This is a genomic window from Promicromonospora sp. CA-289599 (assembly GCF_050936155.1).
Taxonomy (GTDB): Bacteria; Actinomycetota; Actinomycetes; order Actinomycetales; family Cellulomonadaceae; genus Promicromonospora.
Genome location: NZ_JBNJNI010000001.1, coordinates 687,831 through 801,399 on the forward strand (window position 1 = coordinate 687,831; position 113,569 = coordinate 801,399).

The following is a 113,569-nucleotide window of genomic DNA, read 5'->3' on the forward strand; positions in this document are numbered from 1 at the left end:
GAGGCTCCTGCCCCGGCGGCGGCTCCCGCCGGTGAGGGCACCGAGGTCCCGCTGCCCGCACTGGGCGAGTCGGTCACCGAGGGCACCGTGACCCGCTGGCTCAAGGCGGTCGGCGACGACGTAGCTGTCGACGAGCCGCTGCTCGAGGTGTCGACCGACAAGGTCGACACCGAGATCCCGTCGCCCGTGGCCGGCACCCTCCAGAAGATCCTGGTCCAGGAGGACGAGACCGTCGAGGTCGGCGCCGTCCTGGCGCTCGTCGGTTCGGGTGCCGCCGCACCCGCCGCCGAGGCCTCGGCTCCCGTCCCGGACCCGGCCGCCGACTCCCCGGAGCCGGCCAAGGCCGCTGCGCCCGCACCCGAGGCGCCGGCGCCCGCCCCGGCTCCGGCCGCCGAGGCACCCGCTGCCCCGGCACCCGCTCCGGCAGCTCCGGCTCCCGCCGCTCCGGCACCGGCCGCTCCGGCACCGGCGCCCGCCGCACCCGCCCCGGCGTCGGCCGGTCGCACCATCGGCTCGTACCTGACGCCGCTCGTGCGCAAGCTCGCCGCGGAGAAGGGCGTCGACGTCAACGAGGTGCAGGGCACCGGCGTCGGTGGCCGCATCCGCAAGGAGGACGTGCTCGCCGCCGCGGAGGCGAAGGCCGCTCCGGCTCCGGCAGCAGCAGCGCCCGCGTCGGCAAAGGCACCGTCCGCTCCGGCCAAGCTCGAGGTCTCCCCGCTGCGGGGCACCACCGAGAAGATGTCGCGTCTGCGCAAGATCGTCGCCGAGCGGATGCTCGAGGCGGTGCAGTCGCAGGCTCAGCTGACCACGGTCATGGAGGTCGACGTCACGCGCGTCGCGCAGCTCCGTGCCAAGGCGAAGGAGTCGTTCGCCACGCGCGAGGGCGCCAAGCTGACGTTCCTGCCGTTCTTCACGCAGGCCGCCATCGAGGCGCTCAAGGCCTACCCGAAGATCAACGCCACCATCGACACCGAGAAGGGCGAGATCACCTACCACGGCTCGGAGAACGTCGGCATCGCCGTCGACACCGAGCGTGGCCTCGTGGTCCCGGTCATCAAGAACGCCGGTGACCTGAACCTCGCCGGCATCGCACGGCAGATCCAGGACCTGGGTGCTCGCACCCGGGCGAACAAGGTGACGCCGGACGAGCTGTCGGGCGGCACGTTCAACATCACCAACACGGGTTCGGGCGGGTCGCTCATCGACACCCCGATCGTCCCGCTGGGCCACGCCGCGATCCTGGGCACCGGCACGATCACGAAGCGCCCTGTCGTCGTGACGGACCCGGACGGCAACGAGAGCATCGCGGTGCGCTCGATGGCGTACATCTTCCTCTCCTACGACCACCGCCTGGTCGACGGCGCGGACGCGGCCCGCTTCCTCACCGCCATCAAGAACCGGATCGAGGAGGGCGCGTTCGAGTCCGAGGTCGGTCTCTGACGCGAAAGCGCTCACCCTAGACGCGCAACGCGAAAGCTGACGCGTCGAGCAGGTGGCTGTGGCCGGTCCCGGGTTCGGGGCCGGCCACAGCCGTTCTGGCCGGTAGATTCGCCGCATGGATGTGGCGATCGCCGGCTCGCACGGACTCATCGGCTCCGCGCTGGTCACGGACCTTCTCGCGCGCGGCGACACGGTACGGCGGCTGGTCCGCCGCGGCGCGGCGCCGTCCGACGACGCCGGCCACGCCCCCGACGACCGCACCGGCGCGCCGGGCATCCGCGACGTGCTGTGGGACCCACGGACCGGCGAGCTCGACCCGGCCACGCTGGAGGGGGTCGACGCCGTCGTGAACCTGGCCGGTGCCGGGATCGGCGACCACCGCTGGACCGCCGCCTACAAGCAGACGCTGCTCGGTTCGCGCACCACGACGACGAGCCTGCTCGCGCGCACGGTCGCCCGCCTGGACGACCCGCCGGTGCTGGTCAACAGCTCGGCCGTCGGGGCGTACGGCAGCCGCAAGGACGAGGTGCTCACCGAGGCATCCACGCGCGGGGACGACTTCCTCGCCGGCCTCGTCAAGGCGTGGGAGAACGCGACCACGCCTGCGTCGGACGCCGGGGCGCGCGTCGTGTGGCTGCGGAGCGGCCTGGTGCTGGCCCCCTCGGGCGGCGCGCTCGGCAAGCTGCTGCCCCTCCTGCGCCTCGGCCTCGGCGGACCGCTCGGCAGCGGCCGCCAGTGGTGGAGCTGGATCACCCTCACCGACGAGATAGCGGCGATCCGGCACGTCATCGACACGGAGGTCGACGGTCCGGTCAACGCCGTAGCGCCCGAACCGACGACCAACCGCGAGCTGACCCGTGCGCTAGCGCACGCCCTGCACCGCCCCGCGGTGCTCGCCGTGCCCCGGTTCGCGCTACGGATCGCCGTCGGCCAGTTCGCCGACGACCTCGTCGCCTCCCAGCGGGTCGTGCCCGGCGTGCTGTCCAGGACCGGATTCACCTGGACGCACGCCGGTCCTCAGGACGCGGCCCGCTGGGTGGTTGCGGCGAACGAGGTCAGCGCACCTCGCTGACCCGCCAGCCCTGCGGGGTCCACACGAGGGTCAGGTCGGCCGACTCCTTCGATGCCGGAACCGCCGTCTCACCGCTGTCCGACACCTGCATGTGTGCGGTGATCGTGTACGCGATCCGGACGACTGCCTCGATGGGCGCGTCCTTGCTCGCCGCCTGCTCACCGGCCGTGCCGTCCGTCTCGGACGTCTCGGTGCGCGATGCGGTGGTCGCGTTGTGCAGGGCGGACGCGGCACCCGGGCCCACCGTCACGACCTCCATCGACTGCACCTCGGCGGACGCACCGACCACCTGCGCCCCGGCTCGCCTGAGCTGGTCGAGGATCTTCTTGTCGGCCCGGTAGGCCGGCGAACCCTCCAGGTTGACCGTCTTGATGTCGGACACGGCACCCGCCAGCAGCGCCAGGCGGCGCGACGTCAGCTCGGCGGCGGCACCCGCCGGGTCCTTGGCGTTGGCCACCGGGCTGATGCCGCCAAGCTTTGTCGCGGAGGCCTCGGGCGACGGCGCCGCCGCAGCGGGCCGGTCGCCGCCGAAGACCTGGGGCATGGCGGTGACTCCCGCCGTGATACCCGCGACGACGCCCGCCGCGATCATCATCGTGGCGAACACGGAGACGGTGGTGGTCCGTGGCTCGGCGTCCTCCGCGACCAGCTCCGTACGGGACCGCCCGTTGATCGGCGCCATCGCCCGGCGCCGCGCCTGGGCCGCCCAGGCCCTGCCGTCGACCGCCGCGATGGAACCGGTGAGCGTCTTGGCAGCCGTGCGCCAGGCCGACGGCGTGTGCGCGCCGAGCGGGACGTGACCCGCGAGCGGCACGGGGCCGCTGATGGCCGCCGAGATCAGCGCGGACCCCGCGGGGAGGCGGACCGGCTCCGGCTTCACGGCGTCGTGCGCGAGCGCCGCGAGGGTGCCCGGCTCGGGCCGGTCGCGCGGGTCCTCGGCGCGGGCGCTGGCCAGGACTGCACGCAGGGCCTCGTCGGCCGCGGAGTTCAGGCTCGGGCCGGGGAAGCCGAGCACCGACTCGACGAGCGTGGCCAGGGACGTGACGTCGACCGGGTCGTCGCTGTGGTCCGGGAGCGTCACGCGCGGTCGCAGCATCGCGCTGCCGTCGGAGCGCAGCAGCACGTCCGTGGGCCGGACCCCGCCGTGGACGAGGCCCACGCTGTGCAGGGCCGCGAGCGCCTGCGCGATCGCGACGGTGACGCCCGCGCCTTCCGCGGCGGTCAGGGGACCCCGCGATCCGACGGCTGTGGGCAGATCGACAGTTCCCGTCCGCGACAGCCGTACGTCCAGGTTGTCCGGACCGTTCGGGGAGATGGCGATGAGCGGCACCAGATTGGGGTGGTCCAGTGTCGCGAGAGTGTCTAGACGGCGCACCAGGAGGGCGCGAGCCGCGGCCTCCGTGGGGACGGCCACGCGGACCAGTTCCGCAGATTCGATGTAGTGCACGCATTCATGAGAACCCCGTGCTGCGAAGCCCGCTCTTTATCCACAGGATTTGCTGAATCCGGTGCCCTGTGGGTGGACCGCTCGAAGCCGGACCTTCCCGGCACGGGGGTCTGGACGGCTCAGACGTCGATGAGCCGGCCCTCCTTGGCGGACCGCCGGACGGCGTCCAGCACCTCCGCGGTCCGGACGGCGTCCGCCGGGTCGACCGGGACGTCGGCCTCGCCGGCGAGCCATTCGGCGACCGCCGTGTAGAAGTCTCCGTGCCCGCCGCGCGGCTGGGGTACCGCCGTCCGCTCCCTGCCGCGTACCAGCCAGCCGTGCGTTCCCTCGGGCTGTTCGCCGTCGAGCACGTCGAAGGGTGAGGCGTCGCCCTCGAACGAGTTCACGAGGTAGGCGCCGCCGTCGCCGAGCACGCGCGTGCGCGGCCCCGGCGCACCGACGAGGGAGCCCGCCCACAGGCGGGAGACCACGCCCTTGGCGGGCGGTTCGGCCCCGAAGAGGACGTCGGCGCCGGCGGCCCGTCCCGGGACGACGCCGGGGTCGCTCCCGGGCGCGGCGTGGTGCAGCACGAGGAACACGTCGTCCTCGGTGGGCGTGGAGAGCGCGCGCGTCTCCGCGTACACGGCGACGACGGGGCCGAACAGCTGGGTGGCCGAGTCCACGAGGTGCGGGCCGAGGTCCAGCAGGAGCCCGCCGCCCACCGTGTCGTTCTCCTTCCAGCGCTGCTGCGGCTTGGGGCGCCAGCGCTCCCAGTGCCGCTCGAAGGTGTGCACCTTGCCGAGGTCGCCGCGCTTCAGCAGGGCCGCGAGGGTGAGCTGCTCCGGGTCCCAGCGGCGGTTGTGGAACACGGTGAACGGCGTGCCGGACGACGACGCGGCGCCGAGCACCCGCCGGGCCTCCGCCGCTGTGGTCCCGATGGGCTTGTCCAGCACGAAGGGTTTGCCCGCGACGGAGACGGCGTTCGCGTGCTCGGCGTGCAGCGACGAGGGGCTCGCGATGACCACGAGGTCGTAGAGTCCGGGCTCGGAGAGCATCGACGGGAGGTCGTTGAACAGGCGTGCGCCGGGCCAGTCGCCGGCCGCCTGCACGCGCCGCCCCGAGTCGCGTGCGACGACTGCGGTCACCGTCATTCCCGCAGCTCGCGCCAGGCGAGCGTGGATTTGCCTGCCCGCACCTCCGTAGCCGACAATCCCGATCCGAAGAGCCATGGCCCCATCGTGCCCCGCGGGGCGCGGCAACGCGAGATCACTGGTCAGCGGGTTAACTGCCGTAACACAACTCTGGCAGACTGGGGCAAGAGGTACGTTTCGCACGTTCTTAGCGTGTCCGGCCAAGTGTGTCCGGACCACACCTGCCGAAAGAATGAGGGGCTCGTGTCCGCCACAGCCAAGAAGAAGTCCAGCCAGGCCCGCAAGACCCTGCAGCTCGTACTCGTCGCGGTGGCGGCACTCGTGCTGGCCGGAAACTTCATCATCAAGTCCCTTGGTGACGACGTGGCCCCCGCCGAGGGCGCCGAGGGCTCGGCCCTCGCGGCGCTCGACTCGCTCACGGTGCAGGAGGCCGCCACGAAGGACGGCTACGACCGCGAGGCCGACTTCGGCAGCGCGTGGCAGGACGCCGACGACAACGGCTGCGACACCCGCAACGACATGCTCCAGCGCGACCTCGAGGACATCGAGTTCTCCGACGGCGACGCGTGCGAGGTGGCGTCCGGGACGCTCGACGACCCGTACACCGGCGAGACCATCGCCTTCGAGCGCGGCGAGAACTCGGGCGACGTGCAGATCGACCACGTGGTGGCCCTGATGAACGCCTGGACGACCGGCGCCGCGGAGTGGGACAAGGAGAAGCGCGTCGCGATCGCGAACGACCCGCTCAACCTCGTGGCCTCCGACGGCCCCGCGAACATGGGCAAGGGTGCGAAGGACGCGTCCGAGTGGCTGCCCGACAACCAGGCCTACCGCTGCGAGTACGTCGCCCGGCAGATCGCGGTCAAGACCGTGTACGAGCTGTGGGTCACGCCCGCCGAGCACGACGCCATGGAGGACGTCCTGACCAGCTGCCCGGCGGAGCCGCTCCCGACCCCCTGATCCGGACGTAGGGTGGCGGGCATGGACATCCGTCACCTCACCGGGCACGTCGAGTACCACGAGGGCTGGGACCTGCAGCGCAGCACGCACGAGTCCGTCCGCGCCGAGGAACAGGCCGACACGGTCTTCCTCCTCGAGCACGCGTCCGTCTACACGGCGGGCGCCCGGACGAACAAGAACGAGTACCCGACCGACGGCACCGAGGTCATCAAGGTGGACCGCGGCGGCAAGATCACATGGCACGGGCCGGGCCAGATCGTGGCCTACCCGATCGTCAAGCTGGCCAAGCCGTTCGACGTCGTCGAGTACGTCCGCACCCTCGAGCAGGCGGTGATGGACGTCTGCGCCGCGTTCGGTCTCGAGACCATACGGGTCGAGGGCCGCTCGGGCGTCTGGGTCGCCGCGGACTCCCCCGACGCCGAGACGCCGCGGCTGGAGCGGAAGGTCTGCGCCATCGGCGCGCGCGTGGCCAAGGGCGTCACCATGCACGGCCTCGCCCTGAACTGCGACGCCGACCTCAGCGCGTTCGACCACATAGTGCCCTGCGGCATCCCCGCGGAGGACGCCGACGTCACCTCGCTGACCGCCGAGCTCGGCCGGCGCGTCAGCGTCGACGACGTCCGGCCGCTGCTGGAGGCGGCCCTGATCGAACGCCTCGCGCCGCTGCTGGCCCGCGCGGAGACGGCGGCCGCAGTGCCGGTTCCGGTGCCGACCACGGCCGCCGTCGCCGTCGCGTGACGAACGCCACTGCCGGGCCACCGGACGACCGCGCGAGCGCGGCCGACCGAGGCTTAGGCTGGGCGGACCCGCTGACCTGGGAGGGACCTGCGTGACCATCGCACCTGAAGGCCGACGCATGTTGCGCATCGAAGCGCGCAACTCGGCTACGCCCATCGAGAAGAAGCCCGAGTGGATCAAGACCCGGGCGGTGATGGGTCCCGAGTACCGCGACATGAAATCGCTCGTCAAGGGCGAGGGCCTGCACACGGTCTGCGAAGAAGCCGGCTGTCCCAACATCTTCGAGTGCTGGGAGGACCGCGAGGCCACCTTCCTCATCGGCGGTGACCAGTGCACGCGCCGCTGCGACTTCTGCCAGATCGACACCGGCAAGCCCGCCGACTTCGACAAGGACGAGCCGCGCCGGGTCGCGGAGTCCGTGCGCACCATGGGCCTGAAGTACTCGACCGTCACGGGCGTCGCCCGCGACGACCTGGCCGACGGCGGCGCCTGGCTCTACGCGGAGACCGTCCGCCAGATCCACGCGCTGAACCCCGGCACCGGCGTCGAGCTGCTGATCCCGGACTTCAACGCCATCCCCGAGCTGCTCGACGCCGTCAACGAGTCCCGCCCCGAGGTGCTCGCGCACAACGTCGAGACCGTGCCGCGCATCTTCAAGCAGATCCGCCCCGCGTTCACCTACGAGCGGTCGCTCTCGGTGATCACCCGGGCCCGCGACGCAGGCCTCGTCACCAAGTCGAACCTGATCCTCGGCATGGGCGAGACCATCGACGAGGTCAAGCAGGCGCTCCAGGACCTGCGCGACGCCGGTTGCGACATCATCACGATCACGCAGTACCTCCGGCCCTCGCTGCGCCACCACCCGGTGGACCGCTGGGTGCGGCCCGAGGAGTTCGTGGAGCTGTCCGAGACGGCCGAGAAGATCGGCTTCCTCGGTGTGATGGCAGGGCCGCTGGTGCGTTCGTCGTACCGCGCGGGCCGGCTGTGGGGACAGGCGATGACCAAGCACGGCCGCCCCATCCCCGAGGCGCTCGCGCACCTCGCACAGCCGACCACCTCCCGGCAGGAGGCGGCGAGCCTGCTGGCCCGCTGATCCGGCAACCCGACCACCCGCAGCGCATTAAGATTGACGACCATGGCCCGAAACTCGTCCGGGGACGACGCGCGCAACGACGTAGCAGCGTCTGCCTCCAAGCAGAAGAAGCCCAAGAAGCGCCGCTGGTATCACCAGCTGTGGGACGTCTACAAGATGACCCGCAAGCAGAACCCGCTGGTCACCTGGTGGATGCTCGCAGCGTTCGTCGGGGTCGTAGCGGTCGCGCTGCTCATCGGCGTCCTCACGGGTCCGTGGGTCTACGCACTGGTCATCGGTGTGCCGTTCGGCGTGCTCGCCGCGATGTTCGTGCTGTCGCGCAGCGCCGAGAAGGCGGCCTACACGCAGATCGCCGGCCAGCCCGGCGCCGCGCGCGCCGCGCTCGGCACCGTCCGCGGCGGCTGGACCTTCGAGGACGAGCCCGTCGCGGTCGACGCACGCAACCAGGACTTCGTGTTCCGGGGTGTCGGCAAGGCCGGAATCGTGCTCGTCTCCGAAGGGCCGCCGCACCGCGTGGGGCGTCTGCTCGAGCAGGAGCGCAAGCGCGTCAGCCGCATCCTCTCGAACGTTCCGGTCACGCTGATCCAGTGCGGCGACGGCGAGGGACAGGTGCCGCTCACCAAGGTCGCGCGCGCCGTCACGAAGCTCAAGTCGACCCTGACGAGGGCCGAGGTCGCCGAGGTCAGCAAGCGCCTCAAGGCCATCGGCGGCATGAAGCTGCCGATCCCGAAGGGCATCGACCCGACCCGTGCCCGCCCCGACCGCAAGGGCATGCGCGGCCGCTGACCGGCGCTCTCCGGCTGTCCGATGGACGGACGCGGCCGGGCTCGGTCATGTGACTTCTGGCACGCTGAGCAACGCTGCCGGACCCTCGACCAGCACGTCTTCCCGGGATCACGCGGCCGAGAGGCCCGAGAAACATCCCGGCAACAATCATTAACCCGAGAGAAACCACCTGCCCATAGGTTCATGGCGATCCGCGTGCGACCCTGCCCTGCTCGTCCGGCACGGTCCGACGGACTCCCCCTGAACTTATCGAGCGAGCAAGGAGCGCAGATGTTCAAGAACGCCGAGGAGGCGATCGCCTTCACCCGCAACGAGGGGGTGGAGTTCGTCGACGTCCGGTTTATCGACCTGCCGGGCATCACGCAGCACTTCAACATCCCGGTCGAGCAGTTCGACGAGGACGCCTTCAGCGAGGGCCTCATGTTCGACGGCTCGTCCATCCGCGGATTCCAGGCGATCCACGAGTCCGACATGAAGCTCGTGCCGGACATCACGACGGCGTTCATCGACCCGTTCCGCAAGGCCAAGACCCTGATCGTGAACTTCTCGATCGTGGACCCGTTCACGGGTGACGCCTACGCTCGCGACCCGCGCAACATCGCGGCCAAGGCCGAGGCGTACCTGAAGTCGACCGGCATCGCCGACACCGTCTTCTTCGGTGCCGAGGCCGAGTTCTACGTGTTCGACGACGTGCGTTTCAAGACGTCCGCGAACGAGAGCTTCTACTCCATCGACTCCGTCGAGGCCGCGTGGAACACCGGCCGCGAGGAGGAGGGTGGCAACCTCGGGTACAAGACCCGCTACAAGGGCGGCTACTTCCCCACGTCGCCGAGCGACCGTTTCGCCGACCTGCGCGACGACATGGTCAAGGTCCTCGGCCAGGTCGGTCTCTCCGTCGAGCGCGCGCACCACGAGGTGGGCACCGCCGGCCAGCAGGAGATCAACTACAAGTTCAACTCGCTGCTGCACGCCGCGGACGACCTGATGAAGTTCAAGTACGTCATCAAGAACGTCGCGTTCGAGGCCGGCAAGTCGGCCACGTTCATGCCGAAGCCGGTCTTCGGTGACAACGGCTCGGGCATGCACTCGCACCAGTCGCTCTGGAAGAACGGCGAGCCGCTGTTCTACGACGAGAAGGGCTACGGCGGCCTGTCCGACCTGGCTCGCTGGTACATCGGTGGCCTGCTCAAGCACGCGCCGTCGCTGCTCGCCTTCACGAACCCGTCGGTGAACTCGTACCACCGCCTCGTCCCGGGCTTCGAGGCTCCCGTGAACCTCGTCTACTCGGCTCGTAACCGTTCCGCCTCGATCCGTATCCCGATCACGGGTACCTCCCCGAAGGCGAAGCGCATCGAGTTCCGCGCGCCGGACCCGTCGTCGAACCCGTACCTCGCGTTCTCGGCGATGCTGATGGCCGGCCTGGACGGCATCAAGAACCGCATCGAGCCGCCGGCACCGGTCGACAAGGACCTGTACGAGCTGCCCCCGGAGGAGCACGCGCAGATCGCGCAGGTTCCGACGTCGCTCAACGGCGTGCTCGACGCGCTCGAGGCCGACCACGAGTACCTGACCGCCGGTGACGTGTTCACCGAGGACCTGATCGAGACCTGGATCGCGTACAAGCGCGAGAACGAGATCGACCCGATCCGCCTGCGGCCGCACCCGCACGAGTTCGAGCTCTACTACGACATCTGATCGCCGGTCCCTTGTGACCTGCTGAGATGCCCCGAAACGGCGGTTGACCTGCACTCTCGTCGCGCGACGTCGTGCAGTGTCGGCCGCCGTTTCTCGTCATCCCGTGTAACTCTCGTGCAGCTCTCCGGGCGTCGGGAGGTGGTTGCTCCTGCGCGGCGGGCTTGATTCCCGCGGTGACCGGCTCAGCTCGGCACGCCGCCCCAGGTGACGAACTGCTCAGCAAGGACGCTGAGGAGGAGCAGGCCACCGAGCAGCCACACGGCCACGAGGCCACTGCGTCGACCTCTGGTCAGCAAGAGGACGGTCACTGCGCTGTAGCTCAGCGAGATGACGATCGCGGAGATGAACGCAGGGGTAAAGCGGGCTTGTGGTGAACAACCAGGCGGTGGTGGGTAGACCAGCGCGCACACCGTTCCGGGCTCGGGTGGGTAGGCGAGGGTCCAGATGTTCACGAGTGCCCAGGTGGCGATCCCGGCAGCGGCGACGAGCTCGATCGCGAGCACGACTGCACGGAGCGTGCCTGCGGTGTCATGGTCGTGCGTGTCCGCGTCTCCCATGATCCGAGAGCCTATCGGGACATGACGTGGATCCTGTGGCTCCGCGCCACCTTGGTCATGTCGGGCTTGCGCTGAACGGATCGCGATGTGCAGAGCGATCAGAAAGATCAGAACCGCTCCGATGGCGCCCAGGACCTCGGCCCATCGCGCTGCCCAGCCGATCAACCCGCCAGTCCCTCGAACTGTATGAACTGATCCCCATCTCGGTGTCGGCTCGCAGGATCTGAAGAGCCGGCGCCCTGCCTGCCCGACTCACCTACACGCTGGCGGAGGGCCTCGCTCCGACAGGTAGCACCGGCGTCCGACGTCGGAAGTACGCGACGGTCAGGACCGCGAGCAGCGGACCCCACGCCAGCAGCGGCACGTAGCAGACCAGCAGGATCACCCGGGGCAGGCAGGAGAAGGGAGTCGGTTGGAATGCTCATGTCGTCGATCGTGGTCGGGAAGCGCACCGACCGGATCACCCGCCGAGGGGGTCCGCTCCCCCGATCGAGTGACGTCCACACCGGGCCGGATGTCGGATCCGGCCGCGCCACCGAGATGACCATGTACCTGCTGCCAGGACCGGCGTCATCCTGGCAGCAGGTACATGGTCATCCGCGGTCGACCACCGGCTCGAACCGGTCGTGCACCGTCTGGCACACTCCCTCGCCGTGCGTCAGCCCAGGCAGGTCCCGCTGCAGCGCCGCGACGCTGCCTGCCGGGATCTCGCCGCGCACCTCGGCGATCCCCGCACCGGCCGTGCCCGACTCCATCGGCACGCCGCCCAGCCGTCCGACCAGGGACGTGACCGACCCGACGACGTCGTCAGGCAGCTCGATGACGAACCGGTGGACCGGCTCGCACACCACCGTCCCGGCCCGCCGGATCGCGGCGACGAGCACGCGCGGCGTCAGCCCACGGAAGTCGGCCCCCGTGCTGGACATCGCCTTGTTGAACTTCTGGTGCATGTGGCTCTGCCGGGGTGCGTAGCCCGAGTGGGTCATGACCACCCGGGCATCCGGGACGGGCCACCGCAGGGATCCGCGGGCCAGCTCCCGGCGCACGGTGTCCTCGACGGCGTCGAAGAAGGCCGGCGGCATCGAACCACGTTCGCACTCCAGCTCGAACGTGACGCCCGACCCGGGCGGCACGGGCTCCACCCGCAGCCCGATCGTGGCCAGGAACTCGTTGCCGTCCTGCTTCTTCACCTCGAGCGCGTGCCCGGTGCCGACCATCCGTTCCTGGCGCGCCGTGCGCACCTCCCCGAACCGCGCGTCCACGGCGTACTCCCGCTGCAGGACGGCGGCCAGCACCTCCCGCTGGACCTCGCCGTACAGGGAAACGGTGATCTCCTCGCCGCGTCGCCGCACGCGGATCAGCGGGTCCTGCTCGGCAAGCTCGGTGAGCGCGGCGTACAGCCGGCCGCGATCGCCCGGGGCGACGCCGACCACCGTCTCGTACGACGGCGGCGGGAACTGGCTCGCCCGTTCGTCCCCGGGCAGCGCGTGCCCGACGACGTCGCCGACCCGCGCCGTCGAGAGCCCGTGCACGACGGCGATCTGGCCGGCCGCGGCCGTGCCTCGCGGTTCGAGCGACCCATGGTGAGCGACGCTCAGGCCCGTGACCCGCTCGGCCCGGCCGTGCCCCAGGTCGATCTTGTCCCGGACCCGCAGCACGCCGGACCGCATCCGGACGAACGCACGCTTCCGCCCGCCCTCCCGGTCGATGGCGAAGACCACGCCCGAACGCGCGTCGGCGTCCACGTCGGCGTCGACCGCGGGCAGGTAGCTCCCCAGGGCGGCGGTCAGCTCGGGCACACCGGCGCCCGTCACCGCCGACCCGAACAGCACCGGATGCGCGCTTCCCCGCCGCGACTCGCCGGCGAGCCAGGCGCGCAGGCCGTCGTCGGGCAGCGGCTCCACCCGGGCGGACGGCGTTCCCGCGGCCACCACCCGCTGCACCGGCAGCACGTCGGGGCTGAGGCGGCGCGCGACGGCGTCGGCCACCGCCTCCGGGCGGGCGCCGCGCCGGTCGATCTTGTTGACGAACACGATCACCGGCAACCGCAGCCGCTGCAGGGCACGCATCAGCACGAGGGTCTGCGCCTGCACACCCTCGACGGCGGACAGCACGAGCACCGCGCCGTCGAGCACTGCGAGGCTGCGGTCCACCTCCGCGATGAAGTCCGGGTGGCCGGGTGTGTCGAGCACGTTGACGGTGACGTCCCCGGCCGGGAAGGACGCCACGGAGGCGCGGATGGTGATGCCGCGCTCCCGCTCCAGCGCGAGCGTGTCGGTGGTGGTGTCGCCGCGGTCCACGCTGCCCGGGCGGTCGATCACGCCCGCGTGGTGCAGCAGGCGTTCGGTCAGGCTGGTCTTACCGGCATCGACATGGGCGACGATCCCGAGGTTGAGGTACGACAAGAGCTGTCACGTCCGTGAATCGGTGGGTCAGGGCACGGGGCGTGACAGCTGTCATCGGATTTCCTTTTCGCTCGGGTGGGACACCACGATGCTCCGGCCCGCGCGATCAGGGCAACGGTTTTTCAGACCTACCTCATCGTGCGACCTGCAGCTCCTGGATCCTGGCCGACGCCGGTGCGGGCGCCGACACAACCCGGCCCGCCCGCCGACCCCGAGGCGGCAGCTGCCCCGCCAGCACCGCCGCGAGCGCCAGCGCGAATCCGGCGATCTGGATCCCGGACAGGCTCTCGCCGAGCACCCCGACGCCGATCGCCGCCGCGACCATGGGCGAGAGCGGGGCGAGGAATGCGACGGAGGTGACCGGCAGCCGTCCGATGCCGCGGAACCAGAGCACGTAGGCGATGAGGCCGCCCACCAGGCCGAGCCAGAGGTAGCCGAGCGCCGCCCGGCCGTCGATGGCCGGTGGCAGGCCCTCGGCGATGAGGGTGACGGGGACGAGGAACAGGCCGCCCGCGGTCAGCTGCCAGCCCGCGGCCGAGACCGGGCCGACGCCTTCGGGGCGTCCCCAGCGCTTGGTCAGGGTGACGCCGAGCGCCATCGAGACGGCGCCGGCCAGTCCGGCGAGGACGCCTGCCGCGTCGAGGCGGGCGCCTGGGCCCAGTACGACGAGGCCGACGCCGACGACGCCCGCGACACCCCAGGCGACCCGGCGCAGGGACAGCCGTTCGCGGAGCACCGGCACTGCGAGGAGCGCGACGAACAGGGGTCCGACGGCGCCGAGCGTTGCCGCGACGCCGCCGGGCAGCCGTTCGGCGGAGATGAAGAGCATCGGGAAGAAGAGGCCGATGTTGAGCGTGCCGAGCACTGCGCTCTTCCACCACCAGGCGCCTCGGGGCAGCGCCCGGGCCGCCGAGCCGTTCCTCGCAGCGGTGGCCCGGCTGAGCACCGCGCCGATCGCGACGGCGACGAGTCCCGCGGGCAGCGCACGCGCGAGCCCGGCGAAGAGCGGGTGCCCGGACGGGAGCATCTCGGTGGTGACGAAGTACGTGGTGCCCCAGACCATCGGGGCGAGTGCCGTGACGGCGGTGAGGGCGGCGACGGCGGTGAGTGCCGCCGTCCGGCCCTGGCGGCGGCCCTGCCGGAGTGTCGTGGTGTCCATGTGCTCCAGTTTTCGCCCGCGACCACCGATGAGTCCAACACATCCTTTTCATGCGATCGATCGTGCTGCACGATTGATCGCATGGAGCTCCAGCAGATGCGCTACGTCGTCGCGGTCGCCGAGACGTCGAACTTCACGCGGGCCGCGGAACGCTGCCACGTCGTCCAGTCGGCGCTGAGCCACCAGATCAAGCGGCTCGAGCACGAGCTGGGCGCCGCGCTCTTCGCCCGCACCAGCCGCCAGGTGCGCCTGACGGCGGCGGGTGAGGCGTTCCTGCCCGCCGCCCGGCAGGCGCTCGAGGCCGCCGAACGCGCCGCGGCCGACGCCGCGGCCACGGTCGGTGAGGTGCGCGGGCGGCTGAGCGTGGGCGTCATCCCGACGGTCGCGGCCGTAGACGTACCGGCTGCCCTGCGTGAACTGCGCGGCAAGCACCCGCAGGTGCGGGTCTCCCTGCGCACCGGCCCGAGCGAGCTGCTGACGGCCGACGTCGCGGCCGGGCGGCTCGACGTGGCGTTCCTGGGGCTGCCCAGCTCCGCCCGGCCGAGCGGCGTGCACCGCCACGAGCTGGCGCGCGACCGCCTGGTCGCCGTCCTCGCCGCGGACCATCCGCTGGCCGGCGCGCAGGGCCTGGCCCTCGCGGACCTCGCCGCCGAACCGTTCGTCGACTTCCCGTACGGGTCGGCCGGCCGGGCGCAGACCGATCAGGCCTTCGCGCGCGCCGGCCTCGGCCGGGACGTCGCCTTCGAGGTCACCGACGCGCCGCTCATGGCCCAGATCATCCGGCACGGGCTGGCGATCGGCTTCCTGCCCTCGACGTATCTCCGACGAGCGCCCGAGCTCGGCGGGCTGGCCACGGCCACCGTCACCGATGCGCCGAGCCGCGTCGAGTACGTCGTCTGGCCCAAGCCCGGGCCTACCCCGGCGACCCGTGCGTTCCTGACGGCGATCGGGCTCCCGACGGCGCCAGACGGCGAACTCTAGCCTCTCCCGTCATCGGGTGGCTCGAACAGGTCTCGCTCAGACGTCGGCGAGCCGTGCCGGGTCGACCCGAGCCAGGCGCGCCGCGTCCTGGCCCGGCGGGAGGCCGAACAGCCGTCGGTACTCACGGCTGAACTGCGAAGCACTCTCGTAGCCGACGGCGAAGCCGATGGCGGCCACGTCGCCCGGCTCGGCCAGCAGCCGGGCGCGCGCCTCCTGCAGCCGGATCACCTTCTGGAACTGGATCGGCGTCATGGTCGTGACCGCCCGGAAGTGGCGGTGGAGCGACGTCACGCTCATGCCCGCGACCCGTGCCACGTCCTCGACCCGGAACAGGTCGGCGTGGTGCTCGCGGATCCAACGGATGGCCCGGCCGACCTGCACGACGTTGCCGTCGCCCAGCCCGATCTGCCGAACGGTCCCGCGCTGCGGACCGGTGAGCAGCCGCCAGACCAGCTCGCGCTCGGCCCCGCTCCACAGCACGCGCTGGTCGTCGGGCCGGCCGAGCAGCCGGAGCAGGCGGACGACGACGTCGAGCAGCTCGTCGTCGGCCGAGCTGACCGCCACCCCCGGGGACGGCGCGCCCGCCGCCGGGAGCGGCGCCTCCAGGACGAGCTCGGCGATCAGCGCGGGCCGGAGGGCGAGGCCCATCACCAGGTAGGGATCCACGGCGGAAGCCCGGCTGACATGGGCGATCACCGGCAGCTCCATCGACGCGACGAGGAACTCGCCGCTGCCGTAGGTGAAGACGCGCTCGCCCAGCACCGCGCGCTTGGCGCCTTGCACGACAAGCACGAAGACCGGTGTGGTCTGGCCGGGCATCGGCTCGGTCGGAGCGTCGGAACGGTGCAGGACCAGACCTGCCGGCGTCGGCCCTCCGGCGTGACGGAGCACCAGCTCACGGATCTCGGGTAGCGCGCTCACCGCCCCACGGTGTCAATCTTGGAAGGATCAGGCAAGCCGCTGGCAGCATCGCGCTACCTCGGCAAGGTCGTACCGGTGTGCAATCGACTCATGACACTCGACAGCTTTGTCACGCTGGGCCGCTCCGGCCTGCGGATCAGCCCCTACACCCTCGGCGCGATGACCTTCGGGGAGGACCATGGCTGGGGGTCCCCGGTCGCCGAGTCCGAGGCAATGATCACGGAGTACCTGGAACGTGGTGGCAACTCCATCGACACCGCGAACATCTACACCAACGGTCACTCCGAGAAGATCATCGGTGACTACCTCGCCGCCCGCCCGGGCCTGCGCGACCGGATCGTGCTGGGCTCGAAGTTCTTCGGGAACCTGTTCCCTGGCGACCCCAACGGCGGTGGCGCCGGGCGCAAGGCGGTCGTCGCGCAGGTCGAAGGCTCGCTGCGCCGGCTGGGCACCGACTACCTCGACCTCTACTGGCTCCACAACTGGGACCGCGGTGTCCCCGTGGAGGAGACGCTGCGGGCGCTGGACGATCTCGTCACGGCCGGCAAGATCCGCTACGTCGGCCTGTCCGACCTGCCCGCGTGGAAGGCAGCGGAGGCACAGGTCGTGGCCCACTTCCGGGGCTGGACGCCCGCCGTCGCGATGCAGCTGGAGTACTCGCTGCTCGAACGCACCGTCGAGGGCGAGCTCATCCCGATGGCAGCCGAGCACGGGCTCGGGGTGCTGCCCTGGAGCCCGCTGAAGAGCGGATGGCTGTCCGGCAAGTTCACGCGCGGAGGCGGGACCGTGGACACGATGCGTGCCGGCATCGTGGGCGGACCGTCGGAACGTGACTGGCCGGTCATCGAGACCCTGGTGGAGGTTGCTGCCGAGGCCGGGGTGACGCCCGCTGCGGCGGCCCTCGCGTAAGTCGGCGCCCGGCAGGGTGTCACGTCGGTGCTCATCGGGGCGCGGCGCCTCGACCAGCTGCGGGCGAACCTCGACGCCGTGGACGTCCGGCTCACGACGGCGCAGACGGCCCGGCTCGACGAGGTGTCGGAGCCGACACTGAGCTTTCCGGCGGCCAACAACCGGGACCTCGCGCCGAGCCTCGGCTTCGCGGGCGCGACGGTGGACGGCCGGCCCAGCGCCGCACTCCCCTGGCTCGAGCAGAGCTCGACGCGCTACTGAGCGGCAGGCGGGGCTGACCTCCGGAGAACTTCACTCCGCGCCGTAGAACACCCGCTCCATCACCCCGCGCGCGCGCCGCGCGAGTCGCAGGTACAGCTCCTCGAGCTCCGGTCCCGTGCCGACGTCCCCGAGCAGGCGCGCCAGCCCGGTCAGGGCGTGGCTGTCGTGCGGCAGCTGGTCGACGCCGGAACCCGTCGTCCGCCCGGACCAGAGCACTATCGCCGAACGCAGCCGCGACGCGAGCCGCCAGGCGTCCAGCAGCACCTCGGCGTCGTCGTCCGTCAGCAGGTCGGCGTCCCGCGCCGCCTTCAGCGCGGAGACGGTGCCGGTGGTGCGCAGGCCGGGCACCTCGAACGCGTGCTGGAGCTGCAGCAGCTGGACCGTCCACTCGACGTCGGAGACTCCGCCGCGGCCCAGCTTCAGGTGCCGCGCCGGGTCCGCGCCGCGGGGCAGCCGCTCCGACTCCACGCGCGCCTTGATGCGCCGCACCTCGCGCAGCACCGCGGCGTCCGGGCCACCCTCCGGGTAGCGCAGCGGGTCGATGAGCGCGGTGAACCGCGCGCCCAGCGAGACGCCGCCCTCGGCGCCGGGTCCCAGGTCGAGGTCGCCGGCGCCGGCCGTTCCGCCGTCCGGCAGCAGGGCCGCTACCGCTCCCTCGTCCGGGCCGCCCGCCGCGACCACGCTCAGCGTCCCGGACAGAGCCCGCGCCCGCAGGAGCGCCTGCGCCTCCCAGGGCGACGACCAGCGGCCGTAGTACTCCACGTAGGACTTGAAGGAACGCACCAGCGGCCCGTTGCGGCCCTCGGGCCGCAGGTCGGCGTCCACGGGCAGCCCGGGCTCGGGCCCGACGGCGGAGAGGATGCGCCGCAGGTTCTTCGCCACCGTCAGGGCGTAGTCGTTGGCCTGCTTGTCCGGTGCGCCGCCGACCGCCTCGTACACGAACATGACGTCGGCGTCCGAGCCGTAGCCGAGCTCCTGGCCACCGAGCCGGCCCATCGCGACGATGAGCAGGCGGGCGGGCTCGTCCCCGCGGGCGACCCCGCGCTCGGCCCGCGCGTCGTGCTCGGCGATGCGCAGCCCGCCCGCCAGGACCACGTCGGCGGCGTCTGAGATGGCCCTGGCCGCGGACACCGGGCCCAGTGCCCCCAGCACCTCCGCGACGCCGGTGCGGGCCAGCTCGCGCCGCCGCAGCGCGCGGAGCGCGACGGTGGCGGCGTCCACCTCCTGTGCGCGCCCCAGCAGCGCGTCCGCCTCCGCCGCCAGCCTGCGCACCCCGCGGGGCGCCAGCGAGTCGGACTCCGCGAGCCAGCGCACCGACTCCGGGGACCGCCCGATCGCGTCGGCGAGATACCGCGAGGAGGAGAGCACCTGCGCCAGCCGCGACGCCGCCTCGGCGGAGTCGCGCAGCAACCTCAGGTACCAGTGCGTCGATCCGAGGGTGTCGGACAGCTTGCGGAACGCGAGCAGCCCCTCGTCCGGGTCGGCACCCTCGGCGAACCAGCCCAGCAGCACCGGCAGCAGCTGGCGCTGGATCGAAGCCCGGCGCGAGACGCCGTCGGTCAGGGCCTGGACGTGCCGCATGGCGCCGGCCGGGTCCCGGTAGCCGATCGCGGCGAACCGCGCCATGGCGGCCCGCGGAGCGAGCGACGCCTCGCCGGTCGAGAGCAGCGCCGTCGCGGGCAGGAGCGGCCGGAAGTAGACGGCCTCGTGCAGGTCGCGGACCTCACGCCGCACCGAGCGCCACGTCTTGACGAGATCGTCGGCGCCGCCCTGGCCCAGCCCGCGCGCGATGCGGCGCAGCTCGGCCTCGGAGGTCGGCATGAGGTGCGTCCGGCGCAGCCGGAAGAGCTGGATCCGGTGCTCCAGTGCCCGCAGGAACCGGTAGCACTCCCCCATCCGGCGGGCGTGCTCGCGTCCGACGTAGCCGCCGCGCGACAACGCCGCCAGGGCCTCGAGCGTCGTCCGCGACCGGATGTCCTCGTCCGCGCGCCCGTGCACGAGCTGCAGCAGCTGGACGGTGAACTCGACGTCGCGCAGGCCGCCCTTGCCGAGCTTGACCTGCCGGTCCGCCTCGGCCACCGGCACGTTGTCCTCGACGCGCTTGCGCATCGCGCGGGCGTCCTCCACGAAGTTGGGCCGCTCCACCGCCTGCCACACCAGCGGCCCGACGGCGGCCACGTACTCCTCGCCCAGCGCCCGGTCCCCCGCGACCGGGCGAGCCTTCAGCAGCGCCTGGAACTCCCACGTCACCGCCCACCGCTCGTAGTACGCGACGTGGCTGGCCAGCGTGCGGACGAGCGGCCCCTGCTTGCCCTCGGGCCGCAGCGCCGCGTCGACCTGCCACAGCGCGGGTTCGGCGGACGGGCCGGCGCACACCTGCGCGAGCCGCCCCGCGAGCCGGGCCGCCACCCGCAGGGCGTGGTCCTCGTCGCACGCCGGTGCGCCGTCGGGGAGCTGTCCCGGTTCGGCGACGTAGATCACGTCGACGTCCGAGATGTAGTTCAGCTCCCGGCCGCCGGTCTTGCCCATGCCCAGCACGGCCAGGCGCACGCCGACGGCGTGGTCCTCCTCGTCGGCGCGCGCGATCGCGAGCGCACCCTCCAGCGCCGCCGCCGCCAGGTCCGCGAGCGCGGCGGCCACCGCGGGCAGCACCACCAGGGGGTCCGGCGCGGTGACGTCGGTGGCGGCGATCCGCAGCAGCCGCGCCCGGTAGGCCCGGCGCAGCCGGTCGGTGTACGACGGCGATCCGCCCTCGGCGGGTACCGCACGCTCGGCCGGCATGTGGGTCCCCGCGACCGGCTCGGCCGACTCGGGGTCCGCGTCGACGGCCCGCAGCAGCTCGGCGCGCACGAGCTCGGCCGCTACGCCGGTGCCCGGCGTGCGGTCGCCGATCAGGTCCAGCAGCGCGGAGTGCCGCACCAGCTCGTCGCCGAGCGCCGAGGAGGAACCCAGGACGCGCAGCAGCCGGTCGCGCGCGGACGGCTGGGGTGCGTCGTCGTCGTCCGCGTCGCGGGACTCCGCCGGCTCACCGTCAGAGACCGCGAGGACCGGGCGCAGCCGGTCCGGGGCGGCGGCCGCGAGCCGGACGAGCTGCAGCAGCGCGAGGTCGGGGTCGGCGACGCCCGCGAGCGCACGCAGCAGCGCGGCGTCCGCGGGCGCCAGCTCGACGGCGCCGCGGTCCGGTCCGGCCGCGTGGTCCGCGCCCCTGGCGCCCTTCGGCGTGCTGTCCAGGACCGACACCAGGTCGGGATCCCGCCACAGCGAGGCCGAGCGGGTGAGGTCGGCGAACCCGGCCCGGATCAGGTGGGTCGTCAGGGTCTCGGGTCGGCGGCTCTGCACCCCCTGACCCTACGACGCGAACTCGCCGAAGTAGAGCGGTCAGAGCTGCAGGAACCGCTTCAGCTCGAACGGGGTGACCTGGGCGCTGTACGCCTCCCACTCCTCGCGCTTGTTGCGCAGGAAGTAGTCGAAGACGTGCTCGCCGAGCGTCTCCGCGACGAGCTCGGACTTCTCCATGAACTGGATCGCCTCGTCCAGGTCGCGCGGCAGCGGCGCGATGCCCAGGGCGCGCCGCTCGGCGGCCGTGAGCTCCCAGACGTCGTCCTCCGTGTGGTCGAGGAGGTCGTAGCCCTCCTCGATGCCCTTGAGGCCGGCGGCGAGGATCACGGCGAACGCCAGGTACGGGTTCGCCGCCGAGTCCAGCGCGCGGTACTCGATGCGTGCCGAGTTGCCCTTGCCCGGCTTGTACATCGGCACCCGGACCAGAGCGGACCGGTTGTTGTGGCCCCAGCTCACGTAGCTCGGGGCCTCCTGCCCGCCCCAGAGCCGCTTGTAGCTGTTGACGTACTGGTTGGTGACCGCGGTGATCTCGCCCGCGTGCACCATGAGGCCGGCGATGAACTGGCGCGCCGTCTTGGACAGCTCGAACTGGGCGCCCGGCTCGTGGAAGGCGTTGCGGTCGTCCTCGAACAGCGACACGTGGGTGTGCATGCCGGAGCCCGGCTGGTCGGCCAGCGGCTTCGGCATGAACGACGCGAACACGCCCTGCTCCAGCGCCACCTCCTTGACGACCGTGCGGAACGTCATGAGGTTGTCGGCGGTGGTCAGCGCGTCGGCGTAGCGCAGGTCGATCTCGTTCTGCCCCGGGCCTGCCTCGTGGTGCGAGAACTCCACCGAGATACCCATGGACTCCAGCATCGTGATGGCCGCGCGGCGGAAGTCGTGCGTCGACCCCCGCGCCAGGTGGTCGAAGTACCCGCCCTGGTCGACCGGCTCGAGCGTCGGGTCGCCCTTGGTCATCTGGTTGAAGAGGTAGAACTCCACCTCGGGGTGCGTGTAGAACGTGAACCCGCGGTCGCTCGCCTTGGCGAGTGTGCGCTTGAGCACATTCCGGGAGTCCGCCAGCGACGGTTCCCCGTCCGGCGTCAGGATGTCGCAGAACATGCGCCCCGTGCCGTGCCGTTCACCCCGCCAGGGAAGTACCTGGAACGTGGTCGGGTCGGGCTTGGCGACCATGTCCGCCTCGAAGACCCGGGTGAGCCCCTCGATGGCGCTGCCGTCGAAGCCGATGCCCTCGCTGAACGCCGACTCCAGCTCTGCGGGCGCCACCGCGACAGACTTGAGCACACCGAGCACGTCGGTGAACCAGAGCCGGATGAAGCGGATGTCGCGCTCCTCGACCGTGCGGAGCACGAACTCCTGCTGCCTGTCCATGGGCCCATCTTGCACTAAACCTGTTACAGGCGCGTGTACCGGGCATGGACGACCGGCCGTAGGCTTTCCTGCGGCACCGAGGCCGCCCGAACCACAGGAGGACCATGTCCGCCCACACCTCACCCACTCAGGGTCCCAAGAGGGTCCGTGTGCACCACCTGGCGGAGGCCAAGGCCCGGGGCGAGAAGCTCGCGATGCTCACCGCGTACGACGCGGTGACCGCCGCCATCTTCGACGCCGCCGGCATGGACATCCTGCTCGTGGGTGACTCCATCGGGAACGTCATGCACGGCCACGCCACCACCATCCCGGTGACCGTCGACGACATGATCCCGGCCGCACGGGCCGTCGCCCGGGCCACGAAGCGCGCCTTCGTGGTGATCGACCTGCCGTTCGGCTCGTACGAGGCCGGGCCCCAGCAGGCGCTGGAGACGGCGGTGCGGGTCTTCAAGGAGACGGGTGCCGACGCGGTCAAGCTCGAGGGCGGCATCCGCTCGGCGGCGCAGATCCGTGCGCTGACCGACGCCGGCATTCCCGTCGTCGCGCACCTCGGGTACACGCCGCAGTCGGAGAACTTGCTCGGCGGGCCGCGCGTCCAGGGCCGCGGCGACGACGCCGTGGAGGCGCTGGCCGCGGACGCACAGGCCATAGAGGAGGCCGGCGCCGTCGCCGTCGTCCTGGAGATGGTGCCCTCGGGCGTCGCCGCGCGCATCACCGAGATCGTGCGCATCCCGACCATCGGCATCGGCGCCGGACCGCACTGCGACGGCCAGGTCCTGGTGTGGACGGACATGGCGGGCATGACCAGCTGGTCGCCGCGCTTCGCCCGGCGCTACGCCGAGCTCGGCGCAGCCCTGCAGCAGGCCGCGGAGGACTACGTCTCCGAGGTCAAGGACTCCTCGTTCCCGGACGCGGAGCACTCGTTCGAGAAGTGACCGCGGAGCTGTCAGACGTACGGATCACTCGGGTGACCTGTACGTCTGACAGGTGCTCGCGCGTCTGACGACTGCTACTTGTTGCGCCACTCCTCGTCGTCCTTCTCCCAGGACTCGTTGCGCGCCTTCGCGCTCTCCAGGGCCCGCTGCGCCTCGGCGCGGGTGCCGTACGGGCCCATCAGGTGCGTCCAGGAAGACCGGTGCCCCTCCTCGACCTCGCCCGTCTCGGTGTTGTACCAGTACTGCTCCCCAGTGCTCATGAGACGATCCTGACATGACTGACCTGGCGTTCGGCATCGACATCGGAGGTTCGGGGATCAAGGGTGCGCCCGTCGATCTCGTGGCCGGCGAGTACGCGGACAAGCGGACCCGCATCCCGACCCCCCAACCGTCCACCCCGCAGGCCGTGGCGGACGTGCTCGCCCAGCTCGTCGACAGCTACCACCTGGCCGACGACGTGCCGATCGGCGTCGCGTTCCCCGCGCCGATGCAGCACGGTGTGGTGCGGTTCATGGCGAACCTGGACCAGTCCTGGACCGGTGTGGACCTGCCGGCGCTGGTGCAGCGCGCGACCGGCCGGAGCGTCACCGCGGTGAACGACGCCGACGCGGCGGGCATCGGCGAGGTCCGGTACGGAGCTGCGCGCAACACCGAGGGCGTCGTGCTGGTGGTCACCCTGGGCACGGGCATCGGTTCGGCGCTCGTGGTCGACGGCGTCCTGGTGCCGAACACCGAGCTGGGGCACCTCCAGATCGACGGGTACGACGCCGAGTCCCGCGCGGCGGACTCCGCGCGTGAGCGAGAGGACCTGTCCTGGGATCAGTGGACCGAGCGCCTGCAGCGCTACTTCGGCGTCGTCGAGGACCTGCTGTCGCCCGACCTCATCGTCGTGGGCGGCGGAGTGAGCAAGCATCACGAGAAGTATCTGCCGCACCTGCACCTGCGGGCGCCGATCGTTCCCGCACAGCTGCGGAACGCGGCGGGCATCGTAGGCGCCGCGGCGCTGGCCGCGGGGCGCTGACCAGCCGGGTCAGGCCTCCCGCGCCACTGCGGGCTGAGCCGGCTGGGCGAACAGCACGTCGACCCCGAGCATCTCGATGACGCTCCGGACCACCGGTGGCGGGTCCGGAAGGGAGACGGTGAGTCCGTCCTGCGTTCCGTAGGTGTACATCTGCATGAGAAATGCGACGCCCGTCGAGTCCATGAACGTCACCCGCGAGGTGTCGATCACCACCGACTTGGCCCGCTCCAGGGCATTGGCTATCGCAGCACTGGACTCACCGCGCAGGGAGACGTCGATCTCTCCCCACATACTCACGACACTCGTGCGGGACTGTTCTTCGAACATGATCCCGCCCGTGCGCCCCCTGTTATCGAATTCCGAGTTGCTCACTTGCATCGCCCCTGTTCATTGCTCCCCGACATGGCCGCCGGAACGGGTCGCCCGACCCCCCGGGCAACTCTGGGAGATTGCAACGCCTTCGTCGCGATCACGGGAAGCCTACATCCGTGAAGATCGCAAGTGGAACAGCCTGGGAGACTTACATTTCCCCCTCAGGACTGGTATAACCCACCTTTTCTCCCGCCAAACCGGAACATTCCCCCCGGGCAGACCGGACATATGGACGCTCAGTTGGACAATCGTCCAAGAAAAAGATTCACAAGATTCATTTCTCTGACGATCGATTTGGGCCATCCGGTCCCTCTGCCGCCCCGGGATTACGAACGGTCGGTGCGCTTTCCTTCTCCCATGCGTCGAGCTGCATAGTGAGTGCCTTGGCGAGCTCGAACACCTGCTGCGGAGGAATGCGCACTCGCGACACCACACGGCCCGGCACGGTTATCGAAGTGACTTCTCCCGACTCCGGGTCGGAGACCGGGCTCGGGGGCTGCTTCACGGCGATGAAGTCCAGGATGAACGACGTCGGCGTGTGCCATACCGAGGCGAAGTCGGCCGGTACGCCGGTCTCCATCTCGTCTGGCACGTCGATCTGGAACTCCTGGGGCAGCTCGTCGGACGACACTGGGGCTCCTCGATTGGCCGGGCGGTTCCCCGACCGTACCGTGGGGCCCGTTGGCGCGACAGTGGAAACGGACTCCGAGGACATATGTGTCGCGAGCCGCCCGCGCATCACCAAAAAGATGCCGCCTCGATCGCACCCCCGGCACTAGACTCTCGCGTTCGCTCCCGCGAACATCCCCCACCGACTCCTGGAGGGTCACCCATGCCTGCCGACGCGCCCGAGCTCGCCAAGGAACGAGAATTTCTCGCCGAGGCACGGACCCAGCTCGGCCGGATGCGCGATCGGGTGGCCGCGCTGGACGGCCGTTACGCCGGGGACCGGGTGAGCGCTGACGTGCTGGAGGCGACGCTCGCGCGACGGATGGAACAGCTCACCGACGACCCCGAGATCCCGCTCTTCTTCGGCCGGATCACGGTCGAGGGGAGCACGGTCGAGGAGAACACGGCCGAGGTCGGCACCGAGACCTTTCACATCGGCCGCCGCCACGTCTCGGACCCGGACGGCGAGCCGATGGTGGTGGACTGGCGTGCGCCGGTGAGCACCCCGTTCTACCGGGCCACGCCCAAGGAGCCGATGGGCATCATCGCCCGACGGCGGTACGGGTTCGCGCGCGGCCGGCTGACCGCCTTCGAGGACGAACCGCTGGCCCGGCCCGAGCCGGGCATCGACGGCGAGGGACCCACCGCCGCGCACTCGGACATCCTCGAGGCCGAGATCGAACGCCCGCGCACCGGCCCGATGCGCGACATCGTCGCGACCATCCAGCCCGAGCAGGACGTCATCGTCCGGATGCCGCTCGAGCGCACGCTCGTCGTGCAGGGTGCGCCCGGCACGGGGAAGACGGCGGTCGGCCTGCACCGCGCGGCCTACCTCTTGTACGCGCACCGCGACCAGCTCACCCGCCGGGGCGTGCTCGTCGTCGGGCCGAACAAGAGCTTCCTGCGGTACATCCGCGACGTGCTGCCCGCGCTCGGCGAGATCCACGCCAGGCAGGCCACCATCGAGGAGATCGTCGGCACGCACGCGCCGGTCCGCGCCACCGAGGCCGCCGACATCGCGACGCTCAAGGGCGACGGCCGGATGGCCGACATGCTGCGGAACGCCGTCTGGTCGCACGTCGGCACCCCGCAGGACACGCTGGTCCTGCCGCGCGGCTCGTTCCGCTGGCGCGTCCCCGCGTACGAGGCCCGTGAGGCGATCGAGCAGGTCAGGGCCAGGGACGTGCGCTACGCCCTCGGCGCCGCCCAGCTCCGCCACGCACTCGCCCACCGCGTCCTCGTCCAGATCGAGGAGACCGGTGACGCGCTCGACGACAAGGCGTGGGACGTGCTGGCCCGCACCAAGCCCGTCCGGGACTACGCGGCGGCGGTCTGGCCCGCGGTCGAGCCGCGCCGGCTGCTCTTCCGGCTGCTCTCCGACCCCGAGTTCCTCGCCGAGTGCGCGGAGGGAATTCTCTCCGAGGCCGAACAGCGCCTCCTGACGTGGACGCGCCCGCCCCGCACGCCCGGCTCGGCGCGCTGGACGACGGCGGACCTCGTCCTCCTCGACGAGATCGTCGACCTGCTGGACCGGACGGAGTCGGTGGCACACATCGTCGTCGACGAGGCGCAGGACCTGTCCGCGATGATGCTGCGCGCCCTCGGGCGCCGCGCCGCGACGGGCTCGCTCACCGTACTCGGCGACCTCGCCCAGGCCACCACGCCCTGGGCGTCTCGTGACTGGTCGGACGCGCTGGGCCACCTCGCGAAGCCCGACGGGCACGTGGAGCAGCTGACCGCGGGATTCCGCGTGCCCGGGGACGTGATCGAGCTCGCCGCCCGGCTCCTGCCGAGCATCGCGCCCGGCCTCGAACCGCCGACGGCGGTCCGGCGCGCCCGCGGCCGGCTCACGATCACCGACGCGCCGCTCGACGACGTCCTCGCCGGGGTCGCCGGACTCGAGGGTTCGGTAGGCCTCATCGTGCCCGACGACGCCGTGGCGCACCTCCGGGTGACGCTCACCGCAGCGGGCGTCGCCTTCGCCGTCGTCGGCGAGCAGGACGACGAACGACCGGCCCCGGACGAGACCGACGTCGATCAGGACGACGGCCCGGACGACGCCTCCGAGTTCGACGCGCACCTGGACCTGGTGCCCGCCTCGCTGGCGAAGGGCCTCGAGTTCGACCACGTGGTGCTGCACGACCCGGCAGCGATAGTGGCGGCCGAGCCGAACCACGCCACCGGTCTGCGGCGGCTCTACGTCTGCCTCACCCGGGCGGTCACGTCCCTCGTCATCCGGCACGACGGCGACCTGCCGCCGGAGCTGGGTGTCGAGCGCCTGGACGAGGGCCTCCGCCGTCGCCCATCGCTTGACCATGTGCCAGGGACATAGTTTCCACTGGGACGTGTCGGCGGCGGCGTACCGGCCGACGGGCGGATCGGACCAGAGGAGCGGAGCGAATCGTGGCGTGGAGCACCCGGCAGATCGCGGACCTCGCGGGCACGACGGTCAACACCGTGCGGCACTACCACGAGGCCGGCCTGCTCGAGCAGCCCGAGCGCAGGTCGAACGGCTACAAGCAGTACGGCGTGCCCCACCTGGTGCGGCTCCTGCAGATCCGGCGGCTCCGAGAGCTCGGCGTGCCCCTCGCGCAGATCGAGTCGATGGGCCGCGCGGACGAGAACCCCGTCGAGGCCTTCCGGGTGCTCGACGCCGAGCTCGAGGCGACCATCGAGCGGTTGCAGCGAGCGCGGGCCGAGCTCGCCCTGATCATGCGACACCACGCTCCTCTCGACCTGCCGCCGGGCTTCAGCTCGGTGGCGAAGACCCTCTCGGAGCCGAACCGCTCGCTGGTCATGATCTATTCGCAGGTCTACGACGAGTCGGCGATGAATGACATCCGGCGCATCCTGGAGGAGCACCCGCCCACGGAGGCGGACAAAGAGTTCGACAGCCTCCCGCCGGACGCCGACACGGCCACGCGCATCCGGCTGGCGGAGCACTTCGCCCCCGTCATCAAGCAGCAGCAGGCCGACTACCCGTGGCTCAACGACCCGGCCACTCGCGCCTCGAAGGACGCGGCCACGCTCGAGCACACCATGGTGGAGTCGCTGCGGGAGCTCTACAACCCTGCCCAGCTCGACGTGCTCTACCGCGCCAACCTGCTCATCTACGGGAAGACTGATGAACGGCCCGACGCCGACGACGAACGGACAGACCATGAGTGAACCGACGGTCATGGAGATCCCCGCAGCGCCCGCGCTCGCCGAGGACACCCTGCTCCTGCTGTTCGACCCACGATCGGGCACCATCGCCGGCGAGGGCAACAACCTCTTCCACACGCTCGCGGGCGCGGTGCTCGTGGAGCTCGCGTTCCAGGGGCGCATCGACATCGACGAACGAGCGACGTTCAAGGGTCGTCAGGTGCATGCCATCGCCGGGGAGGCGCCGTCCGACCCGATCCTGCGCGACGTGTGGGAACGGGTCGAGCGGAAGCCGACGGACGTCCATTCCCTGATCCTGGAGATCGGTCCGCACCTGCGCGCGCGGGTGCTCGACCGGGTCGTCGAGCGCGGACACATCGGTCGCGAGGACCGCAAGGTGCTCGGACTGTTCAACACCACCGCCCTGGTCGACGGCGGTACGTCCCGCCGGGCCGACCTGCTCGCCCCGGTCCGGGCCGCCCTGGTGGACGGCGACGAGCCGGATCCGCGCACGGCGGCGCTGGCAGCCCTGCTCGCGGCGAGCGGCGGCCTGCCCGCGCTGTACAAGGACATCCCCTGGTCCGGCGCGGTCTACACGCGGGGCCAGGAGCTACAGCGCGGCGACTGGGGCGCCGCCGCCGTCGGCGAGTCGGTGCAGCGGACCATGGCGGGACTCATCGCGTCCAACCTGTTCGTCACCGCGTTCGTCGCCAACCGCTGACGCAGTCGGGATCGCTCAGCCTCGACGCGCGAGAAGGCTGAACGCATTCGGGACCCGCCCGTCCCACGCGGCCGCCGTCACCCCGCCCGGGTACCAGAACGGGTCAGGGTGCTCGGCGAGGTGCTCGATCTCGAACCCCGCCTCCAGGCACGCCATGACGATCTCCGAGAGCGTGTGCTGGCGTTCGACCGCGCCGTTGCCCGGGTACGAGTCGTTGACATGCGAGGACGCGAAGTAGCCACGGTCAGGACGGACGCGGATCTCGTCCGGGTCCCAGTCCCACAGCGGCACCAGCGGGTGCGCCTCGTAGACGTAGAACCAGCCGTCCGCCCGGAGCAGACGGTGCGTCTCCGCGAAGAAGGCGGGCAGGTCAGCGACCCAGATGAGCGCGCCCTTGCCGGTATAGACGAGATCGGCGCACGCGTCGTCCAGCCCGCTCGTGGGCATGACCGCGCGGGTGTACCGGCAGGGCACACCGAGCTCGTCGGCTCGGCGCTGCGCGCTGGAGAGCGCCGCGTCGCTGTAGTCCAGTCCGTGTACGGAACGCGCGCCGAGACGCGCCAGCGCGACGTCGTCCAGACCGTGCCCGCTCATCGGGTGCACGACGTCGGCGCCGAGGACTATCTCGCTCAGCACCTCGACCTCGGTCGGCAGCAGCTCAGCGGTGCGGGCCCGCTCGAGATGTTCGGCGTACTCGTCCTCGTACTTGCGCGAAGCGATGGCCCAAGCGGCCCGTGTCTCGTCCCCCGTGACGTCCATCCCGCCAGCCTGCCAGCGCCGATGCCGGCGACCCAGCTGTTTTCCGGCGCCGTCCGGGGTCAGTCCTCGACCGGTTCCCCGGTCGGGTCGTCGGCCGCCGGAGCGTCGAGCCCACGGCCCCCGACGGGGTCCGCGCTCCAGCTGATCAGCCGCCAGCCACCGACGGGGTCGCCCTCGATCTCCACCAGGCCGGTGTTGGCCAGCGCCGACCGCTCCGCGTGGTCGACGTCCACGCCGGCCACCCGCGCCGACACCCACACCCGGATCGCCGCACCGTGCGACACCAGCACTGCGCTGTCGCCGCCTCGTGCGGCGACCTGCGCGACCGCCGCGTCGTAGCGGCCCAGGAATGCCGTGCCGTCCGCACCACCCGGCATGGCGCGGCCGACGTCGCCGCGCGCCCAGGCGAAGGCGGTACCGAGGTAGCGCTGGTGCGCCTGGTGGGTACCGGCCATCTCCAGCTCGCCCGCCTCGATCTCCTGGAGGCCGTCCACGACGAGCGGCTCCAGCTCTCGCGCCCGGGCCAGCGGGGCGGCGGTGAGCGACGTCCGGACCAGCGGGGAGACGGCTATCGCGTCGATCCGACGGTCGCGCAGCGCGCGGGGTACCGCGGCGGCCTGACGCTCGCCGAGCGCCGTCAGGCCAGGGCCGGGGTGCGCCGTGTCGAGGAGCCCGTGCACGTTCGAGGGCGTCTGTCCGTGCCGCAGGAGCAGAAGTCTCATGGGGAGCATTCTCGCCGAGACATCGGGCGGCCGGAGACGCCGTCCCGAACGCGGTTCGAAACACGGAGACAACGGCGGGGAAAGTTGGGGGGTGTCAACCTCGTATCCGTTCCGTTACTCTTGGGCTCGCTATGAGCCTGACATGTCGCCTTCGTCCCCTGCTTGCCGGTCCCCGGCGCGGTCTCACGCGGGTCGCGCACGGGTCCCCTTCCATCTGAAAGGCCCCCGCTTTCATGGATCCCCAGTCCAGCACGGCTACGTCCCAGCTCCGTCGTGGCCGTCACCGCGCCGCACACCGCCCCCTCCTGACCGCCGTGGCCCAGGCCGCCACCGGCCAGGCCGGTGTGATCACCGGTCGCGGAGCAGTCATCGCCGCGGCAGGTTCCGGCGTCCTGCTGTCCCTGATCGCGCCGCCTGCCCAGGCCGCGCCGTCTACCGAGATCAGCACGTCGCTGACCGGTACGGCGATGAAGGGCAAGCTCAACACGACCGACATCAACGCTCTCGCCTCCCAGGCGCGCCAGACCGTGGCTGCCGCGAACGTCGTCGCGGTCAATCCCACCGCTGAGCTGAAGGTCGAGAAGTCGGCGGTCAGCGTCATCTCGGCCGCCGAGAACGAGGCGTACCAGGCGGAGCGCGCCGCCGAGATCGCTGCGCAGGAAGCCGAGCAGCGCCGCGCGTCGATCGTGTCCATCGCGATGCGCTACATCGGTGTCCCGTATGTGTGGGGCGGGACCACCCCGTCGGGCTTCGACTGCTCCGGGTTCACGTCCTACGTCTTCGCGCAGGTCGGGATCGACCTGCCGCGCACGTCGGCCGCGCAGCGCTATGCCGGGACCACCGTGTCGTATGCCGAGGCGCTGCCCGGCGACCTGATCTGGTCCCCCGGCCACATCGCGATCTACGCGGGCGACGGGATGCAGATCGAGGCCCCGGTACCCGGCAAGAACGTCCGGTACACGAGCATCTGGCAGTCCGGACCCGTCTTCATCCGCGTGAGCTGACCCGGTAGACCGATCAGTTTTCGGCTCGTCCTTGCCTGGCTAGACTCCCCGGCATGACGACAGGGTCGAGGCCCAGCCCTCGGGAGCGGCTGCTGGAGACAGCGGCCGGCCTCTCGTACGAGCAGGGCGTCGGCGTCGGCATCGAGGCGCTGTGCAGGACGGCGGGCGTGTCGAAGCGCTCCATGTACCAGCTCTTCGACAGCAAGGACGAGCTGCTGGCGGCAAGCCTGGAACGGGGTGCCGCGGCTCATACGGCATCGCTCCTGCCCGCGGCCGACGACGCCCGTGGGCACCGTGAGCGGATCCTGCACGTCTTCGAGCGCATGGAGGCCCAGGCGGGGGCGCCTGAGTTCCGTGGCTGCCGGTATCTCGCCGTCCAGATCGAGCTCAAGAACCCGGACCACCCGGCCAGCCGGGTCGCCCGCCAGGTCAAGGAGAGGCTCACCGAGTTCTTCCGCGCCGAGGCCGCCGCGGGCGGGGCCCTTGACCCAGACCTGCTGGCGCGACAGCTCATCCTGGTCTTCGACGGTGCGAGCGCACGTGCGGGCATCGGAGCCGACCATCTGGCAGGACTCATGATGCCTACCGTCCGCACGCTGCTGGACGCGGCGGACGTGCGCTGACCGCCGCTGCCCCGCGCCTCGCGGTGCCGGTCACGACAGCCGAGTTCGCGGCATCCATGCTTGCACAAGTAAACCGATCGGTTTACCGTGTGCCCGGACGGCGCTCGGTGAACATCGCAAGACCTTGTACCGGCTGGTCGGCGGTGAGGGGTACCGTGGCGTCACAGACTTGCCGAAGACTCTGCCGGGGCGCCCGTTGAAGGCTCCGCAGCTCCAAGACCAACGTGGCAAGGATCGGACGCCGACCATCGAGCGCCCGACCCGGCAGCGAGAGCGCACGACAGACGCAGTAGGAGAGACAAGAGTGACCCTCAGTACCGAAGCAACGAATTTCGGGTGGCTGCTCGACAATTTCGTGCGCACCGTCCCTGGCAGCCGGCACACGCTCGTCGTGTCGGCGGACGGCCTGCTCATGGCGATGTCCGACCAGCTCGACCGCACCAGCGGTGACCAGCTCGCAGCGATCGTCTCGGGCATGTCGAGCCTGACGCGCGGAGCCTCCCGTCAGCTCAACGGCGGCAACGTCCGGCAGACGATCATCGAGATGGACAAGGGATTCCTGTTCCTGATGAGCGTCTCGAACGGGTCGGTGCTGGGCGTGGTGGCAGAGTCCACCTGCGACATCGGCCTCGTCGGCTACGAGATGGCGCTGCTCGTGTCCCGCACCGAGGCGACCCTGACGCCGCAGCTGATCTCGGAGATGCGTGGCAGCCTCCCGACGGACCGCCAGCCCCGCGGTATCTGACCGTCCGGTGCCGACCGGTCGCCGCTGACCGGTCTGGCGGCGCACCCCCTGGCCGACGGCGTCCAGGGGGTCGCCGGGGTCCACCCCGTCGCGTTACGCGGCCGGCTCGGGCTCAGCGGCAGGGTCGGCGTCGTAGGCCGGCAGGCCGTCGATGCTCGTGAGGTTCTTGCGCCGCCGGTACTCCTGCTGCCCGGCCTCCCCCTTGCGCTCGAAGTAGGGCCCCATCAGGTCCCGCTCGCCCTCGTACGCCATGAGGGGCACGCCCCAGCCGCAGCTGTCGGAGATCCGCTCGACGTCGACCACGATGACCGCTCGGGCACCGGGGATGTCGGTGAACCCACCGGCGAGGGCGGGGTACTCGTCGTCGTACCGGGTCACCACACGGCCGGTGCCGTGGAACCGGACGATGTTCGGCGCACCGTCGAACGCGCAGAACATCACGGTGATCCGGCCGTTCTCGCGGAGGTGCGCCACCGTCTCGCTGCCGCTCCCGGTGGCGTCGAGCCAGGCGAACGTGTGCTCGTCGAGCACCGCGAAGGTGCCGGGTACGCCGCGCGGCGAGACGTTGACGTGCCCGTCCGTGGCCAGCGGCGCCGTCGCGACGAAGAACATGTGCTGGCGCTCGACGAACTCGCGCAGCCGGCCGTCGATCCGCTCGTGGAGTTTCATGCTCGCATGCTGCCAGAGTGCCGTCGCGGGTCAGGGGCTGCCCAGCACATGGACGAGCCGGGCCTCGCCCCTACCGAATTTCTGGAGCGCTGGCCTAGGGTCGGCGGGGTGGCCTGCCAGCGGTTCTTCCCGGGAGACTGGAGCGACTCACCATGAAGTACACCGTCTCGATCGAGATCGCCCTGCCGCGAGAGCGGGTGGTCCAGCTGCTCGCCGATCCCGCGCACGTGCCGAGGTGGGTGCGCGGCGTCGTGCTGCACGAGCCGCTGAACGGGCTGCACGGGCAGGTCGGGACCAGGTCGCGCGTCGTCATGCGGACGGGGCAGCAGGAGATGGAGGCCGTCGAGACCATCACGCGCCGGGAACCGGCGGACCTGCACGGGATTCCGAGAGACAGCGTCGTTCACTACGAGCGCGAGATCGTCGCCAAGGGCATGTGGAACGGCGCACGCGAGCGGTTCACGGAGACCGGGCCGGAGACGACGCTCTGGGTGAGCGAGAACGAGTACCGGTTCAGCGGCTTGCTGCGGCTGCTCGCGCCGTTCATGCGCGCTGTCTTCCGCAAGCAGTCGCGACAGCACCTGCAGGACTTCAAGGCGTTCGCCGAGCAGGGAACGGACGTCCGCGAAGCGAAGGACTGAACCCCCGTCAGCCGACGGGAACGGGGTGACTACGAGATCTGGCAGCTGGTGAACGACACCGTTTCAGAACGCGGTTGAGTCGTCCGACTTCTGGCTGGCCCTCTGTCCGTCGAGCAGCGCCTTCGCCGCCCTGTCGATGTTGTCGGCGCACTGGTAGACCCCGACGATGAACTGGATGACGCGGATCACCCGGTCAGTCGGCGTGGGCGGCGTCGAAGGCCGTCTGGTTCTGGTGGATGTCCTGGTGGTGGGTGCCGGCCCAGTCGATGAGGGACAGCACGATGTCGAGCAGCGTGGTCCCGAGCGCGGTGAGCGCGTACTCGACTCGGGGCGGAACCTCGGCGTAGGCGGTTCGGGTGATGAGCCCGTCGCGCTGGAGCTGGCGCAGGGTCAGCGTCAGCATGCGCTGGGAGATGCCGGGGATGGCCCGCTGCAGGTCGGTGTATCGCGTCGGCCCGTCCTGCAAGGTCGCGACCACGAGGGTGCTCCACTTGTCGCCTGCCCTGGCCATGACCTGTCGGATGGTGCCGATGCTCTCGGCGGGCCAGCGCGAGCAAGGGCCCGGGAGCATCGTGCTGTCGTCCTGGACTGCGGCGGAATCCATCGGCACGGGCCTTTCTCTCCAGTTACGCACATGCATGTGCCTTTTGTAGGCCTCCCAATCCTCACGCATGATGTGGCTACGCACAAATAGTGAGTATTGGATTCACCGTGAGGTGGTCCGACACTCCCCACGCTGAGGAGAACCACCAATGCCTGTTTTCGCCATCATCGGAGCCGGCCCCGGCCTGGGCATCGAGATCGCCCGCGCCTTCGGCGCCAGGGGCTTCACCGTCGCGCTGATCGCCCGCAACGCCGCCAAGCTCGACACACTCGCACGCCAGCTGCAGGACGAAGGCATCGAAGCTGCCGGTTTCCCCGCCGACATCGCTCAGCCCGACACGATCACCCGCGCCTTCGCCGAGATCAAGGAGCGCCTCGGACGCGTCGACGTCCTGGAGTTCTCCCCCGCCGACCGCAGCCTCGGCATGACGAGCGTCCTGGACGTCGGCCCCGCCACTCTCGGACCCCAGCTCGACTTCTACCTGCACGGCGGGATCCACGCGATCAAGCAGGTCATCCCGGACATGATCGAAGCAGGGAGCGGCACGATCCTGGTGACCAACGGAGGCGGCGCCATCGACCCCGTGCCCTTCCTGGCCGACATCAACATCGCCGCCGCGGGCCTGCGCAACTGGACCCTGAACCTGCACAAGGAACTGGGCCGGCACGGCATCTACGTCGCCCACGTCGGCATCAGCGCCTGGATCGGAGGCGGCAACCCCGACGCCGAGGCCAGCGCGATCGCCGCCGTCTACCCCAAGCTCTACGAGACCCGCACCGAGCCGGAGCTGCACTACGTCGCCCTCGACGAATAGTCAGGGTGCGGAGCGTGGACGTTGCCCTGCGGGGAGGAGATCGGGCCCAGGGCGCAAGTCACGTCAAGCCGTAGGTCGCGCTGGCCGGTATCGCATGGCGACCGCCCCCGACCGGAACTCGTGGCGGTCCACGAGCTCGAGCTGGACCCGCTCGCGCAGACCGGCGAGCAGCGTAGGCCCGTGTCCGGCGATGACCGGCTGCACGACGAACTCGTACTCGTCGATCAGTCCCAGATCCGCCAGCGCGAGAGGAAGCGTCACGCCACCCACCCACAGGCCCTCGCCCGACTGCTCCTTGAGCCGCTGAACCGCCGGCCCCAGGTCGCCTCGCACCAGCTCGGCATTCCAGTCGACGTCGCTCAGCGTGCTCGACACGACATGCTTCTTCGCCTGGTCGATGGCCTCGGCGAACGGGATCTCCCACTCACCCATCCAGTCGGGCCAGGGGCCTTCGGCCGGCTTCCGCCATGCCGACTCCATCATCCCGTAGGTCACCCGGCCGAAGAGCAGGGCATCGGCCCGCTCCATCTCAGCGGTCCAGTAGCGCATCGACTCCTCGTCCGGCGGGAGTCCTGCCTCGTGGTGGCAGCAGCCGTCGAGTGTGACGTTGATCGAGTATCGGAGTGGTCTCATGCTTGTCGCCCTCCCAGGATGTGGGCCCCGCGTCTCACCGGACCGTACTCATCTCAGACGACTACCGGCGCCACTTCTCATCGATCCAGCCGTCCACCGATCAGCCGACGTCGCGGTACATCGCCGCGAAACGTGGCTGACCCTCCTGGCCGATGTCGGGGACACGGAGCACGCTCACCGCGCCGGCCACGCCGAGCACGGCCAGACAGCCGAACAGTGCCGCGAAACCGCCGACCGAGAGCAGTGCCGGTGCCACGAACGGCACGACCGCGACGGGCAGCGTGCTCGCGATGTTGAGCACCGCGAAGTCCTTGCCCGCCGATTCCGGGTCGGGCAGCATACGCAGGCAGAGAGCGAAGTCGGTGGCCAGGAACGTGCCGTAGCCCAGCGACATGATCGCGGATCCCACGTACACGACCCAGACATCGGGCGAGAGCGCCACCACGGCCAGCCCGGCGGCGAGCACCAGACCACCGGCGAGCACGAACGGCTTCTGCCGGCGAAGCTTGTCGGAGAGCCACCCCGTCAGCCACGCGGTGACGGCGACGCAGGCGACTCCGACCAGTGTCAGGAGGAAGATCATCCCCGGCACGGCGTCGGCCGAGACGGCGAACCGCTGGGTGAACACGAAGGCCAGGTAGCTGTTGGACGCCCACGCGGCGGTGATCAGGAAACGCACCACCCACGCCCAGCCGAACGCGGGATGCCTGCGCGGGCTGACCCAGTACGAGCGCAGGACGATCGCGAGGCTGAGCCGCGGCTCGTCGTCCGGCACCCAGTGCCGGGGATCACGCACGAGCAGGACGGTCACGAGCACGCCCGCCGCGCTCATGACGCCGACCACCACCCACTGCAGCCACGGGACGCCCGGTACGGCGCTCACCACCGCGAAACCCAGGACAGGGCCTGCGAGGGCAACGAAGGCGACGACTCCCGACGCCGTCCCCCGCCGTTCCGGAGCCACCTGGTCGGCGGCCAGCGCGGCGCTCGCGGCGAGCTGGAACATGACCAGCGCCGTGATGAGCGCCCAGCCGACGGCCACCTGCCACACCTGGGTGGTCAGGCCCATGGTCATCAGCAGGATCGCCGCGCCGAGGCCCCCGGTGAGAATCCAGGTGCGACGCCTGCCGAACCGTGCCGCCGTGCGGTCGCTGAGGCGCCCGCCGAGCGGGTTCGCGAGGAGCCCGGTGAGGCCACCGATCCCGGTCACCAGGCTGAACGCGGAGGTCGCTCCGGCGCCGGCGATCGTGGTGAGATGGGTGACCAGCAGCAGGTTCATCGGCACCGCGACGCTGATGTAGCCGGCCGCGTTCGTGCCGACCAGCGCACCGATGAGGCGCCCCTGGCCGGGAGGCGGGGGTGCTGTCCCGCTGGCCACCCCGGCGAGATCGGGTTCGGTCGGCGGGAGCACCTCTTCGGGGATCATCGCCGACCCGCCGCGGCGTCGACGATCTCGAGGATCGTGTCGCGCACGACCGCCGGATTCTCCTGCGGGACGAGGTGTCCGGTCTCCTCGACGACGACCACGCGCCCGCTCGGCACCGCGGCCATGAGCTCGGTCGCGACCTGGTTGAACGCGGGGCGCGCCTTGGCCATCCCGCGGTCGATCCGCCCGGCCTGCAGGCTGACGGTGGGGACGTTCGGAGTCCCCGCGGCCTGGAGACGGCGCATCGTCGGCAGCGCCGGGCCGATCTGCGCGGCCTCCTGGCGACCGGCGCGCATCGCGCGAGCGCAGGCGTAGTCGCGTCGGATGATGTCCACGTCGGACGCCGTGATCGCTCCGGAGACGTGCGGCAGGGTCAGCTTCATGACCAGGTTCCGCCGTCCGACGCGGGCGAGCCACGCCAGGAGGCCGAACGACCACGAGAGAATCCTGGCATCACGGCCGCTCATGATCTCGGCGACGGTCGCGTCGACCAGGACCAGCCCGGCGACCTGCTGCGGGCGGCGTTCGGCGAACAGCCGGATGACGGGCCCGCCCCAGCTGTGTCCGACCAGGACGACGGGTCGTGTCTCTCCGATGCTGTCGAGCAGGCCGGCGAGGTCGTCGGCGATCCGCTCGAGCGTCCGCTCCTGCGGGTCCAAGTCGCTGCCGCCGTATCCTGCCCGGTCGTAGGACAGCGTGCGGGTGTGCAGGCTGATCTCGCGCTGGGTGTGCACCCACGACGCGGCCGGTGCGCCCATACCTGCCTCGAACAGGACCAGCGGCCCATCCCCCTCGCCCGCGGTGACGACCCGCAGCCGTCGCCCGTCGGGCAGGGCGACCGACCTCTCGGTCAGCCCCTCACCCGGACCGAGACGCTCGGGAACTCCACCGGCGGCTCGCGAATGCGTTCTCATCCCAGGGTTGCCTCTCATTGGTCCCAGCAGTACGGGTGGACGTCGTCCCAGAGCGCTGAGCGTTCGAGCTGTGCGGCGAGGGCCAGCAGCGAAGCGTCCGCCCGCCGTCGTCCGACAAGCTGCACGCCGTACGGAAGCCCGTCGCGATCGAGGTGCGACGGCAGGGACACCGCCGGCTGGCCGGTCAGATTGGCCCACGGCGTGTAGGCCGACCAGGCCAGCATCACGTCGGCGATCGCCTCCACGCCGTCGGCCTGGAAGTGTCCGAGAGGAACCGGTGGCCCGCTCGTCACCGGGGTCAGCGCGACGTCGAAGGTTTCGAGAGCGTTCAGGAATGCGCTCGCGTATCGCGCCAGAACCCCTTGTGCAGCGAAGAGGTCGCTACCGGACAACGCCTGCCCTTCGGCGTACAGGTGCCGCGTGTAGGGCAGGAGCAGGCCCCTGCGATCCGGCGGGACCAGCGACCGCACTGCCGCGTCGACCGAGGAGGCGAACAGCGTGCGTAGCGCCGAGCGCACCGGCTCGTCGCTCTGGGCCGGGAGCTGCACCTCCCGCACGTCGTGCCCCAGCTCCTGCAGCAGCGCCGCCGTCCGTTCCACGGCACGGACCACCTCCGGATGCGGGTGAACGTCGCCAAGGCCGGGGTCGGTCCACACGGCGACACGCAGCGGCCTCGCCGGTGGCCGCTCGATCGCATCGGCGAACCGGCCGTCCGGCCGCCAGCCGTCCAGGTCGCCGTCCCAGGACCGCGCCATCACGTCCAGGAGCAGCGCGGCGTCCTCCAGCGTCCTGGCGATGGGCCCTTCGATGGTGGTCCCGGTCATCGAGGTCAACGGCACAGACGAGCTGACCAGCCCGCGACTGGGCTTCACGCCGACGAGGTGGCACGTCGCCGCGGGTGTGCGGGTCGACCCGGCTCCGTCGCCCGCGTGCGCCAGCGGCAGCAGCCCGGCAGCCACCGCCGCGGCGGCGCCACCGCTGGAACCGCTCGCGTAGCGCGTGAGGTCGTACGGGGTGACGGTCGGACGCCCCGTCACCCCGTTCTCGGTGTAGCAGGTGGCCCCGAGCTCCGCGGTGTTGGTCTTGCCGAGGAGCACCGCGCCTGCCTGGCGGATCAGCCCCGCGGTCCAGGCGTCGGCCGGGGCGACGAGCTCAGCGACCGCGGCGGAGCCGAACGTGGTACGCACCCCCGCCGTCGGGTAGAGATCTTTGATGCCCAACGGAAGTCCCAGCAGCGGCGCCCGCTCGCCCAGCGCGATCCGCTCGTCGGCGCGAACGGCCTCCTCGACGGCGACGTCGGGCGTGACGGTGGCGAAGGCGCCGAGTGCGTCGTCGAACTTCTCGATGCGGCTCAGGTAGTACTCCGTCAGCTCACGCGAGCTCACCTCGCCGGCGCGCAGGGCGCTCAGCTGTGCCGCCGCGGAGAGCTCGTGCAGCCGGCCGCTCACGGAGCCACCCTGGCTCCGGTCAGCCACCGGTAGGCCAGGTCCGTGATGGTGTCGAGGTACTCCGGTGTCAGTGGCTGGCGGCCCAGCATCCGACGGTGCATCAGCGGGCCCTCGATCAGGTCTCCCACGAGGGAGAGGTCGGGAAGCGCGCCGATCTCTCCGCGCCGCGTCGCGCGGATGATGGCGTTGCGCAGCGGCTCGCCTCTGCCCTCGGCCATCCTCCGGAAGGCGAGCTCGGCATCCGGGTCGTGGTGCAGGTCGGCGACCAGCCCCATCAGCCCGTCGACCCAGGACGAGGACCAGGAGGCAGCGAAGTCCTCGACCATGGCCGCAAGGTCTGCGCGGAGCGTCCCGGCGTCGGGGTCCGACACCGGAGGCAGATGTTCGGCGAGCACGTCGACGACGAGCTGCGCCTTGCTCGACCAGCGCCGATAGACGTCCGTGCGGTGGGCGTGCGCCTGCACCGCGACCTCGGTCAGCTTCAGCGCGTCGTAGCCCCGGCTCTGCAGGAGTGACCACGCCGCGACCAGGAGCCGCTTCTCGAGATCGGGATCTCGGGGACGACCAGGCATACCGCCTCCATTACGCTACGGGTTGTAGTGTATGGAGGATAGGGCTCTCCGTTGCACATGCACAAGGGCCGAAGCGGATCGCCGCACTGCATGGCCGGGCCCCCGGCCGCTCAGCGGCTGCTGACCTTGCCGACGAGGGAGGCGATCGGCGCGATCACCAACGGCCGCGCCGCGAAGACCGCCGCGACCGCGAGGACGAGACCTCCCGCGAACCAGGCGAAGCCCACCCAGCTGACCGTGTCCTGGGCCGCGAACATGTGGTTCAGGTTGCGCAGCGCACCCGTGGCGAACACGAGGGTGACGTGCACGATCACGAACAGCACGAAGAAGAGCATCGTCGGGAAGTGGATCGCCCGGGCCACCGGCGCCGGGTAGAGCCTGTTCAGCCGGTCCGCGTCCTTGGGCCACCACTCGCTCATGCGCAGCCCGGTGATCGCGGCCAGCGGGGCAGCGACGAACACCACCGTGAAGTACATGAGCTGCTGCAGGCTGTTGTAGTTCACCCAGCCGTGCTCGGTGGGCCAGTTCAGCGTGAGGTACTGCAGCATCGCCGACGCCGCGTTCGGGAAGACCTCCCACGAGGTCGGCACGATCCGTATCCAGTGGCCGGTGGCGAACAGGAGCACCACGAACGCGGCCCCGTTGGCAAGCCACAGCAGGTCGATGCCGGTGTGCAGCCACAGGTTGATGCTGATCTTCTTGCCGCCCTTCGCGGGCGTCCAGTAGGCGGGCGGCGTCTTCTGGTACCGCACCTGCAGACCGGTGCGCACGATCAGCACCATGAAGAAGAAGTTGAGGTAGTGCATCCAGTTCACCCAGACGGGGAAGCCGACCGGTGCGGACTCGGGCAGCTCGTAGGACCCGGGGTAGCGCTCCAGGAACTCGGGCACGCCCGGCAGCGTGGTCACGCCGCGCGCGGCCAGGACGATGATCCCCGCAGCGGCGACGAGGCCGGCCAGGCCCCACCCGAGCAGCCGCGCCCAGCCGCCCAGGGTGCGCGAGCCGATCCTGCGCGGTTCGCGCGCGGGCTCGGCGGGTCGTGCGGGCTCGGTCGGGCGTACGGGCTCGGGCGGGCGTACCGGCTCGGTCGGGGCCTCCAGAACGGGTTCGACGGCGGCGGGCGGCTGGACGACCGGAGCGCTCTCGGTCTCGGCGGCAGGAGTGCTCGGCACCGGGACCGGCTGCGCGGGCTCGGGCGACCCGCCGTCGGCCACCTCGGTACGAGAGGGCTCGGCCGCCGTCGGCGCGGTAGCCACAACGGGGGCGACGGCGACTCGTCGCTGGACCGTGGCGGTCTCCGCCGGAGGCCAGGGCTCGCCGCCGGCGATCCGCGGCAGGCCGCGGCGCAGCGCCACCTGTTCGGTGACGGTGTCAGCGGTCGGACTGGTCGGGCCGGAGGCGGCCGGAACGTCCGCAGCGGCGGGCACACCTGCGGCCGCGGGGACCGTCTCCTCGCCCACGACGGCGGTCCCGCCCGCCACAGCAGGCAGGCCGGCGGCCAGGGTCACCGGCGGGGCCGGTGCACGGTCCACCCGGACGACGGCGGCCGGCGGCCAGGGCTCGCCACCGGCGACACGCGGCAGGCCGCGACGCACCGTGACCTCGACGGCGTCGGCCGGAGCGGCCGGAGCCGGGGCGTGCGCAGCACCGGCAGCGGGCTCGGCAGCCGCAGCGGGCGTCGGCTCGGCGGCAGGTGCTGCGAGCACAGGCTCGGCAACCGCCACGAGCGCGGGCTCGGTCGCCTCCTGCGCAGCGGCGCCGTCGGCCACTGCCGGAGCAAGCGCCGGCGCCGCGCCCGCCGGCGGCCAGGCCGGTCCGCCGGGATGACGCGGCAGCCCCTGACGAAGATCCTGGGTGAACGTCGCCACGGTGGTTACGCCTTCGCCTTCTCGATCTCGGCGATGAGCTGCGGCACGACGGTGAACACGTCGCCCACGATCCCGAAGTCGGCGATCTCGAAGATCGGGGCGTCCTCGTCCCTGTTGATCGCGACGATGGTCTTGGCGGTCTGCATGCCGGCCAGGTGCTGGATCGCCCCGGAGATCGCCAGGGCGATGTAGAGCTGCGGCGCGACCTGCACGCCGGTCTGGCCCACCTGGGCCGACGACGGCACGAACCCGGCGTCGACCGCGGCGCGTGACGCACCGACCGCGGCGCCGAGCGCATCGGCGAGCTGCTCGACGAGGGCGAAGTCCTCCTTCGAGCCCAGGCCCCAGCCGCCCGAGACGACCTTCGCGGCTCCGCGCAGATCGGGGCGCCCGGCGGTCTTCTCGGCGACCTCGACCGAACCGATCGTGGCGGCGGCGACACCGCTCGCGGCGACCTCCAGCACGACCTCGGCCAGGGGCCGCGCCTCGGCGCGCGCCTCGACCGCACCCTGACGGACGGTGATGACCGGCGCTCCGTGCGTCACCGTCGAGGTCACCGTGTAGGAACCGCCATAGGCCGAGCTGCGGGCGATGACGCCCTGGTCGTCGCGGGCGACCTCGATCGCGTCCATGACGAGGCCCGAGCGGGCGCGCACCGCGAACCGGGCGGCAGCCTCCCGGCCGTCGACCGAGTGGGACGCCAGGACGGCGTCGGGCCGGACAAGGGCCGCGGCGGCGGCCAGGGCGTCGACCACGCCCACCTGGCCGTCGGACGGCGCAGGGGCGCGCAGCACCGTGGCGGCCCCGAGCTCGGCGGCGGCCTTGGCGGCCGCGTCGTCGCCGAGGACGAGCGCGACCGGCGTCCCCACGGTCGAGGCCGCACCCAGCAGCGCGGCCGAGGACTTCGCGAGCGCGCCGTCAGGCGTCGTGTCGAGCAGCACCAGGATCGAGTCAGCAGCGATAGTCATCGTCGTCCCCCTTTTCAGATCAGGTGGTTCTCGGCCAGGAAGGCCGACAGTCGGACGGCGGCGTCGCCGTCGTCGTCGGTGATCTTCACGCCCCCACCTCGCGGAGGACGAGCGTCGATCGCGAGCATGATCGAGCGCGACGCGCTCAGGTCGTCCGCGTCGATGCCGAGGTCGGCGAGCGAGAGCACCTCGACCGGCTTCTTCTTGGCCGCCATGATCCCCTTGAAGCCCGGGAAGCGGGGGTCGGGGAGCGCCTCGGTCACCGACACGACTGCCGGCAGCGGTGCGCTCAGGCCCACCGCCGCGTCCTCCGACAGGCGCGTGCCGCTGATCTCGGCGTCCCCGATCGTCACCGTGGTGAGGTTCGTCAGGCTCGGCAGGCCCAGGTGCTCGGCCACCATCGCCGGCAGCACTCCGCCCACTCCGTCCGTGGACTGGTTGCCGGCGAGCACCAGGTCGTACCCGACCCGGCCGAGCGCCGCCGCGATGACCTCGGCCGTCAGCCCGAGGTCCGCGCCGACGAGCCCGCCGTCGACGATGTGCGTAGCACTCGCAGCGCCCATCGCGAGGCACTTGCGGATCGACGTCGTCGACTCCTCGGGACCGACGGACAGGACGTGCACGTCGGTGCCCTCGTGCGCGTCGGCGTAGGTGAGCGCGACCTCCAGGGCGCGCTCACCGATCTCGTCGGCGACGAGAGCCGCCGTGGCACGGTCGGCGAGACCCGTCTCCAGGCTGAGCGTGCGCTCAGCGTTGGTGTCGGGCACGACTTTCACCAGGACGACGATCCTCATGGGCGAACTCTGCTCTTTCCTCGAACGGCTGACGTGGAGAGACTACTTGCGGCCGGTGATGCTGCGAGCGACGATCTCGCGCATGACCTCGTTCGTGCCGCCGTAGATGCGGTGGACACGGGCATCGAGGAAGGCACGCGCGATCGGGTACTCCAGGATGTAGCCGTACCCGCCGTGCAGCTGGACACCCTGGTCGAGGATCTCCCACTCGCGCTCGGTGCACCAGAACTTGACCTTCGCGGCCTCGTCCGCGCTGAGCTTGCCCTGCCGGTAGAGGTTCATCGCACGGTCGACGTAGGCCCACATGACGTCCACGGTGGTGGCCATCTCGGCCAGCCGGAACCGGGTGTTCTGGAAGTCGATGACCGGCTTGCCGAACGCCTCGCGGCTCGTCGTGTAGTCGATCGTCCACTTCACGCCGGCCTCGGCCACCGCGGCGGCGACGGCACCGATCGAGAGGCGCTCCAGCGGCAGGTTCATCATGAGGTGCACGAAGCCGCGGCCCTCGACGCCGCCGATGAGGTTCTCGTCCGGCACGAAGACGTCGTTGAAGCTCAGCTCGGCCGTGTCGTGGCCGGGGAAGCCCATCTTGTGCAGCTTCTTGCCGTGCTCGAACCCGGCCATGCCGTCCTCGAGGATGATCAGGCTGAAGGCGTCCGGGCGGTTGCCCTCACCGGTCTTGACGAACGTGACGATGATGTCCGCCGTCTTGCCGCTGGAGATGAACGTCTTGGCACCGTTGACGACGTAGCCGCCGTCGACCTTCTTCGCGGTGGTCCGTGCGGCCCGCAGGTCGCTGCCCGCACCCGGCTCGGTCATCGCGAGGGCGCCGAGGATCTCGGCAGTGGCCATCTTCGGGAGCCACTTCGCCTTCTGGGCGTCGGTGCCGAAGTGGGCGATGTACGGCACCGCGAGGTCGTCGTGGATGCCCACGGCCCCGGCCAGCGCCGAGCCGTGGCCGCAGCCGATGAGCTCCTCGTTCACCACGCTGCGGAAGCGGTAGTCCATCAGCATCCCGGCGCCGCCGAACTCCTCCGGCACCGAGAGCCCGACGATGCCGTGCTCCGCCGCGGCCTTCATGGTCGCGCGGTCGACCTCACCGTCGGCGTCCCACTGCTGCGCCTTCTCCGGGGTGACGTAGCGCTTGACGAACTCCTTCACGACCTCGCGGAACGCCTCGTGGTCCTCGTCATAGATGTCACGCTGCATGGCTTCGCCTTTCGTTGGGCCGGGCGGCTGTGGTGCCCGGCGCATGGAGGGGAAATACCGTGTTCCGGCTGCTCGTCGTCGAGTGTCTCGTGCGTCGGCGTCGCGCCGCCACCGGGGCACTGGCGAGTATGCCTGAGACCCAGTATCAGATCAAGCGCCAGTGGCCGACGGCGGTTTCTGCGCGGAGGTCCGACCCGAGCCGACGCCTGAAACGGCGTCTCCCATCTGCGACGTCGACCGCGCCGACGAGGGCCCGAAACAGCGGGCCAGGCCCCGGCCACTGGCGATCCCGCGACTTGAAACGATTAAGTAGATGCCAAATCAAGGACATTCCGCCTTACGGTGACCGGCGAGTGAGACCTCGTCCATGTTTCCGCCGAGCTACCCGTGTCGGGGGTGAGTGCGTCCGAGGGCCCTGCGCGTCGAATCTCTGCCTGGTCTTGCCAACGAGGGCGTCGGGGTCGCTCTCGTTCGCGAGCACGTCCCGAAACGGAGTTGCCGCACATGACCAATCACATCGACCGGTCCGCCTTGACCGGTCTGACGCCATCTGACCAAGCACTGTTCCGGCGCTTCGGGACGGGGGCGCCGGCACAGCCGCCGTTCGTCCTGCTGCATCAGGCGTTCGAGGCCATGGCCCGGCGTCGACCGGAGGCAGTCGCCGTGACGCACGCCGGCGAGTCGTTGACCTACCGCGAGCTCGACCGACGGGCGAACCTGCTCGCTGAACGGCTCGTGCGGCTCGGCGTCAGCCCCGGTGATCGAGTCGGGCTGTTCGTGAGGCGCTCGATCCCGATGGTCGTCGGCATCCTCGGGGTGCTGAAGGCGGGGGCCGCGTACGTGCCTCAGGACGCCCGGATCACGTCGAGCGCACACCTGGCGCACATCGTCGCGACCGCTGACATCCGAGTCGTGCTGACGCTGTCCGACTGCGTCACCGCTCTGCCCGCGCTGCCCGGTCGGGTGGTGCTCGCAGTGGACGAGCTCTCCGGTGAGCGGGCGGAGCCGCCCGCGGTCGCGAGCACGCAGGGGCATCCGGCGGTGGTGATCTTCACCTCGGGCACCACGGGCACACCGAACGGAGTCGTGGTCACGCACGCGAATCTGTGCAACGTGGTCACACACGGGCCGGGAGCACTCGGCGTCGGGCCGGGCATGAAGGTGTCGCAGCTGCTCAACATCGCGTTCGACATGGCGGCGTGGGAGATCTTCGTGGCGCTCTGTCGTGGTGCGGAACTAGTGATCAGGGGCGGCTCGATCCTGCGGGCGGTGCGGTCGGTGGACGTGGTGATCGCGACACCGAGCGTTCTGGCGAGCCTCGATCCGGCCCAGTGCCGCAACGTCGCCGTCGTGGCGGTGGCCGGGGAGCGCTGCCCGCGCCCGCTCGCGGACGCCTGGTCGTCGTTCGCCCGGTTCCACAACGCCTGCGGACCCACCGAGGTCACCATCGTGAACACGATCGCCGCGCCGCACCGGCACGGCGAGCAGCCCACCATCGGCTCACCGCTGCCCAACACCACCGTCTACGTGCTCGACGAGCACCTTCGGCCGTGCCCGATCGGCGAGGTCGGCGAGCTGTGGGCGGGCGGGGCCTGCGTCAGCCAGGGCTACCTGGGCAAGGCTGAGCTGACCGCGCAGCGCTACCTTCCCGACCCGTTCCTCGGTGGCGAGAACCGCATGTTCCGCACCCGCGACCTCGGCCGCTGGACCTCCGACGGCCGGCTCGAGCACCACGGGCGCACCGACGATCAGGTGAAGGTCCGTGGCTTCCGGGTAGAGCTGGACGCGGTCACCTCAGCGCTCGAACGCACACCCGGCTGCGAGCGGGCGACGACCGTGCTGCACGACGGCGAGCTGGTCGGCTTCGTCACCCCGGCGGGAGTGGACGCCGTCGCGGCCCGCCATGTGGTCGCGGGCGTCCTGCCCTACTACTGCGTGCCGGCCACCGTCCACGCTGTCGCCGAGCTGCCGACCACGCACCGCGGCAAGGTCGACAAGCGAACCCTGGTCGCCGGACTGACCGCTGAGGAGGCGATGGCGTGACCGCGGCCGACACCGAGCTGGCCCAGTCGCTGCCACCGGTTCGCGGAAGGTGGCGCCGCGTGTGGCGACACAGGTGGCTGATGCACCACAACCGGCTCGCAGCGGGCGTGGTCGCGGTCAACATCGTGGTCCTCGCCGGCGGCGGCTGGCTGGGCGACCTGGGCACGATCTCGAGCATGATGCTGGCGAACGTCGCGGTCGCCACGCTGATCCGGCAGCAGTATGTGATCAACGCGATCTTCCTGTCCGCGACCAGCGCGCCGGTGACCTGGCCACTGCGGGTGCGCGCCCTGCTCGGCAAGGTCTACCACGTGTTCGGGGGCATCCACGTCGGCGGGATGGTGTCCGCGACCGGGTGGTTCCTGGTCTTCGCGGCCACCGCGACGGTGCGGCCGGTGGGCGCCGCGGTGCTTGTGGTGACCTACCTGATCGCCGCACTGCTGTTCGCCATGATCACGTTCGCGCTGCCGACGCTCCGGGCGCGCCACCACAACCGTTTCGAGCTGATGCACCGTTTCGGTGGCTGGAGCCTGCTCGCCCTGTTCTGGCTGCACTCCTTCCTGTTCTCCGAGGCCGGGCCGACGCCGTTCCTGGTGCTGCTCGTCGTGTCGGTCAGCGTCGCCCTACCCTGGCTCCGGCTGCGCCGGGTGCCGGTACGGATCACCTCGCCCTCCACGCATGTCGCGCTCGTACGCTTCGACTACGGCGTGACGCCGTTCGCCGGATCGTCCACCACGGTCAGCCGTAGCCCTTTGCGCGAATGGCACTCCTTCGCCAACGTGCCGTCGCCCGGTGCGCCCGGATTCCGGCTCACCATCTCGCGGGCGGGCGACTGGACCGGGGCGCTGATCGACGACCGCCCGACGCACCTGTGGGTCAAGGGCATCCCGACAGCCGGTGTCGGGAACGTCGACCGGCTGTTCCGCCGCGTCGTGTGGGTGGCCACCGGCAGCGGTATCGGTCCCTGCCTGCCACACCTGCTCTCGCGTGAGACACCCTCTCGCCTCGTCTGGTCCACTCGCGCCCCGCGGGCCACCTACGGGGACGACCTGGTCGACGAGATCCTCGCCGTGCAACCTGATCCGGTCATCTGGGACACCACTGCTTCCGGCAAGCCCGACCTGGTGGCGCTCGCCTACCAGACGTACCGCGAGTTCGACGCGGAAGCGGTGATCTGCATCTCCAACAAGAAGACCACCTGGAACATCGTCGAGCAGCTGGAGATGCGAGGCATCCCGGCCTATGGCGCCATATGGGACTCCTGAGAGGAACCACCATGAGCGACAAGACCTTGCTGCTGTCGGACGACGGCGGCGTCCTCACCATCACCGTGAACCGGCCGCACGCGCTGAACGCGCTGAACAGGACGGTGCTCACCGAGCTGTGCACCGTGCTGGAAGACCTGCTTCCACCGAACGGCGGCGACCTCCGCGGCGTCATCCTGACCGGAGCCGGTGAGCGCGCGTTCGTCGCGGGAGCCGACATCCGCGAGATGTCCATGATGACCCCCGACGAGGGCGAGGCCTTCGGCGCACTCGGCCAGCGTGTCACCCGGCTGCTCGAAGAGCTGCCTGTCCCGGTGATCGCCTGCGTGTCGGGCTATGCGCTCGGCGGGGGCTGCGAGCTGGCCATGGCCGCTGACTTCATCTACGCCACCAGTTCGGCGGTGTTCGGCCAGCCCGAGGTGTCGCTCGGCCTGATCCCGGGCTTCGGCGGCTGCGCGCGTCTGCACCACCGGGTCGGCCCCGGCTGGGCAAAGGAGCTGATCTACACGGGCCGGAAGATCGATGCCCTGGAGGCGCGGCGGATCGGACTGGTCAACCGGGTGTTCGACACCCGGGACGAGATGCTCGACTCCGCCGCCGCGACACTCGCTGAGATCGGCACTCGCTCACCGGTCGCGGTCGCGTTGTGCAAGTCAGCTATCGGCGACTCGGTCGGGAGAACCACTACCGACGCGCTCGACATCGAGAAGGCGGCCTTCCGGACGACGTTCACGACGGGCGACATGCGCGAAGGCACCACGGCGTTCCTGGCCAAGCGGCCGCCGTCGTTCCCAGGACACTGAACGACAGGACGGGCCGCCCGCTCCGAACCCGTGCCCTCACCCGCTCAAAGCGTCCCGGACCGACGGCCAGGACTTCAGCACCCCGAGGACCTCGGGGTGCTGCTCGGTCGCGAGCGCCGACTCGTAGGACCGTTCGAGCACGTCGTCGATCGCGACCCTGCGCCCCTGGGCCGCGCTCTGGATCGCGGCCTCGACCATGGCGAGGCTCATGACGTTGGCGTGCACCCGCCCCATCGGCTCGGTGCCGAGGCGGAGGGCGGCGACGAACTCGCGCAGCGATCCCGCGATCTCGTGCCCTGGGTCTTCGGCCTCGGCGACGGACGTCTCGGGGGCGCTGCCGGGTTCGCCGTCGCCGTCCCAGAGCACGGTGCCGCGCTCGGCGGAGATCCGCCAGGCGCCGTTCCAGGAGGTCTCGAAGCCAGGGCTGCACCACGAGCCGTTGAAGGTGAAGCGGGCTCCGCCCTCCATGGCGAAGACCGCGGTGGCGGCCGCGTCGCCGGCGTACCAGCTCCACGGCGGGTTGTACTCCTCGCAGGAGACCGAGACGGGGTCGGCGTCGAGCAGGAACCGTGCCATGTCGAACTGGTGGATCGCCATGTCCAGCAGCAGAGGACTGGCCATCTCGTCGCGGAAGCCGCCGAAGTGCGGGGCCTTGAAGAACTCGACCGCGACCAGGCCGACGACGCCGAGCGCCGCCGCCTGCCGCTTCACGTCGAAGAGCGACCGGTGATAGCGGCGGGACTGGCTGACCATGAACAGCTGCCCGGTGTACTCGGCCGCGGCCGCGAGCGAAAGCCCTTCGGCCACGCTCGCGGCGACCGGCTTCTCCCCCAGGACCGGGATCCCGGCCAGCAGCGCGGCGGTCGTGACCGGGTGATGCGCTTCGGGAATGGTGGCGTTGAGGATCGCGTCCGCACCGGTTCGGCGAGCAAGTTCGACGGCGTCGGCCCCGACCGCGAGGCCAGGGATGCCGGTCTCGGCGGCGGCCGATCCGGCCGCCGCCGAGGACAGGTCGGCGATGCCGACGAGCTCGGTGGCGGGGTCCGCCTGGATCGCGCGGGTCCAGGCCCTGCCCATGCCGCCCGCGCCGACCACGACGAGGCGCAGGGGCCCTTCGGTCTCGATGGTCCGGAAGGTCATCGCTCGAACGCCCCTCGGTAGCCCTGGCCGTTGAAGAAGTCGTCGGTCTCGTAGCGCAGGAGCGTCGGCGTCTCGCGCTCCCGGTCGGGCCGGGCCCATTCGATGCCGTTGGCGATCACGTGGTTCACGTCCCGGTGGTGGTAGACGGGAAAGTCCTGGTCGCCGGGGCTGAAGTAGAAGATGCGGCCGAAGCCGCGGCGGTAGGTCAGGCCGCTGCGGAAGACCTCGCCGCCGCTGAAGCCGCTGATGAAGACCAGCTCGTCGGGGGTCGGCACGTCGAAGTACTCGCCGTACATCTCCTGCTCGGGAATGATGATCGGGTTGGGGATACCGCGGGCGATGGGGTGCTGCGGGTTCACGGTCCACACCAGCTCGCGGTCGTGCTCGCTGCGCCAGCGCAGCGAGCAGGTGGTGCCCATGAGCTTCACGAAGATCTTGGACCAGTGTCCGGAGTGGAGCACGATGAGACCCATGCCGGCCAGGACATGGCGGTGGACCCGCTCGACCACGTCGTCGGCGACGTCGCCATGGGCGGCGTGTCCCCACCAGACGAGCACGTCGGTCTCGTCCAGCACGTCGGAGGTCAGCCCGTGCTCGGGCTCGTCGAGGGTGGTCGTGGCGATGCGGGCCTTGTCCCCGAGCCACTCGCCGACGCCCTTGGCGATCGCGCCGTGCATGCCGTCCGGGTAACGCTCGGCGACGGACGACTCGACCTGCTCGTGCCGGTTCTCGCCCCATATGAGGACCCGGATCGGTGCGTTTGGCATGTGTGCTTCCTCCAGTTTTCCGGACCCGGCCCACGGCACCACATAGAGCGTGCCTGGGCTGCCCGCCAGACGTGGCGGCGGGGCCAGCCAATCGAAGCATTACGGACAAGCCAAGACCAGCGGTATTTGCCGGTCACAGACCTGCGGAGGGCGGAGCCGAGTCGACACCGCGTCCGATCGATCTCGGAACGTGCGGTTTCTGCGTCTACCAGCGCCGATCGGTGTCGGCGACAGCACCACGAAGCACTGCCGCGAACTCGGCCGGACGCTCCATCCAGGGATGATGACCCGCTCCCGGAATGATCGTCACGTCGCAGCCCAGCTCGACTCCCAGCCGCCGCAGGCTTGCGGCAGGCCGGGGATCTTCCGCACCGCCGATGATCGTGGAACCGGCAGGTAGGACCGCACGCAGCCGGTCGATGTCGCTCTCCAGCGGCTCTGTCCTCTTGTCCGCGTTGAGCTGGGCGTTCATGGTCCAGTTGATCGGACGCAAGGCGTGCGCGGACTCCATGGCCCACTCCCACGCATGGTTCGGGTCACCATGATCGGTGAACCACGACAACGCCAGGTACTCGATCTCCTCCTCGTCAGTACGTGACGCGAGCACCTCGAGCTCTTCGAGCCGAGCCTGCTGCGAATCGGAGCGGCGTGCCCGCTCCGCGGTGCGCGTCGGATCGCGCCAGGGCCCGACGAACGGCCCGCACAGGTAGACAACTCTTGCGACCCGCTCAGGGTGCGCTCTCACGAAGCAGCTCGTCAGATCGGTTCCGTACGAATGTCCTACCAGGACCACCCGGTCATGACCCCAGGCATCGATCAGTTGCCCAAGGTCTTGGACATGGCGAGCCACGGTGTGCGGACCGTCCCATCGGGAACCGCCAGTGCCTCGCTGGTCGTAGCGATGCACCTGAGCCATGTCGTCGATCAAGGTCGCGACGGGCTCCAGGTAGTCAGGGAGGCCCGGCCCGCCGTGGACCAGGACGACCGGAAACTGATCCGCATCAGCAGCGCCCGACTGCCATGTCCTCAGCCGAACACCATCGTCCATCTCAAGCCAGCGCATCGTCATGGTGACAGCCCGGGTCCGAAGGTGGTCGTGTACCGCAGCACCGACAAGCCGGACAGAGCATGGGGAAATGGGCTGCCGGACACGGTCCACCCTCTGCTGTCGTACAGGCAGCGGGCAGCGGTGTTCGTCTCGAGTACGTGGAGCACTGCGGAGCTCATACCAGCGGCAGACAGCTCGGTCATGGCATCGAGAAGGGCCCCGCCGACGCCATGGCCCTGGGCTCTCGGGGCGACGGCCAGCAGAGCGACGTAGGCCGCGTCCGGCGGATCGTCCGCGTACCCACTGCCCGGCGAGAGCGTGAGTCCGAAGCCGACGGGCGTTCCGCCAGGCTCCCGCGCCAGAACCCACGACGGTGCGGCGGACTCCAGCTTGCCCCGGGCCCGGGCAAGGACCGTTTCCGGAACGTCGGCAGGCTCGATCCCGTCACGGGCGGCGGTCGCGGTGCGCCAAAGTTCGACGCAGGCGTCGACGTCGTTCGGCCCTCCAGCGGCTAATCGCATGTCGGGCATGCTAACGGGCGTCTTGAGGCATCCATCAGCCACAAGTGGGAGTTGGAGGGAAGGCGTGAACGAGTGGACAGCCGACATCTTGACGATCCGCGGCAGGGTAAGCGGGGAGTTGAGCGGTCAGATGGCGCGCAGCGCGCGGGGGCGGCGGCCGGCCGGCCCGTCGAGCGCTTCCGACGTCGCCTCGTCCGAGCACGACTAGGCTCATCGGCCGTGCTGGACCGTAAGGTGTTGAGCATATGCTGCGCTGCCGGCCGAGGTCCTGGGCGACGTGGCCGGTGTGGTCGGGGCAGAGGTCACTCTTCTCGATCGCCTCACCGGAGGCGTCAATGGGGGCGCCACGCGCGTTCAGCTGGCCGGAGGGGCAGATGCGGTGCTCAAAGCAGTGCAGTGGTGAGGCTGGCGTCAGACGGGGCTTTGACGGCGTTCATGTGTACCCAATGTGTCCCGCCCCGAGTTTGATGGAGACATCGACACCCGGAGGATTGGGCGCTAGGTCGGCACCACGGAAGCCGGTCCGTGACAAGGGGCCGTGGCGCGGTCTGGACGATCCCGAGATCGCGGCGGTGGAATACATCGACTGGTACAACGGCCGGCGTCTGCACGGCGAGCTCGGCCACGTCCCGCCGACCGCATACGAGGCGCTACACGCCGTGGCTGACCCGGTCACGCCGAGTCTGGAAACCAACTAACCAGCTCTCCATCAAACTCGGGGCTTGACACGGGGCCGCGCCCGCCCTCATACCCGCCACGGCCGACGCCCTGCCCGACGCACGCCACGCCGCACAAGCACTCCACCGGGTGATCAACTTTGCAACGACCCTGACCACTGCAGCAGGGGCCGGGCGGCCACCATTCGTTTGCCTGTATGACATGGTTCACATCTTGCTTTCGTTGCCGCAGCGGTCCCGCTCCCGGAGACTCCAGCTATGGCTCGCGCGCCGCGAACCAGGGCAATCTTCTGCAACCCCAAGAATTCATGTCCATGAGACTGCGGCAAGTCGCAGCCAGGGCCGGCGCCGTGTTCAGGGCTTCCGTATCAAGTCTCGTGGCCAAGGCGGCCAATGAGGATATCGCGGGCGCAGTGCGCCCAGATGGAGGAATGTCAAGATGGAATCCTTCTACCCCACGCACAAAAAGTGGCGGAGAAGTGCGGTGTTGATCGCAGCACTTGCTGGAGCCAGCCTGGCTTTCGGTGCGCCCCCGAGCGTCGCGACGGACGAGCCGACGGACGACGTGCCCGGCCACGAGCTACAGACGGGCCCCTCCGAAGACCAGCAGGCTATCGTCGACGCCGCCACGGACTACGTTGCGGGTGATGCTGCCACTGCTGTGTCCCTCGCCAGTTCCGCGTCCGCGCAGCGAGCAGTTCCGTTGACGGAGTCCGGGGACGGTGTCCTACGACTCTCATCGGCTCAGGGGGCTGTCGCGTTCGGCAAGGGAGGTGATATCTCGATCGCTGCAAACGTGGGGCTAGAGCTTCGGATCGATCTCAGCCTGAGCGCCGGCGCGACTGACACGGTGGACAGCTCGATGGTCGTCCCTGACGCGGCCCCTGCAACAGACATGGTTGCTCGAGCGACCGACGGCGGTGTACAGGTCTTGGCGATCCTCGCTGATGAAACTGCTTCGAACGAGATCGTCTTTCCGCTGGAAGTTCCGGACGGGACGGAACTGGCGGTTCAGAACGACGGCTCGATCGCGGTTCTGAGCAAGGTCGAGCGCGAGGTCGAGCTGCCAGGCGAGGCTGCACGGACTGCCGAGGCGGTCGAGGCAGTTGTCGGTGAGAAATTCACTTCAATCGATGACTTGGACAGTCTCTCGGACGAAGAGATCGGACTTCTCGCGGCCCTCCCGGACCCGGAGACCACGACAGTGACAGAGGTCGAGCAGATTGCTGAGATCGAGGCACCGTGGGCGGTGGACGCCGACGGAAGGGCGGTCCCGACTCGGTACATTCTGCACGGCAATGAACTGATCCAGATCGTCGAGACGAGTCCTGATACGGCATTCCCTGTCGTAGCGGATCCGAGCTGGAAGTGGTGGGTTGAGAAAGGGGCTAAGTGTGTCGGTGGGGCCATCTCGCTCGGAGCCCTAGGGTATGCAAAGACCGCCGTTGGCATCGCGAAGCTTGTAGTGAAGCTGAGGGCCGCTAAGGCGGGCACCTCGCTCGCCAAGGCATACTCTGCGTGGAAGAAGCTTGGCAGTTCCAATTCTGCGATATTCAAGGAGATTGTCAAGCAGATCAAGGCCCTCGGGAACAAAGTTGTCAAACACGGGTATTCTGGTATAGCGAAGCACAAAGCAACCAGTTCAAAGGCTGCTGCCAGTATCACCCTGTTGAAGGAAGGCGCCGCGGTGGTGGCTGGCGTCTTTGGCCTAGGCGCCTGCTACGATATGATTCGGGCTTGAAAGGGGTAATGACATGGACGGGTGGCCGCTGCTAGCTCAATGGGCACTGCTCCTTTCTCTTGCAGTGATATTCTTCGGATGTACCTGGTGGTTGGCGCAGAAGAAAGCGCGCGATGAGGGTCGCGAAGCGTCGACCCTGGCCGCGAAGGCGAAGATGTTCACGAGTTCGTTCGGCTTCTCTGAGTGGTCCGTGACGGTGCTCTTTGCGGCTTTTCTCGTGCCGCTTGCCATTCGGACATTGATGGCGTGACGCCTCAGCGGAGGCGCCCTACCCCGGGTGGAGGAGCCTCCGCTGAATCCCGAGGGCGGTTCGGAGTGACTGTTCAGGTCCCGGTCGGCGCCCAGGCGTGACCTTCGACGGCGTGGCGCTGGTCGGTCAGGGGCCGGGAACTGTGGCGTCCGGGACCACCTCAGGGCCAGGGTCGTTGCAAAGTTGATCACCCGGTTCACCAACACCGAGAACGGCGCACTGCGGCGCTCGGCGTTCTGGGACAGGTGGCAACGCGCTCTCACGGCGGCCGAGCTCTCCGGCTTCACCTTCCACGATCTGCGCCACTACTACGCGAGCCTGCTCATCCGCCACGGCGCATCCGTCAAGGCGGTCCAGGCTCGGCTGGGTCACAAGAACGCCAGCGAGACCCTGGACACCTACTCGCACCTGTGGCCCGACGAGGAGGAGCAGACGCGTACTGCGATCGACCTCGTCCTGAGTAGTCGACCGACCAAGTCCGTAGCGTCGAAAGCCGCGTGAGCGAGGCTGGGACCGTTGGAATTTCAACGGTCCCAGCCGACGGCGTGGTTGTGCCCGTCCGACCAGCCACCCGCGACTCAGCGGCTGCCGGTCAGACCCGGCTCCATCGCTGGTTCGCGTTGGAGTGGCACGACCACAGGATCACGGCCGTGCCGTTCGCTGTGGCCGCGCCGTTCACGTCGAGGCACAGCGACGGGGACCGAACACTGCTGATCGCGCTGCCGTTGGACGTCCACTGCTGGCTGTTGCCCCCGTTGCAGTCCCACAGCCGGACCGGGGTGCCGTTCGCGGCGTCCGCAGGGACGTCCAGGCACTTGCCCAGTATCCGCAGCGTCTGGCCGTTCTGGGTGATCTGCTGGTTGGAGTTGCTGTGGCAGTCCCAGATCTGCAGGCTCGTGCCGTTGGCGGTGGTGCCGTTCGGCACGTCGAGGCACCGGCCCGCGGACTCGCTCCGCAGCCGGAACGTGTTGCCCGAGGAGACGCCGTTGAGCGCGTCGAGGACGGCGTAGTAGGCGGGCTTCTTGTTGCCCGAGCGGTCGAACAGCAGGGGGTTGTCCGAGCGCCAGGAGGTGTCGTCGCGCACACCCCACACCGTGATGCCGGTGCACCGCGAGACCGCCAGGCACGCCCGGGTCACCGCCGCGTAGATGTTGGCCTGGTTGTTGCCCTGCTCCACGTCCAGCTCGGTGATCTGCACGTCGACACCCAGGTCCGCGAACCGCTGCAGGTTGGCCTGGTAGTCGCTGGAGAGCGAGGTCCCCAGGTGCGACTGGAACCCGACACAGTCGATCGGCACCCCACGGGCCTTGAAGTCCCTGACCATGTTGTAGATCCCGGTCGACTTCGCGTTGATCCCGTCGGTGTTGTAGTCGTTGTAGCAGAGCTTGGCGCCCGGGTCGGCCGCCCGCGCGGCCCTGAACGCCGCCTCGATCCAGTCGTTCCCCGTGCGCTGGAGGTTCGAGTCCCGCCGGCCACCCGAACCACCGTCGGCGAACGCCTCGTTGACGACGTCCCACGAGTGAATCTTGCCGCGGTAGTGGGTGGCGACCTGCGTGACATGGTTGAGCAGCGCGTTGCGCAGCGCACTGCCCTCCATGCTCTGCATCCAGCCCGGCTGCTGGGCGTGCCACGCGAGAGTGTGGCCGCGCACCTGCTTGCCGTTCTGGATCGCCCAGTTCGCGATCTGGTCGCCGCGTGAGAAGTTGAACTGGTTCTGCGACGGCTCGGTCGCGTCCATCTTCATCTCGTTCTCGGCCGTGATCATGTTGAACTCACGGTTCAAGATCGTGGTGTAGGCCGACTCGCTCAACCGCCCAGCCGGCACCGCCGCACCGAAGTACCGCCCGCTCTGCGCAGCCGCGGCGCCCAACGTGCTCTCCGCGGCCTGCGCCGGCGCGGCAGCCATCAAACCGGCAACCACTGATGCGACGCACAGCGCCGCACCCACCAAGGTGCGACGGCCAGGTCTTGACGTAGTCCTCATCGCGACTCCTCTTCTACGACACCTGGCGTCTTCGACAGGTGGGGGACCGAACAGAGACTCCGGTCGTGTGACATCACATAACTTCGCGGTCCGGCGCCCTGGCAAGGACTGAAACGATTAGGTGGGTCCGCAGGATGATCTGAGCCGGAGCGTCGCGCCGCGTTCCGACGCCGTCAACGGGATGCGTCCGGGACGCCGCAGCCGGGGTCCACCACAAAGGACTCGCCATGACTTCGATGACCACCGTGATCGACCGCCTCCCTCGAGGCGATCAACTCCCATGACCTCGACGCGATCGAGGCATGGTTCGCGCCCGGGTACTCGGTAACCACGCCTGCGCATCCCGTGCGGTCCTTCGCGGGTCGCCAGACCGTGCGGCGCACCTGGGAGGGGATCCTCGCTGCTCATCCCACCATGCAGGCAGGGGCGGAGCCGCAGGTCCACAGCTGCGACGAGATCTGGGCCGAGTGGGAGTACACGAGCGAGACCGGCGAGCACGGCCAGTTCTGGTTCCGCGGGGTGGCCGTCACGGTGAACAGCGAAGGCGTCATCGAGTCGGCGCGCTTCTACCCGGTCGACACCGAGGGCGGTTCCGGGCGCCAGTGAACCCCCGAGCACGTCGAGCCCCACGTGTTAGCCTCCACGGCGTCACTCTCCGTGGATGTCGCGCCCCTGCGGGCGTCCGCCCACTGGCAGTTCGCTGACGGCAGCCACCTCACCGCATGTGAAATCTGCTGATCTCCTGGAGAAGAACTGATCGATGACGGACCACACGCCGCGCTTCGATCTCGCGCACTGGAATGCCTACAACACCGTTCAGGGCACACGGCCCGTGCGCGCGCTGTGCCAACGGGTCCTGGCCCTGGCGGGACCAGGAACCCGCCGAATCGCTGTCGACCTCGGTGCCGGGGCCGGCATCGAGACCGCGGCGATGCTGACGGCAGGCTGGCGCGTCACGGCGATCGAGCCTGCCGCCGACACTGCCCTGACCGCCGTTCCCGACTCCGATCGGCCCGCTCTGGCGCACCGTCCCAGCTTCGTGCAGGACGCTCTCCCGCTCCCGCACGCGGACCTGGTCCATGCCTCGTACGCACTTCCGTTCGTGCCCGTAGCGGACTTCGACCGGGTCTGGAAGGCAGTCCGCGAGGCACTGCTCCCGGGCGGCTACCTCGCCGTCACATTGTTCGGCCCGAACGATGCGTGGGCACAAGACCCATCTATCGCCCCGGGACGCCTCACCTTCCACAGCCGAGCCGACGTCGAGCGCCTGCTGGACGGGCTCGACGTCGTCGACCTGGACGAGAAGGACCGCGAGGACCGGACGACCCGCGGCACCAAGCACTGGCACGTCTTCGAGGCGATTGCTCGTCGAGCGAAGTAAACCCTGACACGGGTGATTGTCAGCCCTTCGGTTGTGTGCCTCTTGAGGCCAGTGAAAGGGCTGGCGACGTAGCTTATGCGCGGTGCCGAGTTCGGCTCCTTGCGCGCGGACCCGCAGGACGCCGCCGGGTGAGCCAGCGCCGCCGCTTCGCCGCGCGAGCCGACACCCAGCTTGTCCAGGATGTTCGCCACGTGGAACTTCACCGTGGACTCGCTGATGTGCGGCTCGTGCGCGATCTCGCGATCGACAGCGGGATCCCCACCCGGATGATCAAGGAGATCCAGCCGTGCCTCGACAAGCCCCGCGCCATTACCGTCGAGGACCCCGAACCCGAACTGATCGAGTTCCTGACCCAGCAGCGCGACCGGATGAGCGCCAGGATCGACGTCCTGCCACAGCCTCCTGATTCCCGAGACAGCCCGTCAGGTCTACGACCACTTCGCCGACGTCCTCGACACATCAGACGGCCGACGTTCGCAGATCCTCGCTGTCGCACGCATCCTCGACCGGGCACGCCACGGCGAATACCACGCACTCGTAGAGCCCGTGCGCGACCACGCCACCGTGCTCCTCGAAGGCTGACCCAGCTGTACCGACCCACAACGCGCGGCGACGAGCACAACAGCCAGCGCATGGTGGGTCCGCAGCCCGCCCCGCACTGGGCTCGATCCTGTCTTTCCCGTGAGGAAAAAGACGACTAGATTCTCCGGTATGGAGACTGACGCAGCCGGAGCGCGTGCAGCGCTCGACGCAGTCGAGGCGACGAAGAAGCTCAATGCGGAGCGACTGCGACGCCCGAAGCGGTACTGGATCATGTTCGGATTGTTCCTCGCCGTGTTCGCGCTCCTGCCCTACACCACGAACTGGCCTGCACTGTTCCAGCTCGCCGTTCCCCCTGTCCTACTGATTCTCATCGCGGTTGTTGCGGCGTGGAAGCAGCCGACTGCGGTGCGGAAGATCAAGCTCTCAGGGCGGATGACGATCCAACTCGTCGGATTCGCGATCCTCGCGGGTGTCGTCGTCGGCCTCAGCCGAGCGGTCTACACCGAGCAAGGCTGGTGGTGGGTTCCTCTGATGGCCGCGGTGGTCGCATTCACCCTCGTCACCACCATGGGCCCGCTCATAGATCGCTCCTGGGCTCGCCAGGTCAGCCGAATCGAAAAGTGACAGTGCCTGCGCTCCCCGCTCTCGATCCGGTGATCCACCCGCTTCCACGGCTGCGAATCTGCGCTCTCCTCGACCCCGTCACAGAGGAAGAGTTCGCCACGCTCCGCGATCTGCTCCAAACAACCGATTCTGCGTTGAGCAAGCAGCTTTCCGCTCTCGCGGACGCGGGCTATGTCTCACAGCGCCGCGCGGCACGGAGCGGGAAGAGTCGAGTCCGGATACAACTCACCCCATCGGGACGGCGGGCATTCCACAACCACCTTGCCGCCCTCACAGCCCTCGCCAGCCGCACCGCCGATACTGCCTGACCCGCTACTGACTCGCCCACGTCCCGGCGAATGCCCCGACGCAGGTCAGAGCGTCAAGAGCGGACGAGTCGGTCTGTACGCCGGGTTCTCCCGGAGGGTGTGCCGGTATGTCTCGCGGTGTCCGCCGAGTTTGTTGGGCACCGCGAGAACGTTGGAATTTCGCGGTTCTGCCGAGGTCGCTGTGCGTTGGCGAGGGTGGCGTCAGATGGGCTCAGACGGCGGTCATGTGTACCCGATGTGTACCCGTCCACGACACATGCCCGGCAGCGCGCGATACGGAAACCATCGGACAGTCCCGCTCGCGCCTGGTGGTGAGAGAACGATGAACGCTCGCCATCTTAGCCAGTCCCATCCGCACGGAAGATGGCTTCCTCAGGGTTGGAGAGAGCGGCCTTGATATTGTCCGCGATCTTGTCAATCAGCTTTTGACCCCAGAAGGGGTCGTTCGTATCGTAAAAGATGGCTCGAATATGCCGCAGATCGAACGGGACGTCGTCCTGGTTGGACGATACTAGGATCACCGGCTTCTCCAGAGCATGCGCCAAGCCAAGCTCGTAGAACACATTCGGATTCTTAGACGTAAGCTCGGCGACAAGTACTTTCGCTTGCCGAATGCCACGCCAGACCTGATCCATGATCTTCCCAGTCGCGAAGATATCGTCATCCGCACGCACTGGCGTGAGCCCCGCCTGTTCGATTGCCGGCTTAAAGATGGCTTCGTAATAAGTGCCGAGCCGCCCACCAAAGGGTTGCATCACGAAACAGGATGTGCCGCTTGCCACGGCAACTTTCTTGGGCGTAGCGGCCATCGCCCCCGGGACGTGGTCATCTCGCCCAACATCGATCAAGCGCGGACGTTCACCACTGGCGTCGATGAGTTGTGCCGATCTCATCGACTCGTCGAAGATTTCTACAAACTCCTCGATCTTATCCGCGGGAATTTTGAACGTGTCTCGCAATGCATTGACAAAGAACTCTGAATCGGGCAGGTTCTCCCCTCGGTAGTGGGAATACACCTGCGCGAAGTCGGGCGCTTCGAGAACCGCTTCGCGCAACCCTGTTATCCGGTCCGTCTCGGACTGGGGGTAGAGAATGCTACGCGCTCTCTCCATCGGCACCAACGAGCCTTTGTCGCTTTTGTGGAAGCCGTACTTCTTGGATGACGAGACCTCCACCTGGAAAGCGCCATTCGCTGATCCGCCCGTAGCGAACTTTGCGGCGTCCGCAAGCGTCGTGGGCTTGCCTGCGTTCTGGTCGAAGATGGCCTGCGGAATACGAAGCGCCCGTTCGACGGCGTGCCTCGGGTACTTTGCTTGCTGTGCGGCAACTGCAGGCTTTCGTGGAGTTGTCTTCTTCGCCAGCGTCTTACGACCGCCGCTTTTCGATGACTTCCGGGCAGGTCTCTTGGAGGGACTCGCGGCCTTCGGACGTGCTGTCGTGGTGGAACTCGCAGGTTCAGGGGCGGGCAGGTCGCCGGATCGGGCTCCGTTATCGGAAGCTCCGTCGACGTCGACGGAGGCCGTCGCTTGTGCCGGACCCTGGACCTCGGTTGGTGTACCAGCCATGGGCTTGTCCTTTCGCGGGATTGCAGGCTACGGGGCACCTGGAAGCCCGGCGAGTTGCAACCTGACACGAACCAGGGCTGCAAGAGCTCCCGAATCGGCAATCGGGCCCTTGTGCACCGCGGCCATAGAACCCGTGTTCTTTCGGAAGGAGGCCGGAGATCCGATATCGGACCAATCGGCGTCGTCCCGGTCAGCGCGGGATTGCCGAAGTCTGGAACCCGCGTGTGTTTTGGAGTTCGAGCGGTTCACCCAAAAAGTCACCCGTTTTCGCCCACACACGGGTGCCTTGGCCACCGTCGCGGACTGCGTGAGGCGCGGCTGCAGGGTTCATCGGGACGGACATGTTCACCTACCGGGCGACCGGGCCGGACGGCGTCAAGCACGTAGCCACCGCGACCATCACCGTGACCAAGGACGACGAGCCCCCGGTCCCGATGGTCGCTCCCGGCATGGCGGCTGTCACGCTCCTGGGCGCCGGCCTGCTGACCGCCGTTCGACGTGGAATTCCAACGACCCGGCCGTTGGTCGTGTTGGCAGCGGATGGGGGGCTTGCGCGGACCTCTTGTGGACTATCTGCAGACTGCCACCATCGGATCGCACGGCGCAATGATCCCCAGCAAGCCGGTTCACCCGATACTTGCCTTGATCTGCCCCCGATCGCTCTGGACGATGGGGCCATGTCTCTCGTGCGTGCCGCACACCTTTCGGCCTGCGCCCTCGTTGCCGTCGCCGCTGTCACCCTCCCCGCCTGTTCGAGCGGCGAGGGCGAGTCGGAGTTGCGCAACGGCGCGCAGTACGCAGAGGCGGAGGGGTTCGACTGGCCGCTCACCGTCGAATGGGTCGCCTTTGAGTGCCCGGGCGCGAACCAGCTCGTGATCGTCACCGAAGACGGGACGGAGTACGCGGGCAACGGACTCGCGAAGGAGGCTGGGTGCGCCGACATCGATCCGATCTGGAGAGACGATCCCGACGTTGCCGGGCTGAAGGTCGACATCGGCGAGTTGATTGAGTGGGGCAACACATCCTGCGGGTATTAGCGGGCGCTTGCCCGCAAGCTCCCACAGACAGGCATGAGATGCGAGTCCGACATCCTGACGGAAAGGGCGTTGCGCCTCGGCAGAAAGTGCGCGCACGTTCCACGAGATATGTCACCGCATCCTCCACCGCCGATTATGGGCACAAATTCCAACGAGAGGGACGCCTTGAAGTCCGAGATTCGGGATAGCACCATTGCGAGCCTTTCCGAGAGAGTTCGCAAACGGGGATACACCAAGTACCTCACGGGCATGCGCCTCGTGAAACTCCGAGGTTTCAGTGATCGCGAGATTCGATTCGACTTTCCCGTGACAGCGTTGATCGGGCCAAACGGGGCAGGAAAGACTACGATCCTGGGCGCAGCGGGGCTCATCTACGACTCTGTGCCACCACGTCGGTTCTTCGCAAAGAGTGGTGCCTACGACGACAGCATGCGAGGGTGGCGCATCGAGTATGAGTTGATCGACCGCGATCGACCCGGTTCGCCCGCGTCTGTTGGTCGAACCGCGAGCTATCTGAAGGCCAAGTGGAACCGCGATGCCGTAAAGCGAGAGGTCGTAATATCTGGAATTGGACGAACCCTTCCAGCAAGTGAACGGAAGGACACCTACCGATTCATCGGAGGAGATTTTACAGGCGTTCGAGAAGTTGCCTTCTCGAAAGAGGTGGTCGACGCCGTCGAGAACATCCTTGGAAAGGCTGCCGCCAACTACCTTCAGGTCGACGCGGACAGCCAGGGGAAGTCGTCCATCTATGCCGTGCGTAGCGCCGACGACGAGGATCAGAACTATAGTGAGTTCCACTTTGGCGCGGGCGAGGCCAGTATTATTCGGATTGTCAGCCGCGTCGAAGAAGCCTCCAGTGGCTCCCTGCTTCTGATTGAGGAGATCGAGAATGGGTTACACCCGGTCGCCACTCGCCGCCTGGTTGAGTACTTGATCGATGTCGCCCGGCGGAAGTCTTGCCAGGTCATTTTCACCACCCATTCAAACGATGCACTTGCTCCGCTACCAACCGAGGCCGTGTGGTCGACGTATCGCGGAAGATTGACACAAGGAAAACTCGACGTCGCCGCACTGCGAACTCTCACAGGGCAGGTTGACGCTCAACTTGCCCTGTTTACCGAGGATGAGTTTGCCGCCTTGTTCGCAGAAGTCACCCTAAGAGCCTACTGCCAGGCAAAGAACTACGAGTTTGCTGGCATTGAGATCCACAGCTTGGGCGGTGCGGCGCCAGCGCGAGACCACACACGTTTTCACAATGCGAACCCACTGCGAAGATTCCGCGTTGCGGCACTTCTCGACGGCGACAAACGGAACGAAGATGGCTACGAGTCCCGCGAGATCACCGACCCATCGGACACGACCGACACTCCAGGCGAGGGGCGTGCCGATCTCGTCTACGGCCCGGGAGACGGCCACCCGGAGGCCACAGTCTTCGAGGACATTCAGGGCAGCCTAGATATCGTCGGAAACCTCCTCGGCAAATTGACCCTCGCACTGCAGTTGGATACTCCGATGCAATCTCGGGTCCGGGCGTCGATCGAAGAACGCAATCGAACCAACCGAGACATTCATCTGATATTCGGTCAGATAGGCGAAGATCTCGACTTCCTTGCAGAATCACTGGTGCAGCGGGCGTTCCTGAGCACTTGGGCCAACGCGTTCCCCGAAAAGGTCGCGGCCGTGTGGGACCCGTGTTCTTCGTTGTTCGTCCGAAAGTCGACGTCGTAGATCATCGCTACGCTGGACACCCTGGCAGACCTCACCGACTGTCGGAGTGTCCAGCGGGATGGGCCAATTCCCATGGCTCGCGAGCATTGGAGAATTTGCGACCAGCGGCGTTTCGCAAGGCCCATACCGACCCATCGGCGAACTGGACGTGGACTGTGCAGAGTTAAAACTGCGGCTGTTCGTTCACGGCCGGGGCGAAGTAGTCGCCAAGCATCTCCGAGACCCACGGTGGCTGGTGTGTCTCGCCGCGCGGTCCCATCTCGGCGAACCAGGGCTTGATGTCGAGGATCGGCGTTCCGTCGACCGCGTCGAGGTCTTCGACGTGCAGGTCCAGGCCGTCGATGGACAGGAGCCGGCAGCGTGAGACGCCGATCCAGTTCTGGCGGCGCATGTTCCGGTGCCCGAAGATCCCGACCTCGGGCCAGTCCGGGTTCTCGCGCGGGCGACGGGCACCGGGGTTGAGGTCGGTCTGGTCGGTCAGGTGGAAGAAGAACACGACCTCGAGGTGTGAGAACTCATCGAGCCCGGCAACCGCCGCCTGGGTGTAGGCGTCCGGGTCGATCCGGATGATCGAGTGTGTGCCGCCCCAGTAGTCGTCGGTCGGCTCGGTGCGCCCTCCGACGACACGAGCGACAGGGGTCATGACGATGGGGTCGGTCAACGTTCCTCCGGGAATCAGTTCGTAGCGGCCAGGTAGGCGCGAGCACGCTCGTCGAGAATAGCGACGTCCGAGTTGGTGGCCTTGTGGATCGCGAGCGCCGATCGCATCTCGACGATGGTCTGGCGAGCCCTTGCTGACTGCACGCCGTCCATCGCGTCGAGGGTCGTGCTCCAGGTGGCGCACGCGAGTTCAAGTTCGCCGCGTCTTGCCTGCACGTCTCCGAGGTAGCCCAGCGTGACGGCGTGAGTCCGCTTGAAGGCGGATGCCTTCCGGGTCACCACAGAGTGTTCGAGCTGCTGCTCGGCGCCGGCAAGATCTCCGATGTCTCGGAGTGTGTTGCCGGTCTCGTGCGCGAGGGACGCCTCGCCGAAGAAGAAGACTCGGGCGGGTTCGTCACCGCCCGGTGTTGCAGCCGCGAGGTCCCGTTCGGCCTGGACTAGCGCTGACGTTGCTGCGCTCTTCTGGCCTGTCGCGGCAAGCGCACGTGCGTGGACGACGCCGAGCAGTGCGCGCTCTCGTGGCGCGGCGGCTTCGTAGCGGTCGCCGTCCACGGAGGCTGCCGCGAGTTGATGGCCTTGGGTGAGGTGACCGAGGTCGATCGCTTGGTGTGCCATCGCCCGGAGTGTGTGCGCTGCCATCGCGGTGTCCTCGGCTTCCGCGGCTAGTTTGACCGAGGAGGTGAACAGGCCTTGGGCGATGCCGTGCTCCGCGTTGTCGAAGGCCATCCAGCCTGCGACGTAGGCCAGTTCGGAGGCAGCGGAGAACATCTCCCTCCGGAGCGTGTCGTCCACGAACGAGCCGTTCAGGAGTCGGTTCACGTCATCCGTGAGGTACTGCATGGCGGCGGCTCGCGCGTGCCCGCCGCCGTGCCGCTGGTCCATACGGGAGAAGAACGTCACGGACTCACGCACCGCTTCGATGTCACCGTGTCCGACGGTGCGAACGCCGTGTGCGGCGCGCTCGGCGGATCGGCGGGCCATCTCCGCCCACCAGGAATCGCTGGGTAGTGCGGTGGCGATGGCCGAGTAGGCTGCCACGCCGAGAAGGCCTCGACGGGTGAGATCCACGAACTTGCTCCCCAGGTCAGTCAGCCCGGTCAGCGTATCCATGTCCCACGTGGACAATCGACCAACGTCTCGTGCCGCGCTGCCGCGCTTCGTTCTGTAGAAGCCAATCTCGGCGTCCGTCTCGACGCCGAGAACGGCACGCAGGCTGTCGCGGTACTGCTTGCCGGGCCATCGTGATTGGCCTCGCTCGTACCGGGCTATCGCGTGGGCATCGAGGGTGGTGCGCTGGCCCGTTGTCGCCCAGACGTGCGCGTTGACGGCTTCCGCGAGTTCCGAGCGCGACATGGGCTCCCCGGCACGCATGCGGGACGGCAGTGCCACGCGCCGCGCACGGAGTAGGTCATTGCCCACTACTCAGTCCCCCTCGCGGGACGCGTAGGTGTCCAGAAGGACGCTCCCAGAATGCCCCGTTGATTGCCCTGCCCGGCCAGTCAGATCGCAACAAGACTAGCCACCACGCTCGCTCCCGGCGAGCACCCCAGATGGCTTTGCAACGTTCCGGAGAGTCCCGTGAAGAGCACAGCAGCAACGACGCGACGCCTCGATGAGCCGCACAAGCCGGTGCACAGCGTGATGCCTCCCAGCCAAGAAGGACGGTGCCCGATGGATATCGGCGACGGACTCACAGCAGCATCACGCATTCTGGCCCTCATCGGCGCCGACCGCATCGAGCTGGTAATCGTCACGCGCAACCGAGTCAGCCTCCAGCCGACCCACCTCAAAGAGGGCGAGCAGATCGCCCGCGAGCTCGGGTTGGACATGCCGCTGGATCACCGGATGTTCGTGCCCGGCAATACGCTCTGGACCGGGGAGTGCGATGGCCTGGAGGTCCAGGTCCGGTCGGTGCTGCGTCAGGCGGTGGACCGATGAGCGCCGTGACCATCACCTCCAGCCGCACCCTCGTGGCCCTCGACATCGATGGGACCCTGGTGGACGGCGAGAGCAAGATCCCGTCCGGAACAGTCCAGACGCTGGACCTGGCCCGCGCCGCCGGGCACGAGATCGTGCTCGCCTCAGGACGATCGCTGGCTGGTCTGCTGCCGATGGCGGTGCGGCTGGGTCTGACCGACGGGTGGGCAGTGGCCTCCAACGGCGCACTCACCGTCCGCCTGGACCGGGCGGCGCCGTCGGGATACGACGTCGTTGATTCCCGGACGTTCACCCCGGGGCCCGTGATCAGCCGTGCTGTGGCCCTGGTCCCGGCCGTGCAGGTCGCGGTGGAGGCGGTCGGGTGGGGGTGGCGCACGAACCGCCCGTTCGCGCCGGGGAAGCTGAACGGTCAGCAGAAGCCCGCAACACTCGACTATCTAACGACTGAGCCCGCCACCCGGGTCGTGCTCGCCGCACCAGGCATCCATCGGTTCACCGATGCTCTGCGCGCGACCGGGGTCACGGTCACGCCAATGGGGCCGGACTGGTGCGACATCACGGCGCTGGACGTGAACAAGGCGGTCGCGCTCGACGGCGTACGCCAGCACCTGCGCATCCCCACCGACCGCACCGTGGCTGTCGGAGACGGCGTCAACGACCGCGACATGTTTGGCTGGGCGGCACGCTCCGTAGCGATGGGACACGCATCCGCGATCGTGCGCAGTTCCGCCGACGAGACCACCGGCACCATCACCGAGGCCGGGGCTCTACCCGTGCTGCGCTCGCTCGTCCCAGCCGTAGACGGTTCGCTCTCGGGCCCTCACCCCGTTTGGTGGACACGCTGATACTGGATCGTGGATCCAGAGGAAGCGAGTTTGATCCGCATGGCTATGAAGAACTATCCGGAGGAGTTCAAGGCCGATGCTGTGGCCTTGTACGAGTCCACGCCCGGGGCGACGATCAAGGGCATCGCCCGGGACTTGGGCGTCTCGCGAGAGACGTTGCGGTTATGGGTGCGCCGCGCTGCCGAGCAGCGCGGGCAGGCCGCCGTGACGGCCGGTCCGGCAGCGGGCACGACGCCCGGCGAGCCCGCGGTGCGTTCCGGTGGCAGGGTCGGGCAGCTGGAGGCACGGGTCGCCGAGCTCGAGGCGGCCAACGCCCGCCTGGAGGCCGACAAGCGCAAGCTCGCCACCGAGCGGGAGATCCTGCGTAAGGCCGCGAAGTATTTCGCGGGAGAGACGACCTGGTGAGCCGCTTCCAGTTCGTCGCCGAGCACCATCCCACCTACTCGGTGAAGCGGCTGTGCCAGGTCCTTGAGATCAACCGGTCGAGCTACTACAAGTGGCGCGACGGCGCCGCTGGTCGTGCCGCCCGGGCTGCTGCTGATGCCGGGCTGGCGGCGCGGATCCGGGCTCTGCTGAAGGAGGATCCGGCTCTTGGCTCGCCGCGGGTGACGACCGAGCTGCGTAAGGCCGACCCGGTCGGGCCGCCGGTGAACCACAAACGGGTCGCTCGTGTGATGCGCGAGCACGGCATCGCGGGGATCCGGCTACGACGACGAGTACGCACCACAGTCCCGGACCCATCGGGGCAGAGGGTGGGCGACCTGATCAAGCGGGACTTCACCGCGCAGGCACCCAACCGCAGGTATGTCGGCGACATCACCTACCTGCCGGTCGGTGGCGGGCAGTTCTTGTATCTGGCGACGGTGATCGACCTGTACTCGCGCCGTCTGGTGGGCTGGTCGCTGGCTGATCACATGCGCACCGAGCTGGTCACCGACGCCCTCCAGGCCGCCGTAGCCGAGCGCGGCTCTCTGGCCGGCGCGATCTTCCACAGCGACCACGGAGCCCAGTACGGATCGAAGGACTACGCGCAGCTATGCGGCCGGCTGCAGGTGACTCAGTCCATGGGCGCGGTCGGCACCAGCGCCGACAACGCCCTGGCAGAGTCGTTCAACGCCACGCTGAAACGCGAGACCCTGGCCGGCGCACCCGCGTTCGACGGCGCCCGCGCCTGCCGCCTCGCGGTCTTCCGCTGGATCACGCGTTACAACCTGCGCCGCCCGCATTCCCGCCTCGGGAACCAGAGCCCTATCGACTACGAACACGAGACCGACCCGGCTACGCTACGGCTGGCCGCCTGACCACACGAAGACGTGTCCACTTCTCGGGGCGAAGGCCCCTCGGCACTGGCCGCCCAGATCGCCACCGCCGAGGCCAGTGCGCCCGGCCCAGCCGTCCTGCGGGTGTGGCACGGCACGGGACCAGACCTGTCCCGGTGCGAGGCATGGACTCTCCAGGACGGTCACTGGGTCCGGCACGCGCCGATCCCGTCCGGCGTCGGCACCACGATGCGCGCCATCGAGACCGCCGCACTGGAGGCGCACCTGCCGATCCCACGCGGAGACGAAGGCCGCCGCCGTGCCCAGTGGCGCAGCGTCACCGGTGATGGTCCGGCGGGGTTCGAGCTGCCCCTCAGCGACCTGTAATCAGTCCCCGCTTCCCAAACTTGCGGCCGCCATTGTCCCGAACTGGCCGCGAGCCGCCCCCAGACGGCGGACCCCAGGCTGAGGCTCCCGAGCACCGGGAGCCTCAGCCGCCCCCTGCGAGCACTCCGCACCAGCAGAAGAGGAGCCACCCAGGCGACTCCGCGAAGTCCCGACCAGAGGAGAAACGTGTGAGCGAGATCGCGAACATGACGGAGCACTCTCGGCAAGGCAGCAGCTGGGACGGCGCGGCGGCAACCGCTGTGATCGTTCGTCCAGGACCTCGTCTGGCAGGCACGGCCCGAGTAGACGGCTCGAAGAACGCGGCACTACCGCTACTCGCCTGCGCTGCCGTCGTCGAACGGCCGGTGCAGGTGTCGAACACTCCGTCGAGCGCGGATGTGCTCGTGATGCTCAGGCTCCTGGAACAAGCAGGCTTCCGCGTGGACCGCGTACCGGACGGTCAGCAGTCCGTGCGCGTGCGCCCGGGATCGGGGCACCGTCCGAGCGAACTGGAACTCGCTGGGACCATCCGGGCGTCGTACTACCTGATTCCCGCGCTTCTCGCCGCCCATGGCCGCGCCGACCTGCCCTGGCCTGGTGGCTGCCGGATTGGTGATCGCGGGATGGATCTGCACTTCGAGGTCTACACCGGATTCGGTGACTCGGTCGAGCTTGACACCAGCGGCTACCACGTAGCGGCGCGGGAGACCCCGGACCAGGTAACGATCGATCTCCCGTTCCGTTCTCGGGGCGCGAGTGTCGTGGCCGTGCTCCGCGCCGTCGTGGGACATGTGCGGCTGGAGCTGGGCAACCCGAATCTCTCCCCGGAGTTCACCGGCATCCTCGAAGCTCTGCGTTCCGCCGGCTGGCGCATCGATCTTCTCCCTTCCCGCCTCCGGATGGCCCCGCCACACGAGACCGATGACCTTCCGGTGTCGTGGCGGATCCCCGGAGACAAGATCGAGGCAGGCACCTTGGCGTGCGCGATCGCCGCCACGGGTGGCAGCGGGCGCGTCGAGGGAGTCACTGGTCGTGACGTCCAGTACGTGGCGCGGCTCCTCAACGGTGTCGGCGCCGGTGTCGACGTCGAGAACGACGCGCTCGTCGTTCTCGACGATGGTGAGTTGAGCGGCCAAGGTCTGCGAGTGAGCGCGTCCCTGGATCCGGAGGGCTTGGACGCCGACTTCGAACCGGCGCTGATGGCCCTGGCGCTGGGGTTGCCCGGCACGCATGAGTTCGGCGATGCGATCAATCCCGGGCGGCACGGAAACCTGTTGGCGCAGCTCGCTCGCCTAGGCGCGGACATCGAGCCGCTGACCGCGACCACAGCCCGCTTGACCGGACCGCAGCATCTGATGGGAGGGGCTGCGGAGGCCACGGACATCCGGACGGGTTCGGCCCTGCTGGTCGCGGCATTGGCCGCCCACGGCGAGACGACGGTGACCGGGCTGGCACAGCTTCGACGTGGCCACGCCGACCTGCCCGGCAAGCTCCGTGCGCTGGGCGCAGACCTCCAGGAGCGACCGTGACCGAGCGCATCCTGGAGCGGATCGTGGCGACGACCGATGTGCATTCGCAGCTCGGTGAGGTCGGGCCGTTGCTCGCCGGGCTGCACCGCACACGGCGCGACGCACTGGTCGTGGACTGTGGGGACTTCTTCGAGGGAACCGGCTACTACAGCCTCGGACAGGGCCGGATCGAGACGGAGATACTGGTCTCGCTCTTCGACGTTCTCGCCCCGGGAAACCACGGCTGGCGTCACCATCTGCAGCCCGGCCTGCGCGAGATGACCGTGTGCGCCAACGTCATCGAAGAGTCGAGCGACGAGGCACTGTTCCGCCACCTGCACCGGACGATCATCGGCGGACGGCGGGTGGCCGTGACCGCTGTCATTGGTGAGCAGGCGTTCGCGGCGATTCCTGTTCGCGAACGCGCCGGACACTACGTCATCGACCCTGCCAGCGCACTCACGGACGTGTGGAAGAAGCACCGCCGTGAGGTCGACGCGTGGGTGCTGCTGTCGCACTCCGGCTTCGACCACGACCTCCGTCTCGCCGAGGCGTGCCCGTTCCTCGACGTCATCTTCGCGGGCCACTGCCACAGCGAACGTCACGGACCCGAACGGGTCGGCTCGACCGTCGTCGTCAAGGGGGCTGAACTCGCGTCCGGATTTTCGACCGCTGCACCAGCCGGGAGAGGTTGGGACGCATGTACCGCTCGGTTCGAACCCACCGACACGGTTCCGGCAGCGCTGGAGTCTTTCGGCCGCCAGATCGAACTCCTCCGCGACCAGTTGACGACACGTATCGGCCCGCTTGATCACCGCTGGAGAGGCCGCACCCTTGACCGCATGGCCGTGCTCGAACAGGTCGCCAGCTGGCTTCCAAGGAGCGCGCCCTCTGCCGTGGTGATCCTCAACGAGTCCGCGCTGCGACAGGTTCATCTCGGGCAGGCACTGACCGCCGACAATCTCTTGGCCATCGAGCCATTCGGCAATCGCATCGTGCATGCCCGAGTCGAGCCCGAGGTAGGTCTCTCAGCGCTGCTCTCTGAGTTCGCGGAGAGGGCCGGTCCCTTGGTCGTCGAACCCGACCGAGCCCTCGGTCAGGTGAGCACCGTCCTGACCACGGACTACCTCGCCGAGACGCTTCCCCTTGAAGGTCCGCCCACGACAGTTCTCGAACTCAGCCAGGCCGTCCGTCATGTCCTCTGCTCGGAGGTAACACCATGATCCTCACCGGTCCCGAGATCACCGCATCAGTGCGCGACGGGCGGTTGCGGGTCACGCCGTTCGAGCCCGCGCAGGTCAACCCGAACAGCTACAACGTGCGCCTCGGCCCGACCCTGATGACGTACGTGGACCCGGTCATCGATGCGCATCGTCCGAACCCGACGTCCACCATCGAGATCGGTTCGAAGGGGTACGTCTTACAGCCGAACGAGCTGTATCTCGGGCACACGCTGGAGGAGGTTGGGTCGGATGTGTTCGTGCCTCTTTTGTTCGGACGGTCGTCGGTCGGGCGGCTCGGGCTGTTCGTGGAGATCACCGCTCCGATCGGCGATATCGGCTTCCATGGTCAGTGGACGCTCATGCTCGCCCCCACCCGCCCGCTGCGCGTCTACGCCGGGATGAAGATCGGCCAGATCATGTTCTTCGTCGCGGCCGGCCCGCTCGAGTTGTACGCAGGCAAGTACCAGGCCGCGCAGGGACCGCAGGCCTCGCGCTACTGGCACGACACCCAGCGCCCGGCGGCGGCCTCATGATCCTGACCGGCCCCGCCATCGCCGCCGCCGTCGAGGTCGGGGATATCACCATCGACCCGTTCGACACGGAACGGCTGTCCGCGAACGCGTACGACTGGCGTCTCGGGACAACACTCCGGGTTTGCACGACGGACCTGGACGCCGCCATGCCGATGCCGTTCACCGAGGTCACTATCCCCGAGTCGGGGTACGTCCTGGAACCCGGAGTCCTGTACCTGGGGGTCACCCTGGAGCGGACGGCTTCCGACAGGTACGCCCAGATGCTCAACGGCGACCGTGTCACCGGCCGCCTCGGCATCTGGGTCCACGTCTCCGCGCCACTGGGCCATGTCGGGCACGCGATCCGCTGGACCCTGGAGATTCGCGCCGTCAGACCCGTTCGCATCTACCCAGGGATGACGTTCGGCAAGCTCATCTTCCTGCGCACCTATGGGCCGGTGGCCAGCTACCAACAGCTCGGCCGCAAGTACACCTCCACCGACGGGATCGACATCTCCCGGCTCCATGAAGAGTTCCAGGAGAACATCCCATGACCGCTCGCGTGGCAACCTTTCTCGATCTACCGGCCGCAAGCCCCGGCGGCAGCGTGGAACTGTTCCGCGACCTGTACACCGGCGCCGAACCGCTCATCCCCGCACGAGCATTCATGCTCGACGCCAGCCACAACGGGCTCCAGGCCGTGCCGGGTCTGGATCTGCTCGCGGTCGACGGCAAGTGCCTCGACGAGCCCGGCTTCACGCAGTACGTCACGGCGCTGCACCGCGCCCTGGCCGATGTGCTCGACCCTGGAGAGGTCGATGTCGTCCACCTGCAACACCTCACCTTCGGTGCCACTCCGGCTCTCCTGCGAACGCTCCCGGACCACCCGACAGTCGCCTTGGTCCACGGGACCGACCTGCTGTTCGCCGAGACCTACCCCGACCAACTGCGAGTCCTGCGCGACACAGTCCGCAGCGCGGACGGGATCGTCGTACCCACCTCGGCCATGGCAGACCGACTCCACACGCTCGCCCCAACCACGGATCGGGTCGTGAAGATCCCCTGGGGCATCCCCGACCACCTCCTCGCCGGGCCGCCGCCACGACGCCCGCCCCCGGACGGCAGGCAACGGCTTCTGTACGCGGGCAGGCTCACCCCCGAGAAGGGCGGCGACCGCCTCACCCGAGCCCTCGGGACAGCCACCGACTACACCCTCAGCATCGCCGCGCCGCCCCACGAGTTCTATGCACTCCGGCCGGCCCTGCGGCAGGCCGGGCTCGATGTCGACTACCTCGGGTGGCTTCCTCGGCCCGAGCTGTGGAAGGCATTCGCGGACCACGACGCGCTGCTCATGCCATCCACCACGCTGGAAGCCATGGGCCTGGTCGCCCTCGAAGCGCAAGCCTGTGGACTGCCCGTGCTCTACCAGCCCGTACCAGGGCTCGACGAAACTCTCGGCGAGTCCGCGCTACCCACGGATTTCACCGACCCGGATCAATTGGCGGCGAACCTACGTCGCTTCGTCGTGCCCGGCCTGGCCGACGACCTCCGCGAGTCCGCCCGCACCAACGCCACTCGCTTCCCCTTGTCCGCTACCGCCTCCGCGCTGACCGCACTCAGCGACAGCCTTTCCTGACCACACCAGGTCCAGCCATGCCGCCCTGGACACCCCTACCCTGACCAGGACGGCCCATCCGAGAAGCAGAGGAACCGATGCCCTCCACCACCGAACAACTCCGTGACCTGGTAACCGCCGGAATGCGCGACCGCGTCTACCCCGGCGCGGTCTGGGCCATTGGCGATGCGACCGGCACCATCGACCGCGGCGCTACCGGCCTGCTGGACCCAACGCGTGCCGACGAGCCCATGGGACCGGACACCGTGTTCGATGTCGCGAGCCTCACCAAGATCCTCGCCGTCTGGACCACCATCGGGACCCTCTGGCAGGACGAGCACCTCGACCTCGATGAACCCCTTGGCGAGTTCTGGCCCGAAGTCGCGGGACACTCGCTCGGACGCGTCACCGCCCACCAGCTCCTGACCCACACGGCCGGACTGCCGCTGCGTGCCCAGCTCAAGAACCTCTACGGCACCAACCACGATGCCATCCGACGCGGCGTCCTGCAGGAAGCCCTGCACCGCGAGCCCGGCCGTGCGGTGGAGTACACAGACCGCGCCGCCCTCATCCTCGGCTACCTCGCCGAGTACCTCAGCGGTGAACGGCTCGACCAACTCGCCACCGACCGGGTCTGGGGCCCGCTCGGCATGCGAGAGACACGCTATGGACCTCTGCCCATGGAACTGATCGCACGCTGCGCCCCGACCGAACTCGACGACGACACCGGCACTCACCTCAAGGGCATCGCTCACGACTTCTCCGCCCGCCTGCTCGGCGGCGTGAGCGGCATCGCCGGAGCGTTCTCCACTCTCGACGACCTCACCGTACTGCTGCGCTACCTGCTCGACCCCGCCACCGCCGTGACCCCTGCGGGCTTCGGCCCCGAGTGGACGCGCGAGTCCCTCAACGTCCACACCGGCGGCCTCGAACCAACGCGGGGCTTGTTCTGGCATCCGGCGCCTGGCACCGATCCCGCCGACCAGTCCTGGACGCACTACGGCTTCACCGGCACAGCCATCTGGCTCAACCCGAAGCAGAACCGCTGGGCGGTACTGCTCACCAACAAGCTCTACTACACCCGCGACCGCGAACCCCTCGCACATGTCCGCGACCAGTTCCGCGAGATCGTTTTCGGCTGACTCCGCCATGCCTTGGGACGTACGTCGTCACCGCTCTTGCGGGGCACGTGTGTGCCAGGCACCCTGTGCGTCGATGCCGAGTTCATATCCGTCGAAGAACTGCCGGAGGGTCCAGAGTTCGTTGGAGTTGCTGCTGCGGTAGTCCTTGAGCAGGTCGTCACCCTTGCCGGTCAAGTGAAGGGCCAGGAGACGAACGATCCATCTGTTGATGTGGCTGACTAGGATGGAATGCCGCGCGTCGGGGAAGTCGCCTCGATCAGCGTGCTTGATGGTGTTGTAGTTGTTCGCTATTGCTCGTGCGAGGCCCTCGATGCCGTCGATGTGTTCCGGCCACGTGATGCCGAGCAAGTGGAGGCAGCGGTAGACATGGGTGGCTGTCGTCGGTCTGCCGTTGCGGCTGCATGTCGTCTCCTCGTCCTCACGAACGCCGATCAGTTGACCGGCTGCTTCGAGACTCGTGGAAGTCGACATTACGGTCTCCTCGACGATCACATCGCGACGCCCGAAAGCGTTGGCGGCCGGAAGGACGAATCGCTTCCACTGGTCGTAGTTTGCGGCCCACGTGGCCAAGCCATCTGGGCCAATACGCTTAAGAAATGCGATAGGCCGTTCCTTCGAGTCAGGCATCGGTAGCGTCCAGTCGCGGACGGTACGTCCACTGATCACATCCACGAAGGGCGTGTCGATGACCTCGCCGCTCAAAAATCTATCGACGAAACGCTGATCACGTAGCCGGTGGCGTCGGAAAGAAACCTGTGACGCGTACAGCAACACCAGAAGATTGGCGACCTTGCGCTGCTCGACGAGATGGTCCTCGAATGAACGCGGCTCAGGAAACGAACTTTCGAGGACCACGTCGTCGGCGATGACATGGCGACGGCCCAGGTGGTCGCTCTCCTCGGCAGAACGCCATGTGGTCTCAAGGGCAAGCGTGGCATCGTCCTGCTGCCAGGTCACAGCATCGACGCTCTCGACGGTGACGGTGTAGCGCCTGGCGCGGCTAATCCTGCCGTCAGGATCGCTTGTGACCTCCTTGCTCACCGTGGTCAGCCCAGTCCACTGGTTGAGCCTGTCGAGCCAACTTCTGAGCTGCTTCACCAAGAGGGGGTCAGTGAGCGAGCCATCGCGGCTGTTGAGGACCGCTTCGCCTACTCGGATCGTTCCAAGGCCGGCAGTAAGACCGCTCGGGTAAGAGTGCCCGCCCCAGCGCAGGCCAAACAGCGAAATCGGTCCGTCGGTAGATCGGAACAAGAGATTCTCGGGCGGTGTATGCGAGTCGAACCAGTTTCGCACGTGGGTGAACTGCCCAGTCTCGTCGTAGGCATCGAAGGGGATCTCGATCAGGAGCCCACGGGTTTCATGGAGCCTGAGATTCGCGCCCACGTACGAGGTGCCTTGGACCCCGTCAACGAGTAGCCCGGCAAGAGACTGTCCGACTCTAAGTTGTTCGACCGCCATGGTGTTCGCATGCCCTTCGTCTGGAATAGGACGTGCCCATGCTTGCCGCTTGAGGGCGGCTGGACCAGTGTCATTGCGGGTGATCTCGATCAGCCCGGTGCCGAGGTCGACCAGCCGGAGCGGACCACGGGAGAAGTTCGTCGGCGACGCCCCGCACACAGCCTTCACCAGTCGATCAACTTGACCCAAAGCTGGGACCAGCAGCGCGGCGAGACGGGCCGAGTCGAGCGTACGAGTGGCTGCTGCTGGTCAGGTCCCGCACCAGAACGCGGACACGCCGGGCGTGGTCGCGCTGGGCCAGCGTGGTCGGCGGGTCGCCAAGCAAACTGTCTCCTGCGACGCCGTAGAGCTCGCGGTAGGCGGCCACAGAGACAACGACGTCATACCATTCGCGTTCAGCTAGTCCGTGGGGGCGCGGTGCTAGGTGCCTGGTCCAGGTCTCGTGGTCGCGCAGGGCCTGGGTTGCGCGAGCGGAGGCACGCTGTTCGACGAGTTCAGCGCGCCGGTCGAGCGCTTCATGAACATCCGGAGGGAAGTGCCCCTGAGCTTGTGGAACCAGCCCGACGATCCGGTTGCGTCCGTGGGCTGTTCGGGTGGCGGCGTGGGTGACGCGGTCGTGCAGGACGGCCGCGACGTCGTCAGCGTCGTACAGGCTCCTGGTGGCGGCGATCCTTGGCAGGAGGCGGTAGACGTCGTGGCCGTCTGCTTCGGCTCGGCGTAGTTCGGCGCACAGTGGCCCGAACGCGTCGGACTCCACGACGTGGGCGATGTCGCGTCGGGTGAAGCCTTCGCCGGCGAGGGTGTGCGCGACGAGTTGGGTCCAGCGGGGTCGTTGGGCATGGTTCGCGATGGTGTCGTACTCGGCCGCGAGCTGCGCGATGGAACCCCACCGGTGCTCCTCGTCGTGGCGGGACTGGTGTGCGGAGGGTTCGGCGCCGACCCGTTGCAGGATGCCTGCCAGGACGGCGCGGGCCGCGTCGAGGTCGGGTAGGTCGGGGTCGATGTGCGCGCCGATGGCGTGTTCGTGGTTGTGGTTCCGGTCGGGCTGGTCGACGGGCACGAACACGGTGTTCGTCGCGCGGCCTCGGGTGAGGGCGACGTACAGGTTCTCGCGGCTCATGCTCGGGCTCGCGACCGTGTACGCGGTGTCCACGGTGAGGCCTTGGGCGCGGTGTGCGGTGATCGCGTAGCCGAGGTCGACGTGCTCGACCACGTAGGCGGCGGGCAGGCGGACCATCGGACCACTGAGTTGCTGGCGGTCGGCGTTCCGGGCATCGGTGTGCACGTCCGGGTCGATGCGCTGAGCGGTGACTGACCCGTCGGGGTGCACACGGGTGATCTGCCAGCGGTCGCCGTTGCGGACCCATCCGGCGTGTCCGTGGCGCAGGGCGCGGTCGTTGCGACGGGTGAGGATGAGGTCTCCGGCTGAGGCGCGGGTCTGCCCGGCCAGGCGCACGGTGTTGCCGTCGGAGACGAGTCCGGTCAGGACGCGTTCGGCGCGGGCTCGGCGGTTCAGGTCGTTCATCGTGGCGGTGTCCGGCACGACCAGCACCGACGACAGCCCCTTCTCGGTGTCGGCCTTCCAGGCGGCATACGCGGCGTCCGTCATGTCCTCGGTGGTGCCCGCCAGGATGCGCCCATGCTCCTGGTAGGTGGCAAGGATGGCGGGGTCACCGTCGCGCAGTCGGAGTGTGGCGCGCTTCTCCCAGTCGGCGTGGAAGCGGTGCACCTCGATCAACGTCGGGACATCACCCGTCGTCCGGGCACGCTCGTTGGTCAGCAGGGTTAGGGCGCCGCCGGTCTCCACAGCGGGGAGCTGGGCGGGGTCGCCGACCAGGAGCACCTTGGCGCCGGCCTCGACGGCCGCACGGGACAGGCGGTCCAGGGTGTGTGTCCCTGCGAGGGACGCTTCGTCCACGATCACGAGCTGTCCGGCCTGGAAGTGGGCGCGGTCGTGCTGGTGGCGGGTGAGCCACATCGCGGTGTTCTCGCACTCGATCCCGAGTTCGGTGCCCAGGACGTCAGCAGCGGCGGCGGAGGGCGCCAGACCAACGACGGTCCCGGGGCCGTGCTGCCCTTCCCACAGGGTGCGTAGCGCGCGCAGGGTGGTGGTCTTCCCGGTCCCGGCAGGGCCGATCAGCAGGTCCAGGCGACGCCCTGAACTGGCCACCGTGGCGATGGCGTCAGCCTGCGACGCGCCCAGCGCACCGTCGCGCACACCGTGGTCAAGGATGGCCCGCAGCCGCTCGGTGCCCAGGCGTGGTGCTGTGCGGTCGTCCATGAGCCCGAGGAGGCGCTTTTCGGCGTCCAGGACGGCCTGGGAGGTGAACACGACCGAGTGCTTGGGCCGGAGCGTGCTGGACCCGTCCGCGCGCTGCATGCCCAGGGGTGTCGGGGCCAGCTCGGGTGGGGTCACGGTGACCGAGCCGCCCTCGGCCTGGGCGACAATCCGGGCCACGACCTCGATGCGGTCTTGGTGGGTGGCCATGCGCCAGTGCATGGTCTGGCGTTCGGCTTCGGCCCACAGGTTCCAGTGCTTCCAGGTGGCCCGCTTGTCCCCCACCACGCTCAGCACGACCGAGGCTGCCATGTCCACCACGTCCTGGGGGACGTCACCGGCCGTGAAGACCTGGCCCGGTTCGGCCAGGGCAGCGGACAGCAGTCCCTGCGCCCACTCGGTCGGGTCCTGGCCCAGGATGCGCCCGGCCCGCTCACGCCACTGCTCCGAGAGGTCGGCCAAGGACTCGATGGTCTTGGGCGGACGGGTCTCCAAGGTGGCCTGTTCCCGCAGCCGGTTGATCGTGCCCGGCGACGGAGTGCGCCCGTGCTTCTCGCGGTACTCCTCGATGAGCTGGTCCGCGCAGTGCTCGATCTCGGCCGACCGGTTGGAGAACTCCTCGATCAGGTCGTCACTGACTCCGACGATCTCCATCCGCGGGCTACGGTCCTTGCCCCGGACACGTCGTTCCCACTTCACACCCAGCGCACCGGCGAGGCGGTCGGCCAGAACGGCGTTGTAGTGCTCGCTGAACGCGACGTTCGCGTTGAACAACGCCCTTGAGTCCAGGGTGCGCCACTTGCCGTCGACCAGGGCCCGGACCTTGTTCGCGACCACCAGGTGCGTATGCAGCTGCGGGTCGTGCGCACGAGAGTCCCAGTGGTCATACGCCGTGGCGACCACCCCAGTGACATCGGCCTGCATGATCGACCCGTCCCCCGCGTCGGTACCCATCCTCGTGGCGGCGATGTGCTCCTCGATGAACTTGATCGTCTCGGCCATCGCCGCACGGTGCGCGCCCAGGATCACCGCTTGCGTGCTGCGGTCCGAGAGGCCCCACAGGACCGAGACCGACTTCGTGGGCGAGAACGTCAGATCGAACCCGGCGACCGCTGTCCGCTTCCCGGCCAAAGTCTCGTCCCGCACGATGTCATCGACGGCGGCTTGCCGGTCCTCTGGGCTCAGGTTCGGGTCCAGCGCAGCGGCCCGGTTTTCGATCCGCTCACGCAGCGGCGCGATCTTCAGGTAGGCCCGCCCCAGGGGCTCGGTCGTGACCGGGTCCCGGCCTGCTTCCAGGAGGCGCTGGAGCTGGGTGGTGGTCACGCGGTCCCCCGGGACCAGGACACCGCCGCCGAGGTCCGCGACGCCGCTTCCGAGCCAGTACCCGGGTGGGGTGCCCACGGCCGTGTAGTACGCGGTGACTGGGTTCAGGCCGAGTCCGTCGCCGAGGTTCGGGGCGTCGCAGTCGGCGTTGGCCACGGAGCCGGTCAGGTACTCCGTGCCGTTGCCGACGCTCATCGGAACGATGCTCACCGCCACGACGGACCACCGTCCTTGGGGTGTGCGGGCGAGGTCTGCGCGCTGTTCGCCAACGGTGCCGAAACGCACCAACGCCAACGGTTCCGTCGTTCCTCAACTGCCTGAGGTGTGCTGGATTGTGGGGAGGTGAGGGGATGGGAGGAGGTGGTGGGAGTGGGGTTGGGGAGGTGGGGGAAGGGGTGGGAGGGGATGAGGAGGGTGGAGGTGGGCGGGGCGGAGAGGGGGATGGTTGGGAAGGTTGGGGAGGTGTGGGAGGGGAAGGGCGGGCGGGATGAGTCGCGGGGGTGGGACCCCCGCCCCAGCGGGGGTACGACCCGCCCCGTGGTCGCGGGGCGCAGCGGCGAGACCGGCCGACGCGAGCCAGTGGCGTTGCCGCCAACGACAACGGGGCTCGGACACCGAAGTGTCCGAGCCCCGTTCATCCGCCTACCCTGAGAGGAGTCAGGCCATCGTGTGCTTGGCACCAGCCGCCTCCTGCGCAGCGAGCCAGGCCATCACCTTCGAGTGCCGGTAGACCACCCGGCGCGGGCCGAGCCGGAACGAGTCCGGCCCTTTCCCGATGTACCGCCACCACCGCAGCGTGTTCTCCGGCACGCCCAGCAGGTCAGAGACCTCCCGGGTGCGCAGCATCGGATCGTCCTTCTGCGCAGCCGTGTCCGTTCCTGCGTCCGTCGTGACAGCCACAAGCACCACCCTCTTTCGACGATGTCGGCACGGGATGACCCGGTGTCACCACGGTTGCGCGCCGCCTCCGTAGCACACCAATTTATCACACACCAATATGACGTCCCGAGACAGTGCGCACCAGAGCGGTTACCCTGGAGGTATGGACGAAGACGAAGTCATTGGCGCCAACCTGCGCCGGTACCGAACAGACCGAGGCATCACCCAGGCGAAGTTCGCCATGTCGCTCATGAGCAACGGCGTCGACGGCATGTACCCGCAGACCATCCAGAAGATCGAACGCGGCCAGCGACCACTGCGCTTCTTCGAAGGGCTCGTCGCCGCACGCGTCCTCGACGTCAAGCCCGAAGCGCTCTACGACCTCGACCCCGAAGCCGACGTCGACCGCGACGCCGCCAAGCTCGCACGCAACATCACCTATGCAGCCGACGCCTACGAGGCCGCCTGGGAAGGCCTCAACGACATCTGCAACGAGGCCGAAGAGTTCCTCCGCGACGCATCCGACCTGAACGCCGCAAGCCGACGCTGGATCGAGAACGCCCTCAACGAGGCACGCCCCGGCCGCAACCCGGATAGCGCCGACGTCGGACCATCCGACCCTGGCCCCGAACCTCCCGCACCCAAGGAGAACTGACATGGCAACCGCATGGGTCGAAGATCGCTGGCTCGACAGCGACGGCGAGAAGACGAAGGACTACGGGCGCGGCAAGCGATGGCGCGTCCGCTACCGCGACCCGGGCAAGCGCCTGCGCGCCGAGTCGTTCAAGCGCAAGACCAACGCCGAGCGCCGCCGCGACGAGCTGTCAGCCGAGATTCTGATAGGCCGTTTCGTCGATCCGGACGCCGGCAAGATCACGTTCAAGGAGTACGCCGAACACTGGCGCAAGCTCCAGGTCCATCGTGGCAACACCGAGGACCAGATCGACGTGGTCCTTGAGATCCGGACGTACCCACGTCTCGGAGACCTGCCCCTCGCCTCGATCGACTCGGAGGACATCCAGTCATGGGTCAAGTGGCTCTCGACCGCCGCGATCACTCTGGGTGAGGGCAAGACCAAGGGGTATGCCCCGGCCACCGTCGGAGTGACCCATCGGATCGTGTCTGGCATCTTCAAGTCCGCCGTCGAGACCAACCGGATCACGTCGAACCCCTGCGGGGGCACGCGCCTACCGAAGAAGACACCGAAGCGCGTCAAGCCGATCCCGACCGAGTCTCTGTGGTCGCTCATCGACGCCTTCCCCGAGAGATTCCGGGGCCTCATCCTGTTCACCGCGTGCACCGGACTTCGGCAGGGTGAGGCGTTCGGTCTGACCATAGATCGGCTCGACTTCGACAACAAGGTCATGCACGTTGACCGGCAGATCACCGGATCGGTCGCGGGCAAGCCGACGTTCGGGCCGCTCAAGACCGAGGCGAGCTATCGAGAGGTGCCGCTGTCGACGGCCACGATCAAGGCCCTGAAGGAGTACATGCGCAAGTACCCACCGGGACCCGAGGGCCTGGTCTTCACCAACACCGAGAACGGCGCGCTGCGCCGCTCGGCGTTCTGGGACACCTGGCGACGCGCGCTCAAGGCGGCAAAGCTCTCAGGCTTCACATTCCACGATCTGCGCCATTACTACGCGAGCCTGCTCATCCGCCACGGCGCATCGGTCAAGGCGGTTCAGGCGCGACTGGGCCACAAGCACGCCAGCGAGACCCTGGACACCTACTCGCATCTGTGGCCCGACGAGGAGGAGCAGACGCGTACCGCGATCAATCTCGTCCTGAGCACCCGGCCGGCCAAGGCTGCAGCGCCGAAAGCCGCATGAGCAACGGCGCACTCGCCGTGGTTGGCCCTGCTTGACGTTCGCCTGAACAGATCGTCGTTCCCTGACGGGAGCGGTTCTCAACTTTCCCCACATCAGCAGGGTGACGTCGCCCGAAACTCAAGTCGCGTCGATCGACGTGATCCGCGTTCAGCCTGAATGATCGCCGATGTCCTACCCTGCCCACCAGCCCACACGCTCGAAACTGATCACAGCTTCGAGCCCCGCCTGTTAGTTGGGCGAGTGCTGCCGACCAAATGGAGACGGCCCAGGGATCTCAGGACGGCCAAGGTTCACGCCACGTCTTGGTAGCTGCGTCGACTATGGGGCGCATCCGGGCAATCGAGGCTGTTATGTTCTCGTGAGGTTGCTTCTCCATAAACATGCGATGCAGGACGAACGCGACCATGTCAGCCATCTGCACACCGGGGCTGTGTCGCGAGTCGACGAAATGCATCGAGTCTATGACCCGACTTGGCTCATTTAGTGCGGTCGATGGATGCGGTCGACGGCGGCTTGCAGGTCGTCGGGTAGCGGGTCGGCGGCGGTGATCGTCTGCCCGCCGGCGGCGATGGTGATCTGCCGGTAGCGGCGGGCGGTCTTGACGAACTTGCGGATGGACCAGCCGGTGGCGTTCTCGATCCACCGTGTGACGGCCAGGGCGGCGAACACGATCGTCAGATGCGCCTCGATGCTGTGGCGGACGTGGTGGAAGACGGGCCGGGCGGCCAGGTCGGACTTGGTCATCCGGAAGGACTTCTCGACGTTGAGCAGCGCGGAGTAGGTCGCGATGACGTGCTCGGCGCTCGGGTCGTCGAGGTTGGTGACGTAGGCCTTGATCCCGGCCAGTGCCCGGGCCTTGGTCTCCAGGTCACGGTTGACGGTCTTGGTCGCGCCGGCGAGCTTGACGAACCGGTTGCGTTTCACAGCGCTCTTCCCAGCGACGGCCTGCTCGGCCTTGCGGACCTGCTCGTCGATCCCGTGCAGGGTGCGCCGGGCGCGCGCGGCGGAGAACTTGTAGTAGTACGTGTGGTCACGCCGCTTGTCCGAGGGCGCGGCGGGCCACGGGCGGGTGAACACGTGCCCGTCGGGGATCTCCTGCCCGGGGTGGTCATCGCGCCACTTCTGGACCACGATCGGGACCTCGCCCATCCGCGCCCCCAGGACGAAGGACCAGCCCAGCTCCTCGATCGCGCGCCAGTTCGTCTCGGAGATCATGCCCGCGTCGGCCACGATCACGATGTCGGTCAGCCCGTGGGTGGCCATGAACGCCTGCAGCACCGGGACCATGGTCGTGGTCTCGGCGCGGTTGCCCTCGAACGCGTGGACCATCAACGGGAACCCGGCCGCGTCCGTGAGCAGCCCGACGGTGATCTGCGGCTCCAGCCTGCGTTCTTTCGAGAACCCGGGTTCGCGGAACCCGTCGCCCTCGTGGGCCTCGAAGTGCAGCGTCGTCACGTCATACAAGCAGTACGTCGCCGGCCCCAGCCCCACATGCTCGGCGCACGCGTTCGCAATCCTCGTCCGCCACGGACCACCGGTCGGATCCACGACCAGCGGTTCGCAGTCCTGCGGTTCGGAGTCCTGCGGCTCGCCGTCGGCGTCGTGGTCGAGTGGGGGCAGGCCCTTCGCAGGCAGGCCTGCGTAGACGCGCAGACGCCGCTTGAGCGTGGCATAGGACGGCGCGTCGATCCCGGCTTCGGCCAGCACCCGCAACGAGTCCAGCTTCGAGGTCGGCTCGATGATCCGCGCCAGGACGAGCTGCTTGAACACCTCGTCCTTGCGGGCTGCCCGGTCGAACCCGAGCGCCTGGTAGGCGCGCTCGAGCGCGTCGACGAGCACGCCCATCCGCGACCCCGTGATCGGCAACGGTCCACCACCAGCCGGAGGGCTGTCGGGCAGCCGCAGGTCCAGCTCGCCCTGCCCGGTCGCGATCTTCTGCCGCGCCGCAGCGACCAACAGCTCCCAGTCCGCGTCGGTGTGCGCCGACCCGAGGTGCTCGATGTCACGCGAACCACGCAGCTGGGAGTGCACGATCTGTACCGCCCGAGCCCCCGAAGCCGTCTTGACCGTCCGCACGTACGCCACGACGAGCACGATAGACACCACGATTAGTGCGCACCACCGCACACCTCAGCAAGCATCCCCGCAGGTCACCGGGCCGCTGTCACCACGACCTCAAAACCGTGAGCCAAGTCGGGACACCGGGGCTGTGTCGCGAGTCGACGAAATGCATCGAGTCTATGATCGAGGTCAACTGCCGACCTGGGACAACCCCGCTGAAGCCCCACCTTTGCATATCGGCTACCATCTCGATTGCTTTCAGCTGCTCTTGCTTCGCCTCATCGGCGATCAGAACTCGCAACACTTCAGGCGTCGGTCGCCAGATGTCCAGCTTCTCCAGCATGAATTGGAGCGCCAGCAGATATGCGTTGCGGTCGTATCTTCCTTCGTACTTATCGTGCAAGCGCCGCTTGTCAATGCTGGCAAAGGCGACGCCAATCCGAACAGTGGGCAGCAGGCCAATCACGTCTTCGAACGCCGCCAGCCGCGCTTCGTGCTCAAGCCTCTTCGACGCCCAGTGCCCGCGCCCAGACCAGAGTTCGGCGCCATGCCATTCGAAGTCGGCCGGAATCCACCCAAGGTGCTTCATTGCGAGAGCGGACAGGTGGTCAGTCAATGGCTTCACTGCCGTCTCGTCCACAATTGCTGCAACGAGCGTGAGATAGGGCTGCCGCTTGGCTGCATTGCCAACCGAACCCGTCTCGTCGATATACACGAGTTGCGCCACGCCCCCAGCATGCCACCGGCACGCGATTGCCGCCGCGCGTCGGAGGAACTTCACCCTGGAGGGTGACGCCGTTGAAAGAGCGCCAGCGGCTCAACGACTTCTCATGTCGTTGCTCTACTGCGACGTCGGGCAGGCGGCAACACGCACACTCCGCTCCAGGTCAACCTACGATCACTAAGAGGAAACTTCGCCCGATTGCGCGCCTCAATGCCGCGCCGCAGACCGGTACGCTCGCGAGATGGCCACGCCAAACGACGAAGTCAGGTGTGAACTCAGGGACGAGCTCGACAGGCTCGAGGAACGTGCGACGTGGAGCAGCCAGGGACAGTTTGAGCAGGCGAAGTCGTGGCGAGCTCTCAACGTTTGGCTCGGCGCGCCGGTCGCGGCCATGGCTGCGGTGTCTGGTGCGCTGGTCCTCGCGTCGAACGAACTCAACCTACTTGGTGGCGGCCTAGCCCTTGCTGCAGCCGCCGGCGGCGCAGTCCTCACAGCCGTGAACCCGTCAACGCGAGCCGACCGTGCGTCGGCCGCGGCAAACGCATACCTGGAGATCCAGACAGCGGCACGACAACTCCGCCTCATCGACCTGCCCACAAGGGATACGACCGATGCAAGACAGGACCTCAGCGAACTGACTGCTCGCATGGAGGAGCAGAATAAAGCGGCCGATCCAATTAGCCGACGCGCATATCGACGCGCGGGAAAGAACATCAAGGGCGGTGGGCAGAAATACACGGCCGACCGCAGGAACGAGGGGATAAAGAATGGCGGAGCGTAGCGTCAGGGAGGCCTTCGATGAACTTCTAGCGCGGAGCGTTCCGCTCTCATCAGAGCGCAACGCCGCCGCTTCCCACCGCGCGAGCGTTGAAGCAGCGTTGCGCGACAAGCTCAGCGTGAGGTCCATACGGGAGACCGGATCCTTCCACCACGGCACGGGAGTGCGCGGACACAGTGACGTCGACATACTCGTCAGCATTGCCAGGAAGCCCGAAAGTTCCGATACCGCGCTGCAATGGGTACGAGAGGCCCTTACATCGCGGTTCCGGTATACCCCAATTCGGATAAGCCGCCCTGCAGTCGTGGTGGATTTCGCCGATGGCCGTGAGCGTTGGGAGGTAATCCCTGGCTTCTACCGGGGAACGACGGATGGTTTCGACGTCTACGACATCCCAGCCCCAGCCGGAGGCTGGATCCAAACGGCTCCAAGCGCGCACCTCAGATTCGTGAACGACGCTAATCTGTCGCCAAAGGGCGGCGCGAAGGCGCTCGCCCGCCTGCTCAAGCGGTGGAAGTACGAAAATCTGTCGGGCTTCCCTGCTTCTTCTTTCTATCTTGAGATGCGGGCGGCTTCCTATATGAACGCCGAGACGTACTTCCTCGCTGATATGGACTTCGAGCGCATCATGCGGAGACTCGCTTCATCCGAGTTGGCTGCCATGAACGATCCCATGAACGTCACGGGCCGCATCGCGGCAACGTCCAGTCCTTCGAACCAAACGAGTGCAACAAGCCGGATCCGAGCCGACGCGGACAGGACTCAGAAGGCTCTCGAGGCCGAGAACGGTGGCGACCGAGCACGCGCGTTCACGCTGCTGGACGATGTCTTCCTTGGAAGTTTCCCATCCCGCTTCTACACGCCGTGACGGTCACCACCCTGGGCTGAATGCAGTGCGAGCAGTCCCAACTACAGGCCACCTGACCCCATGCGGTACACAGTCATGTGTACCCAATGTGTACCGGGCCCCAGTGGCCAGGGCTCCGACGCAGGTCAGAGCGTTAGATGCGGACGAGCCGGTCTGTACGCCGGGTTCTGTTCCCGCGCCGGGTTACCCCAGCGCGGGCGACGGCCATCCATCTAGGCCCTGCGTTGCCGCAGGGCTCGAGCGGTCTACCCAACTGTGTTTCTCCGAAGAGAATCGGGCGGGCAGCCCTCAAACACAGTCTGTCTGACCTTGCTCCAGGTGGGGTTTACCTAGCCGCTGCCGTCACCGGTAGCGCTGGTGGTCTCTTACACCACCGTTTCACCCTTACCCCCGGTCCTGAGACCGAGGGCGGTCTGTTTTCTGTGGCACTGTCCCGCGGGTCACCCCGGGTGGCTGTTAACCACCACCTTGCCCTGTGGAGCCCGGACGTTCCTCGGCGGGCGCCCGAAAGCACCCAACGCGACCGTCCGACCGACTCGTCCGCAGGTAGAAGAGTACCTGCCGCCACCTGCTCGCGGCGCGCCGTCACACGTCCACGCGGTAGCTCAGCGTCAGCTCGTCGCCCGACATCCCCCGGATCCCCCAGTTCTCCCGCGGGCTCTCCAGGATCACGATCTCCAGGTCGTTGACGTCCAGCCCGAGGCGCGGCACGACGTCGTCGTACAGCGCCACGATCAGCGCGCGCTTGGCCTCCCGGCTGCGGCCGGTGAAGCAGACGATCTCCACGACCAGGTAGGCGTCCGAGCGCGGGGCGACCAGGTCGCCGTCGTCCAGGAGGAGGAAGCGGTGGAACCGCTTGTCCGCAGGGAGCTGCCAGGTGCGCACGAGCGCCTCGTGCAGCGCGTCGGAGATCTCCGCGCGCCGCTCACCCCATACCGACCGGTTTCCGTACACCTTGACCTGGGCCATGCGCGCCAACCTACCGAGCCATCCCGCCCGGCAAATTAGGCTGAGCGGGTGATGTTGCTCCTCCCGCCCTCCGAGGGCAAGACGCCCGCGCCCGACGGCGCCGCTCCCCTCGACCTGACCGCCCTGGCCCACCCGGAGCTCACCGAACGGCGCCAGCAGGTCCTCGCCGATCTCGCGCGCGTCAGCGCCAGGCCCGACGCCACCACTGCCCTCGGCGTCAGCGACGGGCTCGCCGACGAGGTCGCGCGCAACACGGCGCTCCACGACGCGCCGTCAGGCCGCGCGGCAGAGGTGTACACCGGGGTCCTGTACGCGGCAGCCGGCCTGGCCACCCTGCCCGACGGCGCAGCGCGGCGCGCCCAGGTGAGCGTGCTGACCTTCTCGGGGCTCTGGGGAGTCGTCGCGCCGGGCGACCGCATCCCCGCCTACCGGCTGAGCATGGGCGTCGGCCTGCCCGACGTCGGGCGGCTCGCCACGTTCTGGAAGCCCGCCCTGGCCGAGGTGCTCGACGTCCGGGCGGCCGGCGACGTCGTCGTCGACTGCCGGTCCGCCACCTACGTCGCCGCCTGGAAGCCCCGGACGACCGGGGACGGGGCCGCCGAATGGGTGGAGGTGCGGGTGCTCCGCGAGACCGACGGCAAGCGGACCGTCGTCTCGCACAACGCGAAGCACACGCGCGGCGTGCTGGCCGGGCACCTGCTGCGCCGCGAGCACGAGGCCCGAACCAGTGAGGACGTGCTCAAGGCCGCGCAGGAGCTGGTGGGCTCGGTGATGCTGACCGAGATCGGCTCGGGCAAGGACCAGACGCTGATCGAGGCGAACCTGCTGGACGGCAAGCCGCGCGGCCCGCGAACGCTGGAGCTCGTGCTCGCCTGACCCAAACCCTGGCGCTGGAGCCCACCGACCGGTTGGATGACCCGTCATGGGGACAAGCAGCCTGACGGGCGCCCGAATCGCAGTGGCCGCGGCGTTCTTCGCCCAGGGCTTCGTCTTCATCAGCCTCACCACCCGGCTGCCCCGGTTCCTGGAGCGCTGGGGGCTCGACGAGGTGACCCTGTCCCTGCTGCTGCTCATGATGGTGCTGCTCGCCGGCGTCGGATCGCTGGTCGCCGAGCACGCGGCACGCCGCCTCGGCAGCGCCGCCACGCTTCGCCTCGGCCTCGCGCTGATGGCCGTCGCCGTCCCGGCGCTCACGTTGGCGCCCGTCATCGGCTTCTTCGTGGGCGGCGTGGCGGTGTACGGCGTCGCGCTCGGCCTGGTCGACGCCGCCTCCAACATGCAGGCGGTCGACCTGGAGCACCGGTACGGCCGGCCGATCCTGCCGTCGTCGCACGGCTACTGGACCACCGGCGGGATCATCGCCACGGTGCTCGTGCTCACGACCGGCCACCTCTCCCCCACCATCGGCGCGTTCGTCGCGCTGGTCCCCCTGGTGATCCTGTTCGCGCCGTACGTGCCGCACGTCGCGACGACGCCGCTTCTCGCCCCGGGCGTACCGGCCGGCGGCATCACAGAGGGCCCGACGACGTCGCCCTCCGGCGTGGCCGCACAGTCCTCGGCGCCGATCCCGTGGCGGCCGATCTGGCTGGTGGGCGCCGGGCTCGTCGTGTTCTACATGGTCGACACCACCGCCGCGACCTGGGGTCCCGTCTACCTGGCGCGCTCGTTCGACGCGCCGGGAAACCTGGTCGCGCTCGCGACGTTCCCCTACCTCGTCACCTCGATAGTCGTCCGCCTCGCGGGCGGCCACCTCGTCACCCGCTTCGGCGTGACGACGGTGCTCCGGGTCGGCGCCGTGGTGGCCTCCGGTGCGCTGGCACTGGTCGCGCTGGCCCCGACATGGCCGGTCGCGGTGGCCGGCTTCACCGTTCTCGGCGCGGCGGTCGCCCTGGTGGCGCCCCTCAGCTTCTCGGCGGCGGGCCGGATCGCCGCGGGCACGGCGGGGACCGCGAGCGATCCTCTCGCCGGGGCAGCGGCAGCCCCGGTAGAGCCCGATCGTGCCCGCACCGACGCGGTCATCGCCCGCTTCAACCAGTTCAACTACGTGGGCGCGCTGCTCGGCGCCGTGCTCACGGGGCTGGTGGGGGCGGACAACCTGCGGTTCGGCTTCGCCCTGCCCGCCGTCCTGGTGCTCGCGCTGGTGCCGCTCGCGCCGGCCTTCGCGCGGGGCGCGCTCAGGCGCCGGTAGGGCCGTTCAGCCGTCAGTAGGGGCGATCAGCCGTCAGTGGGGACGCCGACGGCGGTCACCTCGGTGGTGCCGTCCTCCCACAGGCGCACGACCGAGAGCGAGGCGGGCGGGACGCGCAGCCGCGCCCAGTGCGACGCGGGCGCACCCAGCGCCTGCCCGACGGCGGTGCGGATCTGCGCCGCGTGGCCCACCGCCACCACCGTGCGGTCCACGCCACCGGCCAGCAGGTCGGTGAGCCCGTCCCAGACCCGGGCGCCGAGCTGCGCGTAGGACTCCCCGCCGGGCGGCACGAACGTGCCCGTCGAGTGCCACTGGGCCAGCTCACCGGGCCAGCCCTGCTCGATCTGCGGCGCGGTGAGCCCGTCCCACTCCCCGAACCGGCACTCGGCGAAGCGCTCGTCGGTGGAGACGTGCAGCCCGAGCCGCCGGCCGACGGCGGCAGCCGTCTCCTGGGTGCGCGCCGTCGGCGAGGCGACGAGCGCCGTCGGGCGGGGCAGGTCCGGCCAGAGGCCGCCGCTGCGCATGCCACCCGTGGAACCCGCTCCGGTGCGGGCCGCGCGTCCGACGCGGAAGACGGCGTCCGCGGCCTGCGCCGCCTGCAGCCGGCCGCGAGCCGTCAGGGACGGGCCCGGGCCGTCCGACCCGGAGTACGCGCCGACTTCGGTCAGGGGCGTCACCCCGTGCCGGACGAGCACCACGGTGAGCGGGAGCGCGCCGTCGAACCGGGTGGCCGCCACCGGCGGACGCCGGTGCGTGTCGAACCCGGGCGCCTCGCTCATCCGGCGGCAGCGCCGGTCGTCGCGCCGGCGCCGCGCACCAGGATCCGGCCGCACTCCTCGCAGCGCACCACCGCGTCGGGGGCCGCGCTCCTGATGGTCGCCAGGTCGGCCGGCGGGAGATCCATCCGGCAGCCGTCGCAGCGGTTGCCGTTGAGCAGCGCGGCGCCGGTGCCGCCCTGCTGCACCCGGATCTTCTCGTACAGCGTGACGAGGGCCGCGTCGAGCCCGTCGACCGCCTTGGCCCGCTCGCCCGCTGTCGCCTGGATCTGTGCGTCGATCTCGGCCCAGCCGGCGTCGCGCTCCGCCTCGACCTTCGCCTTCTCGGCGACGAGCTCGCCGTTGGCGGCCTCGACGGTCGACAGCGCCTCCTCGTGCGCCTCGAGCCGCTCCATGACGTCGAGCTCGACCTCCTCCAGCGCTGCCTGGCGCACGGCGAGCGAACGGAGCTCGTCGGTGAGCGCGACGGCGTCCTTGGCGCCGACGCCACCTGAGTCGAGCCGCTTCTGGTCCCGGTCGGCGCGGTTGCGGACCTGCTCGACGTCGGACTCCGCCTTGGTCAGCTCTCGCCTCAGGTCGGCCACCCGGGTGCGCGACTCGACGAGCGAGGCACGCAGGTCCGCGATCCGGCCGTCGAGCTCGGTCAGCGTCGCGAGCGCGGGAAGGTTCTTGCGCTGGTGGGCGAGCTGCTGGACACGGGTGTCGAGCGCCTGGACGTCCAGCAGCCTGCGCTGGTCTTCGAGTGGTGCAGTAGCCACGAGGGCGTCCTCTCGGTCGGGTTCTGGGGGCTGTCCAACGCTACCTCGCGTGTGCCCGCGCGGAAGCCACTCCGGGGGCTGCTCCGTGGGTGGTCTCGGCTCGTGCTCGTCAGGCGGTTCAGCGGGACGAGACCTGGCCCGTCCAGGGGTCGGTCACGAGCTCGCTGACGCGCGCCTCGATCGCGAGCCCGTCCGCCGCGAGCGCCGCGGCGAGGTCCTCGACGGCGTAGCGCAGCCAGGGCCACTCGCTCGCGTAGTGGGCGGTGTCGACGAGGAACGGGGTGCCGGAGGGCCCGGCGGTCCCGGCCGCGCGGGCCTCGAACTCGGCGCGTTCGCGCAGCTCGGAGGCAGGGTGGTGGCGCAGGTCGGAGGTGACGTAGACGTCGGCGTCGGCCGCGCGGACGGCGTCGAAGTAGCCGTCGCCGGAGCCGCCGAGGACGGCGGCCGTGGTCACGACGGCGTCCGGGTCCCCGGAGAAGCGGATGCCCTGTGCGGTGGCGGGCAGCGCTGCCGCGACGCGGCGGGCGAAGTCGGCGAGGGTGGTGGGCTCGGCGAGACGCCCGACGCGGCCGATGCCGCGGTCCGTGCCGTAGCCCGTGCTGCCGTCCTTCTCGCCGGCGGCGCTCACCTCGAGGGGACGCCGGTCGGTGATGCCGACGAGGTCGGCGAGGGCGTCCGCGACGCCGCGCGGGGCGGCGTCGGCGTTCGTGTGCGCGACGTGCAGGGCGCACCCGCCGGTCAGCAGCCGGTGCACCACCGACCCCTTGAAGGTGGTGGCGGCCACGGAGCTCACGCCGCGGAGGAACAGCGGGTGGTGCGTGACGAGCAGATCGGCGCCCCAGTCGAGGGCCTGGTCGACGACGGCGGTGACCGGGTCGACCGCGAACAGCACCTTGCGCACGGGGGCGGCCGGGTCGCCGGCGACCAGCCCGACCGCGTCCCAGCCCTCCGCCGTCGACGGCGGGTAGAGGCCGTCCAGGGCGCGCACGACCTGGGCCAGCGTGGCGGGTGTGGTGCCGGTCGGTTCGGCTGACTGTTCGGGCGCGGGGGCGTCGCTGCTGCTCACGCATCGCAGCGTAGTACGGGGCCTCTCACCAGGCCGTTCACCAGGCGAAGGGGGCGTGCTCTTGCTACGGTCATTCACTTGTGGGGGACACCGTCAATCACCGCTCCGGCGGGCCTATGACCATGCGCGCCAGGATGCTTGCTTCCATCCGTGAGCGCGTCGACATACGAGACCTTGTGCCGTCCCGGGCCGACTACGACTTCCGGCCCCGGACCCTGCGCTCGGACCTCCTGGCAGGCATCACGGTGGGCGTCGTCGCCCTGCCGCTGGCACTCGCCTTCGGCGTCAGCTCCGGGGTCGGGCCGGCCGCCGGGCTCGTCACCGCGGTGGTGGCGGGCATCGTCGCCGCCGTGTTCGGCGGTTCCCACGTGCAGGTCAGCGGCCCCACGGGCGCCATGGCGGTGGTCCTGGCGCCGATCGTCGCGCAGCACGGCGTGGGTTCCGTGGCGCTCGTGACGCTGCTCGGCGGGGCCATCGTGCTGGTCTGCGGCCTGCTCCGGCTGGGCCGGGTGGTCACCTACATCCCGTGGCCGGTGGTCGAGGGCTTCACGCTCGGCATCGCGGCGATCATCTTCCTGCAGCAGGTGCCTGCCGCCGTCGGCATCACGGCCGAGACCGGGCACAACACGCTGATCACGGCGGTGCGCTCGGTCAGGGACGCGCTCTGGCCGTCGGGGGCGATCGTCGACGGCAGCGTGGTCGACGGCGTCGTGCACGGCGCCGGGACTCCCACCTGGATCTGGACCCTCGGTGTGGTGGCCGTCGTCGCGGCGGTGATGCTCGTGCTGCCGCGGGTGGCCAGCGCGCTGCCGGCGTCGCTCGTCGCCGTCGCGCTGGTGACCGTGCTGGCGGAGGTGCTGGACGCGCCGGTGCCGCGCATCGGTGAGCTGCCCAGCTCGCTCCCGTTCCCGGTGCTGCCCGACGCGACGCCGGACGCCGTCCGCGACCTCGTCGGCGCGGCCCTGGCGATCGCGGCGCTGGCCGCCATCGAGTCGCTGCTGTCCGCGCGGGTCGCCGCCGGGATGTCCGCGGGACGCCCGGACAAGCGCGCAGGTGGCGGCTCGGGCGACGCCGGGGAGCAGACCCGCGACCAGGGCACCGGGCCCTACCACCCCGACCGGGAGCTGGTGGGCCAGGGCCTGGCGTCGCTCGCGAGCGGCGTGTTCGGCGGCATCCCCGCGACCGGCGCCATCGCACGCACCGCGGTGAACGTGCGCTCCGGGGCCCGCACGCGCCTGGCCGCCGTCGTGCACGCGCTGGTGATTCTCGCCGTGATCTACCTGGCCACGGGGCCGGTGGGACGTATCCCGCTCGCCGCCCTGGCGGGGGTGCTCATGGTCACGTCGTTCCGGATGATCGGTGCGGCGACCATCCGCTCGGTGCTCACCTCCACGCGTCCGGACGCGCTCACGTTCGTGGTCACCGCCGTCATCACGGTGGCGTTCGACCTCATCGACGCCGTCCAGATCGGTCTGCTCATCGCCGCGTTCTTCGCCCTGCGGGCCGTGGCGGGAGCGACGTCGATACACCGCGAGCCGCTGCCCGGCGTCGCGCACGAGGGTGACGAACACATCGCCATGTTCCGGCTCGACGGCGCGATGTTCTTCGGGGCGTCCGACCGGATCCTCAGCGAGGTCACGGCGCAGACGGAGACGGTAGAGGTGGTGATCCTGCGCCTCTCCCACGTGCAGCTGGTCGACGCCACCGGGGCGCGCGCCCTCGCGGACCTGGTGCTGGAGCTCGAGCGGCGCGGCGTCATGGTGCTGGTCAAGGGCGTCCAGCCACAGCACCGCAGGCTGCTGGAAGCCGTGGGCCTGCACCGGATGCTGCGCCACGAGAGCCACCTGTTCGCCGACCTGCCCGCGGCGGTCGAGCACGCCCGTACGCACGTCCGGCAGGCACAGACGGCATAGGCTCGTCCCGTGACCGAGCCAGCACCCCGCATGAACGTCGAGTCGTTCAACCTGGACCACCGCGCCGTGGCCGCCCCGTACGTACGCCTCGCCGACCGCAAGGAGCTTGCGGCCGGAGGCGTGCTCGTCAAGTACGACGTGCGGTTCACCCAGCCCAACGTCGCGCACCTCGAGATGCCGACCGTGCACTCGCTGGAGCACCTCTTCGCGGAGCACTCGCGCAACCACTCCGACGCCGTCCTGGACTTCTCCCCCATGGGCTGCCAGACCGGCTTCTACCTGATGCTGCAGGGCGAGCCCGCCTACGAGGACGTGCTGCGCCTCATCGAGGCGACGATGCGCGACATCGTCGCCGCGACCGAGGTGCCCGCCGCCAACGAGGTGCAGTGCGGCTGGGGCGCGAACCACAGCCTGGCCGGTGCGCAGGAGGCCGCCTCCATGTTCCTGTCGGCGCGCGGTGTCTGGTCCCAGGTGTTCGCCGACGGCGCCCTGGGCGAGGCGTCAGCCAGTGACGCCGCCGCCCGCGACGCGGCCGCGCGCGAGGCTGCGGCCCGCGACGCGGCGGCCGGGACCCTGCGTCCCGGGGCGCCTCTGCCGCCGGTACAGACCAGTGGGGAGTGAGCTGCCCGTCGCCGTCGTGCTCGTCGCGATGGACGACGAGGCCGCGCCGTTCCTCGACCTCGCGTCCGAGGTGGGCGAGCCGGAGCGCGTGGGCTTTGCCGAGCGTCGGCAGATCACCCTGGCCGGCAGGCAGGTCGTCCTGATGCGCACCGGCATCGGCTTCGTCAACGCGACAGCCGCCGGCATGAGCGCGATCCTGCGCCACGGCGCGGACGTCCCCCTGATCAGCGCGGGTAGCGCGGGCGGACTCGCGAAGGGCGTCGCCGTGGGCGACGTCCTCCTGGGCGTACAGCTCGTGAACGCGGACGCCGACGCCCGTGCCTTCGGGTACGAGCTCGGCCAGGTGCCAGGCATGCCCAAGGTGTACGACGCCGCCCCCGGGCTCGCCGACACCGTCCGGCGTGCGGCGGCGAGCATCCAGGCCCAGGACCCGAACTTCCCGGGCTCGGCGGGTCTGGTCCCGACCAGCCGGGGCTCCGCCCAGGCCCCGGCCGGTCTGGTCCTGCGCGAGGGCACCATCGGGTCCGGCGAGATATTCGCGACCGCCGACCTGGCGCTCCGGCTCCGCGCCGACTTCCCGGACATGCTCGCCATCGACATGGAGTCGGCGGCCCTGGCCCAGCTCTGCCACAACTTCGACGTCGACTTCGTGTCGGTGCGGGCCGCCTCGGACCTGTGCGCGCCCGACGGCACGGAGTTCCTTACCCACATCGACGATGCTGCGCTGCGCTCCGCGCGGGTGGTCACCGCCATGATCGGGCTGCTCGCGGGCTGACCGGGACGGTCCGGACGAAGGGTGTCCGTGCCGGGACCGGCGGTGCGGTGGCTGTCAGCGCTGCTGGTGACTACGCGGCTGGTGACTACGCGGCTGGTGCCTGCGCTGCGCACGCGCGCAGCTGCTCGACCGCGCACGCGACGAGCGCTGCCCGGCGGCGGTCCTCGGCGGCGTGGACGACGATGCGCCGGGACACCGTAGGACGCACCAGGGGCCTGGCGACGAGCCCTTCGACAAGCTCCGGGACGGCGAGCCGCGGCAGGACGGTGACGCCCGCACCCGCCGCGACGAGCCGCAGCGCCGCGCGATGGTCGTCGAGCCGCGCGGCGTAGCGCGGCGTGAACCCGGCGGCGCTGCATGCGCCAAGGACGATGCGTCCGATCGGGCTGTCGTAGATGTCGTGGTCGACCCAGGGCTCGTCCCGGAGATCGCCGAGACCGACCTCGACGCCGTCGGCGAGCGGGTGGGTGGCCGGGAGCACGGCCACGAGGTCCTCGACGACGAGCTCGTGACGCCGGTAGCCGTCGAGCCGCACCTCTGTACCGCCCGCGGGCTCGGTGCGGATGTCGAGGTCAGGCCGGCGCCGTCCGCGGCCGTCGACCGGTTCGTTGAGGCTGATCTCGACGGTCAGGTTCGGCTGGAGCCGGCGGACGGCGAGCACGACGGCGGGCATCCACTGCTCGGCCGCCGAGGCGAAGCACGCGACGGCGAGGTGCTGTCCCTGACCGTCCCTGAGGTCTGCCACCGCCCGTTCGAGGCGGTCGAAGTCGGCCAGGAGCGCCTGCGCCTGATCGGCCAGGTCCCGCGCGGCGTCGGTCGCGACGATGCCGCGGCCCTGCTTCTCGAACAGGACCAGCCCGGTCTCCCGGGCCAGCGCGGTCATGTGCTGGCTGATCGTCGCGGGCGAGTAGCTGAGATTGCGGGCCGCCCGGTTGATCGATCCGGCGGCCAGCACCGCGCGCAGGATCTCGAGTCGCCGTGGGTTGAGCACGATGCCGACCGTATGCCGCCGATCGTTCGGCGGCAACGAACGGTCAGCCGCTTTTGTGTGCTTGTCCTGACTCTTCCGGTCGGTCGAGGATGGCCGTGATCCCGTCGCAGGCACGGTCCCGATCCTGCTCGGGCGTGCTGCGGCACCGGCGCCAGAGAGGACGACCATGGACACGACGTTCTGGGACGATGCCGACCGCCTGCTGATCCGGTACGGGCCGAGCTTCACGCCGCGGGTCATCGAACGCGCCGCCGGGTCCTACGTCGTCGACCGCGAGGGCAGGGCGATCCTCGACTTCACCTCGGGGCAGATGAGCTCGATCCTCGGCCACGCGCACCCGGACATCGTCTCGACGGTCTCGTCGCAGGTCGCGTCACTGGACCATCTCTTCAGCGGCATGCTCAGTGCCCCGGTGCTGGGGCTCGCCGACCGGCTCACCGCGACCCTGCCGGACCCGTTGAGCAAGGTCATGCTGCTGAGCACCGGCGCGGAGTCGAACGAGGCGGCGATCAAGCTGGCCAAGCTCTTCACCGGCCGCTACGAGATCGTCTCGTTCGACCGCTCCTGGCACGGCATGACCCAGGGTGCGGCGTCCGCCACGTTCTCCGCCGGGCGCCGCGGCTACGGTCCGCCGACCCCGGGGAATCTCGCCCTGCCCTCCCCCAACGCCTACCGGTCACCGTTCCGGGCCGCCGACGGGTCGTACGACTGGGAGGCCGAGCTGGCGTACGGGTTCGCGCTCGTCGACCAGCAGTCCGCGGGCAGCCTCGCGGCCTGCGTCGTCGAGCCGATCCTGTCCTCCGGCGGGATCATCGAGCTCCCGCCGGGGTACCTGCGACGCCTCAAGGAGATGTGCGAGGAACGCGGGATGCTGCTCGTCCTCGACGAGGCGCAGACCGGTCTGGGCCGCACCGGAGACATGTACGCGTTCGAGCGGGACGGTGTCGTCCCGGACATCCTGACGCTGTCGAAGACCCTGGGGGCCGGGCTGCCGGTGGCGGCGGTGATCACGACCGCCGAGATCGAGCAGGTCTGCTACGACCGCGGGTTCCTCTTCTACACGACGCACGTGTCCGACCCGCTCGCGGCAGCAGTCGGACTGACCGTCCTCGACGTGATCGAGCGGGAACGCCTCGTGGAGCGGGCGGCGCGGCTGGGTGAGCAGCTCACCGAGCGGCTGCTGGCACTCCACGAGCGGTACGACTTGGTCGGCGACGTGCGCGGGCGCGGCCTGCTCCAGGGGTTGGAGCTGGTGCGGGACAAGCAGAGCAAGACCCCGGCTGACGCGCTGGGCAACGCCGTCACCTCGGCCTGCCTGGACCGCGGCCTGCACATGAACATCGTCCAGCTGCCGGGGATGGGCGGCATCTTCCGCATCGCGCCGCCCCTCACCATTGCCGAGGACGACCTCCACAGCGGCGTGGACATCCTGGAGGCGTCGCTCAGGGCGGTGCTCGACCGGTCGGCACCCGCCTGAGATGAATACGCCTCGCCGACTCAGCCCTTCGCCTCGGCGTAGCTCTCCGTCACCGCGACGCTGAGCGGGAAGTCCACGGGGAAGTCGCCGAACAACAACCGCCCGGCTTCCTCGGCCGCGGCCCGCACCTCCTGCGCGACGACGCCGGCGATCGCCGCCGGCGCGTGCACCACGACTTCGTCGTGCAGGAAGAACACAAGGTGCGGACGGCGGTCGAACGGCGACGGCGCCAGGCCAGGTCTGGATGCGCCTGAGGCTGTGCCCGGCGGGGTGCTGCCTGTCGGGGTGCTGCCTGTCAGGGTGCTGACCTCGATCTCTCCCAGCGCCCAGAGCCGACGGCGGATGGACGCGATCCAGCACAGCGCCCACTCGGCGGCAGTGCCCTGGACCACGAAGTTCCGCGTGAACCGGCCCCAGGAGCGGGTCTGGCTGCGGGCGCGGGACTGGACGTCGGCCCCCGCGTCCTCGTCGAACGCCGAACCCTGCACGGCGGCCCAGGACTCCCCCGGCAGCGGCGAGCTCCGCCCGAGCCGGGTGGTCACCCTCTCACCGCGCTCGCCTGCCCGCGCCGCCCGCTCGACCAGGTCGATGGCCTGCGGGAACGCGCGGGCCAGCCGCGGCAGCACCTGTGCGCTGACGCCCGTGGTGCCCCCGTACATCGCGCCGAGCATGCCGACCTTCGCGTGCTCGCGGGAGTCGACGGCGCCCGTCGCGACGATCCCCGCGTACATGTCCGTGTTCGCGCCGTCCTTGCTGCGCCCCGCGGCGGCCATGCGCTCGTCACGGGCCAGGGCGGCCAGCACCCGGGGCTCGAGCTGAGCGGCGTCGGCGACGACGAACGTCCAGCCCGGATCGGCGGTCACCGCCCGCCGGACGTTGTGGGGCAGTGACAGCGCGCCGCCTCCCGTGCTGGCCCAGCGGCCCGTGACCACCCCGCCGACCACGTACTCCATCCGGAACCGGCCGTCCGGGGCCCAGGTGTCCAGCCAGTTCCAGCCGTTGGCGGTGTAGAGGCGGTAGAGGCCCTTGTACTCCAGCAGCGGAGCGATCACCGGATGGTCGAGCTTCTCCAGCTCCCACTTGCGCAGGCTGCGGGCGCCCACGCCCGCGTACTCCATGGCTCGCAGGAGGTCCGGGTGGGAGTCGGGGTTGAGCGTCGGCGGAGCGTCGATGGCCTCGCGGATCCGGTGGGCGAGCGCTTCGAGCTTTGCCGGGCGCGCACCCGGCCGCGGCCGCGGGCCGAGTGCCTCCGTGAGGATCTCGTCGTGGATGTCGCCGCGCCACGGCAGTCCGGCGTGGTGCATCTCGGCGGCCGCGAGCGCCCCCGCTGACTCGGCCGCGAGCAGGAGCCGGAGGCGGCCGGGTTCGGTGCTGTCCTTGAGCGCCGCGAGCTGCGCGGCCAGCTCGGCGGCGGGGTCGAGGGTCTCGCCGTTCCCCTGCTGGCTGATGTTCCCCTGCCGTCCGCCTTGCCGCTCCGGGCCGCTCGGCCGTTCGTCGCCCTCGCGGCGGCTGCTTCGGTCGGTCCCGGACCGGGTCGCGGGTGCGGTGATCTCGCCGAGGTCGAAGAGCGGTTCGGAGCCGGGGTGCCGGTCAGGACGGAGCAGTGCCGCCGCCGTCGGCCCGCCCGGCGGTGGGACGGGCGCGAGGCGGTCCCATGCCCCGGGCCCTGCCTCGGCGAGCGCGGTGCGAGCCGAGAGCACCGATGAGCGGAGGACCGCGTGGGCGAGGCGCAGGTCGTGCGCCCGGTCGACACGCACGCCCTCGGCGAGCAGGGCCGGGTACCAGTTGTTGGTGTCGTCCCAGGTCCAGCGGACCTGGGACGACTCGCCGGCGGCCACCTCGCGGGCCAGGCCGGCGGTGTCGATGATGCGCGACTCTCCGACAGGCGCACCGGAGTCGGAGACCGGCCGTAGGCCCGCGCCCGAGGGTTCCCGTGAGATCACCGTGTGCATGGGGTCAGTCTGCCGTGACCCTCTGACACTCGACCTGACGCTCGGCGAAGTCGGGCGGTCAGCCGGCGACGTCCGCGACCGCCCGGGCCCTGCCCACCACGAAGGCGGCGTGCAGCACGGTCGACGGGGTCAGCTCCCCGTCGAGCAGTCCGCCGGCCGTCCGCTCCAGCGTCGCGAGCCCGAGATCCCTGGCCAGGGCGTGCGCCTGCTCGACGTCGGACCGCTGCCGCGTCGTGAGCACCGGCCGTCCTGTTGCCGCCGCCGCGACGAGGACGTCGCCGAGCAGCAGCGTCACCCGGCGCACCGGGGTCGGCGGCGCGGCCACCGACCGGACGGTCTTCGCCGACGCCGCCTGCGCCCTCAGCTTGCGGATGCGCCGGCGCCAGAAGTCCCAGTGGCTGCTCTCGAACGTCCAGGCCGGCGTGATGGTGGGGCTGACCAGCCGGATCGCGCCCTTGTCGCGCACGAACAGGCCTACCGGCTCGTCCCGGTCCTCGCGACGCTCGATCGTGACCGCCACCAGCTGCGACCTGACGGACAGCAACGTCTGTACCGCCTGTTCGCTCGTCACGGGCAGGCGCAGCGCGCGCTCCTCGCCGTCGGACGTGACGATCGTGAGCGTCAGCTCCTGCCGCACCTCGTCGATCCCGATCTCACCGACGTCGCGGACCAGCACGAGCCGGACGTTCGCCGGGCGGCGTCCGAACCCGACGACGTCGCGCGGCGCCACCCCGGCGCCCGTCCGTCCCGCGATCTGCTGGAGCTCGGCCAGGTCGAACCCGTCGCCGTCCAGACGACGGACGACCGGGGTCCCGCCCGCGCCCAGGGCGCCGTCGGGCTTGGCCCGTACCGCGGTCACCTTGAAGGCGCCCTCGCACAGCGTGCTCAGGGACCGGCCCCACAGCAGCGGGCTGGTCCAGCTGCGCTGAAAGCCCGGGTCGGTGCCCGACCCACGGCCGGTCACGACCTGCCGGACCTGACCTGCCTCCGTTCCGGACGAGGTGTCGGCCTCGCTGTCCCAGCCGAGGTAGGCGAGCCCTCGCGAACCGCTCGGCGAGGTCCACCACCGGGCCCCGAGCGGCACCCACCGCACGACGTCCACCTCCTCTGCGTCGGTGCGGCTCCCGGCTCCCGTTCCCGTCGCGTGGTCCTCCCGGCCGGCTGCATCGTCCCCGCTACCCGTGTCCAGGGCGCGCTGCAGCACCTCGGCCATCGCCCAGACCTCGGCGAGGGAATCGAGCAGGTCGGACTCGGTGACGGCGTCGTCCCGCCCGGCCAGGCCGCTGACGAAGCCGGCCGTCACGCGCAGCAGGCCGACGAACCGCACGCCGCCGACCTGACCTGGCTCGATCTGCTCGAACCCGGCCAGGCGTACCCGGCCGGCCAGCGCGAGGACGGACTCGGCGTCGTCCGGACCGAGGTGGGACAGGCCGCCCGACATGAGCCGTCCGACGACGTCGCGCACCTCCGCGAGGGCCTCCCGGCGGCGTCGCAGCACCGCCTCGGAGGGGCCGCGCACGGCCGCGGTCCGCCGGGTCCCGGACGCCGGTGCGGCACCGGCCGCGCTCTCCGCCCCGGGGCCGGATGTCCTGGGTACCGACTGCGCGACGACGGGCGCCGCCCCCTGCGGCGGCGCCTCGGGCGCCACCTCGGCAGCCCAGAGGCAGGCGGTCAGGACGTGCTGGCACACCCCCGCCGTCGGGCAGTCGCAGGAGACTGCCGCCGGGCCGCGGCCGTCCACCCGGACCGACACCCCGGAGACGGCCAGCACCGCACCCTTCGGATCGTGGGACAGCTCGGTCACGCCGTCCTTGGCGGCGTAGTCCTTGCGGGCGCGGCGCAGCAGTCCGGCGTTGCCGAGCGTCTTGAGCGCGTCGTCGTCCAGGCCCGCGTACGGGGCGGCCCAGGCGAAAGTCCTCTGCGCGGTCATCGTGGGCTCGCTCATGAGAGCACCTCTCCCAACCACTCGGCGAACCGTTCAGGGGTGAGCGCGGCGACCTCCATGCCGCAGTCGGCGAGGTGCCTGGCGGTGCCCTGGTCGTAGACCGGCTCCGCTGCCTCGTCCAGCGCGGCGAGTCCCAGCATCGTCACGCCCGACGACGCCATCCGGCGCACCGTCGACAGGAGGCTGGACACGGAGCCACCCTCGTAGAAGTCGCTGACCAGCGCGACCACCGTGCGCGACGGGTTGCGCACCTGCTGCTCGGCATGGCGTACCGCCCGCGCGATGTCGGTGCCGCCGCCGAGCTGTGCGGTCATCAGCACGGTGACCGGGTCGTCGGCCACGTGCGACATGTCCACGACCGACGTGTCGAACAGGTAGAGCTGCACGTTGATGCCGGGCAGGCCCGAGAGGATCCCGGCGCAGACCGCGGAGTACAACAGGGACGGCGCCATCGAACCGGACTGGTCGACGAGCAGGATGACGTCCCAGGTCAGCGTGCGCCTGGCCCGGGACGAGAAGCGGACGTCCTGCACCGTCATGCGGCCGTCGGCGTCGACGCGGCCGAGGTTGGCGCGCAGCGTGCGCTTCCAGTCGAAGTTCCTTGCCACCCGGTGCATCGACCGGCGCGACCGGTCGATGCGGCCGTTGACGGCCGTGGTGAACCGGGTGCGAAGTCGCTTCACGATGTCCTCGACGACCCGCTGGACCACGCGGCGCAGGCCGGCCGCCGCTCGGTCGTCCAGGGCACCGCGCACCTGCAGCATCGCGACGGCGAGCTCGCGCGAGGGTTCGAGGGTCTCCAGCGCGGTGTCGTCCTGCAGCAGCTCGGTGAGGCCGTACCGGCTCACCGCGTCGACCTGCATGCGTTCGAAGGTCTCGCGCGGGAACAGGCTGCCCGCCTCGTTGAGCCAGCCGAGCGCGGTCACGTCGACGCCGTGCGGCTGGGACCCGCCGAGGCCGGCGCCCCTGCCGGGCCGCCCTGTGGCGTCCCCGCCCTGGCCGACGCGGTGGCCGCGCGCCGTGTACTCGCGGTCGTACAGGTACCGGAGGGACCGTTCGAGGCCCGCGTCCTGCTGCCCCACCGAGAGCTGGTCGGCCGCGTACCGGCCCAGCACCAGCCGCCAGCGACGGGCCGCCTCGTCGCCGGAGATCGACGTCGCGAGGTCGGCACTGGCAGGGTCGGCACTGGCAGGGTCGGTAGTGGCGGGTCCGGGCGTCCCGGAGCCGGTGGTGCTCATGCTTCTCCTCGTGTCGTATCGGCTCCGGGGCCGCCGACCCAGTGGGCCAGCCCGTCCCGCTCCAGCACCGCTGCCAGCTCATGGTCCAGGGCGAGGCCTGCCGCCAGGTCCTCCTCGGACAGTGCGACCCGCACGTCCACCTGGTCCACCGGGGCGCCGGTGCGCTCGGCTACCCGCTTCGCCAGCCGGTGCGTCTCGGTGGGCCGCAACCAGGTGAAGGCCCGCCGCAGGTCCGGCAGGACGGCCAGGAACGCGTCGCTCTGCAGCGCGCGCAGGGCGTCGTCGACGGCGTCGAACATCTCGGGCGTGTGCAGGATCAGGTCCGGCGCAGCGCGCATCACGCCGCCCAGGAACCGCACCGCCGTGCCCGGGTCCGCGCCGGCGGTCAGGGCGCCGCGCACCCGGGTGACAAGGTCGTCGTCGGGCACCTCGCCGTCGGTGAAGCCCAGGGCGAGCAGGGCGCCCGCCACGGCCGGCGCGGTGCTCCTGTCGTCCCGCAGGCGTGCGAGCTCGCGCAGGACGGCGGTGCGGCTCTCCGCGCCGGTTCCCCCTTGGTCGCCGTCACCCGCTGCCGCCGCGTCCCGGAGCAGGGAGCGGAGGTCGATCAGTGTGCCGATGGCGGCGTCCTCGTCCTCGGCGCGCGTCCTGCCCAGGTCGCTGACCAGGTAGGCGGCCGTCGCGAGCGCCTGGCTCACCAGGTCGAGCAGCTCGCGCGCGTGCTCCTCGGCGCCGAGCTCCACCCGGGCGTGCCACAGGCCGAGCAGGCGCCGCGCACCCGACACCACGGAGCCCAGGTCGCGGTCGGTGTCCAGGGTGGTACGCAGCAGCGAGACGATCCGGGGCAGGTGCGCACCCATCCCGATCACGAGTGTCTGCGCGACGAGCCGGGCGAGGGCATCGACAGTTGCGGCCCCGGCCCCGGTTCCGACACCCGCTCCGGCGGCGGCCCCGGTTCCGGTGCCCGCGAGCCGGGCCTCCGCCTCGTACAGCCGCGCGACCGCTACCGCGTCCAGCGTCGCGCCGAGGTGCACCAGCTCCACCAGACGCGCCTCGACGAGGGGCGTCCAGCAGTACTGCCACTCCTCGGTGATCAGGCCGAGCCCGCGGCCCGCCACGTGGTCCGGACCGGAGACGAGCTGCCCGAAGCCCGCTCCCACGAAGTCGAGCAGCGCCAGCACCTGGCGCTTCGCCCGATGGGACGCCGTCCGGCGCGCGTCGAGACGGGTCGTACGCGGCACGGAGTCGTCGATGACGAGCCGCACGGCTCGCACCCGGTCCCGGACGTCCCGCACGAGGGGCGGCGAGGCGCTGCCCGGCGGTACGTCGCCGAGCGACCGGCCGCCGAACACCTCGGCGATGGCGAGCCCCAGCGGCCGCTCGGGCTCGCCCGGCCCGCCGACGCCGCCGTCGTCCTGCACGTAGCACGACCGCACCACGTCCAGGAGGTCCGTGCGGCACGGGAAGCTGCGTTCGCGCAGCTCCGCGAGCCGGACGGCGGACTCCGCCGCCGCGCTGACCTGCGGCAGGCTCACCCCGTGACCGCGACCGGCGGCACTGCGCGCGACATCGACCAGGACCTCCGTGGCGAGGGCGCGGGCACCGATCGGACCGGTCGGTGCCGCGGCCGACTGCGACGTCGAGTGCGACACCGGCTCCGGCGCCAGGCCCAGCTCGCGGAGGTGTGCCGCGTACAGCCGCTCGTAGTAGCCGGGAGACGGCATGCCCGCGCCGTAGCCGCGCAGCCCGTCGAGCCGCTCGTGGTCGTAGCGGACCAGCCACGCCTCGCCCTGCGCCGGCGGGCCGAAGCCGCCCTCGGGCTGCCGGTCGCGGACCGGCGCACCCTCCGGCGCACCGGACAGCGCCTCGACCAGCGCGAGCGTGTGGAACGCACCGGTCACCACGAGGACCGGGCCGGCTGTGCTGCCGGTCATGCGGTCGGCGGACAGCCGCTCGACGGTCTCGGCGATCCTCGCCGCCATCCGCGCCTCGCGGTCCAGCGAACCCTCGCCGGCGAGCACGCCCTCCTCGTAGTCGAGACGCGCGAGCGCCGACCACGCGAAGACGTCGTCGAACACGGTCCGCCAGTCGGCCAGCTCAGCGCTCGCCCGTGCCTCGAACAGCTGGTCCCAGACCTCGTCGTGGTCCCGGCAGCCGAGGCGGCGCGCGAGCGCTGCGATGGCCTCCGAGTGCGCCAGGTACCGCTCGGACATGAGAGTCCGCGCGAAGGGGTCGGGTCGCTCGGTGCCGCTCCCGCCACCGTTCTCGATGCCGCCCTCGGCTGCCCCGCCCTGGCCCGGCGCGGCAGAACCGGAGAGCGCCCGCTCGGCAGCCGACCGCTCCCCGAAGGACCGGTCGATGAACGCGAGCTCCGCGCCGACGTCCTGCCCCGCGCGCAGCGCCACCCACTCCGGGGAGAACGACGCGAGCGGGTAGAAGCCGGCGCCGGAGCCCCCAAGGCTCAGCACCGCGATCGGCGGCCGCGTCTCCTCGTGCAGCAGGTCCGGGACGAGCCGCGTGAACTCCTCCGGCCCTTCGATGAGGACGGCCGCTGGGTGCAGCTCCTCGATCGCGGCGCGCACCGCCACCGCGCACGCGGGGCTGTGGTGCCGCACGGGCGCGAAGTGGATGCCGCGCTCGTCCCGCAGCCGGCCGACGGCGGCAGCGGCCGCGCGCAGGCGCTCGGGCGCAAGCTCCCGGAGGCCGCCGCTCATCGCCACTCCGCTCATCGCCACTCCGCTCATCGCCACAAGGGCTCCGCCGCGGTGAAGAACGCCTTCCAGCACTTGTCGTTCCGGGCGCGCTCGCGCACCACGTTGTCGACGTAGTGCCGCAGCCGACGCGCGTCCTCCTCCTCACCCTTGAGCGCCACCCCCGAGATCTGGCGCGCGACCTCCGCCGCGGTGACCGTGCCGTCGCCGAGGTACCGGGCCTCAAGCGACGCTGCGACCGCGACGTTGACGGCTTCGGCCGTGGACATGACCGTCTCGGGCCGCTTCACGGGCGCGCCCTCACGCGTGCTGCCGGTCCGCAGGTCCTGGAACACCGTGACGAGCACCTCCAGGACGTCCAGCGGCACGGCGGGCCTGCCGCTGTCCGGCCCGAGCTCCGCCTCCAGCTGGTGCTGCACCAGCTCGATCTCGAACGCGCGGTCACGCACCGGTGCCACGGTCTCGAAGCTGAACCGGCGCTTGAGCGCCGCGGACATCTCGTGGACGCCGCGGTCCTTGAGGTTCGCCGTGGCGATCACGGTGAAGCCGGGCCGGGCGGCCACGCGGGCGTCGGGCCCGAGCTCGGGGACCATGAGCTGCTTCTCCGACAGGATCGACACGAGCGTGTCCTGGATCTCCGGGGCGCAGCGCGTGATCTCCTCGAAGCGCACGACCCGGCCCTCCCGCATACCCGTGCAGACCGGGGACGGCACGAGCGACCGCTCGCTCGGCCCCTCGGACACCAGGAGCGCGTAGTTCCACGAGTAGCGCACGTGGTCCTCGGTGGTCCCGGCGGTGCCCTGGACCGTGAGGGTCGACGTGCCCGAGACGGCCGCGGACAGCAGCTCCGACAGCATCGACTTCGCCGTACCCGGCTCGCCCACCAGCATCAGGCCCTGCCGACCCATCAGCGACACGACCGCTCGGTCCACCAGCGGGTCGTCGCCGTAGAACTTGCGCCGCACCCCGAGCTCCTCGGAGCCGATGATGAACGCCCGCACGGCCCGCGGGCTCAGCCGCCAGCCAGGCGGCCGCTCGTGGCCGCGCTCGGTGTCCCAGGCGTCGAGCGCCGCGAGCTCGCCGGCGTAGCGGACCTCGGCGGGCGGGCGGATCTCGGCGCCGGTGTCGGGAGTGGTCTGGGGAGTGGTCATGACGTCCTTCGGTGCTCAGGGGTGGGGGGTGGCGCTACGGACGGCCGGGTCAGTACTGGCTCTTCTTCTCCCAGTCGGAGTCGAAGACGCCACCGTCGGCGACGGTGAGGTACTCCCGGTAGGAGACCGCCAGCAGAGTCTTCGGTACCTCCCGCACCGGGAGACGGCCCTGGTCACCCCAAGTTCCGGTGCGGCGGAACACGAGCTCCCTGACGGCGGCGGTGATGTTCTCCTCCGGCAGGTACGCACCGGTGAACACGATCTCGACGGTGAGTCCGAGCGTCGAGTACTCCTTGCAGTAGGCGCCGAACCAGCCGGCGTCCTCCGCCTGCGACCTGACGTACCCGAGCTTGGTCGCCCGGCCGCGGATCGTGAACGAGTCGCTGAGCCAACCCTCGCGGGTATGGATCGCTCGCGCGCCGTCCGGCACGTCGGGCAGCAGGTCGGCGGCCGACGACGCCTCTGCGCCAAGGCCCTGGTCGAACAACGGCGTGAGCTCGTAGTCGGCGAGGTGCGCCTGCCAGGCCGGCGTGCCCCGCTGCGCGTCGTCCCCGAGTGTCACAGCGTGCACCAGCGAGATCCGTGCGTCCTCCGGCAGGGCGACGTCCTCGTCATCGACGCCGATCAGCGCGCCACCGTCCCCGGGACGAAACGTCACCGCGCCGTCCGCACCGGGCGCCTCGGCCGCCCACACCAGCCGCGCGGCGAGGCGCCACATCAGAGGGTGTCCGAGCACGAACTCACGCCAGTCGGCGAAGCTCCACGTGCGGCCCGTGGCCATGGCCTCGGCGAAGCGCTGGGTCTGGAGCGCCACCACCGCCTTCAGCTCGGCCCGCGACTCCTTGAGCTGGCGCTTCGCCTCCGCGTAGGTCTCGCCGTCGTCCGACACGCGCTGGGCGGGCAATGCCTTGACGACCTTGCCGTCCGAGTTGCGCAGCTCCAGCGTGAAGGTCTCGGTGATCCGCCCGGTGACCACGCGTTCGCCGTCGGATCCCCCGAGGTCCAGGCGCAAGATGCCGTCGTCGTCGAACCCGGCGGTCTGCACCGTGCGGTCGGCGAGCTGCTCCGCGTCCCAGCCGTTGCGTTCCGCGATGTCCTGGGCGAGGGCGGTCGCGGTCTCCTGGACGGTGCGCTGCTTGAAGCGGCGCGAGACCGCGAGGAGCTGTTGCACCGCGGCCCGGTCCCCGTTCGCGGCCAGTGTCCGGACCAGGTACTCCGCCTGCGCACGCCGCCCCTTGTGGGCGGAGAAGTAGTACTGGGCCGTCTTGGCGAGCTCGGCGCCCGGCATACCGACCGTGAGCGCGAGCAGCCCCTTCTCCTGAGTGGCCGAACCCAGGTAGGTGGCCTGGTGCTGCTTGTAGAGCATCGCCCAGAAGTCCTCGACTGGACGGCCTGCCTGGTCGCCGTAGTACTCGGGGTACCGCTTGATCAGCGCCTGCACGGCGGCCCACCGCTGCTGGGCGTGCTGGTCGGCGTGCGCACGGGACTCCTCGACCGAGGGACCACGGGTGTCCCGAGCGATCCAGGCCCGCAGCACGAACGAGCCGAGCGCGGCCCGGGACGGCGCGTCCAGCAGCCCGACGTACCGAGCGATCAGCCCCTCGCCGCTGGGCACCTTGAGCTTGGTAGCGAGCACCAGCCACCAGCGGACGACGTCGCGCGGGACGACGTCGCCCCGGCCTTCTGTACCGTCCTGACCGGCGGTAGCGGCCGCCCAGTACACCTCGGGCAGCTGGTCGAACGGGAACCAGTCGAGGCTCGCCGGCATCTTGCCCGCCAGGCCCTCGGCGGCCTCGGCCCGAAGAATCTCCGGGGCGAGGTCGGCGGAGAGGTCGTCCCCAAGAGCCTCCAGCGCAGACAGCAGCGAGGCACGCGCTGCCTCGCGGCGCTCCTTCTTCAGCGCGGCACGCAACGTCGGCACCGCCGCAGGATCGCCGATACGAGCAAGCCACGTGGCGGCAGAGGAGCGGATCTCCGCCTTGGCGTCGCCGAGCGCCTGCTCGGCCAGAGAGCGAGCGCCGGGATGCGCCTCCAGCACCTCTTGCGCAGCGCGGCGGTGGGTCTTGCCTGCGCCGAGGGCGAGCGCCGTCACGCTCGGTAGCAGGAGCGGCGGGACGGCGGGAAACTCCCGGAGGACGGCCAGTGCCCTAGCGGTCCGGTCGGCCCCGCCCTCGCTACCCTGCAGGGCCCGTTCCAGCACCTGCGGCCGCTCCGCGAACCAGGGCCACGCGACCGTCGTCGAGATCTCCTGGCGCCCCCACCAGCGGTCGAGCACGAGATCGGCGACAAGGCCCTCCGGGGCCTCGACTCCTGCCCGCCGCAGTCCCTCGTCGAGCTGACGCAGATCGGTGAGCTCGTGCAGATGACCCTGGAGACTCCAGAGGAGCCCGGGGCCGTGACCACGGCCGAGGTGAGGCGGTACGTGCAGACGGATGCGCAGCATCAGGCCCAGGCCGGTGAACGGGTCGCGGCGGCGTTCCGTGAGCCAGCGGATCAGCGGCGAGGACTGGTACAGCTGCACGCTCTCGCGCGCCTTCCCCTTCCCGCCGGACGGCTTCTTCCCGGCAGACTCGTCGCCGGCCGGCTTCGCCCCGGACAGCAGTGCCGGGAGCAGCTCGTACTCCTTGTCGGTGATCTTTCGCAGTCGGGCGAGGTCGTCCCGGGCAGCCTTGAGCGCCCAGCTCTTCGAGTCCCCGTGCGAGTGTTTCTTCATCTCTTCGAGGTGGGCGCGCGCCTCGGTGGTCGCGGCCTCGACGGCTGCCCGCACCTGCTCGAGGACCGCGGCGTCCACCGCGACGTCCGGCAGCGGCTCCCACGCCGGAAGCTCGACCGCGCTGGCCTCGGCCGGCGTCTCCAGCGCGCGGGACCGTTCGATCGCATGGTCGAGCAGGGTGGCACGCGCGTTCTGGCCGCGGGCAACCTTTCCGTTCGCGTCACGCAAGGGTGCGAGCGCAGCCTCGCACGCCCCGATCCCGCCCTCCAGCGCGGCCAGCCGGACCGTGGCCTCGGTGAGCCTGCGTGACGGTGCGGTCGTCAGGTGCGGTGCGAGGAGCGCCACCTGGCGGGCGTCCGAAAGACCGGCGAGGTGCTCGAGCGCCGCGGTCCGGACGCCCTGGGCCGGGTCGACGGCGAGCCGGGCGACGATGCGTGCGAAGTCGTCCGACCCGATTTGCTTGCCGATCCCGGTGAGCGCCTCGCCCTTGCCCGCGGCGTTCAGGCTCTCGACGACGTCGGCGAGCACCGCGACATGCCGTGCGGCGTACTCGTCGAACCCGGGCGTACCCATGATCTCCAGCCGCACGTCCTTGTGCCAGGAAGGCCCCTTCCCGACCCGGTGCAGGATCGTCAGCAGGACGGTGCGCACGGCGTGGTCGGCGGGCACGCCGCCCCAGACGGCAGCTTTCTCGGACTCGTCCGGTGTCCAGCGCAGCGCAGCGCCTCCGAAGTCCGAGCGCTTGCTCGTCGGTGAGCCCAGGTACGCGGTGTCGTGCACGAGCAGCGAGAACCAGTCGGGCACTCCTGGCACGTCGACCGTCTCGCAGACCTGCGCCAGCAGGCGAGCCAGCCGCACGACCACCTCGACGGAGCCGTCAGCATAGACGCGCCGCCGTGCCGTGATGCCCTTCGCCTTCGTCCAGTGCTTGTGCGCGGCGGCCACCTGCTTCGCGAGGTCCGGCGAGACCCAGCTGGTGTACGGGTTGGCACGTCCGGGCTCGTAGAGCAGTCGGTCGATGTCCTCGGTGGCCGCTGCGGCCAGGCCGGTGAGCACCTCCGGCGTCGTGCCGTGCAGCACGTAGCCGACCGCATCGTCGTACACACCGGTGCTCAGCAACCTCAGGGGGGCCAGCGCATCCCACGTCGCTCGCACCATCTCGCTGCCGTTCTTGGCCCGGTCCGCCAATTCCTGGAGCATCTCTCGTCCCTCACCCAGCCGTCGGTCACGAGGGCAGAGCTCGCCCCTGTGACGCGCCGTCATCACAGCGCGCGCCAAAAGGTAGCGGTGACCACTGACAGTGAGGCCGCCGACCAGCACGGGCGCCGCGACCCGGGCGCCCGTGCTGGTCCACCCCCCTACGGCACCAACCGGTGCAGGTCCCTCGGGAACGGCGTCACCTCGCGGACGTTGGCCGCCCCGACGAGGCGTGCCACCCAGCGCTCCAGGCCGATCGCGAACCCGCCGTGCGGCGGCATCCCGTGCCGGAACGCCGCCAGGTACGACGCGTAGGCGGCCGGGTTCTCACCGCGGGCCTCGAGCGCGGCGACATAGTCGGCATACCGGTGCAGCCGCTGCCCGCCCGTGACGAGCTCGAGGCCACGGAACAGCAGGTCGAAGCTGTTGCTCCACCGCTCGCCGCCCAGCTCCGGATGCGTGTAGAACGGCCGCTTGACCATGGGATAGCCCTCGACCGCGACGAAGTCGGACCCGTGCTCGGCCAGGGCCCACTCCCCCAGCGCCCGCTCGTGCTCGGGCGCCAGGTCTGGCTCGTCCATCGGGGCCCCGACCAGCGCGAGCGCGTCCGCGAAGTGCAGCACCGGGATCTCCGCGGGGATCTCGGGCACCTCGATGCCCAGCCGTTCGGCAGCTCCCGAGCCGCGTACGGCGTCGGCCATCCCGGCGAGCACGTCACGCAGCACCGCCAGCACGTCGCGGTGGTCGCGCACGAACCCGAGCTCGACGTCGAGCGAGCGGTACTCCGCGAGGTGCCGCACCGTGTCGTGCGGTTCGGCACGGAAGACCGGGCCCACCTCGTAGACCCGCTCGAACACGCCCACCATCTGCT

The 113,569-nt window shown here is 69.8% G+C and carries 99 protein-coding genes, 1 other RNA gene and 4 pseudogenes (2 of these 104 only partly in view); 51 read left to right on the forward strand and 53 right to left on the reverse strand.

Annotated elements, in window-relative coordinates:
* Positions 1-1,440, forward strand: the 3' portion of a protein-coding gene (gene sucB / locus ACQEVI_RS02915) for a 2-oxoglutarate dehydrogenase, E2 component, dihydrolipoamide succinyltransferase (RefSeq protein ID WP_432894453.1). The gene continues 390 nt to the left of window position 1, outside the view; the window shows 1,440 of its 1,830 coding nt (coding positions 391-1,830); its start codon lies off the left edge, out of view; it ends in the stop codon at positions 1,438-1,440.
* Between the two features lie 115 nt (positions 1,441-1,555).
* Entirely contained in the window at positions 1,556-2,512 is a 957-nt protein-coding gene (locus ACQEVI_RS02920) for a TIGR01777 family oxidoreductase (RefSeq protein ID WP_432894455.1), read from the forward strand.
* On the opposite strand, the gene ACQEVI_RS02925 is transcribed toward ACQEVI_RS02920, so the two are convergent.
* Together ACQEVI_RS02925 and ACQEVI_RS02930 are read right to left on the reverse strand one after the other, a co-directional pair.
* Complete coding sequence (locus ACQEVI_RS02925; RefSeq protein ID WP_432894457.1) at positions 2,496-3,959, reverse strand: hypothetical protein; 1,464 nt, start codon at positions 3,957-3,959, stop codon at positions 2,496-2,498. The two genes, ACQEVI_RS02920 and ACQEVI_RS02925, sit on opposite strands and share 17 nt — an antisense overlap.
* Positions 3,960-4,078: 119 nt before the next feature.
* Positions 4,079-5,167, reverse strand: a complete 1,089-nt coding sequence (locus tag ACQEVI_RS02930) for a Gfo/Idh/MocA family oxidoreductase (RefSeq protein WP_432894459.1) — start codon at positions 5,165-5,167, stop codon at positions 4,079-4,081.
* A 165-nt stretch (positions 5,168-5,332) separates the two neighbouring features.
* Here ACQEVI_RS02930 and ACQEVI_RS02935 point away from each other — a divergent pair, with 165 nt between their 5' ends.
* The 5 genes from ACQEVI_RS02935 (at position 5,333) to glnA (ACQEVI_RS02955) (ending at position 10,361) form a co-directional block, all read left to right on the forward strand.
* Entirely contained in the window at positions 5,333-6,049 is a 717-nt protein-coding gene (locus ACQEVI_RS02935) for an HNH endonuclease family protein (protein WP_432894461.1), read from the forward strand.
* Between the two features lie 21 nt (positions 6,050-6,070).
* Entirely contained in the window at positions 6,071-6,787 is a 717-nt protein-coding gene (gene lipB / locus ACQEVI_RS02940) for a lipoyl(octanoyl) transferase LipB (protein WP_432894463.1), read from the forward strand.
* A 91-nt stretch (positions 6,788-6,878) separates the two neighbouring features.
* Positions 6,879-7,880, forward strand: coding sequence for a lipoyl synthase (gene lipA / locus ACQEVI_RS02945; protein ID WP_432894465.1), 1,002 nt, complete (start codon positions 6,879-6,881; stop codon positions 7,878-7,880).
* Between the two features lie 42 nt (positions 7,881-7,922).
* Positions 7,923-8,666, forward strand: a complete 744-nt coding sequence (locus ACQEVI_RS02950; protein WP_432894467.1) for a DUF4191 domain-containing protein — start codon at positions 7,923-7,925, stop codon at positions 8,664-8,666.
* A gap of 270 nt (positions 8,667-8,936) precedes the next feature.
* Positions 8,937-10,361 carry a type I glutamate--ammonia ligase gene (gene glnA, locus ACQEVI_RS02955; protein WP_377134216.1) on the forward strand — a complete coding sequence of 475 codons (1,425 nt, stop codon included), beginning with the start codon at positions 8,937-8,939 and terminating at the stop codon, positions 10,359-10,361.
* Positions 10,362-10,543: 182 nt separating this feature from the next.
* Here glnA (ACQEVI_RS02955) and ACQEVI_RS02960 read toward each other — a convergent pair whose 3' ends face one another.
* From ACQEVI_RS02960 to ACQEVI_RS02970, 3 genes are all read right to left on the reverse strand, one after another.
* On the reverse strand, positions 10,544-10,918 hold the full coding sequence (locus ACQEVI_RS02960; protein WP_432894469.1) for a hypothetical protein: 375 nt from the start codon (positions 10,916-10,918) through the stop codon (positions 10,544-10,546).
* Between the two features lie 593 nt (positions 10,919-11,511).
* Positions 11,512-13,323 carry a GTP-binding protein gene (locus tag ACQEVI_RS02965; protein ID WP_432894472.1) on the reverse strand — a complete coding sequence of 604 codons (1,812 nt, stop codon included), beginning with the start codon at positions 13,321-13,323 and terminating at the stop codon, positions 11,512-11,514.
* A gap of 133 nt (positions 13,324-13,456) precedes the next feature.
* Positions 13,457-14,482 carry an EamA family transporter gene (locus ACQEVI_RS02970; protein WP_432894475.1) on the reverse strand — a complete coding sequence of 342 codons (1,026 nt, stop codon included), beginning with the start codon at positions 14,480-14,482 and terminating at the stop codon, positions 13,457-13,459.
* An 81-nt stretch (positions 14,483-14,563) separates the two neighbouring features.
* On the opposite strand from ACQEVI_RS02970, the gene ACQEVI_RS02975 reads away from it, so the two are divergent.
* Positions 14,564-15,463 carry a LysR family transcriptional regulator gene (locus ACQEVI_RS02975; protein WP_432894478.1) on the forward strand — a complete coding sequence of 300 codons (900 nt, stop codon included), beginning with the start codon at positions 14,564-14,566 and terminating at the stop codon, positions 15,461-15,463.
* Between the two features lie 36 nt (positions 15,464-15,499).
* Here ACQEVI_RS02975 and ACQEVI_RS02980 read toward each other — a convergent pair whose 3' ends face one another.
* A complete protein-coding gene (locus tag ACQEVI_RS02980; RefSeq protein ID WP_432894481.1) occupies positions 15,500-16,384 on the reverse strand; it encodes an AraC family transcriptional regulator in 885 nt (294 codons plus the stop codon).
* A gap of 159 nt (positions 16,385-16,543) precedes the next feature.
* Between ACQEVI_RS02980 and ACQEVI_RS02985 the strand changes: the two are divergent.
* Positions 16,544-17,554: pseudogene (locus ACQEVI_RS02985) on the forward strand (aldo/keto reductase).
* 30 nt (positions 17,555-17,584) lie between these two features.
* Here the strand turns inward: ACQEVI_RS02985 and ACQEVI_RS02990 are convergent.
* Together ACQEVI_RS02990 and glnA (ACQEVI_RS02995) are read right to left on the reverse strand one after the other, a co-directional pair.
* Positions 17,585-20,893, reverse strand: coding sequence for a bifunctional [glutamine synthetase] adenylyltransferase/[glutamine synthetase]-adenylyl-L-tyrosine phosphorylase (locus tag ACQEVI_RS02990; protein ID WP_432894483.1), 3,309 nt, complete (start codon positions 20,891-20,893; stop codon positions 17,585-17,587).
* A 39-nt stretch (positions 20,894-20,932) separates the two neighbouring features.
* A complete protein-coding gene (glnA, locus tag ACQEVI_RS02995) occupies positions 20,933-22,267 on the reverse strand; it encodes a type I glutamate--ammonia ligase (protein WP_432894486.1) in 1,335 nt (444 codons plus the stop codon).
* A 104-nt stretch (positions 22,268-22,371) separates the two neighbouring features.
* On the opposite strand from glnA (ACQEVI_RS02995), the gene panB reads away from it, so the two are divergent.
* Positions 22,372-23,202, forward strand: coding sequence for a 3-methyl-2-oxobutanoate hydroxymethyltransferase (gene panB / locus ACQEVI_RS03000; protein ID WP_419706321.1), 831 nt, complete (start codon positions 22,372-22,374; stop codon positions 23,200-23,202).
* 74 nt (positions 23,203-23,276) lie between these two features.
* Here the strand turns inward: panB and ACQEVI_RS03005 are convergent, their stop codons facing one another.
* On the reverse strand, positions 23,277-23,462 hold the full coding sequence (locus ACQEVI_RS03005; RefSeq protein ID WP_432894490.1) for an SPOR domain-containing protein: 186 nt from the start codon (positions 23,460-23,462) through the stop codon (positions 23,277-23,279).
* Between the two features lie 14 nt (positions 23,463-23,476).
* Here ACQEVI_RS03005 and ppgK point away from each other — a divergent pair, with 14 nt between their 5' ends.
* On the forward strand, positions 23,477-24,223 hold the full coding sequence (ppgK, locus tag ACQEVI_RS03010) for a polyphosphate--glucose phosphotransferase (protein WP_432894493.1): 747 nt from the start codon (positions 23,477-23,479) through the stop codon (positions 24,221-24,223).
* Positions 24,224-24,232: 9 nt separating this feature from the next.
* Here the strand turns inward: ppgK and ACQEVI_RS03015 are convergent, their stop codons facing one another.
* Positions 24,233-24,601 carry an STAS domain-containing protein gene (locus tag ACQEVI_RS03015; RefSeq protein ID WP_432894496.1) on the reverse strand — a complete coding sequence of 123 codons (369 nt, stop codon included), beginning with the start codon at positions 24,599-24,601 and terminating at the stop codon, positions 24,233-24,235.
* A 268-nt stretch (positions 24,602-24,869) separates the two neighbouring features.
* Positions 24,870-25,226: a DUF3467 domain-containing protein gene (locus ACQEVI_RS03020; protein ID WP_432894499.1), complete on the reverse strand. Its 357-nt coding sequence runs from the start codon at positions 25,224-25,226 to the stop codon at positions 24,870-24,872.
* A 201-nt stretch (positions 25,227-25,427) separates the two neighbouring features.
* On the opposite strand from ACQEVI_RS03020, the gene ACQEVI_RS03025 reads away from it, so the two are divergent.
* The 3 genes from ACQEVI_RS03025 (at position 25,428) to ACQEVI_RS03035 (ending at position 29,129) form a co-directional block, all read left to right on the forward strand.
* Positions 25,428-27,596 carry a HelD family protein gene (locus ACQEVI_RS03025; RefSeq protein ID WP_432894502.1) on the forward strand — a complete coding sequence of 723 codons (2,169 nt, stop codon included), beginning with the start codon at positions 25,428-25,430 and terminating at the stop codon, positions 27,594-27,596.
* A gap of 71 nt (positions 27,597-27,667) precedes the next feature.
* Positions 27,668-28,432: a MerR family transcriptional regulator gene (locus ACQEVI_RS03030; RefSeq protein ID WP_432894505.1), complete on the forward strand. Its 765-nt coding sequence runs from the start codon at positions 27,668-27,670 to the stop codon at positions 28,430-28,432.
* Entirely contained in the window at positions 28,425-29,129 is a 705-nt protein-coding gene (locus ACQEVI_RS03035; protein WP_432894508.1) for a GOLPH3/VPS74 family protein, read from the forward strand. Before ACQEVI_RS03030 ends, ACQEVI_RS03035 begins: the two co-directional genes overlap by 8 nt.
* Positions 29,130-29,144: 15 nt before the next feature.
* On the opposite strand, the gene ACQEVI_RS03040 is transcribed toward ACQEVI_RS03035, so the two are convergent.
* The gene (locus ACQEVI_RS03040; RefSeq protein WP_432894511.1) at positions 29,145-29,888 is read right to left on the reverse strand and encodes a class I SAM-dependent methyltransferase; all 744 of its coding nucleotides are present in this window, start codon (positions 29,886-29,888) and stop codon (positions 29,145-29,147) included.
* A gap of 59 nt (positions 29,889-29,947) precedes the next feature.
* Positions 29,948-30,610, reverse strand: coding sequence for a histidine phosphatase family protein (locus tag ACQEVI_RS03045; protein WP_432894514.1), 663 nt, complete (start codon positions 30,608-30,610; stop codon positions 29,948-29,950).
* 233 nt (positions 30,611-30,843) lie between these two features.
* On the opposite strand from ACQEVI_RS03045, the gene ACQEVI_RS03050 reads away from it, so the two are divergent.
* From ACQEVI_RS03050 to ACQEVI_RS03060, 3 genes are all read left to right on the forward strand, one after another.
* The gene (locus ACQEVI_RS03050) at positions 30,844-31,614 is read left to right on the forward strand and encodes a C40 family peptidase (RefSeq protein WP_432894517.1); all 771 of its coding nucleotides are present in this window, start codon (positions 30,844-30,846) and stop codon (positions 31,612-31,614) included.
* Positions 31,615-31,667: 53 nt separating this feature from the next.
* Positions 31,668-32,237, forward strand: coding sequence for a TetR/AcrR family transcriptional regulator (locus ACQEVI_RS03055; RefSeq protein ID WP_432894520.1), 570 nt, complete (start codon positions 31,668-31,670; stop codon positions 32,235-32,237).
* 304 nt (positions 32,238-32,541) lie between these two features.
* Positions 32,542-32,982: a roadblock/LC7 domain-containing protein gene (locus ACQEVI_RS03060; protein ID WP_116676091.1), complete on the forward strand. Its 441-nt coding sequence runs from the start codon at positions 32,542-32,544 to the stop codon at positions 32,980-32,982.
* Positions 32,983-33,075: 93 nt separating this feature from the next.
* Here ACQEVI_RS03060 and ACQEVI_RS03065 read toward each other — a convergent pair whose 3' ends face one another.
* Complete coding sequence (locus tag ACQEVI_RS03065; RefSeq protein ID WP_432894524.1) at positions 33,076-33,651, reverse strand: pyridoxamine 5'-phosphate oxidase family protein; 576 nt, start codon at positions 33,649-33,651, stop codon at positions 33,076-33,078.
* Between the two features lie 152 nt (positions 33,652-33,803).
* Here ACQEVI_RS03065 and ACQEVI_RS03070 point away from each other — a divergent pair, with 152 nt between their 5' ends.
* A complete protein-coding gene (locus ACQEVI_RS03070) occupies positions 33,804-34,292 on the forward strand; it encodes an SRPBCC family protein (protein WP_432894526.1) in 489 nt (162 codons plus the stop codon).
* A 63-nt stretch (positions 34,293-34,355) separates the two neighbouring features.
* Here ACQEVI_RS03070 and ACQEVI_RS03075 read toward each other — a convergent pair whose 3' ends face one another.
* Both ACQEVI_RS03075 and ACQEVI_RS03080 read right to left on the reverse strand, forming a co-directional pair.
* Complete coding sequence (locus tag ACQEVI_RS03075) at positions 34,356-34,481, reverse strand: hypothetical protein (protein ID WP_432894529.1); 126 nt, start codon at positions 34,479-34,481, stop codon at positions 34,356-34,358.
* 4 nt (positions 34,482-34,485) lie between these two features.
* Positions 34,486-34,896, reverse strand: coding sequence for a winged helix-turn-helix transcriptional regulator (locus ACQEVI_RS03080; RefSeq protein WP_432894532.1), 411 nt, complete (start codon positions 34,894-34,896; stop codon positions 34,486-34,488).
* 148 nt (positions 34,897-35,044) lie between these two features.
* Between ACQEVI_RS03080 and ACQEVI_RS03085 the strand changes: the two genes are divergently transcribed.
* Positions 35,045-35,710, forward strand: a complete 666-nt coding sequence (locus ACQEVI_RS03085; protein WP_432894534.1) for an SDR family NAD(P)-dependent oxidoreductase — start codon at positions 35,045-35,047, stop codon at positions 35,708-35,710.
* A gap of 63 nt (positions 35,711-35,773) precedes the next feature.
* Here the strand turns inward: ACQEVI_RS03085 and ACQEVI_RS03090 are convergent, their stop codons facing one another.
* The 9 genes from ACQEVI_RS03090 to ACQEVI_RS03130 all read right to left on the reverse strand — a co-directional run bounded on the left by ACQEVI_RS03090 (position 35,774) and on the right by ACQEVI_RS03130 (position 45,542).
* Positions 35,774-36,343: a dihydrofolate reductase family protein gene (locus tag ACQEVI_RS03090; protein WP_432894537.1), complete on the reverse strand. Its 570-nt coding sequence runs from the start codon at positions 36,341-36,343 to the stop codon at positions 35,774-35,776.
* 100 nt (positions 36,344-36,443) lie between these two features.
* Complete coding sequence (locus ACQEVI_RS03095; RefSeq protein ID WP_432894540.1) at positions 36,444-37,769, reverse strand: MFS transporter; 1,326 nt, start codon at positions 37,767-37,769, stop codon at positions 36,444-36,446.
* Entirely contained in the window at positions 37,766-38,683 is a 918-nt protein-coding gene (locus tag ACQEVI_RS03100) for an alpha/beta fold hydrolase (RefSeq protein WP_432894543.1), read from the reverse strand. The genes ACQEVI_RS03095 and ACQEVI_RS03100 overlap by 4 nt, the downstream gene beginning before the upstream one ends.
* Positions 38,684-38,697: 14 nt before the next feature.
* Positions 38,698-40,131 (reverse strand): amidase, encoded by a 1,434-nt coding sequence (locus ACQEVI_RS03105; RefSeq protein ID WP_432894546.1) that lies wholly within the window; start codon positions 40,129-40,131, stop codon positions 38,698-38,700.
* Complete coding sequence (locus ACQEVI_RS03110) at positions 40,128-40,703, reverse strand: TetR/AcrR family transcriptional regulator (protein WP_432894549.1); 576 nt, start codon at positions 40,701-40,703, stop codon at positions 40,128-40,130. The genes ACQEVI_RS03105 and ACQEVI_RS03110 overlap by 4 nt, the downstream gene beginning before the upstream one ends.
* Before the next feature lie 110 nt (positions 40,704-40,813).
* Entirely contained in the window at positions 40,814-42,571 is a 1,758-nt protein-coding gene (locus tag ACQEVI_RS03115; RefSeq protein WP_432894552.1) for a cytochrome b/b6 domain-containing protein, read from the reverse strand.
* A 5-nt stretch (positions 42,572-42,576) separates the two neighbouring features.
* Positions 42,577-43,539, reverse strand: a complete 963-nt coding sequence (locus tag ACQEVI_RS03120) for an electron transfer flavoprotein subunit alpha/FixB family protein (RefSeq protein WP_432894555.1) — start codon at positions 43,537-43,539, stop codon at positions 42,577-42,579.
* A 14-nt stretch (positions 43,540-43,553) separates the two neighbouring features.
* Positions 43,554-44,333, reverse strand: coding sequence for an electron transfer flavoprotein subunit beta/FixA family protein (locus ACQEVI_RS03125; protein WP_432894557.1), 780 nt, complete (start codon positions 44,331-44,333; stop codon positions 43,554-43,556).
* A 42-nt stretch (positions 44,334-44,375) separates the two neighbouring features.
* A complete protein-coding gene (locus ACQEVI_RS03130) occupies positions 44,376-45,542 on the reverse strand; it encodes an acyl-CoA dehydrogenase family protein (protein ID WP_432894560.1) in 1,167 nt (388 codons plus the stop codon).
* Positions 45,543-46,046: 504 nt separating this feature from the next.
* Between ACQEVI_RS03130 and ACQEVI_RS03135 the strand changes: the two genes are divergently transcribed.
* The 3 genes from ACQEVI_RS03135 to ACQEVI_RS03145 are packed head-to-tail and all read left to right on the forward strand — an operon-like array spanning position 46,047 to position 49,653.
* Complete coding sequence (locus tag ACQEVI_RS03135; RefSeq protein ID WP_432894563.1) at positions 46,047-47,585, forward strand: amino acid adenylation domain-containing protein; 1,539 nt, start codon at positions 46,047-46,049, stop codon at positions 47,583-47,585.
* Entirely contained in the window at positions 47,582-48,850 is a 1,269-nt protein-coding gene (locus ACQEVI_RS03140) for a hypothetical protein (RefSeq protein WP_432894566.1), read from the forward strand. The genes ACQEVI_RS03135 and ACQEVI_RS03140 overlap by 4 nt, the downstream gene beginning before the upstream one ends.
* A gap of 11 nt (positions 48,851-48,861) precedes the next feature.
* On the forward strand, positions 48,862-49,653 hold the full coding sequence (locus ACQEVI_RS03145; RefSeq protein WP_432894569.1) for an enoyl-CoA hydratase-related protein: 792 nt from the start codon (positions 48,862-48,864) through the stop codon (positions 49,651-49,653).
* A 36-nt stretch (positions 49,654-49,689) separates the two neighbouring features.
* On the opposite strand, the gene ACQEVI_RS03150 is transcribed toward ACQEVI_RS03145, so the two are convergent.
* The 4 genes from ACQEVI_RS03150 to ACQEVI_RS03165 all read right to left on the reverse strand — a co-directional run bounded on the left by ACQEVI_RS03150 (position 49,690) and on the right by ACQEVI_RS03165 (position 53,129).
* Positions 49,690-50,793, reverse strand: a complete 1,104-nt coding sequence (locus tag ACQEVI_RS03150; RefSeq protein WP_432894572.1) for a Gfo/Idh/MocA family protein — start codon at positions 50,791-50,793, stop codon at positions 49,690-49,692.
* On the reverse strand, positions 50,790-51,560 hold the full coding sequence (locus ACQEVI_RS03155; protein ID WP_432894575.1) for a ThuA domain-containing protein: 771 nt from the start codon (positions 51,558-51,560) through the stop codon (positions 50,790-50,792). Before ACQEVI_RS03155 ends, ACQEVI_RS03150 begins: the two co-directional genes overlap by 4 nt.
* A 205-nt stretch (positions 51,561-51,765) precedes the next feature.
* On the reverse strand, positions 51,766-52,629 hold the full coding sequence (locus ACQEVI_RS03160) for an alpha/beta fold hydrolase (protein WP_432894578.1): 864 nt from the start codon (positions 52,627-52,629) through the stop codon (positions 51,766-51,768).
* Positions 52,626-53,129: an N-acetyltransferase family protein gene (locus tag ACQEVI_RS03165; RefSeq protein WP_432894581.1), complete on the reverse strand. Its 504-nt coding sequence runs from the start codon at positions 53,127-53,129 to the stop codon at positions 52,626-52,628. Before ACQEVI_RS03165 ends, ACQEVI_RS03160 begins: the two co-directional genes overlap by 4 nt.
* A 1,116-nt stretch (positions 53,130-54,245) precedes the next feature.
* On the opposite strand from ACQEVI_RS03165, the gene ACQEVI_RS03170 reads away from it, so the two are divergent.
* The 3 genes from ACQEVI_RS03170 (at position 54,246) to ACQEVI_RS03180 (ending at position 56,298) form a co-directional block, all read left to right on the forward strand.
* Complete coding sequence (locus ACQEVI_RS03170) at positions 54,246-55,547, forward strand: hypothetical protein (protein ID WP_432894584.1); 1,302 nt, start codon at positions 54,246-54,248, stop codon at positions 55,545-55,547.
* A 13-nt stretch (positions 55,548-55,560) separates the two neighbouring features.
* Positions 55,561-55,797, forward strand: coding sequence for a hypothetical protein (locus ACQEVI_RS03175; protein ID WP_432894587.1), 237 nt, complete (start codon positions 55,561-55,563; stop codon positions 55,795-55,797).
* 183 nt (positions 55,798-55,980) lie between these two features.
* Positions 55,981-56,298, forward strand: a complete 318-nt coding sequence (locus tag ACQEVI_RS03180; RefSeq protein WP_432894590.1) for a tyrosine-type recombinase/integrase — start codon at positions 55,981-55,983, stop codon at positions 56,296-56,298.
* 91 nt (positions 56,299-56,389) lie between these two features.
* Here ACQEVI_RS03180 and ACQEVI_RS03185 read toward each other — a convergent pair whose 3' ends face one another.
* Positions 56,390-57,703 (reverse strand): endo-1,4-beta-xylanase, encoded by a 1,314-nt coding sequence (locus ACQEVI_RS03185; protein WP_432894592.1) that lies wholly within the window; start codon positions 57,701-57,703, stop codon positions 56,390-56,392.
* Positions 57,704-58,075: 372 nt separating this feature from the next.
* Between ACQEVI_RS03185 and ACQEVI_RS03190 the strand changes: the two genes are divergently transcribed.
* Entirely contained in the window at positions 58,076-58,387 is a 312-nt protein-coding gene (locus ACQEVI_RS03190) for a nuclear transport factor 2 family protein (protein WP_432905774.1), read from the forward strand.
* 154 nt (positions 58,388-58,541) lie between these two features.
* Positions 58,542-59,162 (forward strand): methyltransferase domain-containing protein, encoded by a 621-nt coding sequence (locus ACQEVI_RS03195; RefSeq protein WP_432894595.1) that lies wholly within the window; start codon positions 58,542-58,544, stop codon positions 59,160-59,162.
* Positions 59,163-59,305: 143 nt separating this feature from the next.
* Here the strand turns inward: ACQEVI_RS03195 and ACQEVI_RS03200 are convergent.
* Positions 59,306-59,569: pseudogene (locus tag ACQEVI_RS03200) on the reverse strand (LuxR C-terminal-related transcriptional regulator); the annotation flags it as partial.
* Between the two features lie 304 nt (positions 59,570-59,873).
* Here ACQEVI_RS03200 and ACQEVI_RS03205 point away from each other — a divergent pair.
* Together ACQEVI_RS03205 and ACQEVI_RS03210 are read left to right on the forward strand one after the other, a co-directional pair.
* Entirely contained in the window at positions 59,874-60,329 is a 456-nt protein-coding gene (locus ACQEVI_RS03205; protein ID WP_432894598.1) for a hypothetical protein, read from the forward strand.
* 29 nt (positions 60,330-60,358) lie between these two features.
* Positions 60,359-60,637: a transcriptional regulator gene (locus ACQEVI_RS03210; protein WP_432905777.1), complete on the forward strand. Its 279-nt coding sequence runs from the start codon at positions 60,359-60,361 to the stop codon at positions 60,635-60,637.
* A 338-nt stretch (positions 60,638-60,975) separates the two neighbouring features.
* On the opposite strand, the gene ACQEVI_RS03215 is transcribed toward ACQEVI_RS03210, so the two are convergent.
* Complete coding sequence (locus tag ACQEVI_RS03215) at positions 60,976-62,202, reverse strand: hypothetical protein (protein WP_432894601.1); 1,227 nt, start codon at positions 62,200-62,202, stop codon at positions 60,976-60,978.
* Positions 62,203-62,879: 677 nt separating this feature from the next.
* Between ACQEVI_RS03215 and ACQEVI_RS03220 the strand changes: the two genes are divergently transcribed.
* Both ACQEVI_RS03220 and ACQEVI_RS03225 read left to right on the forward strand, forming a co-directional pair.
* Positions 62,880-63,239, forward strand: a complete 360-nt coding sequence (locus tag ACQEVI_RS03220) for a DUF2511 domain-containing protein (protein WP_432894604.1) — start codon at positions 62,880-62,882, stop codon at positions 63,237-63,239.
* A 165-nt stretch (positions 63,240-63,404) separates the two neighbouring features.
* Positions 63,405-64,970: an ATP-dependent nuclease gene (locus ACQEVI_RS03225; protein ID WP_432894607.1), complete on the forward strand. Its 1,566-nt coding sequence runs from the start codon at positions 63,405-63,407 to the stop codon at positions 64,968-64,970.
* Positions 64,971-65,133: 163 nt separating this feature from the next.
* On the opposite strand, the gene ACQEVI_RS03230 is transcribed toward ACQEVI_RS03225, so the two are convergent.
* Positions 65,134-65,631 carry an SAM-dependent methyltransferase gene (locus ACQEVI_RS03230; protein WP_432894610.1) on the reverse strand — a complete coding sequence of 166 codons (498 nt, stop codon included), beginning with the start codon at positions 65,629-65,631 and terminating at the stop codon, positions 65,134-65,136.
* A gap of 14 nt (positions 65,632-65,645) precedes the next feature.
* The gene (locus ACQEVI_RS03235) at positions 65,646-66,983 is read right to left on the reverse strand and encodes a hypothetical protein (RefSeq protein WP_432894613.1); all 1,338 of its coding nucleotides are present in this window, start codon (positions 66,981-66,983) and stop codon (positions 65,646-65,648) included.
* A gap of 225 nt (positions 66,984-67,208) precedes the next feature.
* Between ACQEVI_RS03235 and ACQEVI_RS03240 the strand changes: the two genes are divergently transcribed.
* The 10 genes from ACQEVI_RS03240 (at position 67,209) to ACQEVI_RS03285 (ending at position 76,059) form a co-directional block, all read left to right on the forward strand.
* A complete protein-coding gene (locus ACQEVI_RS03240) occupies positions 67,209-67,568 on the forward strand; it encodes a hypothetical protein (protein ID WP_432894616.1) in 360 nt (119 codons plus the stop codon).
* Positions 67,565-68,413, forward strand: coding sequence for an HAD family hydrolase (locus ACQEVI_RS03245; protein WP_432894619.1), 849 nt, complete (start codon positions 67,565-67,567; stop codon positions 68,411-68,413). The genes ACQEVI_RS03240 and ACQEVI_RS03245 overlap by 4 nt, the downstream gene beginning before the upstream one ends.
* A 39-nt stretch (positions 68,414-68,452) precedes the next feature.
* Positions 68,453-69,714, forward strand: a protein-coding gene (locus ACQEVI_RS03250) for an IS3 family transposase (RefSeq protein ID WP_432894622.1) whose coding sequence is annotated in 2 segments (ribosomal slippage) — positions 68,453-68,798 and positions 68,798-69,714 — 1,263 coding nt in all. Because the reading frame shifts where the segments join, the coding sequence is not laid out codon by codon here.
* A 12-nt stretch (positions 69,715-69,726) separates the two neighbouring features.
* Positions 69,727-70,059, forward strand: coding sequence for a hypothetical protein (locus ACQEVI_RS03255; protein ID WP_432894625.1), 333 nt, complete (start codon positions 69,727-69,729; stop codon positions 70,057-70,059).
* 188 nt (positions 70,060-70,247) lie between these two features.
* The gene (locus tag ACQEVI_RS03260) at positions 70,248-71,588 is read left to right on the forward strand and encodes a hypothetical protein (RefSeq protein ID WP_432894628.1); all 1,341 of its coding nucleotides are present in this window, start codon (positions 70,248-70,250) and stop codon (positions 71,586-71,588) included.
* Positions 71,585-72,790, forward strand: a complete 1,206-nt coding sequence (locus ACQEVI_RS03265; protein ID WP_432894630.1) for a metallophosphoesterase — start codon at positions 71,585-71,587, stop codon at positions 72,788-72,790. Before ACQEVI_RS03260 ends, ACQEVI_RS03265 begins: the two co-directional genes overlap by 4 nt.
* Positions 72,787-73,323, forward strand: a complete 537-nt coding sequence (dcd, locus tag ACQEVI_RS03270) for a dCTP deaminase (RefSeq protein WP_432894633.1) — start codon at positions 72,787-72,789, stop codon at positions 73,321-73,323. The genes ACQEVI_RS03265 and dcd overlap by 4 nt, the downstream gene beginning before the upstream one ends.
* Entirely contained in the window at positions 73,320-73,856 is a 537-nt protein-coding gene (locus tag ACQEVI_RS03275) for a dCTP deaminase (RefSeq protein ID WP_432894636.1), read from the forward strand. The genes dcd and ACQEVI_RS03275 overlap by 4 nt, the downstream gene beginning before the upstream one ends.
* Positions 73,853-74,938: a glycosyltransferase family 4 protein gene (locus ACQEVI_RS03280; RefSeq protein ID WP_432894639.1), complete on the forward strand. Its 1,086-nt coding sequence runs from the start codon at positions 73,853-73,855 to the stop codon at positions 74,936-74,938. Before ACQEVI_RS03275 ends, ACQEVI_RS03280 begins: the two co-directional genes overlap by 4 nt.
* Positions 74,939-75,015: 77 nt before the next feature.
* Complete coding sequence (locus ACQEVI_RS03285; RefSeq protein WP_432894642.1) at positions 75,016-76,059, forward strand: serine hydrolase domain-containing protein; 1,044 nt, start codon at positions 75,016-75,018, stop codon at positions 76,057-76,059.
* 27 nt (positions 76,060-76,086) lie between these two features.
* On the opposite strand, the gene ACQEVI_RS03290 is transcribed toward ACQEVI_RS03285, so the two are convergent.
* The 3 genes from ACQEVI_RS03290 to ACQEVI_RS03300 form a co-directional block, all read right to left on the reverse strand.
* Positions 76,087-77,685 (reverse strand): hypothetical protein, encoded by a 1,599-nt coding sequence (locus ACQEVI_RS03290; RefSeq protein WP_432894645.1) that lies wholly within the window; start codon positions 77,683-77,685, stop codon positions 76,087-76,089.
* Positions 77,686-77,692: 7 nt separating this feature from the next.
* Positions 77,693-81,313, reverse strand: a complete 3,621-nt coding sequence (gene mobF / locus ACQEVI_RS03295) for a MobF family relaxase (RefSeq protein ID WP_432894648.1) — start codon at positions 81,311-81,313, stop codon at positions 77,693-77,695.
* A 462-nt stretch (positions 81,314-81,775) separates the two neighbouring features.
* A complete protein-coding gene (locus tag ACQEVI_RS03300; RefSeq protein WP_432894651.1) occupies positions 81,776-81,964 on the reverse strand; it encodes a helix-turn-helix transcriptional regulator in 189 nt (62 codons plus the stop codon).
* Positions 81,965-82,160: 196 nt separating this feature from the next.
* Between ACQEVI_RS03300 and ACQEVI_RS03305 the strand changes: the two genes are divergently transcribed.
* On the forward strand, positions 82,161-82,652 hold the full coding sequence (locus ACQEVI_RS03305) for a helix-turn-helix domain-containing protein (RefSeq protein ID WP_432894654.1): 492 nt from the start codon (positions 82,161-82,163) through the stop codon (positions 82,650-82,652).
* Position 82,653: 1 nt separating this feature from the next.
* Complete coding sequence (locus ACQEVI_RS03310; RefSeq protein WP_432894657.1) at positions 82,654-83,829, forward strand: tyrosine-type recombinase/integrase; 1,176 nt, start codon at positions 82,654-82,656, stop codon at positions 83,827-83,829.
* Positions 83,830-84,103: 274 nt separating this feature from the next.
* Here ACQEVI_RS03310 and ACQEVI_RS03315 read toward each other — a convergent pair.
* From ACQEVI_RS03315 to ACQEVI_RS03325, 3 genes and pseudogenes are all read right to left on the reverse strand, one after another.
* A pseudogene (locus ACQEVI_RS03315) lies at positions 84,104-84,343 on the reverse strand (DUF3800 domain-containing protein); the annotation flags it as partial.
* Positions 84,310-85,914 carry an IS1634 family transposase gene (locus ACQEVI_RS03320; protein WP_432905779.1) on the reverse strand — a complete coding sequence of 535 codons (1,605 nt, stop codon included), beginning with the start codon at positions 85,912-85,914 and terminating at the stop codon, positions 84,310-84,312. The gene ACQEVI_RS03320 and the pseudogene ACQEVI_RS03315, both read right to left, overlap by 34 nt.
* 79 nt (positions 85,915-85,993) lie before the next feature.
* Complete coding sequence (locus tag ACQEVI_RS03325) at positions 85,994-86,617, reverse strand: DUF3800 domain-containing protein (protein ID WP_432894660.1); 624 nt, start codon at positions 86,615-86,617, stop codon at positions 85,994-85,996.
* Positions 86,618-86,855: 238 nt separating this feature from the next.
* On the opposite strand from ACQEVI_RS03325, the gene ACQEVI_RS03330 reads away from it, so the two are divergent.
* Both ACQEVI_RS03330 and ACQEVI_RS03335 read left to right on the forward strand, forming a co-directional pair.
* Positions 86,856-87,395, forward strand: coding sequence for an SLATT domain-containing protein (locus ACQEVI_RS03330; RefSeq protein ID WP_432894663.1), 540 nt, complete (start codon positions 86,856-86,858; stop codon positions 87,393-87,395).
* Positions 87,382-88,260: an SMODS domain-containing nucleotidyltransferase gene (locus tag ACQEVI_RS03335; RefSeq protein ID WP_432894666.1), complete on the forward strand. Its 879-nt coding sequence runs from the start codon at positions 87,382-87,384 to the stop codon at positions 88,258-88,260. The genes ACQEVI_RS03330 and ACQEVI_RS03335 overlap by 14 nt, the downstream gene beginning before the upstream one ends.
* A 140-nt stretch (positions 88,261-88,400) precedes the next feature.
* Here ACQEVI_RS03335 and rnpB read toward each other — a convergent pair.
* Together rnpB and ACQEVI_RS03345 are read right to left on the reverse strand one after the other, a co-directional pair.
* Positions 88,401-88,799, reverse strand: an RNA gene (rnpB, locus tag ACQEVI_RS03340) — RNase P RNA component class A.
* Between the two features lie 46 nt (positions 88,800-88,845).
* Complete coding sequence (locus ACQEVI_RS03345; protein WP_432894669.1) at positions 88,846-89,229, reverse strand: tautomerase family protein; 384 nt, start codon at positions 89,227-89,229, stop codon at positions 88,846-88,848.
* 48 nt (positions 89,230-89,277) lie between these two features.
* Between ACQEVI_RS03345 and ACQEVI_RS03350 the strand changes: the two genes are divergently transcribed.
* Both ACQEVI_RS03350 and ACQEVI_RS03355 read left to right on the forward strand, forming a co-directional pair.
* Positions 89,278-90,105 carry a YaaA family protein gene (locus tag ACQEVI_RS03350; RefSeq protein WP_432894672.1) on the forward strand — a complete coding sequence of 276 codons (828 nt, stop codon included), beginning with the start codon at positions 89,278-89,280 and terminating at the stop codon, positions 90,103-90,105.
* A 46-nt stretch (positions 90,106-90,151) separates the two neighbouring features.
* Positions 90,152-91,417 (forward strand): MFS transporter, encoded by a 1,266-nt coding sequence (locus tag ACQEVI_RS03355; protein WP_432894675.1) that lies wholly within the window; start codon positions 90,152-90,154, stop codon positions 91,415-91,417.
* Positions 91,418-91,443: 26 nt separating this feature from the next.
* Here ACQEVI_RS03355 and ACQEVI_RS03360 read toward each other — a convergent pair whose 3' ends face one another.
* From ACQEVI_RS03360 to ACQEVI_RS03370, 3 genes are all read right to left on the reverse strand, one after another.
* Positions 91,444-92,196: a histidine phosphatase family protein gene (locus ACQEVI_RS03360; RefSeq protein WP_432894678.1), complete on the reverse strand. Its 753-nt coding sequence runs from the start codon at positions 92,194-92,196 to the stop codon at positions 91,444-91,446.
* Positions 92,193-92,951 (reverse strand): zinc ribbon domain-containing protein, encoded by a 759-nt coding sequence (locus ACQEVI_RS03365; protein ID WP_432894681.1) that lies wholly within the window; start codon positions 92,949-92,951, stop codon positions 92,193-92,195. The genes ACQEVI_RS03360 and ACQEVI_RS03365 overlap by 4 nt, the downstream gene beginning before the upstream one ends.
* Before the next feature lie 118 nt (positions 92,952-93,069).
* Positions 93,070-94,017, reverse strand: a complete 948-nt coding sequence (locus tag ACQEVI_RS03370; protein ID WP_432894684.1) for a Nif3-like dinuclear metal center hexameric protein — start codon at positions 94,015-94,017, stop codon at positions 93,070-93,072.
* A 134-nt stretch (positions 94,018-94,151) separates the two neighbouring features.
* Here ACQEVI_RS03370 and ACQEVI_RS03375 point away from each other — a divergent pair, with 134 nt between their 5' ends.
* The 3 genes and pseudogenes from ACQEVI_RS03375 (at position 94,152) to ACQEVI_RS03385 (ending at position 97,326) form a co-directional block, all read left to right on the forward strand.
* A complete protein-coding gene (locus ACQEVI_RS03375) occupies positions 94,152-95,930 on the forward strand; it encodes a SulP family inorganic anion transporter (RefSeq protein ID WP_432894687.1) in 1,779 nt (592 codons plus the stop codon).
* A 30-nt stretch (positions 95,931-95,960) separates the two neighbouring features.
* Positions 95,961-96,410: pseudogene (locus ACQEVI_RS03380) on the forward strand (S-ribosylhomocysteine lyase); the annotation flags it as partial.
* Between the two features lie 130 nt (positions 96,411-96,540).
* On the forward strand, positions 96,541-97,326 hold the full coding sequence (locus ACQEVI_RS03385) for a 5'-nucleosidase (protein WP_432894690.1): 786 nt from the start codon (positions 96,541-96,543) through the stop codon (positions 97,324-97,326).
* 85 nt (positions 97,327-97,411) lie between these two features.
* Here ACQEVI_RS03385 and ACQEVI_RS03390 read toward each other — a convergent pair whose 3' ends face one another.
* Positions 97,412-98,317, reverse strand: a complete 906-nt coding sequence (locus ACQEVI_RS03390) for a LysR family transcriptional regulator (protein ID WP_432894693.1) — start codon at positions 98,315-98,317, stop codon at positions 97,412-97,414.
* A 166-nt stretch (positions 98,318-98,483) separates the two neighbouring features.
* Between ACQEVI_RS03390 and ACQEVI_RS03395 the strand changes: the two genes are divergently transcribed.
* Positions 98,484-99,794, forward strand: a complete 1,311-nt coding sequence (locus ACQEVI_RS03395) for an aspartate aminotransferase family protein (protein ID WP_432894696.1) — start codon at positions 98,484-98,486, stop codon at positions 99,792-99,794.
* A gap of 20 nt (positions 99,795-99,814) precedes the next feature.
* On the opposite strand, the gene ACQEVI_RS03400 is transcribed toward ACQEVI_RS03395, so the two are convergent.
* From ACQEVI_RS03400 to aspS, 7 genes are all read right to left on the reverse strand, one after another.
* Positions 99,815-101,746: a bifunctional 3'-5' exonuclease/DNA polymerase gene (locus ACQEVI_RS03400; protein ID WP_432894699.1), complete on the reverse strand. Its 1,932-nt coding sequence runs from the start codon at positions 101,744-101,746 to the stop codon at positions 99,815-99,817.
* 58 nt (positions 101,747-101,804) lie between these two features.
* On the reverse strand, positions 101,805-103,691 hold the full coding sequence (locus ACQEVI_RS03405; protein WP_432894702.1) for a hypothetical protein: 1,887 nt from the start codon (positions 103,689-103,691) through the stop codon (positions 101,805-101,807).
* Positions 103,688-104,929, reverse strand: coding sequence for a VWA domain-containing protein (locus ACQEVI_RS03410; RefSeq protein WP_432894705.1), 1,242 nt, complete (start codon positions 104,927-104,929; stop codon positions 103,688-103,690). The genes ACQEVI_RS03405 and ACQEVI_RS03410 overlap by 4 nt, the downstream gene beginning before the upstream one ends.
* The gene (locus tag ACQEVI_RS03415) at positions 104,926-107,655 is read right to left on the reverse strand and encodes a DUF5682 family protein (protein ID WP_432894708.1); all 2,730 of its coding nucleotides are present in this window, start codon (positions 107,653-107,655) and stop codon (positions 104,926-104,928) included. The genes ACQEVI_RS03410 and ACQEVI_RS03415 overlap by 4 nt, the downstream gene beginning before the upstream one ends.
* A gap of 11 nt (positions 107,656-107,666) precedes the next feature.
* Positions 107,667-108,788: an ATP-binding protein gene (locus ACQEVI_RS03420; RefSeq protein ID WP_432894710.1), complete on the reverse strand. Its 1,122-nt coding sequence runs from the start codon at positions 108,786-108,788 to the stop codon at positions 107,667-107,669.
* Positions 108,789-108,837: 49 nt separating this feature from the next.
* Positions 108,838-112,701: a DUF4132 domain-containing protein gene (locus ACQEVI_RS03425; RefSeq protein WP_432894712.1), complete on the reverse strand. Its 3,864-nt coding sequence runs from the start codon at positions 112,699-112,701 to the stop codon at positions 108,838-108,840.
* A 158-nt stretch (positions 112,702-112,859) separates the two neighbouring features.
* Positions 112,860-113,569: the 3' portion of an aspartate--tRNA(Asn) ligase gene (gene aspS, locus ACQEVI_RS03430; protein WP_432894714.1), read on the reverse strand. Its footprint extends 622 nt past the window's final position; only the last 710 of its 1,332 coding nucleotides appear in the window; its start codon lies off the right edge, out of view — the gene reads right to left on this strand; its stop codon occupies positions 112,860-112,862.

What these genes read in the sequence shown, in the direction of transcription:
- ACQEVI_RS02920 (WP_432894455.1), top strand. Translation starts at nt 1,556, where the DNA reads ATGGATGTGGCGATCGCCGGCTCGCACGGACTCATCGGCTCCGCGCTG.
- ACQEVI_RS02930 (WP_432894459.1), bottom strand. Translation starts at nt 5,167, where the DNA reads ATGGCTCTTCGGATCGGGATTGTCGGCTACGGAGGTGCGGGCAGGCAA.
- lipB (WP_432894463.1), top strand. Translation starts at nt 6,071, where the DNA reads ATGGACATCCGTCACCTCACCGGGCACGTCGAGTACCACGAGGGCTGG.
- ACQEVI_RS02950 (WP_432894467.1), top strand. Translation starts at nt 7,923, where the DNA reads ATGGCCCGAAACTCGTCCGGGGACGACGCGCGCAACGACGTAGCAGCG.
- glnA (WP_377134216.1), top strand. Translation starts at nt 8,937, where the DNA reads ATGTTCAAGAACGCCGAGGAGGCGATCGCCTTCACCCGCAACGAGGGG.
- ACQEVI_RS02960 (WP_432894469.1), bottom strand. Translation starts at nt 10,918, where the DNA reads ATGGGAGACGCGGACACGCACGACCATGACACCGCAGGCACGCTCCGT.
- ACQEVI_RS02970 (WP_432894475.1), bottom strand. Translation starts at nt 14,482, where the DNA reads ATGGACACCACGACACTCCGGCAGGGCCGCCGCCAGGGCCGGACGGCG.
- ACQEVI_RS02975 (WP_432894478.1), top strand. Translation starts at nt 14,564, where the DNA reads ATGGAGCTCCAGCAGATGCGCTACGTCGTCGCGGTCGCCGAGACGTCG.
- glnA (WP_432894486.1), bottom strand. Translation starts at nt 22,267, where the DNA reads ATGGACAGGCAGCAGGAGTTCGTGCTCCGCACGGTCGAGGAGCGCGAC.
- panB (WP_419706321.1), top strand. Translation starts at nt 22,372, where the DNA reads ATGTCCGCCCACACCTCACCCACTCAGGGTCCCAAGAGGGTCCGTGTG.
- ACQEVI_RS03005 (WP_432894490.1), bottom strand. Translation starts at nt 23,462, where the DNA reads ATGAGCACTGGGGAGCAGTACTGGTACAACACCGAGACGGGCGAGGTC.
- ppgK (WP_432894493.1), top strand. Translation starts at nt 23,477, where the DNA reads ATGACTGACCTGGCGTTCGGCATCGACATCGGAGGTTCGGGGATCAAG.
- ACQEVI_RS03015 (WP_432894496.1), bottom strand. Translation starts at nt 24,601, where the DNA reads ATGCAAGTGAGCAACTCGGAATTCGATAACAGGGGGCGCACGGGCGGG.
- ACQEVI_RS03025 (WP_432894502.1), top strand. Translation starts at nt 25,428, where the DNA reads ATGCCTGCCGACGCGCCCGAGCTCGCCAAGGAACGAGAATTTCTCGCC.
- ACQEVI_RS03035 (WP_432894508.1), top strand. Translation starts at nt 28,425, where the DNA reads ATGAGTGAACCGACGGTCATGGAGATCCCCGCAGCGCCCGCGCTCGCC.
- ACQEVI_RS03040 (WP_432894511.1), bottom strand. Translation starts at nt 29,888, where the DNA reads ATGGACGTCACGGGGGACGAGACACGGGCCGCTTGGGCCATCGCTTCG.
- ACQEVI_RS03045 (WP_432894514.1), bottom strand. Translation starts at nt 30,610, where the DNA reads ATGAGACTTCTGCTCCTGCGGCACGGACAGACGCCCTCGAACGTGCAC.
- ACQEVI_RS03050 (WP_432894517.1), top strand. Translation starts at nt 30,844, where the DNA reads ATGGATCCCCAGTCCAGCACGGCTACGTCCCAGCTCCGTCGTGGCCGT.
- ACQEVI_RS03055 (WP_432894520.1), top strand. Translation starts at nt 31,668, where the DNA reads ATGACGACAGGGTCGAGGCCCAGCCCTCGGGAGCGGCTGCTGGAGACA.
- ACQEVI_RS03065 (WP_432894524.1), bottom strand. Translation starts at nt 33,651, where the DNA reads ATGAAACTCCACGAGCGGATCGACGGCCGGCTGCGCGAGTTCGTCGAG.
- ACQEVI_RS03070 (WP_432894526.1), top strand. Translation starts at nt 33,804, where the DNA reads ATGAAGTACACCGTCTCGATCGAGATCGCCCTGCCGCGAGAGCGGGTG.
- ACQEVI_RS03080 (WP_432894532.1), bottom strand. Translation starts at nt 34,896, where the DNA reads ATGGATTCCGCCGCAGTCCAGGACGACAGCACGATGCTCCCGGGCCCT.
- ACQEVI_RS03085 (WP_432894534.1), top strand. Translation starts at nt 35,045, where the DNA reads ATGCCTGTTTTCGCCATCATCGGAGCCGGCCCCGGCCTGGGCATCGAG.
- ACQEVI_RS03090 (WP_432894537.1), bottom strand. Translation starts at nt 36,343, where the DNA reads ATGAGACCACTCCGATACTCGATCAACGTCACACTCGACGGCTGCTGC.
- ACQEVI_RS03095 (WP_432894540.1), bottom strand. Translation starts at nt 37,769, where the DNA reads ATGATCCCCGAAGAGGTGCTCCCGCCGACCGAACCCGATCTCGCCGGG.
- ACQEVI_RS03100 (WP_432894543.1), bottom strand. Translation starts at nt 38,683, where the DNA reads ATGAGAACGCATTCGCGAGCCGCCGGTGGAGTTCCCGAGCGTCTCGGT.
- ACQEVI_RS03110 (WP_432894549.1), bottom strand. Translation starts at nt 40,703, where the DNA reads ATGCCTGGTCGTCCCCGAGATCCCGATCTCGAGAAGCGGCTCCTGGTC.
- ACQEVI_RS03120 (WP_432894555.1), bottom strand. Translation starts at nt 43,539, where the DNA reads ATGACTATCGCTGCTGACTCGATCCTGGTGCTGCTCGACACGACGCCT.
- ACQEVI_RS03125 (WP_432894557.1), bottom strand. Translation starts at nt 44,333, where the DNA reads ATGAGGATCGTCGTCCTGGTGAAAGTCGTGCCCGACACCAACGCTGAG.
- ACQEVI_RS03130 (WP_432894560.1), bottom strand. Translation starts at nt 45,542, where the DNA reads ATGCAGCGTGACATCTATGACGAGGACCACGAGGCGTTCCGCGAGGTC.
- ACQEVI_RS03135 (WP_432894563.1), top strand. Translation starts at nt 46,047, where the DNA reads ATGACCAATCACATCGACCGGTCCGCCTTGACCGGTCTGACGCCATCT.
- ACQEVI_RS03145 (WP_432894569.1), top strand. Translation starts at nt 48,862, where the DNA reads ATGAGCGACAAGACCTTGCTGCTGTCGGACGACGGCGGCGTCCTCACC.
- ACQEVI_RS03150 (WP_432894572.1), bottom strand. Translation starts at nt 50,793, where the DNA reads ATGACCTTCCGGACCATCGAGACCGAAGGGCCCCTGCGCCTCGTCGTG.
- ACQEVI_RS03155 (WP_432894575.1), bottom strand. Translation starts at nt 51,560, where the DNA reads ATGCCAAACGCACCGATCCGGGTCCTCATATGGGGCGAGAACCGGCAC.
- ACQEVI_RS03160 (WP_432894578.1), bottom strand. Translation starts at nt 52,629, where the DNA reads ATGACGATGCGCTGGCTTGAGATGGACGATGGTGTTCGGCTGAGGACA.
- ACQEVI_RS03165 (WP_432894581.1), bottom strand. Translation starts at nt 53,129, where the DNA reads ATGCGATTAGCCGCTGGAGGGCCGAACGACGTCGACGCCTGCGTCGAA.
- ACQEVI_RS03170 (WP_432894584.1), top strand. Translation starts at nt 54,246, where the DNA reads ATGGAATCCTTCTACCCCACGCACAAAAAGTGGCGGAGAAGTGCGGTG.
- ACQEVI_RS03175 (WP_432894587.1), top strand. Translation starts at nt 55,561, where the DNA reads ATGGACGGGTGGCCGCTGCTAGCTCAATGGGCACTGCTCCTTTCTCTT.
- ACQEVI_RS03185 (WP_432894592.1), bottom strand. Translation starts at nt 57,703, where the DNA reads ATGGCTGCCGCGCCGGCGCAGGCCGCGGAGAGCACGTTGGGCGCCGCG.
- ACQEVI_RS03195 (WP_432894595.1), top strand. Translation starts at nt 58,542, where the DNA reads ATGACGGACCACACGCCGCGCTTCGATCTCGCGCACTGGAATGCCTAC.
- ACQEVI_RS03205 (WP_432894598.1), top strand. Translation starts at nt 59,874, where the DNA reads ATGGAGACTGACGCAGCCGGAGCGCGTGCAGCGCTCGACGCAGTCGAG.
- ACQEVI_RS03215 (WP_432894601.1), bottom strand. Translation starts at nt 62,202, where the DNA reads ATGGCTGGTACACCAACCGAGGTCCAGGGTCCGGCACAAGCGACGGCC.
- ACQEVI_RS03220 (WP_432894604.1), top strand. Translation starts at nt 62,880, where the DNA reads ATGTCTCTCGTGCGTGCCGCACACCTTTCGGCCTGCGCCCTCGTTGCC.
- ACQEVI_RS03235 (WP_432894613.1), bottom strand. Translation starts at nt 66,983, where the DNA reads ATGTCGCGCTCGGAACTCGCGGAAGCCGTCAACGCGCACGTCTGGGCG.
- ACQEVI_RS03245 (WP_432894619.1), top strand. Translation starts at nt 67,565, where the DNA reads ATGAGCGCCGTGACCATCACCTCCAGCCGCACCCTCGTGGCCCTCGAC.
- dcd (WP_432894633.1), top strand. Translation starts at nt 72,787, where the DNA reads ATGATCCTCACCGGTCCCGAGATCACCGCATCAGTGCGCGACGGGCGG.
- ACQEVI_RS03275 (WP_432894636.1), top strand. Translation starts at nt 73,320, where the DNA reads ATGATCCTGACCGGCCCCGCCATCGCCGCCGCCGTCGAGGTCGGGGAT.
- ACQEVI_RS03280 (WP_432894639.1), top strand. Translation starts at nt 73,853, where the DNA reads ATGACCGCTCGCGTGGCAACCTTTCTCGATCTACCGGCCGCAAGCCCC.
- ACQEVI_RS03285 (WP_432894642.1), top strand. Translation starts at nt 75,016, where the DNA reads ATGCCCTCCACCACCGAACAACTCCGTGACCTGGTAACCGCCGGAATG.
- mobF (WP_432894648.1), bottom strand. Translation starts at nt 81,313, where the DNA reads ATGAGCGTCGGCAACGGCACGGAGTACCTGACCGGCTCCGTGGCCAAC.
- ACQEVI_RS03300 (WP_432894651.1), bottom strand. Translation starts at nt 81,964, where the DNA reads ATGCTGCGCACCCGGGAGGTCTCTGACCTGCTGGGCGTGCCGGAGAAC.
- ACQEVI_RS03305 (WP_432894654.1), top strand. Translation starts at nt 82,161, where the DNA reads ATGGACGAAGACGAAGTCATTGGCGCCAACCTGCGCCGGTACCGAACA.
- ACQEVI_RS03310 (WP_432894657.1), top strand. Translation starts at nt 82,654, where the DNA reads ATGGCAACCGCATGGGTCGAAGATCGCTGGCTCGACAGCGACGGCGAG.
- ACQEVI_RS03330 (WP_432894663.1), top strand. Translation starts at nt 86,856, where the DNA reads ATGGCCACGCCAAACGACGAAGTCAGGTGTGAACTCAGGGACGAGCTC.
- ACQEVI_RS03335 (WP_432894666.1), top strand. Translation starts at nt 87,382, where the DNA reads ATGGCGGAGCGTAGCGTCAGGGAGGCCTTCGATGAACTTCTAGCGCGG.
- ACQEVI_RS03345 (WP_432894669.1), bottom strand. Translation starts at nt 89,229, where the DNA reads ATGGCCCAGGTCAAGGTGTACGGAAACCGGTCGGTATGGGGTGAGCGG.
- ACQEVI_RS03355 (WP_432894675.1), top strand. Translation starts at nt 90,152, where the DNA reads ATGGGGACAAGCAGCCTGACGGGCGCCCGAATCGCAGTGGCCGCGGCG.
- ACQEVI_RS03360 (WP_432894678.1), bottom strand. Translation starts at nt 92,196, where the DNA reads ATGAGCGAGGCGCCCGGGTTCGACACGCACCGGCGTCCGCCGGTGGCG.
- ACQEVI_RS03375 (WP_432894687.1), top strand. Translation starts at nt 94,152, where the DNA reads ATGCTTGCTTCCATCCGTGAGCGCGTCGACATACGAGACCTTGTGCCG.
- ACQEVI_RS03395 (WP_432894696.1), top strand. Translation starts at nt 98,484, where the DNA reads ATGGACACGACGTTCTGGGACGATGCCGACCGCCTGCTGATCCGGTAC.
- ACQEVI_RS03400 (WP_432894699.1), bottom strand. Translation starts at nt 101,746, where the DNA reads ATGCACACGGTGATCTCACGGGAACCCTCGGGCGCGGGCCTACGGCCG.
- ACQEVI_RS03405 (WP_432894702.1), bottom strand. Translation starts at nt 103,691, where the DNA reads ATGAGCGAGCCCACGATGACCGCGCAGAGGACTTTCGCCTGGGCCGCC.
- ACQEVI_RS03410 (WP_432894705.1), bottom strand. Translation starts at nt 104,929, where the DNA reads ATGAGCACCACCGGCTCCGGGACGCCCGGACCCGCCACTACCGACCCT.
- ACQEVI_RS03415 (WP_432894708.1), bottom strand. Translation starts at nt 107,655, where the DNA reads ATGAGCGGAGTGGCGATGAGCGGCGGCCTCCGGGAGCTTGCGCCCGAG.
- ACQEVI_RS03420 (WP_432894710.1), bottom strand. Translation starts at nt 108,788, where the DNA reads ATGACCACTCCCCAGACCACTCCCGACACCGGCGCCGAGATCCGCCCG.
- ACQEVI_RS03425 (WP_432894712.1), bottom strand. Translation starts at nt 112,701, where the DNA reads ATGCTCCAGGAATTGGCGGACCGGGCCAAGAACGGCAGCGAGATGGTG.